Origin of the sequence: Paenibacillus sp. FSL H7-0350 (genome assembly GCF_038593195.1) — a bacterium.
Lineage (GTDB): Bacteria > Bacillota > Bacilli > Paenibacillales > Paenibacillaceae > Paenibacillus_AQ.
This window is the reverse complement of sequence record NZ_CP151972.1, coordinates 3,806,320-3,921,662: the sequence shown is the minus strand read 5'-3', so window position 1 is coordinate 3,921,662 and position 115,343 is coordinate 3,806,320. Positions and strand designations below refer to the sequence as shown.

General features: G+C 53.3%; 95 protein-coding genes and 2 pseudogenes (2 of these 97 only partly in view). 68 read left to right on the top strand and 29 right to left on the bottom strand.

Features of this window, described 5'->3' with window-relative positions; all coding sequences use genetic code 11:
• Positions 1 to 89, top strand: partial view of an aspartate aminotransferase family protein gene (locus tag NYE24_RS17885; protein WP_342476316.1) — the 3' portion only. 1,279 nt of this gene lie to the left of the window's left edge; only the last 89 of its 1,368 coding nucleotides appear in the window; its start codon lies beyond the left edge, outside the window; the stop codon is at positions 87 to 89.
• On the opposite strand, the gene NYE24_RS17880 is transcribed toward NYE24_RS17885, so the two are convergent.
• The gene (locus tag NYE24_RS17880; RefSeq protein WP_036692099.1) at positions 55 to 1,743 is read right to left on the bottom strand and encodes a PucR family transcriptional regulator ligand-binding domain-containing protein; all 1,689 of its coding nucleotides are present in this window, start codon (positions 1,741 to 1,743) and stop codon (positions 55 to 57) included. The two genes, NYE24_RS17885 and NYE24_RS17880, sit on opposite strands and share 35 nt — an antisense overlap.
• Positions 1,744 to 2,047: 304 nt before the next feature.
• Here NYE24_RS17880 and NYE24_RS17875 point away from each other — a divergent pair, with 304 nt between their 5' ends.
• Genes NYE24_RS17875 through NYE24_RS17860 form a run of 4 tightly spaced genes read left to right on the top strand, consistent with a single transcriptional unit; the run spans position 2,048 to position 6,428 of the window.
• Positions 2,048 to 3,439 carry an NAD(P)-dependent oxidoreductase gene (locus NYE24_RS17875; protein WP_342476315.1) on the top strand — a complete coding sequence of 464 codons (1,392 nt, stop codon included), beginning with the start codon at positions 2,048 to 2,050 and terminating at the stop codon, positions 3,437 to 3,439.
• A 32-nt stretch (positions 3,440 to 3,471) separates the two neighbouring features.
• Complete coding sequence (gene preA, locus NYE24_RS17870) at positions 3,472 to 4,761, top strand: NAD-dependent dihydropyrimidine dehydrogenase subunit PreA (RefSeq protein ID WP_036692104.1); 1,290 nt, start codon at positions 3,472 to 3,474, stop codon at positions 4,759 to 4,761.
• Position 4,762: 1 nt separating this feature from the next.
• Complete coding sequence (gene hydA / locus NYE24_RS17865) at positions 4,763 to 6,190, top strand: dihydropyrimidinase (RefSeq protein WP_342476314.1); 1,428 nt, start codon at positions 4,763 to 4,765, stop codon at positions 6,188 to 6,190.
• Between the two features lies 1 nt (position 6,191).
• Positions 6,192 to 6,428 (top strand): hypothetical protein, encoded by a 237-nt coding sequence (locus NYE24_RS17860; protein ID WP_036692109.1) that lies wholly within the window; start codon positions 6,192 to 6,194, stop codon positions 6,426 to 6,428.
• 7 nt (positions 6,429 to 6,435) lie between these two features.
• Here the strand turns inward: NYE24_RS17860 and NYE24_RS17855 are convergent, their stop codons facing one another.
• On the bottom strand, positions 6,436 to 6,942 hold the full coding sequence (locus NYE24_RS17855) for a GNAT family N-acetyltransferase (protein WP_076159298.1): 507 nt from the start codon (positions 6,940 to 6,942) through the stop codon (positions 6,436 to 6,438).
• A 118-nt stretch (positions 6,943 to 7,060) separates the two neighbouring features.
• Complete coding sequence (locus NYE24_RS17850) at positions 7,061 to 7,735, bottom strand: cohesin domain-containing protein (protein WP_036692114.1); 675 nt, start codon at positions 7,733 to 7,735, stop codon at positions 7,061 to 7,063.
• A 167-nt stretch (positions 7,736 to 7,902) separates the two neighbouring features.
• On the opposite strand from NYE24_RS17850, the pseudogene NYE24_RS17845 reads away from it, so the two are divergent.
• Together NYE24_RS17845 and NYE24_RS17840 are read left to right on the top strand one after the other, a co-directional pair.
• Positions 7,903 to 8,337: pseudogene (locus NYE24_RS17845) on the top strand (YrpD family protein); the annotation flags it as partial.
• Positions 8,338 to 8,433: 96 nt separating this feature from the next.
• Positions 8,434 to 9,807, top strand: coding sequence for a WG repeat-containing protein (locus NYE24_RS17840; protein WP_342476313.1), 1,374 nt, complete (start codon positions 8,434 to 8,436; stop codon positions 9,805 to 9,807).
• 377 nt (positions 9,808 to 10,184) lie between these two features.
• Here the strand turns inward: NYE24_RS17840 and NYE24_RS17835 are convergent, their stop codons facing one another.
• Positions 10,185 to 11,303, bottom strand: a complete 1,119-nt coding sequence (locus NYE24_RS17835) for a response regulator (RefSeq protein ID WP_342476312.1) — start codon at positions 11,301 to 11,303, stop codon at positions 10,185 to 10,187.
• Between the two features lie 2 nt (positions 11,304 to 11,305).
• The gene (locus NYE24_RS17830; protein WP_342476311.1) at positions 11,306 to 14,422 is read right to left on the bottom strand and encodes an ATP-binding protein; all 3,117 of its coding nucleotides are present in this window, start codon (positions 14,420 to 14,422) and stop codon (positions 11,306 to 11,308) included.
• A gap of 139 nt (positions 14,423 to 14,561) precedes the next feature.
• Between NYE24_RS17830 and NYE24_RS17825 the strand changes: the two genes are divergently transcribed.
• The gene (locus NYE24_RS17825) at positions 14,562 to 15,200 is read left to right on the top strand and encodes a TVP38/TMEM64 family protein (protein WP_036692124.1); all 639 of its coding nucleotides are present in this window, start codon (positions 14,562 to 14,564) and stop codon (positions 15,198 to 15,200) included.
• On the opposite strand, the gene NYE24_RS17820 is transcribed toward NYE24_RS17825, so the two are convergent.
• Together NYE24_RS17820 and NYE24_RS17815 are read right to left on the bottom strand one after the other, a co-directional pair.
• Complete coding sequence (locus NYE24_RS17820; protein ID WP_342476310.1) at positions 15,186 to 16,703, bottom strand: aminotransferase class V-fold PLP-dependent enzyme; 1,518 nt, start codon at positions 16,701 to 16,703, stop codon at positions 15,186 to 15,188. The two genes, NYE24_RS17825 and NYE24_RS17820, sit on opposite strands and share 15 nt — an antisense overlap.
• A 180-nt stretch (positions 16,704 to 16,883) precedes the next feature.
• Positions 16,884 to 17,360: a DsrE/DsrF/DrsH-like family protein gene (locus NYE24_RS17815; protein WP_076080972.1), complete on the bottom strand. Its 477-nt coding sequence runs from the start codon at positions 17,358 to 17,360 to the stop codon at positions 16,884 to 16,886.
• Between the two features lie 119 nt (positions 17,361 to 17,479).
• Between NYE24_RS17815 and NYE24_RS17810 the strand changes: the two genes are divergently transcribed.
• The 5 genes from NYE24_RS17810 (at position 17,480) to NYE24_RS17790 (ending at position 22,080) form a co-directional block, all read left to right on the top strand.
• Complete coding sequence (locus NYE24_RS17810) at positions 17,480 to 18,208, top strand: response regulator transcription factor (protein ID WP_036692270.1); 729 nt, start codon at positions 17,480 to 17,482, stop codon at positions 18,206 to 18,208.
• Positions 18,198 to 19,190, top strand: coding sequence for a HAMP domain-containing sensor histidine kinase (locus NYE24_RS17805; RefSeq protein WP_342476309.1), 993 nt, complete (start codon positions 18,198 to 18,200; stop codon positions 19,188 to 19,190). The genes NYE24_RS17810 and NYE24_RS17805 overlap by 11 nt, the downstream gene beginning before the upstream one ends.
• A gap of 171 nt (positions 19,191 to 19,361) precedes the next feature.
• Positions 19,362 to 20,240 (top strand): ABC transporter ATP-binding protein, encoded by an 879-nt coding sequence (locus NYE24_RS17800; RefSeq protein WP_036692131.1) that lies wholly within the window; start codon positions 19,362 to 19,364, stop codon positions 20,238 to 20,240.
• The gene (locus tag NYE24_RS17795) at positions 20,237 to 21,823 is read left to right on the top strand and encodes a Tat pathway signal protein (RefSeq protein ID WP_342476308.1); all 1,587 of its coding nucleotides are present in this window, start codon (positions 20,237 to 20,239) and stop codon (positions 21,821 to 21,823) included. Before NYE24_RS17800 ends, NYE24_RS17795 begins: the two co-directional genes overlap by 4 nt.
• A gap of 35 nt (positions 21,824 to 21,858) precedes the next feature.
• Entirely contained in the window at positions 21,859 to 22,080 is a 222-nt protein-coding gene (locus NYE24_RS17790; RefSeq protein WP_342476307.1) for a hypothetical protein, read from the top strand.
• Positions 22,081 to 22,162: 82 nt separating this feature from the next.
• Here NYE24_RS17790 and NYE24_RS17785 read toward each other — a convergent pair whose 3' ends face one another.
• The 4 genes from NYE24_RS17785 to NYE24_RS17770 form a co-directional block, all read right to left on the bottom strand.
• The gene (locus NYE24_RS17785) at positions 22,163 to 22,468 is read right to left on the bottom strand and encodes a hypothetical protein (RefSeq protein ID WP_036692136.1); all 306 of its coding nucleotides are present in this window, start codon (positions 22,466 to 22,468) and stop codon (positions 22,163 to 22,165) included.
• Between the two features lie 83 nt (positions 22,469 to 22,551).
• Complete coding sequence (locus NYE24_RS17780; RefSeq protein ID WP_051493257.1) at positions 22,552 to 24,696, bottom strand: EAL domain-containing protein; 2,145 nt, start codon at positions 24,694 to 24,696, stop codon at positions 22,552 to 22,554.
• A 261-nt stretch (positions 24,697 to 24,957) separates the two neighbouring features.
• Positions 24,958 to 25,581, bottom strand: a complete 624-nt coding sequence (locus NYE24_RS17775) for a GPR1/FUN34/YaaH family transporter (RefSeq protein WP_036692138.1) — start codon at positions 25,579 to 25,581, stop codon at positions 24,958 to 24,960.
• A gap of 121 nt (positions 25,582 to 25,702) precedes the next feature.
• Complete coding sequence (locus NYE24_RS17770; RefSeq protein ID WP_076159269.1) at positions 25,703 to 28,072, bottom strand: EAL domain-containing protein; 2,370 nt, start codon at positions 28,070 to 28,072, stop codon at positions 25,703 to 25,705.
• Positions 28,073 to 28,243: 171 nt separating this feature from the next.
• Between NYE24_RS17770 and NYE24_RS17765 the strand changes: the two genes are divergently transcribed.
• From NYE24_RS17765 to NYE24_RS17735, 7 genes are all read left to right on the top strand, one after another.
• Positions 28,244 to 29,164 carry a prenyltransferase gene (locus NYE24_RS17765; protein WP_235218357.1) on the top strand — a complete coding sequence of 307 codons (921 nt, stop codon included), beginning with the start codon at positions 28,244 to 28,246 and terminating at the stop codon, positions 29,162 to 29,164.
• 48 nt (positions 29,165 to 29,212) lie between these two features.
• Positions 29,213 to 29,986 carry a DUF6081 family protein gene (locus NYE24_RS17760; RefSeq protein WP_256707104.1) on the top strand — a complete coding sequence of 258 codons (774 nt, stop codon included), beginning with the start codon at positions 29,213 to 29,215 and terminating at the stop codon, positions 29,984 to 29,986.
• A 32-nt stretch (positions 29,987 to 30,018) separates the two neighbouring features.
• Complete coding sequence (locus NYE24_RS17755; RefSeq protein WP_340751150.1) at positions 30,019 to 30,972, top strand: 1,4-dihydroxy-2-naphthoate polyprenyltransferase; 954 nt, start codon at positions 30,019 to 30,021, stop codon at positions 30,970 to 30,972.
• 14 nt (positions 30,973 to 30,986) lie between these two features.
• Positions 30,987 to 31,982, top strand: a complete 996-nt coding sequence (locus NYE24_RS17750) for a Gfo/Idh/MocA family oxidoreductase (RefSeq protein ID WP_341027427.1) — start codon at positions 30,987 to 30,989, stop codon at positions 31,980 to 31,982.
• Positions 31,983 to 32,174: 192 nt separating this feature from the next.
• Complete coding sequence (locus NYE24_RS17745; protein ID WP_342476306.1) at positions 32,175 to 32,975, top strand: ABC transporter ATP-binding protein; 801 nt, start codon at positions 32,175 to 32,177, stop codon at positions 32,973 to 32,975.
• Positions 32,968 to 34,632, top strand: a complete 1,665-nt coding sequence (locus NYE24_RS17740; RefSeq protein ID WP_076159263.1) for a hypothetical protein — start codon at positions 32,968 to 32,970, stop codon at positions 34,630 to 34,632. The genes NYE24_RS17745 and NYE24_RS17740 overlap by 8 nt, the downstream gene beginning before the upstream one ends.
• A 225-nt stretch (positions 34,633 to 34,857) precedes the next feature.
• Positions 34,858 to 36,867, top strand: a complete 2,010-nt coding sequence (locus NYE24_RS17735) for an EAL domain-containing protein (RefSeq protein ID WP_076159260.1) — start codon at positions 34,858 to 34,860, stop codon at positions 36,865 to 36,867.
• Positions 36,868 to 36,967: 100 nt separating this feature from the next.
• Here the strand turns inward: NYE24_RS17735 and NYE24_RS17730 are convergent, their stop codons facing one another.
• A complete protein-coding gene (locus NYE24_RS17730) occupies positions 36,968 to 38,662 on the bottom strand; it encodes a methyl-accepting chemotaxis protein (protein ID WP_342476305.1) in 1,695 nt (564 codons plus the stop codon).
• Between the two features lie 252 nt (positions 38,663 to 38,914).
• Here NYE24_RS17730 and NYE24_RS17725 point away from each other — a divergent pair, with 252 nt between their 5' ends.
• Positions 38,915 to 39,346 (top strand): MarR family transcriptional regulator, encoded by a 432-nt coding sequence (locus NYE24_RS17725; protein WP_051493261.1) that lies wholly within the window; start codon positions 38,915 to 38,917, stop codon positions 39,344 to 39,346.
• 162 nt (positions 39,347 to 39,508) lie between these two features.
• Here NYE24_RS17725 and NYE24_RS17720 read toward each other — a convergent pair whose 3' ends face one another.
• Positions 39,509 to 41,356, bottom strand: a complete 1,848-nt coding sequence (locus NYE24_RS17720) for an LTA synthase family protein (protein WP_342476304.1) — start codon at positions 41,354 to 41,356, stop codon at positions 39,509 to 39,511.
• A 296-nt stretch (positions 41,357 to 41,652) separates the two neighbouring features.
• Here NYE24_RS17720 and NYE24_RS17715 point away from each other — a divergent pair, with 296 nt between their 5' ends.
• Together NYE24_RS17715 and NYE24_RS17710 are read left to right on the top strand one after the other, a co-directional pair.
• Positions 41,653 to 43,968 (top strand): ATP-dependent DNA helicase, encoded by a 2,316-nt coding sequence (locus NYE24_RS17715; RefSeq protein ID WP_342476303.1) that lies wholly within the window; start codon positions 41,653 to 41,655, stop codon positions 43,966 to 43,968.
• A 53-nt stretch (positions 43,969 to 44,021) separates the two neighbouring features.
• Positions 44,022 to 44,990 (top strand): Gfo/Idh/MocA family oxidoreductase, encoded by a 969-nt coding sequence (locus tag NYE24_RS17710; RefSeq protein ID WP_076159248.1) that lies wholly within the window; start codon positions 44,022 to 44,024, stop codon positions 44,988 to 44,990.
• Between the two features lie 27 nt (positions 44,991 to 45,017).
• On the opposite strand, the gene NYE24_RS17705 is transcribed toward NYE24_RS17710, so the two are convergent.
• Both NYE24_RS17705 and NYE24_RS17700 read right to left on the bottom strand, forming a co-directional pair.
• On the bottom strand, positions 45,018 to 45,698 hold the full coding sequence (locus tag NYE24_RS17705) for a CidB/LrgB family autolysis modulator (RefSeq protein ID WP_342479256.1): 681 nt from the start codon (positions 45,696 to 45,698) through the stop codon (positions 45,018 to 45,020).
• Entirely contained in the window at positions 45,698 to 46,069 is a 372-nt protein-coding gene (locus NYE24_RS17700) for a CidA/LrgA family holin-like protein (RefSeq protein WP_036692167.1), read from the bottom strand. Before NYE24_RS17700 ends, NYE24_RS17705 begins: the two co-directional genes overlap by 1 nt.
• Positions 46,070 to 46,182: 113 nt before the next feature.
• On the opposite strand from NYE24_RS17700, the gene NYE24_RS17695 reads away from it, so the two are divergent.
• The 7 genes from NYE24_RS17695 (at position 46,183) to NYE24_RS17665 (ending at position 56,333) form a co-directional block, all read left to right on the top strand.
• A complete protein-coding gene (locus tag NYE24_RS17695; RefSeq protein ID WP_036692168.1) occupies positions 46,183 to 47,100 on the top strand; it encodes a LysR family transcriptional regulator in 918 nt (305 codons plus the stop codon).
• A gap of 114 nt (positions 47,101 to 47,214) precedes the next feature.
• The gene (locus NYE24_RS17690; RefSeq protein ID WP_036692170.1) at positions 47,215 to 47,499 is read left to right on the top strand and encodes an aspartyl-phosphate phosphatase Spo0E family protein; all 285 of its coding nucleotides are present in this window, start codon (positions 47,215 to 47,217) and stop codon (positions 47,497 to 47,499) included.
• 143 nt (positions 47,500 to 47,642) lie between these two features.
• A complete protein-coding gene (locus NYE24_RS17685; RefSeq protein ID WP_036692172.1) occupies positions 47,643 to 49,049 on the top strand; it encodes a hypothetical protein in 1,407 nt (468 codons plus the stop codon).
• A 410-nt stretch (positions 49,050 to 49,459) separates the two neighbouring features.
• A complete protein-coding gene (locus tag NYE24_RS17680; protein ID WP_051493262.1) occupies positions 49,460 to 49,846 on the top strand; it encodes a MarR family transcriptional regulator in 387 nt (128 codons plus the stop codon).
• The gene (locus NYE24_RS17675; protein WP_342476302.1) at positions 49,839 to 51,599 is read left to right on the top strand and encodes an ABC transporter ATP-binding protein; all 1,761 of its coding nucleotides are present in this window, start codon (positions 49,839 to 49,841) and stop codon (positions 51,597 to 51,599) included. The genes NYE24_RS17680 and NYE24_RS17675 overlap by 8 nt, the downstream gene beginning before the upstream one ends.
• A complete protein-coding gene (locus NYE24_RS17670) occupies positions 51,596 to 53,500 on the top strand; it encodes an ABC transporter ATP-binding protein (RefSeq protein WP_342476301.1) in 1,905 nt (634 codons plus the stop codon). The genes NYE24_RS17675 and NYE24_RS17670 overlap by 4 nt, the downstream gene beginning before the upstream one ends.
• A 604-nt stretch (positions 53,501 to 54,104) precedes the next feature.
• Positions 54,105 to 56,333 (top strand): MMPL family transporter, encoded by a 2,229-nt coding sequence (locus NYE24_RS17665; protein WP_076159245.1) that lies wholly within the window; start codon positions 54,105 to 54,107, stop codon positions 56,331 to 56,333.
• A 250-nt stretch (positions 56,334 to 56,583) separates the two neighbouring features.
• On the opposite strand, the gene NYE24_RS17660 is transcribed toward NYE24_RS17665, so the two are convergent.
• The 3 genes from NYE24_RS17660 to NYE24_RS17650 all read right to left on the bottom strand — a co-directional run bounded on the left by NYE24_RS17660 (position 56,584) and on the right by NYE24_RS17650 (position 59,490).
• Entirely contained in the window at positions 56,584 to 56,904 is a 321-nt protein-coding gene (locus NYE24_RS17660) for an antibiotic biosynthesis monooxygenase (protein ID WP_036692183.1), read from the bottom strand.
• 138 nt (positions 56,905 to 57,042) lie between these two features.
• Positions 57,043 to 57,762 carry a 3-ketoacyl-ACP reductase gene (locus NYE24_RS17655; protein WP_036692186.1) on the bottom strand — a complete coding sequence of 240 codons (720 nt, stop codon included), beginning with the start codon at positions 57,760 to 57,762 and terminating at the stop codon, positions 57,043 to 57,045.
• A 174-nt stretch (positions 57,763 to 57,936) separates the two neighbouring features.
• Positions 57,937 to 59,490, bottom strand: a complete 1,554-nt coding sequence (locus NYE24_RS17650; RefSeq protein WP_076159242.1) for an FAD-dependent oxidoreductase — start codon at positions 59,488 to 59,490, stop codon at positions 57,937 to 57,939.
• Positions 59,491 to 59,644: 154 nt separating this feature from the next.
• Here NYE24_RS17650 and NYE24_RS17645 point away from each other — a divergent pair, with 154 nt between their 5' ends.
• The 20 genes and pseudogenes from NYE24_RS17645 (at position 59,645) to NYE24_RS17550 (ending at position 79,380) form a co-directional block, all read left to right on the top strand.
• Entirely contained in the window at positions 59,645 to 60,343 is a 699-nt protein-coding gene (locus NYE24_RS17645; protein WP_342476300.1) for a spore germination protein, read from the top strand.
• A pseudogene (locus tag NYE24_RS17640) lies at positions 60,340 to 60,659 on the top strand (spore germination protein). The gene NYE24_RS17645 and the pseudogene NYE24_RS17640 overlap by 4 nt, the downstream one beginning before the upstream one ends.
• Positions 60,647 to 60,892 carry a spore germination protein gene (locus tag NYE24_RS17635; protein WP_342479255.1) on the top strand — a complete coding sequence of 82 codons (246 nt, stop codon included), beginning with the start codon at positions 60,647 to 60,649 and terminating at the stop codon, positions 60,890 to 60,892. The pseudogene NYE24_RS17640 and the gene NYE24_RS17635 overlap by 13 nt, the downstream one beginning before the upstream one ends.
• Positions 60,867 to 61,598, top strand: coding sequence for a GerAB/ArcD/ProY family transporter (locus NYE24_RS17630; protein WP_342476299.1), 732 nt, complete (start codon positions 60,867 to 60,869; stop codon positions 61,596 to 61,598). The genes NYE24_RS17635 and NYE24_RS17630 overlap by 26 nt, the downstream gene beginning before the upstream one ends.
• The gene (locus NYE24_RS17625) at positions 61,504 to 61,920 is read left to right on the top strand and encodes a hypothetical protein (RefSeq protein WP_342476298.1); all 417 of its coding nucleotides are present in this window, start codon (positions 61,504 to 61,506) and stop codon (positions 61,918 to 61,920) included. Before NYE24_RS17630 ends, NYE24_RS17625 begins: the two co-directional genes overlap by 95 nt.
• Before the next feature lie 3 nt (positions 61,921 to 61,923).
• Positions 61,924 to 62,493, top strand: a complete 570-nt coding sequence (locus NYE24_RS17620; RefSeq protein ID WP_051493267.1) for a hypothetical protein — start codon at positions 61,924 to 61,926, stop codon at positions 62,491 to 62,493.
• Positions 62,494 to 62,500: 7 nt separating this feature from the next.
• Positions 62,501 to 62,935: a Ger(x)C family spore germination C-terminal domain-containing protein gene (locus NYE24_RS17615; protein WP_084648834.1), complete on the top strand. Its 435-nt coding sequence runs from the start codon at positions 62,501 to 62,503 to the stop codon at positions 62,933 to 62,935.
• A gap of 72 nt (positions 62,936 to 63,007) precedes the next feature.
• Positions 63,008 to 63,409, top strand: coding sequence for a transcriptional repressor (locus tag NYE24_RS17610; protein ID WP_342479254.1), 402 nt, complete (start codon positions 63,008 to 63,010; stop codon positions 63,407 to 63,409).
• Positions 63,410 to 63,657: 248 nt separating this feature from the next.
• Positions 63,658 to 65,712, top strand: coding sequence for a methyl-accepting chemotaxis protein (locus NYE24_RS17605; RefSeq protein ID WP_076159239.1), 2,055 nt, complete (start codon positions 63,658 to 63,660; stop codon positions 65,710 to 65,712).
• Positions 65,713 to 65,803: 91 nt separating this feature from the next.
• The gene (locus NYE24_RS17600; protein ID WP_342476297.1) at positions 65,804 to 66,616 is read left to right on the top strand and encodes a uroporphyrinogen-III synthase; all 813 of its coding nucleotides are present in this window, start codon (positions 65,804 to 65,806) and stop codon (positions 66,614 to 66,616) included.
• A 54-nt stretch (positions 66,617 to 66,670) separates the two neighbouring features.
• Positions 66,671 to 67,303 (top strand): ThuA domain-containing protein, encoded by a 633-nt coding sequence (locus tag NYE24_RS17595; protein ID WP_036692195.1) that lies wholly within the window; start codon positions 66,671 to 66,673, stop codon positions 67,301 to 67,303.
• Positions 67,304 to 67,418: 115 nt separating this feature from the next.
• Positions 67,419 to 67,766, top strand: coding sequence for an ATP synthase subunit B (locus NYE24_RS17590; protein WP_036692199.1), 348 nt, complete (start codon positions 67,419 to 67,421; stop codon positions 67,764 to 67,766).
• Entirely contained in the window at positions 67,767 to 69,437 is a 1,671-nt protein-coding gene (locus NYE24_RS17585; protein ID WP_036692201.1) for an AarF/UbiB family protein, read from the top strand. It begins immediately after the preceding gene.
• A 381-nt stretch (positions 69,438 to 69,818) separates the two neighbouring features.
• Positions 69,819 to 71,741, top strand: coding sequence for a DEAD/DEAH box helicase (locus NYE24_RS17580; RefSeq protein WP_342476296.1), 1,923 nt, complete (start codon positions 69,819 to 69,821; stop codon positions 71,739 to 71,741).
• 237 nt (positions 71,742 to 71,978) lie between these two features.
• Positions 71,979 to 72,812: a M15 family metallopeptidase gene (locus NYE24_RS17575; protein ID WP_036690412.1), complete on the top strand. Its 834-nt coding sequence runs from the start codon at positions 71,979 to 71,981 to the stop codon at positions 72,810 to 72,812.
• Between the two features lie 484 nt (positions 72,813 to 73,296).
• On the top strand, positions 73,297 to 73,635 hold the full coding sequence (locus NYE24_RS17570; RefSeq protein WP_036690410.1) for a DUF3243 domain-containing protein: 339 nt from the start codon (positions 73,297 to 73,299) through the stop codon (positions 73,633 to 73,635).
• Between the two features lie 325 nt (positions 73,636 to 73,960).
• Positions 73,961 to 74,983, top strand: coding sequence for an LLM class flavin-dependent oxidoreductase (locus tag NYE24_RS17565; RefSeq protein ID WP_342476295.1), 1,023 nt, complete (start codon positions 73,961 to 73,963; stop codon positions 74,981 to 74,983).
• A gap of 117 nt (positions 74,984 to 75,100) precedes the next feature.
• Positions 75,101 to 75,577, top strand: a complete 477-nt coding sequence (locus tag NYE24_RS17560; RefSeq protein WP_076159224.1) for a glutathione peroxidase — start codon at positions 75,101 to 75,103, stop codon at positions 75,575 to 75,577.
• A 242-nt stretch (positions 75,578 to 75,819) separates the two neighbouring features.
• On the top strand, positions 75,820 to 77,454 hold the full coding sequence (locus tag NYE24_RS17555) for a formate--tetrahydrofolate ligase (protein ID WP_076159221.1): 1,635 nt from the start codon (positions 75,820 to 75,822) through the stop codon (positions 77,452 to 77,454).
• A 561-nt stretch (positions 77,455 to 78,015) separates the two neighbouring features.
• Complete coding sequence (locus NYE24_RS17550; RefSeq protein ID WP_036690404.1) at positions 78,016 to 79,380, top strand: FAD-dependent oxidoreductase; 1,365 nt, start codon at positions 78,016 to 78,018, stop codon at positions 79,378 to 79,380.
• Between the two features lie 238 nt (positions 79,381 to 79,618).
• Here the strand turns inward: NYE24_RS17550 and NYE24_RS17545 are convergent, their stop codons facing one another.
• Positions 79,619 to 80,005: a nuclear transport factor 2 family protein gene (locus tag NYE24_RS17545; protein ID WP_036690402.1), complete on the bottom strand. Its 387-nt coding sequence runs from the start codon at positions 80,003 to 80,005 to the stop codon at positions 79,619 to 79,621.
• A 284-nt stretch (positions 80,006 to 80,289) separates the two neighbouring features.
• Here NYE24_RS17545 and NYE24_RS17540 point away from each other — a divergent pair, with 284 nt between their 5' ends.
• From NYE24_RS17540 to NYE24_RS17525, 4 genes are all read left to right on the top strand, one after another.
• Entirely contained in the window at positions 80,290 to 81,117 is an 828-nt protein-coding gene (locus NYE24_RS17540; protein WP_036690401.1) for a formate/nitrite transporter family protein, read from the top strand.
• Positions 81,118 to 81,685: 568 nt separating this feature from the next.
• Positions 81,686 to 82,897 (top strand): MFS transporter, encoded by a 1,212-nt coding sequence (locus NYE24_RS17535; protein ID WP_036690399.1) that lies wholly within the window; start codon positions 81,686 to 81,688, stop codon positions 82,895 to 82,897.
• Between the two features lie 67 nt (positions 82,898 to 82,964).
• Positions 82,965 to 83,489, top strand: a complete 525-nt coding sequence (locus NYE24_RS17530; RefSeq protein ID WP_076159378.1) for a GNAT family N-acetyltransferase — start codon at positions 82,965 to 82,967, stop codon at positions 83,487 to 83,489.
• Positions 83,479 to 84,141, top strand: a complete 663-nt coding sequence (locus NYE24_RS17525) for an MOSC domain-containing protein (protein ID WP_235218326.1) — start codon at positions 83,479 to 83,481, stop codon at positions 84,139 to 84,141. Before NYE24_RS17530 ends, NYE24_RS17525 begins: the two co-directional genes overlap by 11 nt.
• A 157-nt stretch (positions 84,142 to 84,298) precedes the next feature.
• Here the strand turns inward: NYE24_RS17525 and NYE24_RS17520 are convergent, their stop codons facing one another.
• Together NYE24_RS17520 and NYE24_RS17515 are read right to left on the bottom strand one after the other, a co-directional pair.
• Positions 84,299 to 84,847, bottom strand: a complete 549-nt coding sequence (locus NYE24_RS17520; protein WP_342476294.1) for a GNAT family protein — start codon at positions 84,845 to 84,847, stop codon at positions 84,299 to 84,301.
• Between the two features lie 42 nt (positions 84,848 to 84,889).
• The gene (locus NYE24_RS17515) at positions 84,890 to 85,135 is read right to left on the bottom strand and encodes a DUF2164 domain-containing protein (protein ID WP_036690395.1); all 246 of its coding nucleotides are present in this window, start codon (positions 85,133 to 85,135) and stop codon (positions 84,890 to 84,892) included.
• Positions 85,136 to 85,316: 181 nt separating this feature from the next.
• On the opposite strand from NYE24_RS17515, the gene NYE24_RS17510 reads away from it, so the two are divergent.
• Positions 85,317 to 87,020, top strand: coding sequence for a glutamine--tRNA ligase/YqeY domain fusion protein (locus NYE24_RS17510; RefSeq protein ID WP_342479253.1), 1,704 nt, complete (start codon positions 85,317 to 85,319; stop codon positions 87,018 to 87,020).
• Positions 87,021 to 87,094: 74 nt separating this feature from the next.
• Here the strand turns inward: NYE24_RS17510 and NYE24_RS17505 are convergent, their stop codons facing one another.
• The gene (locus NYE24_RS17505; protein ID WP_051493123.1) at positions 87,095 to 88,312 is read right to left on the bottom strand and encodes an MFS transporter; all 1,218 of its coding nucleotides are present in this window, start codon (positions 88,310 to 88,312) and stop codon (positions 87,095 to 87,097) included.
• Positions 88,313 to 88,551: 239 nt separating this feature from the next.
• Between NYE24_RS17505 and NYE24_RS17500 the strand changes: the two genes are divergently transcribed.
• Genes NYE24_RS17500 through NYE24_RS17490 form a run of 3 tightly spaced genes read left to right on the top strand, consistent with a single transcriptional unit; the run spans position 88,552 to position 92,088 of the window.
• On the top strand, positions 88,552 to 90,417 hold the full coding sequence (locus tag NYE24_RS17500) for an ABC transporter ATP-binding protein (protein WP_342476293.1): 1,866 nt from the start codon (positions 88,552 to 88,554) through the stop codon (positions 90,415 to 90,417).
• Entirely contained in the window at positions 90,347 to 91,018 is a 672-nt protein-coding gene (locus NYE24_RS17495) for a response regulator transcription factor (protein WP_036690391.1), read from the top strand. The genes NYE24_RS17500 and NYE24_RS17495 overlap by 71 nt, the downstream gene beginning before the upstream one ends.
• A 2-nt stretch (positions 91,019 to 91,020) precedes the next feature.
• Positions 91,021 to 92,088, top strand: coding sequence for a HAMP domain-containing sensor histidine kinase (locus NYE24_RS17490; protein WP_076159211.1), 1,068 nt, complete (start codon positions 91,021 to 91,023; stop codon positions 92,086 to 92,088).
• A 165-nt stretch (positions 92,089 to 92,253) separates the two neighbouring features.
• On the opposite strand, the gene NYE24_RS17485 is transcribed toward NYE24_RS17490, so the two are convergent.
• The gene (locus NYE24_RS17485) at positions 92,254 to 93,879 is read right to left on the bottom strand and encodes a PLP-dependent aminotransferase family protein (RefSeq protein WP_342476292.1); all 1,626 of its coding nucleotides are present in this window, start codon (positions 93,877 to 93,879) and stop codon (positions 92,254 to 92,256) included.
• Between the two features lie 359 nt (positions 93,880 to 94,238).
• Here NYE24_RS17485 and NYE24_RS17480 point away from each other — a divergent pair, with 359 nt between their 5' ends.
• Together NYE24_RS17480 and NYE24_RS17475 are read left to right on the top strand one after the other, a co-directional pair.
• Positions 94,239 to 95,471: an IS110 family transposase gene (locus NYE24_RS17480; protein WP_339807631.1), complete on the top strand. Its 1,233-nt coding sequence runs from the start codon at positions 94,239 to 94,241 to the stop codon at positions 95,469 to 95,471.
• A gap of 393 nt (positions 95,472 to 95,864) precedes the next feature.
• Entirely contained in the window at positions 95,865 to 96,482 is a 618-nt protein-coding gene (locus NYE24_RS17475; RefSeq protein WP_342476291.1) for a LysE/ArgO family amino acid transporter, read from the top strand.
• 15 nt (positions 96,483 to 96,497) lie between these two features.
• On the opposite strand, the gene NYE24_RS17470 is transcribed toward NYE24_RS17475, so the two are convergent.
• Positions 96,498 to 96,878 carry a hypothetical protein gene (locus tag NYE24_RS17470; RefSeq protein WP_342476290.1) on the bottom strand — a complete coding sequence of 127 codons (381 nt, stop codon included), beginning with the start codon at positions 96,876 to 96,878 and terminating at the stop codon, positions 96,498 to 96,500.
• A gap of 180 nt (positions 96,879 to 97,058) precedes the next feature.
• Between NYE24_RS17470 and NYE24_RS17465 the strand changes: the two genes are divergently transcribed.
• From NYE24_RS17465 to NYE24_RS17455, 3 genes are all read left to right on the top strand, one after another.
• Entirely contained in the window at positions 97,059 to 98,450 is a 1,392-nt protein-coding gene (locus tag NYE24_RS17465; RefSeq protein WP_342476289.1) for a helix-turn-helix transcriptional regulator, read from the top strand.
• A gap of 285 nt (positions 98,451 to 98,735) precedes the next feature.
• Positions 98,736 to 98,915: an aspartyl-phosphate phosphatase Spo0E family protein gene (locus tag NYE24_RS17460; RefSeq protein WP_036690386.1), complete on the top strand. Its 180-nt coding sequence runs from the start codon at positions 98,736 to 98,738 to the stop codon at positions 98,913 to 98,915.
• 75 nt (positions 98,916 to 98,990) lie between these two features.
• Complete coding sequence (locus tag NYE24_RS17455; protein WP_342476288.1) at positions 98,991 to 100,313, top strand: helix-turn-helix transcriptional regulator; 1,323 nt, start codon at positions 98,991 to 98,993, stop codon at positions 100,311 to 100,313.
• An 852-nt stretch (positions 100,314 to 101,165) separates the two neighbouring features.
• Here NYE24_RS17455 and NYE24_RS17450 read toward each other — a convergent pair.
• Complete coding sequence (locus tag NYE24_RS17450; protein WP_342476287.1) at positions 101,166 to 101,951, bottom strand: geobacillin-26 family protein; 786 nt, start codon at positions 101,949 to 101,951, stop codon at positions 101,166 to 101,168.
• Between the two features lie 388 nt (positions 101,952 to 102,339).
• Between NYE24_RS17450 and NYE24_RS17445 the strand changes: the two genes are divergently transcribed.
• Positions 102,340 to 102,618: a hypothetical protein gene (locus tag NYE24_RS17445; protein ID WP_342476286.1), complete on the top strand. Its 279-nt coding sequence runs from the start codon at positions 102,340 to 102,342 to the stop codon at positions 102,616 to 102,618.
• Between the two features lie 500 nt (positions 102,619 to 103,118).
• On the opposite strand, the gene moaA is transcribed toward NYE24_RS17445, so the two are convergent.
• The gene (gene moaA / locus NYE24_RS17440; RefSeq protein WP_342476285.1) at positions 103,119 to 104,120 is read right to left on the bottom strand and encodes a GTP 3',8-cyclase MoaA; all 1,002 of its coding nucleotides are present in this window, start codon (positions 104,118 to 104,120) and stop codon (positions 103,119 to 103,121) included.
• Positions 104,121 to 104,445: 325 nt separating this feature from the next.
• Here moaA and NYE24_RS17435 point away from each other — a divergent pair, with 325 nt between their 5' ends.
• Positions 104,446 to 105,141: a molecular chaperone TorD family protein gene (locus tag NYE24_RS17435; protein ID WP_036690381.1), complete on the top strand. Its 696-nt coding sequence runs from the start codon at positions 104,446 to 104,448 to the stop codon at positions 105,139 to 105,141.
• 333 nt (positions 105,142 to 105,474) lie between these two features.
• On the opposite strand, the gene NYE24_RS17430 is transcribed toward NYE24_RS17435, so the two are convergent.
• Complete coding sequence (locus tag NYE24_RS17430) at positions 105,475 to 108,639, bottom strand: efflux RND transporter permease subunit (RefSeq protein ID WP_342476284.1); 3,165 nt, start codon at positions 108,637 to 108,639, stop codon at positions 105,475 to 105,477.
• Between the two features lie 59 nt (positions 108,640 to 108,698).
• Positions 108,699 to 109,613, bottom strand: coding sequence for a TetR/AcrR family transcriptional regulator (locus NYE24_RS17425; RefSeq protein ID WP_051493121.1), 915 nt, complete (start codon positions 109,611 to 109,613; stop codon positions 108,699 to 108,701).
• A 183-nt stretch (positions 109,614 to 109,796) separates the two neighbouring features.
• Here NYE24_RS17425 and cls point away from each other — a divergent pair, with 183 nt between their 5' ends.
• On the top strand, positions 109,797 to 111,305 hold the full coding sequence (gene cls, locus NYE24_RS17420; RefSeq protein WP_036690378.1) for a cardiolipin synthase: 1,509 nt from the start codon (positions 109,797 to 109,799) through the stop codon (positions 111,303 to 111,305).
• A 260-nt stretch (positions 111,306 to 111,565) separates the two neighbouring features.
• On the opposite strand, the gene NYE24_RS17415 is transcribed toward cls, so the two are convergent.
• Positions 111,566 to 113,023: a phospholipase D family protein gene (locus NYE24_RS17415; protein ID WP_342479252.1), complete on the bottom strand. Its 1,458-nt coding sequence runs from the start codon at positions 113,021 to 113,023 to the stop codon at positions 111,566 to 111,568.
• A 365-nt stretch (positions 113,024 to 113,388) separates the two neighbouring features.
• Between NYE24_RS17415 and NYE24_RS17410 the strand changes: the two genes are divergently transcribed.
• Together NYE24_RS17410 and crtI are read left to right on the top strand one after the other, a co-directional pair.
• Entirely contained in the window at positions 113,389 to 114,318 is a 930-nt protein-coding gene (locus NYE24_RS17410; protein WP_342476283.1) for a MerR family transcriptional regulator, read from the top strand.
• Between the two features lie 223 nt (positions 114,319 to 114,541).
• Positions 114,542 to 115,343 carry the 5' portion of a phytoene desaturase family protein gene (gene crtI / locus NYE24_RS17405; protein ID WP_076159429.1) on the top strand. 755 nt of this gene lie beyond the right edge of the window, so only the first 802 of its 1,557 coding nucleotides appear in the window; it begins with the start codon at positions 114,542 to 114,544; its stop codon lies off the right edge, out of view.

Sequence of the window (115,343 nt, the reverse complement as noted above, 5' to 3'; positions counted from 1 at the left end):
TCGCTCCGCCGTTATCCTCGGCAGATGAGGATGTGCAGTTCATCATCGATACCTTCACAGCTGTGCTGAACGGGAGCTGGGCAGAGTGAATTTCTCCGGGTACAGGAACTGGTAGGCGCGCAGGGCGACCTGAATGGAGATCCGGTTCTCCGGGAGCATGAAGTCCTCGCCGAGCAGCTCGGTGATTTTGTCCAGCCGGTAGTAGAGGGATTGCCTGACGATGAAGAGGCTGCGGGCGGCGATCTGCTTCGACCCGTCATGATCGAGGTAGACGCGCAGCGTCAGCAGCAGCTCGCTGCCTTTTGCCTCATCATGGTCAATCAGAGGGCCGATATAGCTGCGGATGAAATTCTCCAGCGTCTTGCCGTCGTTCAGGCTCAGCAGCAGCTGGAAGACGCCTAACTCCTCATACATGAGGACCGGCTTCTGGTAACAGGAATAGAGGGACAGCGCTTGTACCGCTTCCTGGTAACCGGCATGAGCATGCTTCAGGCCCCGGTGGGACTTGCTGACTCCGATGACGAGCTGCAGGTCCTTCAGCTTCTCATCCGCACGGATATGCTGCAGGGAATCGAGTGCCTGCTGCAGGCGCAGCTTGCCGGGCAGCTTGGACTGGATATCCAGCGCAATGACGGTCAGCCGGTTGTTCTTCAGGGTGATCAGCGGCCGGAGCGAGTACTTCTCGAAGATGGAGCGCAGGATGAGCGAGAGATGGAAGGTGATGGATTCCCAGTCATTCTCCGAGCTGTTCCATTTGACATCCCGGGGATTCTCGATCTCGATCAGGCAGACCCGGTAGGGCAGTTCATTAACCAGGTTGAAGTCCGGGCCGACCAGTCCCTTAAGCCGGTTGTCGTCCTGAGTGCGTCCCCCGACCAGCTCATCCACCCACAGATTCTCCGAGAACAGCTTCCGTTCCTCCATGTACCGCGTGCGGAGCAGCTCCTGTGCGATGGATAAGGAGGCCGAATCGAGCAGCAGGCAGTCGAATTCCTGCGGCTTGTGATTACAGACCATCAGGATATAGGCCCAAGTCTGGTCCAAGGCTCCAACGGGCTTCACGGCGATGGTCTTATGGCCGTATTCGCGGATATAGGGGGCGGCCTCCGGCACTGCTCCCTCCATTTCTTCGCTGAAGGTCTCGAAGAAGCCAAGCAGCGGACGCTGCTCCTCTGGCGCAAGGGCCGGGAAGAAGAGAGGTTTGCCTTGCAACTGCATATAGAGAATCTGTGTGCGGGTGCTTTTACATAACAATTGCAGGACCTTAAGGGTTCCCTGGGAGGTTAGGGTCAGCCGGTGGAATTCGCGGGAGATACTCTCCAGCTCTTGCAGCATCCGGTGGTGGCGGTTGATGATGAGGGAATGCAGATCGAGTGTAATATCGACGAACCGTACAGTGCGGGTGAATTGGATCAGCGGAAAATCATGCAGGTTCGAAAGAGCGATCATCTCCTGCGGAATGGCACTGAAGTAAGCTCCCAGCTCAATGCACAGGCAGGCGGCGTTCTTATCAATCAGATTCTGCATGAAAGACAGGGCGGCATCCAGATCCGTGCTTGCGCTCATTCCGGTGGTCAGAATCATCTCTTCCCCGTGAATCAGACTCTCCAGGCTCGCGCTCTCCAGCACATGCACCCAGCGGATGGCCCGGTTCAGGCCGTTTCTTCCCCCGATCAGCTCAGCTTCAGCGAACAGCGGCCGCTTCAGCGCGTCGCGGATCGTAAATACAAGTTCCCAGTCCATAAGCTTCCCCCTCATTCCCTTCGTTCTCAGGCCATTCTCACAGGTAAAAAAGTGACTTTTGAAATTAGACAATCTGTCTAATGTAACGAAAAAGCGGATTGACTATAGTTTGAATATAATATGTCAGAAAACTTAACTTAAATTGGAGTGTGATTAGCGATTTTATTGGCTTGAAGTTTATTTTACTACAATAATTCTTACAAGTATGCAAAATATTAAGGCGATCATCGTAATAATGTTATATTATATAACATAAATTGGAGCCGAGAGTGGAAGCTACTTTGGCCAGAAGGAGGGGTACCCGATGGAGCAATCTTTACCGTTAACCACATTGACACCGGAGCTGTTCATGCGTAATTTTGCCGAGGCAGAGCCGGGGCTTACCCGCAAGGGGGCCATCGAGGAATCCAACCGCTGTCTGTACTGCTATGATGCGCCGTGCATCAAGGCCTGTCCGACCAGCATCAATATCCCTTCCTTTATCAAAAGAATCGCGACGGACAATCTCAAAGGATCGGCGCAAACCATCATGGACGCCAATCCGGTCGGCGCAAGCTGCGCAAGGGTATGTCCTACGGAGGAGCTGTGCGAGGGAGCCTGTGTGCTGAACGGCGCTTCCGCGCCGATTGAGATTGGCCTATTGCAGCGGTACGCTACGGATTGGGCGATCCGCAGCGGGCTCCAGCTTTTCCAGGCGGGTGAACCTAACGGCAAGAAAGTAGCGGTGATCGGCGGCGGACCGGCAGGTCTGTCAGCAGCCAGAGAGCTGGCACGCGAAGGCTTCCAGGTAGTGATCTATGAGGCAAAGCAGCTGGCCGGTGGCCTGGATACCCACGGGATTGTCTCCTTCCGGCTGCCGCAGGACATCTCGCTCTGGGAAGTGGAGCAGGTGGAGAGGCTGGGCGTAGAGGTCCGCACGGGAATGAAGGTGGGAGTGGATGTTTCCATAGAAGAGCTTAAGGCCGGATATGATGCGATTGTGCTGGCGGCCGGAATGGGTTACGTCCCCCCGCTGGGGATTGAAGGCGAGAAGCTGTCCGGTGTCTATGATGCGATCGAGCTGGTGGAGACCACCAAGACTGGGATTCCTGCCCTGGAGCTGATGGGACAGCGTGTCGCTGTTATTGGTGCAGGCAATACGGCCATTGATGCGGCCACCTGCTCGGTGCGGCTCGGCGCGGCGAACGTGAAGATGATCTACCGCCGGACGCGCGGGGAGATGACGGCTTATGATTTCGAATATGAATTCGCCAAGCAGGAGGGTGTGGAATTCAACTGGCTGACCCTGCCGAAGCGGATTGTCGGGGATGGAGAGGGGAATGTTGCGGCACTGGAATGTGTGCGGATGGAGCTGACCGGTGAGGCCGGGCCGGATGGACGCCCCACTCCCGTGCCGGTGGCAGGCTCGGAATTCCTGCTCCCGGTGGATGCTGTAGTGGTGGCTATCGGCCAGAAGCGGCGGATGGACCTCATTGAGGCGTTGGGGCTTAAGCATACGCGGGGTGTAGTGGAGATTGATCCCGCAACCGGCCGCACCTCTGATCCGCAGATTTATGCTGCCGGCGATATTGTTTTTGGCGCAGGGACGGGGGAGGCCATGGTGGTCTCTGCCGCACAGCAGGGCAAAGATGCTGCCTATGCGATTGTGAAGCAGTGGTCAGGCCGTCAGGATGGCGTAACCGGCTCTGCCGTATAAAGCGGATTTCATAGAAGAGGGAGGGAATGGCAATGGCAGATCTCAGTATTGATTTTGCAGGCATCAAGTCACCGAATCCATTCTGGCTGGCCTCTGCGCCACCTACCAATACAGGCTATCAGGTGCAGCGCGCGTTCGAGGCAGGCTGGGGCGGCGCGGTGTGGAAGACGCTTGGGGAGCCGGTCATCAACACCTCGGCCCGGTTCGCCGCCGTTCATTTTGGCGGACAGCGTGTGGCGGGCTTCAACAACATTGAGCTGATTACCGACCGTCCGCTGGAGGTCAACCTGAAGGAAATCTATGAGACGAAGCGGAGATTCCCGCACCATACGATTATTGCTTCCCTGATGGTGGAGCCGAAGCGGGAGAAGTGGCATGAGATTGTGAAGCGCGTGGAGGCTATCGGGGTAGACGGTCTGGAGCTGAACTTCGGATGTCCGCATGGCATGGCTGAACGCGGTATGGGCGCGGCTTCGGGCCAGCAGCCTGATCTGGTGCAGGCGCAGACCACCTGGGTCAAGGAGGTGGCGACTACACCGGTCATTGTGAAGCTGACGCCGAACATCACCGACATTACCGTGGTGGCCCGGCATGCCGTCAAGGGCGGAGCCGATGCAATCAGCCTGATCAATACGATCAACAGTCTGGCGGGTGTGGACATCCACAGCTGGAATACGATTCCGAATGTCGGCGGACAGGGAGCACACGGCGGTTATTGCGGACCGGCCGTCAAGCCGATTGCCCTTAGCATGGTGGCGGAATGTGCCCGGGACCGTGAAGTCGGCGTGCCGATCTCCGGCATCGGCGGCATCTCCACCTGGCAGGATGTCGTCGAATTCATGCTGATGGGCTCAACCGGGATTCAGGTCTGCACAGCGGTTATGCATCATGGCTTCAGGATTGTGGAGGAGATGATCGACGGTCTGAACCATTACCTGGACGAGAAGGGGCTGGCTTCGGTAACCGAGCTGATTGGCAAGTCGGTGCCCAAATATTCCAACTGGGGCGATCTTGATCTTAATTATCAAGTCGTTGCGCGGATCAACGAGGAGAACTGCATCAACTGCAATAAATGCCATATTGCCTGCGAAGACGCCTCTCATCAATGCATCGATATGCTGACGAATGCGGAGGGCAAGGCGATTCTGCAAGTGCGCGAGGAGGATTGTGTAGGCTGCAATCTGTGTTCGATTGTCTGCCCGGCAGACGGAGCCATTGATATGATTACCCTTGAGGGCGGAGCGGCCCCGATGAGCTGGAATCAGCGCAGCCGGATCATCAGCGGGGTTAACGGTGCTTATTCGGAAGCGGAGGTGGGTTAAGATGAAGAAGATCATCAAGCATGGAATTATCGTTACAGCGGCAGATACGTATAAGGGGGATGTGCTGATTGAAGACGGAATCATCAGCAGCATCGGCCTGAATCTGGAAGCGCCGGGAGCGGAGATCATTGATGCTTCCGGCTGTTATGTCTTTCCGGGAGGGATTGATCCCCATACCCATCTGGATATGCCCTTCGGCGGTACGGTTACCGCCGATGACTTCGAGACCGGCACAATTGCCGCTGCTTACGGCGGAACCACCACGGTGATTGATTTCTGCCTGACCACGAAGGGGCAGCCGCTCCAGCAGGCCGTAGATACCTGGCATCACAAATCGCAGGATAAAGCGGTCATCGACTACAGCTTCCACCTGATGGTGTCAGAGCTGAATGATAAGGTGCTCAGCGAGCTGCCGCAGATTATCGAGCAGGAGGGCATCACCTCGCTGAAGGTGTTCATGGCCTACAAGAATACGTTCCAGGCTGACGACGGAGTTCTGTATAAGACGCTTCAGGCGGCGAAGCGCGAAGGGGCGCTGGTCATGGTGCATGCCGAGAACGGTGATGTCATCGAATATCTGGTGGACCAGGCGCTGGCCGCAGGCAATACCGACCCGATCTATCATGCGCTGACCCGTCCCCCTGAGCTGGAGGGCGAGGCGACTGGCCGGGCGGCTTATTTGACCGGGCTGACGGATTCACAGCTCTATGTGGTGCATGTCACCTGCGCCGAGGCGGCCTGGAAGATTGCAGAGGCCCGCAAGAAAGGGCTGCGCGTCTACGGCGAGACCTGCCCGCAGTATCTGGTACTGGATCAGTCGGCGCTGGCGAAGCCGGACTTCGAAGGCGCCAAGTATGTCTGGTCTCCTCCGCTGCGCGAACAGTGGAACCAGGATGTACTCTGGGATGCCCTCTGGAGCGGGACGCTGCAGACCATCGGCTCTGACCAGTGCTCGTTCAACTTCAAGGGGCAGAAGGAGCTGGGATGGGGCGATTTCTCGAAGATCCCGAACGGTGGACCCACCATCGAAGACCGGTTCAGTATCCTCTACTCCGAAGGGGTGCAGAAGGGCCGCATCACGCTGAACAAATTCGTGGATATCATCGCCACCTCAAGCGCCAAGCTGTTCGGCCTCTTCCCGCAGAAGGGCACGATTGCTGTGGGCAGCGATGCCGATATTGTGATCTTCGACCCGGCAGTGGAACGGATACTATCGGCAGAGACCCATCATATGAATGTGGACTACAATGCGTTCGAGGGGCTTACGGTCAAGGGAGAGCCGGTCTCTGTGCTGAGCAGGGGCGAGTTTGTCATCAAGAACAAGGTATTCGTCGGTGCCGCAGGACAGGGGGAATACCTGCACCGCAAGCGCTTCGAGGCTGAAGCATCCCATCCGGCCCAGGCAGAAATCAGCGGAGGAGTGGTCTGAGATGTCAGCATTTGCAGAGTTCGACCGGGAACGGCAGGAAATCGACAATCTTATCGGGCTGGGCTACACCGTTGCCGGAATCTATGAGGATCTGGATGGTGCCAGGGTTACGTTCATCCGCAGTGAGCCGGCCGGCGGGCCGGTGGAGCTGCTGCTGCTCACAGCGGACGCGCGCAAGCATGTGACGACGCTGCTTGTTGGCCGAACCAGGCAGGCTGCTGCTGAGATTCATCGGTGAACCCGCATTACAGTGAATCATTCCCCGTATATTCCTGACGAAGGATCGACATGATTGTCAGCGATTCAAATCCACCCTCCGTCTGTATACAATCGCGGAGGGTGCCTTCCTTTTTGAAGCCGGCCGCTTCATAGATATGCTGCGCTCTGACATTGTAATCCTTGACGTCGAGCCACAGCCGGTGTGTATCCGTATGATTGAATGTCCAGTGGATCAGCAGCTTCAGCGTCATTGTTCCGTAGCCGCGGCCCTTGGCCTGAATGACAATCCGTTTGATGCAGAGTGTGCGATTAGAGTCCTGAAGCCCTGCGAGAATCACATACCCCACCCGTTCCCCCGTTGTATCTTGAACAATCAGATGCCTAAGATCTCCATCATCCAGAGCGGCTGCGTGCTGTTCCCTGTTCCACTGGCCGACGAACCGGCGGTTAGCCTCGGCCCCTTCGGCAGCCAGGACGAAGTCGAGATCATCCGGGGCCGTTGCCCGTATCTCTATAATTTCTGAGTGCAGCATTGCAAGACACCTGCTTCCCAAGTATGTATATACACCATAGTACAAGAATTATAGACGGCAGCCAATTATGTAAGGGATATGTATGTGGATGGAGCTGCCGCAACTGTAGGATACGCTGCTACGTCAGACGGTTAACGGACTCTTGCGGAGAGAAGACGGACACGGACGGGGATTGGGTAATTTCGATCCTTGCCGGAGAGTTCGCTGTGACATCGGGCGAGTAGAGATAGAAGCTGTTCGCGGCTTCAGAGGTGCGGATTCTGGTGAATTCATTGGCCAGACTGATCGTTGAGGAGGAGGCAAGCGTAAGTTCCTTGACCCGCAGCTTGAAGGTGACCAGAGTTTGCTCTACCGCCGGGATCGTCTGCTGTCCGCTGCTTGCTTCAACCTGAATATCGATGCCGCGCATACTTGTGTTTTTTCCGAGGTAGATACTGCCATCGACAGGACTCTGAAAGTTGAACTGGAACAGGTTATCAACCTCGCTTCCAGCCGTATAATTCCCTTCCGCATAGACTGAGTGCTGCGTATATTCAAGGTTGTCGAATACCTGGCTGTCATATTGGATAATGAAGTTAAGAGAGCTGTAGCCGGGGTCATTTGGTGCGAAGTCTTTTAAATGCACCAGCACAGTCACCTCTTCCCCTGGAATATAGGTCTCTTTGTCAGTGGTGACCACAACAGACATCGCAGGTGCGGTGTTATCCACTGCAGCCTCACGGATCATGGACATCATAAGCGGCAGTACCTTCATTCCTCTGACTGCCTGCTTGAATCTATTCCTCTTATTCATGTTTCATCCCCCATTGCCATCATAATGATGCATCCCTATGCACGAATGATCTTGTATATGAACAATGGTAACAATTGTCACTGATAAAACACTGATAAACGTCGAACCATGGCGTAAAATATCGATTATTTTTGTATCATCTGTAGGAGCAAGGGTGGAAGCCTGCATATCAAATTAATGGTAGTACCACTAATGCTTCATTTGAAGCGCCATATAATCAAGTTCAGAGTGCTAACGCCTACATGGCAGGTTCTCAAGTTACTTTTTATGCAGGGTACAATAATAATAAGAAAATCCGTTTGAAAATTGATGGTACTGCTATTTGTGGTGATATTGGATGTAGTAGTTCAGCTGATAAACCGTTGACAACAATAATAGTATCCAATACCGATTATAATATTCAATCATCAAGTTTTCAGAAGTGGAAGCTCTTATCAGTTGTGACTGGAGATGATTACGGAAAAAATAAGTCGGAATTTACTAATATCAAAGTTGACGGAGTACCTGTGCTTAGTAATGTTTTTCCTGCTCCAGACCAGGATTATGCTACCGTAACACGTGATGCTAGTAATAATGTTATAATTGCCGTAACTGGTAAGTAACTAATAATATAGCCAATTCCTTGGAATATTAGGGAGTTGGCTATATCATTTAGGTTTTTCAATGAATTAAAAATAAAAGGAGTTGAACTATAAGATATGGGCAAATCAATAAAAGTAGCGTTCTCATTTTTCCTTGTTATATTCTTTATTGTAATGGTCAGTAAAGAGTCTGCTTTTGCGAAAAGTGGAATTAGAGTGATTTTGTATGGAAATCCCATTCAAGAAAAGCACTCACCGATTATGAAGAACAACACGGTATTGGTTCCATTCAAAGGGATATTTGAAAAATTAGGATTTAATGTAAGTTACGATTCGGCAAGCAAAACAATTTCTGGTCAGAAAACAGGCACTACTATTAAATTAGTAATTAATCAAAATACGGCTTGGATAAATGATACTCCAACTATACTTCAAGTAGCTCCACAGATAATTGACGGGGCAACGTTTGTACCACTTCGTTTTATTGGGGAAGCCAGCGGACTCGACGTGAAGTGGTACGGGGACTCTCAGATTGTTTCATTATACTCTAAGCAAAATCTTTTTCCGGTATCACGCGGAGGGAAATTCGGCTATATTGATGCAGAAGGCAAAATTGTTATTGATTATCAAACAAGATTTACAGATGCCTATGCTTTTAATGAAGGACTAGCCATTGTTTATTCAAATGCTAAATTTGACGGATTCATCAATCAACAAGGGAATAAAGTAATACCTAAGGGAAATTATTATGATGCCAAGGAATTTTCAGAAGGACTTGCAGCGTATAGAACGCTTAAAACTGCAACTGATTTTGCTGTATCTAACTATGGTTATATGGATCTTACAGGAACTAGTGTTATAAAACCGCAATTCAAAAAAGCTAATAATTTCTCCGAAGGATTGGCTGCTGTCCAAGTGGGGAGTGGATATGGATACATTAATTCTTCCGGGAAAATAGTAATTAAAGCCCAATATAACAGCGCTGAGGATTTCTCTGAAGGTGCTGCTCTGGTTACAACAAATGGAACTTCTCATTATATTGATAAGAAAGGGAAGTTTTTGTTCAATTCAAGTTATAAAAATGGGGAGTCTTTTTCAGAGGGATTGGCAGTTGTTAAATCAGGAGCTAACTATGGCTTTATTAATAAGAAAGGAAAATTAGAGATTCCTGCTAAGTATGAGGAGGTTCACTCTTTTTCGGAAGGATTGGCGGCTGTTAAAATAAATGGAAAGTCAGGTTATATAGATAACAAAGGAAAACTACTTATTCCTAACCAATTTGATGCAGCGAGTGACTTTCATGAAGGACTTGCAGTTGCCGAATCGGGAGGGAAGACCGGATTCATTAATAAAACAGGGGCTTGGGTTATTCAATCAACGCTTGACTGGGCTGCACGCTTTTCTAAGGGGCTTTCTTACGCATATAGTGTTGATGGAGAAGTATACATTAATAAAAACGGTCAGATTGTGTGGAGAAGAAGCCAACCTTAACAGAGGAATGAGAAATGAGGAAAAAGCCATAATATGAACAAAATTAGAAGATGCCGAACTATACAGAAATTAAAGGGAAGTACAATGCTGAAGGATCGAAATACGAAAAACAACCGTGAATTTTGGGAATACTAAGAAAAGCTATACGACCATCAAGGGGATGAAACTGAAATTTGGGCGACTCAAGGATTCCTTTTAGATGAATACCAATTATCATTTTAAATAATACAAGTGTATAAAAGTATTCTAAAAGGACGACAATCATTCGCTAAGTTCGAATGATTGTCGTCCTTTTACTGTTAGTTTCTAAAGCATACGATAAAAAATATTTTTCAGTCTCTCAAAGGATATTATGGAGTAACGATAGAATTTCTACGCTATCTACCCAGCCGCCGGTATTCTTCGACGAACCAATCCGGCAACGCATCGCCGGTCTCTGCGATGTAGGATTCACTGAACTGGGTGAATTTGCGCTGGGCACGCAGGGGCTTGGCGGTTTCGTAATAGATGGCGATCAGCCGCAGGGCGTAGCTCTCCTCCAGCGGCTCCAGCTCCGTCAGGCGCACGGCATAATCTTCGGCCTCGTTAGGCCGTGCAGCCTCCACCAATCCCAGAGTAAGCTGCTCCAGCAGCTTGAGGTACAGCCGGCGGTATTTGTCACGGGCGGAATACACCCACAGGCTGTCCAGCGTCTGCAGCAGGTCACCGGTGTACAGGGCGGCGGCCTGCTGCATATCCTCAAGGCTGCTGTTTTGCATCGCAAGGGCGGCAGCGTCCTGGAATTTCTCAATGTCGCCCTCAATCCCCCCCGATTCCAGCCTGTAATTCTCCCTGCCGAAGGTCAGCTCAATCTTGTCCTCCAGCGCGGCTTTCTTCAAGGTGGTGCGGATCTGGTAGACCGTAGTGTGCAGGTATTGCTTGCCCTTCTCGTAGTTCCACTGCGGAAACACATCATTCAGAATCAAGCTGACGCTGCCCTGCCTGTGAATCCACAGGTAAGCAAATAATTCCTGTGCCTTATGTGTCCTCCACTTCACCAGGCCCTGAGGGCTGGTCAGCTCATAATCCCCCAACAGCCGGAACGAGGTTGTCTTCCCGGGTGTTCCTGTTGCCCCGGCAGCCGCCGGCGATAGACGTTTACTGAGCAGCTTGTTCCAGGTCTTCAGCAGGCGCGAGGGATCAACCGGCTTCAGCAGATAATCCATTGCAGACAGGTCGAAGGCTTCGACAGCATAATTGCGGTAGGCGGTTACGAATACGATGTCTGTGTCCGGAGAGTAGGGCAACAGCTTCTCAGCAAAAGTGAGGCCGGACAGCTCAGGCATCTGGATGTCCAGGAATAGAACATCCGGCTTCAGTTCGGAAGCAGCAGCGAGGGCTTCACGCGGGTTATCGTACGTCTGGACAGAGGATATTCCTTCACACTGGAGCAGCAGCTCCTTCATGTGATCCAGTGCCGGCCATTCGTCATCAATTACCATTACAGAGATGCTCATACTCAGAAGACCTCTTCCTTCCATGGGATTGTTATCAGTACATCTATACCTCCACTGGCTCCCCGTGTGAGAATCAGCGGACGCCCGAACTGTGTGAGCAACCGGCGGTTAATGTTCCGCAGGCCGATTCCGGTGCCTTCACCATGCGGAGAACGGTAGTCATCCTTCATCCATGAGGATAGCTGTTCATCGCTCATTCCCTTCCCGTTGTCCGAGATGGTGATCAGGATATCACCGCCTTCCTGCCGGGTGGAGATGACAACCGTTCCTCCGTCCATCTTCTCCATCAGTCCGTGACGGACGGCGTTCTCCACGATGGGCTGTACAATCAGCGGCGGCAGGGGGAATTCACTAACCTCAATATGATACTCGGCATTCAGCCGCTTCCCGAACCGGGCCTGCTCCAGCGACAGATAGGCTTCAATCAGCTCCAGCTCCTTTTCGAACGGAATGGCGGTCTCCTGGTTGCTGAAATCGAAGCTGCCGCGCAGGAAATGGCTCAGATCGTATAGCAGCTGCTGCGTTTTCTTGGTGTCACGCGTACTCATCCAGATAATTGTATTAATGGCGTTGTATAGAAAATGTGGCTTGATCTGCGCACGCAGCATGGCGATCTCCGAGCTTAGCCGCTCTGAGACGGACCGCCGTAGTTGAACCAGCGTATTGACCCGTCCCTTCAGATCGCTCCAGATATAAGGCTTATGGATAAAATCATTGGCTCCGGCGCGGAACGCTGCCTCGTTGAAGTGAAGCTGCTGCCCGGCCGTAGCCATCAGGATCGGCAGGTCCAGAGGGCTGTAGGTCTGGCGGATGATCCTGCATAGCTCCAAGCCGGACATCTCGGGCATCATGACATCTATAATGCAGAGATCGAAATTACGGTCCACAGCCAGCAGCGCCAGCGCTTCCTTGCCGCTGCTGCGGCTTGCGATATTGTAATTCTCCAGCGATAACAGGTTGGTCAGTGCCTTGAGGTTGGCATAATCGTCATCCACGATCAGGATACGTGGCGCATAGGGAGCAGCTTGTCCGCTGGACTGCGGCGGATCAGCCGACCGGTATTTCCAGAGGTCATCCAGCATTTCCGGCTGGGTATACTCTGGCCGCGGGAGTGTCCGTTCCGCTTGGACAGCGGCGGCGGCTTCCGCCTCGTTGCCCGGAAGCGTGAAGGTGAATGTACTGCCCCGTCCAACCTGGGAAGAGACGGAGATGCTCCCGCCATGCAGCTCTACCAGCTTACGGCTGATCGCAAGGCTCAGCCCGAGGCCCCCGGTCTCAAGGGAATCGGCCTCGCTGATCTGCTCATAGTCATGGAAGATAGACTCCAGCTGATCCTCGGGAATGCCCTTTCCGGTATCGGTGACGGCAATGGAGATGAACTCCTCCTGCCAGTCGGCTTCGATGACCACGCTGCCGCGGTCCGTGAATTTCAGTGCATTATCCAGCAGGCTATAGAGGATCTGCATCAGCCGCTGTTCATCGGCCTGGACCAGGAAACGGCTCGGCGGGATGTGGTTTTTGATGCGGATGCTGCCCTTTTTGTTCAGGAACTGGAAGACCTCAATGACAATGGCCGCCACCCCCTGGACATCGACGGTCCCCCATTGCAGGCTGATGCGCTGGCGCTTGATCTGTTCGTAATCAAGAATATCCCTGACCAGGAAGGCCAGCCTTCTGCCAGTACCGAGTATCAGCCGTATATCCTCCCGTTGGGACGGGCTTAGCGGTCCTCCGGCCCCTTCATGCATGGATAACGCCACGTTAATAATGGCATTCAGCGGCGTGCGCAGCTCGGCGGAGGTCTTCAGCAGGAACACGTCTTTATCTCTGTCCTTGCGCTCCAGCTGCTGGGACAGCTGCTTAATGGTCTCATAAGCATGGGCATGGCGCGCAGACAGGAACAGGCCCTCGGCAAGAATGAAGATCGGGCCGGCCACTGGCGCGGCAGCATAGAGTTCAGTGCCGAAGAACAGATTACTGGCTAAGGATAAGGTGAAAATCACTACAGCAATGACACCGATCAGCAGATAGTAGGAACCGGTCTCCCTACGCAAAATGGCCTTGACCATAATATAGAATGTATAGCAGACAGAGATGAAGCTGAAGGCCAGCAGCAGCCCTGTAATCCGCGAATATACAGTCAATGAGCTTAGCAGTACAACGATACAGAAACTTAAGGCATACACAGAGCAGATCCGCTTAAAGAGCCGGGAATAGAGTGCGGGAAACAAAGAATAGGTATAGCTGGATACACAATAGAACCCGACTACACCGGATACTGCCTGCAGCTTGTTGAATCCTTCATAAGAGAGGGAAGGAAGGTACTCGAGCAGCAGCTTCTCACTGTGCGTCAGCATATATAAGGCGATCATGAAGCAGAAGATAGCCAGCTGAAGCGAGGATTTGTCCTCTTTGCGCTGAAAGCCCTGGCCGATGAAATAGCAGCCGATAAAAGCAAAGCCTGCCACCAGCAAAGTGTCGTAGGTCCGGTTCCGCTGGTCGATGGCAGTTATAGCAGCAGGGGTGCCGATCCGGATAGGCTCCGCAATGCCTCCGCTTGAATAGGTGAAGTTGGACGTATGTATCAGAATCTCCGCCAGGTTATCCCTGCTGTGAAAAGTCAGGGAATACGGATGGTTGCGCGGCTTGGTGGTCTCCCGGGAGTCACCCGGCGTTCCGCTTCCCCCCAGCCGCTCACCATTTACATATACCTCGCTGGCATTGCGGATATTGCTCACCTTGAGGGCGAAGGCGGGAACTCCCGGCGGCAGCTGAACCAGCAGACGGTAGGTCGCATATCCGTAGCGGGAGAAGCCGGTAGCCTCTGACCCCCGGCCCCAAGCGCCGGGCACGGGCATATAGGCCGGCGCCTCTGCGGTTCGGGATAGGGTAACCTGTGGTTCCAGCCGCTCCTGCCAATAGAATTCCCATTCTCCTCTCAGCGGGTAGACGGCAGTATTATTGAAGGTGCAGGTGGACAAATCGGCCCATCCTGACCGTGGGCTGTTGCAGTTAGATGAGGAGCCGAGCAGGGGAATCAGCACCACTGCGGTGAGCAGGAGGGTGCATAGCAGGGCGAGTACTCTTTTAGCCAGCAGACTATAATCAAATGTTCTCATAATTTCATCATATCTCCGGCAGCTTGTGCTTGTCCAGCTTCCTTCTACTTCCCGGCGGAAGTGTTGTATAATTGAAGCTCATTGCAATGTATACTGTAACGTTAACTATTCCAGATCGTACTTGAGGAGCGCTGAAGAAATGTTCTTTTTAAATATTATGTCATGGCTGACCGAGGAGCGCCTGCTGCTGCTGCTGGAGCAATACCGCTCGTTCGGGCCGCTGCCGGGTGTGGGGCTTACCTTCATGAAATCGTTCGTGCCCCCGTTGCCTACAATAGCGATTGTGGGGCTTAACGGGGCGGTGTACGGGTTATGGCTGGGGTTCCTGTATTCCTGGATCGGTCTGGTCGCAGGCTGTACGGTCACCTTCCTGATTATCCGCAAAATTGCCGGACATCCCTACCTCACCAAATGGGCCAAGCGGCCCAAGGTAGCCAAAGCGATGACCTGGGTCCGCCAGAGCGGGTTCAGCTATGTGTTCCTGCTTAGTCTGTTTCCGGTGGGTCCGTTCGTGGTGATTAATATGGCGGCGGGGCTCGCGGGAATGCGGCTGCGTTCCTACCTGATTGCGCTGTGTGCCGGCAAAGCCATTATGGTATTTGCGGTATCCTACATCGGCAATGATGTGCAGCGGTTCATCCGTCATCCGGCGGAGATCGTCTATGTGCTGCTGTTTATCGGAGCTTCTCTGTGGGGGGTTAAAGCGATTGAAGCCAGGTTCGCCCGGCTGGCGCGGGAGCGGGAGCTGCGCGGCCAGGCGCCGCTACAGCACAAATAATTCACGAATCTCCTCCGTATCCTCTGTAACGCCTCTCTCCCCGGTATGAATCCAGCTGTTGGTGACCGCATTGTAGCGGTAATCCTGGCTCCATTCAGCAATATTGCTGACGATAGACTGTACGGCGAAGATCATATGCTCCACCTCGCGCCCGGTCATAATCGGGTGCAGGGACAGGCGGACCCAGCCCGGCTTCAGCGACTGGTCCCCGGCGTGGATCGCCTGGATAAATGCCTGGGACTTCGCAGGGTTCAGCCCGAGCAGCTGATGGCCGTACGGACCGGCACAGGAGCAGCCGCCGCGTGCCTGAATGCCGAAGCGGTCATTCAGCAGCCTTACCGCGAGATTGTAATGAATCTTCTTCAGCGTGAAGGAGATAATTCCATGGCGCTTACGGTGCGTGCCCTCCAGCACGGAGCAGCCGGGAACCTGTGCCAGCCCCAAGAGCAGCTTCCGGCATAGCTCTTGTTCGCGGACGATCATATATTGTCCGGTTCCGTTCATCTGTTCCTTCAGCTTCACGCAGAGGGCGGTGCGGATCGCCTGCAGGAAGCCAGGGGTGCCCCCGTCCTCGCGCACCTCAACATCATCGATGTAGCGGCGTCCGCCCCAGCGGTTCACCCATACCACGGTGCCGCCGCCGGGCTCATCCGGCAGCCGGCCGGTGCTGAGCGCGGTGTCGAACAGCAGCACGCCGCCGGTTCCCGGGCCGCCGAGGAATTTATGCGGCGAGAAGAAGATGGCATCCAGCTTCTCCTGCGGGGCTGCCGGATGCATATTGATCTCCTGATAAGGGGCGCTGGCTGCGAAATCCACGAAGCATACCCCGCCATGCCGGTGCATGAGCGAAGCAAGCTGATGATACGGGGTCTCTATGCCGGTGACATTGGAGCAGGCAGTGAAGGAGCCGATCTTGAAGCGGCGGTTCTGGTAGATCGTCAGCAGCTCCCCGAGCCGCTGCAGATCTACCTCTCCGCCCGGCCCGGAGGGGACAGTAACCACATCACCGAAGCTCTCCTGCCAGGGAAGCAGATTGGAATGATGCTCCATATGGCTGACGAAGATAACCGGGCGCTCCTCCGGTGCGCAGAGGTATTCCTGGTTCAGCCATTCCGGCAGCTTCAGACCCATGATCCGCAGCAGCTTGTTCACCGCGCCGGTGGTGCCGTTGCCGCAGAAGAGCAGGGCATCTGCGGGTGCGGCATTCACATGCTGCCGGATGATGCTCCGTGCTTCCTGGTAAGCGAGGGTTATGGTCAGGCCCGTGGTGTTGGAGTCGGTATGCGGATTGCTGACATAGGGGCCGAAGCTCTCCTGTATTTTGCGCTCAATCGGCTCATACAGTCGGCCGCTGGCTGTCCAGTCGGCATACAGAAGCGGCTTCCGTCCGTAGGGGGTGGAGATCAGATGACGGCAGCCGACAGTGTGCTCACGGAATGCCGCGAAATGCTCTTGTAGTGAAGACGGCGCGTCTGCCGCAGCGGTGCGGTGGATACTCAGCACGGACAATCCCTCCAGGCAATGAATGCTCTATCAATGAGACGGATTCCGGCAGGCGCTGGTGCTGCGCAAGGCAAGTAACGTGTGAGTCGCAGCCTCTGCGTGCCCGCCGTGCGTAACCAATCCGTCTTCGTCTGCCTCAGTATATGCCCGGTGGCGTAATTAGGTTAAAGCCCATAGCCATCAGATAAAGAGCTGGATATCACTCTCCAGCGCATCCTTCAGATACGCGGCGGCATCGATAATCTCCACCTCGGGCAGCAGCTCCTCCGGCTTGAAGCCCATGATCTCCACCGAGAGCTTGCAGGCGTAGAACTTGATGTTCTTTTTGCGCGCCCCCTTCAGGAAATGGATCAGCTTCGGTGCCCCCTGATCCTCCATCATCTCCTCCAGCATCAGCTTGCCAAGCCCGCTGAAGTTCATCCGCGAGAGTGGCAGCTGCTCCGGTCCCTTAGGTGTAATGACATCCATCAGCTTCTCGTAAATACTTTTATCCTCTAGCGTCATAGTCTCCGGGTCCCGGACGAGAAACAGCCCCCAGAACGAGAAGAACATCGTAACCTCCACCTCAATATCCCTGGCTGCATTCGCCAGAATCAGCCCGGCCATTGCCTTGTCATACTCTCCGCTGAACATTAGCAGATTCAGTTTTTTGCCCATTCATCAGCCCTCCATCAGTATCCATAGAATGTCATTAGTATGGTTATGGAGAGGGAAAGTATGCCTGACCGGCGAATACAGCATAAGAGGTTATTTCGAAAAATTTAGTGAAGGCAGGGATGAGGTTGGATGAGCGGATTTTGCTTGTGGACGATGAAAAAGGTATTTTAACCATGTTAGAACTGCTGCTATACAAGGAGGGATTTGAGGATATTTCAACAGCAACTACAGGACAAGAAGCTATGAAATGGGTGGAATCTGTACCCTTTGATCTAATTGTGCTGGATGTAATGCTTCCGGATACTGACGGATTTCAATTGTGCCAACAGATACGCATGCACACAGTGGCACCTATCCTATTTCTGACTGCGCGTTCAGGTGATTATGATAAATTAATGGGGCTTGGAGTCGGAGGAGATGACTACATTACGAAGCCATTCAACCCCATGGAGATTGTGGCGAGAATTCGAGCACAATTGCGCCGGAAGAATCTCTATAGTACAACAGCAGTGCCAAAATCACAGTATTTAGATTTCGGCGTTTTTGCTGTAGATAAAAGAGCTGCCCAATTGACTGTTCGTGGAGTGAACACTCCTTGTCCTGCGAAAGAGTATGAACTGCTGGTTTTTCTCTGCGAGCATCCGAACCAGGTGTTCACCGCTTTGCAACTGTACGAACAGATTTGGGGAAAATCTATGACAGGAGATGAGAAGACCGTAGTCATTCATATTTCCAGACTTAGAAAGAGACTTGAATCTGACCCCTCTGATCCAAAACATATAGTTAATTTGCGTGGAATTGGCTATAAATTTGTTCCGATCCGGAGGATAGAAGTCCATGAAAGCTAATTTGCATCTGATCTTTCGTCTGATCGCATATCTCATGATCAGTCTTCTTTTGCTTGCTCTGATTACAAGCGCTGTTCTGGCGATTGTAACAGAGTTGGTGATACCACAGGAGGGGAGTGGGCAAGATCTTATAGTGCTGCTCAGTGTGCCTTGCATCGTCTTCTGCTTCATGGTCATTGTCGGCTGGAGATTGGGGAAGCCACTATACTACATGATCCGCAGAATTGATCTTCTTGCAGGTGGAATATATGTTGATCCTGAGGGAGACAAGAAAATACACTCAGGTGCCATGGGGAAGTTGAAACGGCCATATCGTTTGTTCAAAGAGCTTATTCTCCAATTGAATACCTTATCATGTGTGTTAGAGAACAGCAAGCAAGAGAGAACCCGCCTTGAAGAGTTGCGCAAAGAATGGGTCGCCGGAATCTCTCATGATCTAAAAACGCCGCTTACATACATAAAAGGTTATTCTTCTATGATGCTGTCTCCTGAGTACGAATGGACGAAGGAAGAGGAGATGAAGTTCCTTATGGAAATTGAACAAAAGGCGAATCACATGCAGGAGTTAATTAGCGATTTGAATCTATCCTTCCGACTTGATGATCAGCAGACTCCATTACAGCAAGAAGTTACAGATCTTGTCGAATACGTTCGGCGGATTGTATCAGATATAACTAATGACCCTCGCGCTGAACGTTATAATCTTACTCTTGAAACCGTGGAAGGTTATATTGAATTAAAGTTGGACCAGAGGCTATTAGGGCGGGCATTACGTAACTTAATCCTCAACGCCATTCTTCATAATCCTCAAGGTACCAATATTACGGTTTATATTATGCAGCAAGATCAGCAACTTAGCGTCGTTATAGCTGATGACGGTGTAGGAATGACCGGGGAGAGCATACAACGATTATTCGATAAATACTATCGAGGTACCTCCACAGATGTGTTGTCCGAAGGTACGGCTTGGGTATGGCGATAGCCAGACAGTTAGTGCGGGCTCATGGAGGGGATATTAGCGTGAATAGCCGTCTTAATGAAGGGACTTCGATCTGTGTAACGCTGCCATTACTTAATTAGGATGCTGTTTGCCTGCTGTTTACTCCGATTTAACTTTGGCCCCCTATAATAAATAGCAATAGGGGGAGTAAGCATGCTGGAGATAAATCAGGTTAATAAGCAATACAATAAAGGGCGATTTGCCCTGATGGATATCAACTTGCAACTTAGACCAGGTATTATAGGTTTACTAGGTCCGAATGGGGCAGGGAAATCGACACTTATGAAGATTATGGCGACAATTTCACAACCGACATCCGGCAAGGTCATTTGGAACGGAATGAGTATGCAAAAGAAGCCAGATCAACTCCGAAAAATGCTAGGGTATTTACCTCAGGATTTTGGTGTGTACTCCCATTTAAATTCACTGGAGTTCCTTGAATATGTAGCTGTATTAAAAGGTATGGGAGGCCGTCAGATGAGGTCCCGGGTCCTGGAGATTCTTCAACTGCTGAATCTGCAGCATGACTTAAAGCGTCCACTCAGAAGTTTTTCCGGTGGGATGCGCCAGCGGATAGGTATTGCACAGGCCTTGTTGAATGATCCGCAATTACTAATATTAGACGAGCCGACTGTTGGTCTAGACCCGGAAGAGAGGATGCACTTTCGTAGCTTAATTAATGGCTTGTCCGAAGGACGGATTATCGTTCTTTCGACACATGTAATTTCTGATGTTGAGGCTGTCGCGGATCAAATTGCGATTTTAACCGGGGGTAAGCTCGCGGTGTACTCTGACCCGGCTGCACTCTTAGTTAAGGTACAGGGGAAAGTATGGTCCGTCCTAGTCTCGAATGAGAACTACCAGAAAGAACATGCTGGATGGCTGATTAGTGCTGCGATCCGTCAGGAGGAGGGGATCCTAGTCCGTATGATCTCGGAGTCACGGCCTTTTGTGCATGCGGTGGATGTGCCTCCAAGCCTTGAAGAAGCCTATCTGTATGTCAGGGCCATGCAGGAGGAAAGTATTACATGAGCAGTATCCGATCTATTTACTACATCGCAAGGGCAGACTTCCTCGAGAGAATCAGACAAAACTCACTTCTTGTCATCCTCTTTGTAACATTATTGGCAGCATATATATTTGTTCCTCCAGTAGATGCTGGATATGTCACCCTGAATCTTGATGGATATCGGGGGATTTATAATTCGGCCTGGATCGGCAGTTCCGTTGCAATCTCGACTACGTTGCTACTCTCCTTATTAGGTTTTTATCTTGTTAAGAATTGTATACAGCGGGATGAATCAACTGGAGTGGGGCAGATCATCGCATCTTCTTCTATGAAAAAAATGTATTATTTAATGGGGAAGCTACTAAGTAACATTTTTGTTCTATCTGTTATCACCGGAGTCGTGGTTGTCGTTTCGCCAATTATGCAATGGGTACGGGGAGAGGACAGGACTTTTGAACTTTGGCCGCTTATATCCCCTTTTTTATTCTTGACGCTGCCCTTTATGGCTGTTGTGGCTGCCTTAGCTGTAGTATTTGAGACATTTCATTTTTTAAAAGGAACCTTGGGAAATGTCATCTACTTCTTTTTGTATCTTTTATTTACTGCGGGATCAGGCGCTTTAGCATTTGGACCACAGATTATTATTTCGGCTATGCAGAAGGATCTGCTTCTAATCCATCCGGAATTACCAGGTTCTTATGGGATGGGAATTCTCTTTCAAAGAGAGCCATTGCATTGGTTTGAATGGCAAGGAGTAATATGGACTTTTGAGTTGCTGATACAGCAATTGGAAATAGTTATGGTTTCCTTTGTGCTGATTGCTGGAGCATCAGTCATCTTTCATGGATTCAGAGAAAAGGGTTATGCCAAAAGAAAACATGAGCTAGCTATGGTGGAGATAACTCCAGCATATAACAAGGAGTTAGATTCACAAATAAAATATGAAAGTCTTAATTCTAGATGTCAAGCAGCAACATTATCGCCGGTAGTCTTTAAGGATTCCTTTTGGGCCTTAGCTATTGCCGAATGGAAATTAATATTAAAGAGTGCTTCCCTGAGATGGCTTATTGTGGCCGCCATATTGTTTATACTACCGCTAGCGGTTTCTGTTTCTGAATCATCCGAATGGTTAGTTTGGCCCGTCATCTGGATCTGGCCGATAAAGCTCTGGTCTGGGATGGGGAATCAAGATGTACGCTATGGAACTCAATTCCTCGTAGTTTCAAGTCGGCGCTATGTAATCCTTCAACTAATGGCATCATGGATTTCTGGCATTATACTTACCTGCATGGTAACAGGAGGTATGATCATAAGGATGGTCTTTGAAGGAGATTTGGAACATCTGTTGTATAACGTTGCGGCTGTGTTTCTGATTCCCAGTCTTGCCCTGGCTTGCGGAGTGCTGACCAAGGGATGGCGAACTTTTGAACTGTTATATCTGATTATCTGGTATCTGGGTCCACTCAGCAAGTTGCCTTATTTGGATTTTCTGGGTACACATAATTCAAATGGGGATCTGTTAATGATGAATTCGGTCTATCTACTGATTAGTTTGGGTTTGTTATTGGTTGCTTATCAATCAAGAAAACGACTAGGACAAGATTAGTTGCCCTGGGAGTCAAAATAACGGAGGGGTAAATCATGAAATCTAAATCATTCTCAAAATACATAAATAAAATAGCCACAATTGGAATAGGTATGGGTCTGATAATGTTCATACTTACCCGATCTGGAGTGTTTGAGCTTCCTATCGTGATTGGCACAACCTCATATGAGGGAATGGCCTCCTCCCTTATGCTGCTTACGGGTTTTCCAATCCTGTTAATTTTGATCTGCAGTATCCTATACTGGATGAGAAAATAATAGATTTATAGCATAACCATAAATTCCTCAAAAAAAGCCCCCGTAAGGGAGCCTCAATTTTAATACTATTGTGTGCTGTCCTTCAATGCTCATCCGGCTGCTCAGCCTGGCGGGCGTTGTCATAGCGGCGGGCGGACAGCCAGATGCTGCCAGTGAACAGGACGATCAGGCCGAGGATAATGCCGAAGCGCCAGTCTCCGGCTTTGAAGTTGAGCTGAAGGACGGTAAGCACCAGGGCGACCTGGGTCCAGACGAGGGTCCGCTTGCGGAACGCGGTAATGTCTCCGGCCATCTTCGGCATGCCGCGGATAATCCGGTACGCCAGGAGGGCGAGGATCAGCGCAAACAGGGCGGTGCCGGCCATTTCGCCGGTAGTTAATCTATTCATGGTCTCAGAATCCTTTCGGGTTAACATCGGATTAAGCTAATTATAACGATCGCCATACCCGCGTGCAAAGCATCCTGCCAGGATCAGGAGACCAGCTTGCGGATCTCATCGGCAGGCAGCGGAGGGAAGAACAGGAATCCCTGAATATGCGGGCAATTATGCTGCACCAGGAAGGCCAGCTGTTCTTGCGTCTCGACCCCTTCGGCAATTAGGTCATAGCCAAGCTGGGAGGCGACGAAGACGATGGATTTGATGATAGTCTCATCAATGGAGCTGACGCCGATGCCGGTGATGAAGGTGCGGTCAATCTTGATTTTGTTCACGGGAAAATGCTTCAGGTAATTGAGCGAAGAATATTTCGTGCCGAAATCATCGATGGAGACGATGATCCCGTGATCGCGCATCTGCTGCAGCAACGGATAATGCTCCTCCAGCAGCGCGGTGCTCTCGGTAATTTCAAATTCCAGCACACCGGTATCCAGTCCGTACTCGTCAAGCACGGCGAACAGATTCTCAATCAGGTTACGGTTGTAGAACCAGCTGTTGGAGATATTAATTGAAGTCCGCAGCAGCGGCATCCCCAGGCTGCGCCACTCGCACAGCTGGCGGCATACCTCACGAAGCACCCAGTCGGTCAGCTGGATCATCAGCCCGGCTTCTTCGACTGCGGTGATGAACGTCCCTGGTCCAATCAGCCCCTTCTCGGGGTGATTCCAGCGGATCAGCGCCTCTATCCCGATCATTTCTCCTGTGATGGCGTTGATCTGGGGCTGATAGTAGAGCACGAATTCTTCCCGCTCCAGGGCGGAGTGCAGGTATTTGGCGATCATCGTCTTCTGCTCCAGCTTCTCGCGCAGCCCCCAGTCGAAGATGAAGTAATTGACGTCCTCTTGCGACTTAGCCTGGTACATAGACATGTCAGCGAATTTCAGCAGATCGTCTGTATTCTGCGAGTGTTCGGGGTACAGGGAGATGCCGATACTGGTCGACAGGCTCAGATGTGCTCCCGAGATCAGGAGGGTCTGTGAGATCAGCATGCTGATCTGACCGGCGATCACAGGAATATCCGTGTGCGGCAGCCCAGCGAAGATCATCACGAATTCATCTCCGCCGGTACGGGCGAACAGCTTGAAGGGCAGGCTCCCGGATTTGAGCCGTCCGGCCAGGGTCTTGATCACCTGGTCCCCTGTAGAATGTCCGAGAGTATCATTAATCTCCTTGAACCGGTTCAGGTCGAAAAAGAATAAGGTATAGGTTTGCGTCGGCTCCGAGCTCTGCAGCAGACGCTCGAATTCATCCATGAAGAAGCGCCGGTTGGGGATCTCTGTCAGGCTGTCGTAATGGGCAAGCTTCTCATAGAGGCGCTTGGAAATACGCAGGTCCCTGGTCCGGATGCTGACCACCCTCTCCAGTTCACGGTTGAAGCGGCTCTGATACCAGAAGATATATAGAATGAAGGCAATCACCAGCAGAAAAGCAATATCAATCCACAGCACGCTGAGCAGCACCTGCCATTTCTTGTGGGAGGGCAGGGAGATCCCCATCAGCCAGTGCTGATTGTAGGTGTTGACGGGAACGGTGAGCTGCCGGTCCAACGCACTGGATTCATTGCCGAACAGGAAGGTATGATCCTTGGTAGTGACGTAGATATTACTATCCTTATACACAAGCTGGTTAATGATATTATCAATCTTTACGGTGACGGAGACGATGCCCTCCAGAGAGTTATCCTTATAGATAGCCTGCCGGATCACCATGCCATAGCCGCCCTGGGCAAGTGTGCGCGGACCGTCTACTGTAATGCTGCGGGAACGGAGCGTTTCTTGGATCATGCCGGGAGAGGCCAGGGAGGAATCCAGCAGCAGGCTTCTGCCTAGCAGTGACGAATTGCCTTCAAGCGGGTAGAGGTAGCGGATCAGACCATCCGGAGCGATCATGATATTCGTGACGTTGCTGGTGTTCTTGGCGTGTGCGGTGACCAGGTAGCTCTGGATGAGTGCAGGATCGGCATCGAAGCCGACAGTTTGGATAAAGGAGCTGACCCCTTTCACAATGGCCACCCGTTCTTCGATGTTCGAGGCCAGCGTGACCGCCTGTGAGGCCAGATCCGCTTTCTCGGCTCTATATTCCCGGGACAGGGAAACGGAATAGTAATAGAACAGGCAGAGCTGCAGGACGATGATGAAGCCGATGATGATGCTTAAAGGCTTTTTACTAAGGAAAGCCATGGATTGCCCCCGATACCGGAAAAATAAAAGCCGCAGATGTCAAAGCGTATAATAAGCGGTTCCTAGACCGCAGGGAAATGTCGATAAATGTCGCTTGGGTATCTATAGCATGTCATTATTATCATGTTTGCGCAAGGGGATTCCTAACAAAACCCGGCTGAATCCAAAAACGGATAAACACCGTCTGCATAAAAGGGCAGTAAGCATTTATCCGAGTTTTTTGACAGAAGGGCATGGCCCTGCCCGGCTGGAAGACCGGAGCTATTTTTTGAAGATGCCCAGCGGGGCACCAATCGGCAGGAAGGTACGTCCGAAATGGGCGTTGAGCACAGATGCGCCGCAGCCGTAGAGCGAAACAATACCGATAGCCATTTCCGATACGGCAGCCAGCTTGTGGAAGAATTCCGCAGCAACGCCGAAGGCATCCATCGAGAGTCCGAGGAACAGGAAATCGATCAGGATGAAGATAATCAGCAGTACGCGGTTCGCCTCAACGGCGCCGAGCGTCATGAAGAGTGTGAACACAAGATATCCTGCAAAAACAAATCCCAGCTGCTTGGGATCAACGCCCTCTGCCAGCACTGCACCGAATACACCGAGCTTGATCAGCCAGCTTGCTCCCATGCCGAACCAGAAGAACGCATAGGCGCCAAAGGCAGTCATGCCGAAGGTGTTGTTGTGCTTGGCATCTTGGATGGATGCGAATAGCTGGGCGAAGGCTCCAAGGAAGATGGCCCATGGAATACAGTAGCTGAGACCTGTTGTAATTTCGAGCTTTTGTGAAGAAGCGACCAGGGTAACGATGGCTAGTCCGAATAAGCCGATGGCGCTAGGGTCGGCGGTAACGATTTTGACGGACTGTGCGGTGTGCGGTTGCGCTGACATAACAATGAAAGCCTCCAATTTTCATAAGTGTTCGCATAGGATAACAGCACCCTGGGTCGGGTGCTGTTATCAGCTTGCCTATCATATCATATCGCCAGTAGCTTGCCTATAAAGAAGTCTCTTATCGTCTGGTGTAATAATTACCTCGCTCCAGAAAAGAATATAGCGCCTGGGCCTGAAGCGGCCGGCTGATATAGTAACCCTGAAGCTCGTCGCTGCCCAGCTCCCGCAGCATATCGAATTGCTCTCTATGCTCAATGCCTTCAGAGACTACGCGCAGCCCCAGATTATGGCTCAGCTCGATAATCGCCTTGACGAGCACATCCCCTTGGGCCTCCCGCGACATCTCGGAGATGAAGGAACGGTCAATCTTGATCACATCCACCGGGAAGCGCCGCAGATAGCTGAGGGAGGAGAAGCCGGTACCGAAATCATCCAGCGAGATCCGGAAGCCATGGGCCCGAAGCTGCTGCAGCGACAGGAAGATGCCGTCCCCGGAGACGAGCACGCTCTCCGTGATTTCCAGCTCCAGGCTGGAGGCCGGCAGCTCATATTCATCCAGCAGCTCTAGGAGCAGCTCCAGCAGGCCCGGCTGCATGAGCTGCAGCGCGGAGATGTTCACTGCGGCTGTAAGCTCAAGCCCCCGGCTGCGGAAATCGCGCATATCAGAGCAGACCTGGCGCAGCACCCAGCTGCCGATGCCGACAATGGAGCCGCTGCTCTCCGCCAGCGGAATGAATTCGGCCGGTGAGATATTGCCATAGCCCGGATTGTTCCAGCGCAGCAGGGCCTCCACCTTGGACACCTGTCCATGCCCCGTGCTGAGAATCGGCTGGTAGTGCAGCTCGAACTCGTTCCCGGCGGCAGCGGAGAGGAGCTGCTGGGCCAGTACTTTTTTGCGCCGGATGCCTGCTTCCAGATCCTCTGAATATTGAAAAATATTATTGCGGCCGGTCTCCTTGACGTGGAACATAGCCAGGTCCGCCTGCTTGACCAGATAATCGGCGTCTTCCCCGTTCTGCGGATAAATACTGATGCCGATGCTGGCGGTATTATATAGAAGATGTCCTTTGATCCGGTGCGGCATGGACAGGGCTTCCTGAATCCGGGAGAGCTGCCGGGCAATGCTGCCTTCATCAGGCACATCGTAGAGCAGAATGGTGAATTCATCCCCGCCGAGCCGGGAGACCACATCATGCTTGCCGACAACCTGTGTGATGCGGAAGGCAGTCTCCTTGAGGATAGCATCGCCGAAATCATGGCCGAGGGTATCGTTCACCGTCTTGAAATGATCCAGATCAATGAAGACCAGCACGATCTGGCGGTCACTTCCCTTAACGGCGGCAATCGCTTCATTTAATTTGTCGAAAAACAGGGAGCGGTTGGGCAGCCGGGTCAGCGGGTCCAGCATCGATTGCTGCCGCAGCTCGTCCTGGGTCTGCTCCAGCGAATCAATCATCCGGTTGAATTCGACCTCAACCTCGCTGAATTCATCCTGCCCGGAGCTGGGAATCCGGATCGACAGATCCTTGCTGCTGCCGATTCTACGGATGTTGCGGACCAGAGAAGACATTCTTCTCAGAATGAACCGGTTCACGAAGAGGAGGCTTGCGCCCAGCATTAACATAATGGAGATGAAATAGAATATACGGAAGGTGGAGAGCGACTTGAGCCCGCTGTTGTAGAACTGGCGGGGTTCCTTCAGGGTGAGGACCATTCCGGGATCGCCGAACAGATCGTCTAGTACTGTATGAATGCACATCTGCCCGCCTCGGGCAGGGCTAGTCCAGACGCGTTCGCCTCCGCTATCCGCAAGCAGGGGGGTGGTGAGGCGCGACATCTCCACCTTTGACAGGGTATCCTCCCAGATCTGAGCGATCCGGTCCTGGTGCAGCATCTGTCCGGCAATGGCCGTTCCGATGACCGGCTTGTCCTTGCTGCTGTTAAGAATAGGTGTAAGGGTAATTAGCATAGTCCCCTTGTCCAGATTAACGAAGCCGCTCCGGCTCTCGCCGGGAGCTTGCGGCACAGGCAGACGGCTTCGGATCAGCTTCATTAGCGTTAGCTGCTCCTGGGTTAACGGGGTGACCATTCCTGCCGGCAGATCATAAGAGCCGCCATACAGCGGTTGTCCGTCTAGATCAAGCAGGGCAATCATATCGAAATGATTCATTGGATAAGCAGCCGGTTCAAGGCTGTTGCGGATGAAGGCGGCAACCGTACTACCGGAGTCAGCAGAGCCGGTAGCTGCTGAATTCTCCATGAACCTGTAGGTTTCATCACGGACAGCAACATCAAGGAGTCCCGTTCTCAGGTTCTCCAGCTCTTGATGATAAGCAGCGGTAGCCTTGCTCAGGTTGCGCTCCAGCTCTGCCTCATCCAGCTTCTCGAAGCGGTTCAGCAGAATCAGGTGAAGCATCAGATAGGTGGCGCCAATGCCGAGGATAGCGACAAAACTAATGAAGATGATTATTTTTTGGCGGAGTTTCATCTGATCCCCTTCATTATTTAAGATTTAATAGGAAATAAGTACCATCGATTATAGTGTACCACGATTAGGGAATATTTTGCAGCGTAAATCTGTCCAAAGTGTCGAATTTTGATGTATAATAATTTAATGATAATCATTATCAAATAATAATAAAAGGAGATATTTCTTGGCATGATGGAGAAGTGGAACATATTTAAGAAAGCCTCACGGTTTGGAGTGATCCCTGTTATGCTCATACCGGTTGTCCTGGGAACGGCCGGGGCCTATGTATGGCAGGGAGTATTCCATCCGTTTTTATTTGTAATAACGTTCATTGGAGCGGCTGCAGCCCATTTATTCTCCAATATGGTAAATGACTTGTGGGATTTCCGCAACGGAACCGATACAGAGGCCCAGCATACTCCTGGAGCCATCTCCACGAACTCCGGGTTCCTGTCGGGGGGCGTTATGCGTGAGTCGCTGTTTGCCCTGCTGACCTGGGGTCTGCTGGCCGTTGCGGCTGGCTGCGGTCTGCTGCTCAGTCTCTACAGCGGCTGGGAGATTCTGTGGTTCGTGGCCGGAGGGGCGCTGATCGCTTATTTCTATGTGGCGCCGCCGCTGCGGTTCGGATACCGGGGCAAGGGCTACAGCGAGCTTGCCATCTTTCTTGCCTTTGGATTAATGCCGGTGCTTGGCGCTTATTTTGTTCAGACGGGAGCGTTCAGCCTGAAGCCGGTGCTGCTCTCGCTGCCAAGCGGGCTGCTCACTACCCTGCTGCTGTTCAATCATCACTTTCTGCACTGGAGAGCTGACAAGCAGGCCGGCAAGCTTACACTGGTCGTGGTATGGGGGGAACGCAGAGCGCTGATTTTCTCCCAGGTGCTGCTCTATATCTCTTATGCTTCACTGATTGCATGTGTGCTGCTTCATATCTTACCGGTATATGCGCTGCTCGCTCTGCTGACAGCCATTGCCCCGATACGGATCTACCGCAGCCTCCAGCCGGAGAATCCTTCTGAAGCTTATCTGCCGCTTATGGGTGCTTCACAGCGCGCATCGGTACGCTGCGGGGCGGTCATGACGGTGGCGCTGCTGATTCAGGGTCTATTTTAGAATATAAGAAATGGATAGGCTACTACACCAAAGAAAGCGGGAGAGTTCATGGACAAGCATCTGCCAACGAACGAAGATATGCCTGCAACACAGGGCAAGCAAATGGTGATCGGGGATTTCCATACGATTCTGGAAGAAGGAAAGGTCTGGCAAACGGGCGGCTTCAAGCTGCCGGATGGCTCGTTCTGGGCGTATCGTGAGCCGGAAGCGGTGGTGATCGTGCGTAATGATCATCTGTACGTACGGGCTCAGCTGAGCCGCCGTCATGATCAGGTGCAGATTCTGGATAATGCCAAGCATATGTATTATTCGGCCCGGCCGGTAGACATCCCGGAGGCAGGCGAAATCCGCTTCGAGCTCCAGATCCGCGCCCGCACACAGGGCACTGCCCCGGGGGATCTGTATGACGGCTATGTGTCACTGAATCTGCTGGACTTCACCACAGGCGCGGCGCTTGATTTCTTCGCGGGCAACGATAAATATGCGAGTGTGTACGGCATCCTTCCGTTCCCCGGGGTAACCGTACCCGAGACGGGAGGAACCAAATACTTCTGTATTTTCAAGGAGGATACGGACTTCAAGCCGCGTGAATTCAACACGTACGCCATCACCTACCACCGGGGTAACAATGAGGCTGTCTTCTATGTAAATGGCAATGAGGTGCGGCGCGAGCGGAATGTGCCCGTGAAATTCAACAGCTTCACCATTGCTCTGGGCATCATGACGGAGAAGGACCTGACCCCGGAAGGCAGCGTGTCGGCGCACGGACAGACGGTTATCGCTGAATGGTCGCCGATTACTATTACAACCACTGCACAGTAACGTGCTCATATGACTGATAAGGATGAATGGCCGTGAATATAAGAACTTTCTTCAAGTTTGTCGAGCTGCCGACGAAGGTGGCCAGTATGCTCCCGCTGCTGCTGGGGACGCTGTATGCCCTGTACCGGTTCGAGGACTTCTATATCCTGCGCTTCGTGCTGATGCTGGTGTCCCTCTTAAGCTTTGATATGGCAACAACAGCAATCAACAACTATTATGATTTCAAAAAGGCCGCCAAAACCCATGGCTACGGGTATGAGACCCATAATCCGATTGTCCGCTTCAAGCTGAAGGAGTCTACGGTGGTGGCGCTGATCGTCATTCTCCTTGTGCTGGCGGCAGGCGGGGGCATTGCCCTGGTATTCCAGACCGGACTGCTGGTATTCCTGCTCGGGGGACTCTCGTTCCTGATCGGCATCCTGTACTCCTTCGGACCGATCCCCATCTCGCGGATGCCGCTCGGAGAACTGTTCTCCGGGCTGTTCATGGGGTTCGTCATTATTTTCATCTCGGCCTATATTCATTCGGATCAGGCGGTGGTCACGCTGCTGCTGAAGGGCGAATGGATCAGCCTGCATATCAATTTCCTTGAGGTGCTGTATCTGTTCTGGTTCTCCGTCCCGGCCATTCTGGGTATTGCCGGAATTATGCTGGCGAACAATATTTGCGATATTGAAGATGATATCGAGAACCGCAGATACACGCTGCCGGTCTACATCGGACGGGAGAATGCGCTGCTGCTGTGGAGGCTGCTCTATTATGTGTCTTTTGCCGATCTGATTGTGCTGGTGCTGCTGGGGGTCCATCCGGTCCTGGTCCTGCTGCTCCTGCTGACCCTGATTCCGCTGCGCCGTAATATTGCACGCTTCTATCAGGAGCAGCATAAAGGCACGACCTTCATTCTGGCGGTGAAGAATTTCGTGCTGATGAGTGCGGCAAGAATCCTTGTGCTGGGTATAGCTGTTATATGGGTTACACTAAGATAAGGAAGGTGATAACTTTGGCAGAGAAGCTTCGCTGGGGAATAATGGGCTGCGCGCAGATCGCTACTGGTTCGGTAATGCCGGCTATCCAGGAGTCGGAGACCGGAGTGATCCGGGCGGTTGCCAGCCGCGGACTCACGAAGAGCAGCAGCGTAGCCGCTGAATTCGGCATTGAGCAGGCATATGGCAGCTATGAAGAGCTGCTTGCGGACCCGGAGGTGGATGCCGTCTACATTCCGCTTCCCAATCATCTCCACTGTGAATGGGTGATCCGCGCGGCTGAAGCCGGTAAGCATATCCTATGCGAGAAGCCGATTGCGCTGAACAGCCGTGAGGCGGCCGAGATGGTAGAGGCCTGCCGGAAGGCGGGCGTTCACTTGGCGGAGGCTTATATGTACCGCCATCATCCGCGCATCAATGAGCTGCAGGTGATTATCGCCAGCGGCGAGATTGGTGCGGTGCGTTCCATCCGCGGCACATTCACCTATAACGATGCTACGGATACCTCCAACATCCGCTTCAACGCTGCCTGGGGAGGCGGATCACTCTATGATGTCGGCTGCTACCCGCTCACAGCCGCGCGGCTGCTGTTCGGTACAGAGCCTGAAGCCGTAACCGTGCACGCGCTGTTCTCGCCGGAGCATGACAATGTTGATATGGTGGCCTCCGGGCTAGTGGAGTTCCCCGGCGGGAAGAGCCTGATCTTCGACTGCGGGATGTGGGCGTACAACCGCCAGCTGCTGGAGGTCCTCGGTACGCAGGGGCGGATCGAAATTCCGATGCCGTTCAACGCCAGATTCGATGATGCGGAGTTCTTCGTGTACGGGGGCGGTGAGCCCCGGCGTGTCGAGGCCGTTGGTGCTAACCCTTACGTCCAGCAGGCCGACCATTTCGCCAGGGCAGTCTTCAGCGGCAAGCCCTGGATTGCGGAAGAGGACCCGCTGCTGAATATGAGGCTGATCGAGAGCTGTCTGGAATCTGCCCGGAGGCGTGAGCGAATCCGCTTAAGGTAATCATTCCTTGTCCGCATAGCAAATTCATCAAGAGTAGCCTAGGGGCTGCTCTTTTTGCTGTTTTCGGGTCTATGCAGAATTCCCGCTGCGATTAATCACAGGAATCAAGTGCTAAAATTTGCTAGAATAGGGTTAATGGTACTTTCTGTTGCTGGAAGGAAGAGTACGCTTACCGAAGGGAGAGAGACGTCAATGGTCTTAACGGAAGAGCCGGTTATCTCAATTGAGGACTTGTGGATGAATTATAGTGACCGGATGGTGCTGCGGGGAATTGATCTGAAGGTATACCGTGGGCAGATTATCGGATATATCGGACCCAATGGGGCCGGCAAAAGCACGACAGTCAAGATTATGCTCGGGCTGGTGGAGGGATATAACGGAACGATACGGATTTTTGGCAGGGATATCTCAGACGGGGATACAGCGTACAAAAGAAGGATCGGATACGTGCCCGAGGTGGCAGAGCTATATGACAGCCTGACGGCGCGGGAGTATCTGACCTTCACCGGTGAGCTGTATGGACTGAAGCAGGCGGATGCCGATGACAAGGCGCGGAAGCTGATGGGGCTGCTGGGTATGGAGAAGGCCTATGATATGCGGATTGCCTCTTACTCCAAGGGAATGAAGCAGAAGGTGCTGCTGATTGCCAGCATGCTGCATGACCCGGATATTCTGTTCCTGGATGAGCCGCTCAGCGGACTGGATGCTAACAGTGTAATGGTGGTCAAGGAAATCTTCGCCACGCTTGCCGCCAGGGGCAAGACGATCTTTTATTCTTCGCATATTATGGATGTGGTCGAGAGAATCAGCAGCCGGATCATCCTGCTGGATGGAGGCGATATTGTCGCGGACGGTACCTTCACGCAGCTGCGGGAGCAGAGCCGGGAGGGGTCGCTGGAGGAGATTTTCAATCAGCTGACCGGGTTCGATCAATACAGGGATATTGCAAGTGAGTTCGTGGCTGTGATTGGCGCGGGTGCGGCGTATGACTGAATTCCGGATTCTGAAGCTGCTTGACCGGGTACAGTGGATCTTTAAGGGGCTGGGAGCCGATTATGCGCTCATGCGCCGCATTCTTCAGGTCAAGCTGACGATGGATGGCAGACGGACACCTACCCTGTTCTCCGGGTCGCAGAATTCCAAGCTGGAGATGGAGGGCTCGCCCTTCAGAGTCCAGTGGATCTATCTGCTGCTGGGGCTGATGCTGATCGCCATGGTTGCGCCCAGAGACCATCATATCCTGATGATGAGTCTGCTGTTCAGTATAGTGATGTTCCTGATCACCACAACGCTGATCTCCGATTTCTCGACGGTAATGCTGGATTTGCGGGATAAGAATATCCTCTTCTCCAAGCCGGTGGACCGCCGCACACTGAACATGGCCAAGAGCTTACATATTCTGATCTATCTGCTGACCTTAACGCTGACCTTCACCGGACCCTCGCTGCTCTTCTCTTTATTCCGGCACGGGCCGGGCTTCTTCTTCCTGTACGCGGCTGAGATTCTGCTGATGGACGGCTTCATTCTGGTGTTCACTGCGTTAATCTATCTGCTGATCCTGAGGTTCTTTGACGGGGAAAAGCTCAAGGACATCATCAACTACGTACAGATTATCCTGTCTGTGGCGGTAACTGTCGGTGCACAACTGGTTAGCCGGATATTCAATCTATCAACGCTGGGCCTGGAATTCGCTACAGCCTGGTGGCATTTCCTGCTGGCTCCGGTCTGGTTCGGGGCACCGTTCGAGCTGCTGGGAGGCGGAACAGGAAGCCGGTCCGTGATTATTCTGACAGCGCTCTCTGTGGTGGTGCCTGCCGTGATGTTCGCCGCCTACATCCGGCTGATGCCGGTATTTGAACGCAGCCTCCAGAAACTGGCTGAGCATGGCGCAGAGGGCCGGGATAACGGGCGGTTTGCCCGGATGCTGTCGGAGACCGTGTGCCGGAACAAAGCGGAGGCCATGTTCTTCCGCTTCACCTGGTCGATGATGAAGAATGAACGCGAGTTCAAGCTCCGGGTCTATCCGACCATCGGCTTCTCGCTGATCTTTCCCTTTATCTTCATCTTCAATCAGGTATGGAGCGGCGATCTGGCCGGGATCAGAAGCTCCAAGTCCTTTTTGTTTATCTATTACAGCGCGCTGCTGCTGATGACAGTCGTGCAGATGGTCCGTTACTCGGCCAGCTATAAGGGTGCGTGGATCTATCAGGTGATTCCTTTGCCGGGCAAGGGGCTGGTCTACCGGGGAATGCTGAAGGCAGCGGTCGTGAAGCTGCTGGTTCCGCTCTTTCTGCTGGAGGCGGCGGTGTTCATCGCTCTCTTAGGCTCCTGGATTATAGCAGACATGGTAGTAGTCCTGCTGGCTCTGTTGCTGTATGCCGTTATTTGCTTCCTTACGTTCCCGAAGGCGCTCCCGTTCTCGGAGAAGTATGAGGCGGCGCAGCGGAAGGAATTCACCGGCAGCGCCTTTGTCCAGTTGTTCATTCTGGGGGGGCTTGCCGGATTACACTATGTCTTCACCCTGATTCCTGCAGGAATATACATCTACATGGTAATTCTGGTAGCTGCGAATGCCTGGATCTGGCGCAGGGCCTTCCTGCCGGACGCCTCCCGGGACAACGGATTTCCAACCCTCCGCGCAGGCGGCTGAGGACAAATATGGACAATTTTTGCCGGCGTTCAAAAAAGGGTCCAAGTTCCATTATTTACTTAGACAGCCCGGTGAATACAGGGTAAAATACAGCTAATGTTAGTTTTCAGAGAATACCTGTAATCATTATATACTCTTCCATTTATCCGCTATTCGTATATTGATTTATAACTTAAGATAGACCCTGAAACGACGCTGATACTATAACCAGTGAAGAGGTCAACTATGGATCAAATGGGAATCCACTATAATATCTGGATTGTTTTACTATCCTATGGGCTAGCTGCCGCAGCAGCATACTCCGCGCTTAATCTGATTTCGCAGGTTTCCCATTCCGCGGGCCGGGTCAGACGTCTCTGGCTGCTCTCGGGTGCCTGTGTGCTTGGCGGCGGAATCTGGGCTATGCATTTTGTCGGCATTATGGCCAGCCGGCTGCCGTTCAAGGTCAGCTACCATCCGGTGATGGCTGCCGTGTCCCTGCTAATTATTATGTCCTCCTGCTATGCAACCCTTCAGATGGTTACGGCTGCCCGCCAGAGAAGCTGGCGGCTTCTTGCGGGCGGCTGCATACTCGGCAGCGGCATATCGTTCATGCATTATGCTGGAATGGCCTCCATGGAGATGGAGGCCAAGATTCATTACAGGGCAATGGATCAGGCTGTATCGGTACTGATTGCTCTTGCTGCTTCCTACATCGGAATTCTAATGTTCCACAGATTCAAGGATCATACGGTCTTCAGCCCCTGGAAGCTGTATTCGGCACTATTCATCGCCCTGGCGGTTACCGGTATGCATTATACGAGTCTGAGAGCAAGCGATCTGCATAATTACAGCTGGCAGGCGCCTGCCCCCATGCTGATGGAGACTGATGTGGTTCTGCTGACAGGGATTTCACTGGTTACCCTGTTCGTGCTGGCAATCTCCGGCGGCAATGTTTTTCTGGACAGGGATGTACTGGAGCGAATGGCCTATCATGACCCGCTCACCGAGCTGCCGAACCGGCACGGTCTGGAGCGCTACTTCAAGGATGATTTCTTCGGCGGGGTCTCCGGCGCCGTGTTTTTTGTTGACCTGGACCGCTTCAAATCGATTAATGATACGCTGGGGCACGATATTGGAGACTTGCTGCTGCGGGACGTATCTGCCAGGCTGACCTGCTGCGTGGGCGGGAAGGGGAAAGTGTTCCGGCTTGGCGGGGATGAATTCCTGATTGCACTGCCGGATTGCACCGCCGTGGCGGCGGAGGAAGTGGCACAGCATATCCTCCAGGAGCTCAAGAAGTCTTACAGCATTGAAGGTAACGAATTGTACGTAACTGCGAGTGTGGGAATCAGTATGACTCCGGCGCACGGCACCGATCGTTCAGCGCTAATGAAAGCGGCCGATACGGCGCTCTATACTTCCAAGGATTCGGGCAAGAATAAATTCAGTGTGTTCGATCTGGAGATGAACCGTCATCAGGTCCGGCGGATGTCACTTGAGAAGGATCTGCGCAAGGCGCTGGCCCGTTCGGAATTCATGGTGGTCTACCAGCCCAAATGGGATTCGCTGCTGAATGTCACCGTGGGGCTTGAGGCGCTGCTGCGCTGGAGACACCCGGAGCATGGCGTCATCTCTCCGGGGGAGTTCATTCCGATCGCCGAGGAGACCGGCCTGATTGTCCCTATTACATACTGGATGCTGCATGAGGTGTGCGGACAGAATATGCTCTGGCATCAGGCAAAGGTTGCCAGTGTAGCGGTCTCGATTAATATGTCGGCGCGGATGTTTGAAAGCGGTAGCCTGTATGAGGTAGTGGAAGAGGCACTGTCGCGTTCGGGCCTTGCGCCGCATTTCCTTGAACTGGAGATTACCGAATCGATTGCCATGAACAATATGGAAGAGACGGTTGCCCAGCTCTCCAAGCTGCGGGATCTAGGTGTGCGGGTATCCCTGGATGATTTCGGAACCGGTTTCTCCTCGCTTGGCAATCTGGATGAGATTCCGGTGAACACCCTGAAGATTGATCAGGTCTTCATCCGCAAGAGCAAGATGCATTCCAAGAAAGCGATCATCAGCAACATCATTGCCATTGCCAGCAATCTGAACATGGAGGTTGTGGCCGAGGGCGTGGAGACTACAGAGCAGATTGAGCTGCTGCAATCGCTGGGCTGCCGGGTGATGCAGGGCTTCTACTATGGGCGTCCGATGCCGGTTAACGAATTGGGTCAATGGTTCATTGAGAATACAGCATAATGTATCTGATTGCTGTTGCACAAAAAAGGCTGTCCTGGATGTGGAGGGTTATTCCACATCAGGGCAGCCTTTTTCGTAGATAAATATATGAGACTCCAGCCTAAATTTTGAAATTCTCGACTAATACCTGCAGCTTCTCTGCCAGAGAGGAGAGGAATGCGGCGGAGGATTCGACCTCCTGCATGGCCGCAAGCTGCTCCTGGGATGAAGCGGACAAGGTCTCCGCGCCTTCTGCTGTCTGATTGGAGACCGCTACGATCTTCTGGATCGAAGCGACAAGCCCTTCAGAGAGCAGGGCCAGCTCACGCACGGTGGCCGAAATCTGCTGGCTGTGTGCAGACATATCGGAGACGGAAGACTCAATCTCGGAGAAAGAATGTCCGGCGGCTATAATCATCTCTTTGCCGTGATGCATCTCTTCCGTGGAGTGCTTCATGGTCTCTCCGGCCTTGTCCATCTGCTGGACAATCAGACTGACCAGCTCACCGATCTGGCGGGCAGATCCGGCCGAACGTTCAGCCAGCTTGCGTACAGAGCCTGCCACAACGGCGAAGCCGCGGCCCTCTTCTCCGGCCCGTGCAGCTTCAATAGCCGCATTAAGGGATAACAGGTTCGTCTCCTCGGCAATACTGGCTATGGTGCCGACAATATTCTCAATCTCTTTGGAATGGCTGCCCAGCGTCTCGATAATGCCGGAAAGATCCGAGATGCTCGCGCCAACAACGGCCATCTGGGAGGTGGTCGAGTCCATAGATTCCCGGCCTGTCCGGGCTTTCTGGGAGTTGATGGCTGCCTGATTCATCGCGCTGTCCGCATTGCCTGCAATTTCAGTAATGAAATGCGACATATCCTGTACGGCCTTGAAGCTGCCCTCCAGATTCTGCAGCTGGGTATGTGCCCCGTCGGCCAGATCCAGGGTGACATTAACGCTGTGCTCTCCGGCCCGGTTGGTCTCCTGGGCGCTGGCGGACAGCTCCTGGGAAGAGGAGGCAACCAGCATGGATGTATCATTGACCTGTGTGATCAGGTCACGCAGACTCAGGGTCATGGCATTGAAGTCACGGGCAAGCTTGCCGACCTCGTCCTTGGCCGTGAAGAGCAGCGGTTCCCGGGTCAGATCGCCTTTGGCTACCGTGTTGACTGATGCAGACAACTTGGTGAGCGGGCTGACCATCCGGCGGATGAGCAGATAGGCGGCGAGAATTGCAATAATCAGAATCGAGCTGCCGATCAGGAAGGGCTGGGTGATGATATCCATGGTCCGGGATTGAATTAACGGGCCGTCGAAGTTAATCGCCATTAATGCAATGATGGGTTTGGTAGGGTCATGGTCCTGATAGATGGGGCCGTAGCCGGTTTTGAGGGAGGTACCCTGATATGTATACACTTTTGAGTAGGCGGAATGCTTCATGGTGGTAATCATTTCTTTATCTTCATCTGAGAAGTAGAAGGGGTCTCCGGCTTTGTAGCCTCGTTTCTTGAAGTTCTTGTCAGCGGCCAGCACCTTGCCGTCCAGTGAAAGAATGAAGGCTTCTTTGAAAATAGGCTTGTGATCACTGATCCATCCGATGCGGTCTTCGATTGCAGCCAGCTTGCTGGTATCCCCGGCAGCCAGAGCGGTTATGTCGGCAGGATCGATAAGGCCGGTGGTTATATTGGCGCAGCCTACCAATTCAATACCTGCAGCTTCATCGATCTGCTTGTAAGCCGCATGATAACCGAAGAAGCCTATGGATGAACCAACCAGTAGCAATACAATCAGCATCATCCATGTTAATTTTGTTGCCAATTTCATAACAAATATCACCAGCCCTGACTCTAAAAGATTAAGTGAATTTTGCGGTTCACTGCTACGATTATAGCGCATACGCTGCGGTTTGAGCGTATGTCGGAAAAAAAGAGTTTTTGTGTCGGAAAATGATGGATTATGTATAAAAAATCATTGAAAAACAGGCCCCTAATCCTATTTTATATTCAAAAAATATTGTATGTCGGACCGGTATAATGGTACGCTTGAGGCAGAATAAACGGATTGGGAGCTGAAGGGATGTCACAAGAAGTCAATCCTTTGATCGAACGTGTGGGATTATCCATGTGGAAGGTTCAGCGCAGAATCATGTCACAGATGTCAATGCATAAGGAATTGGGGTTGACTGTGCCGCAATTCGGGCTGTTACATATGATCTTTCAGGAGCAGAAGGCACGGGTGATTCAGCTGGCGGACAAGATGGAAGTGAAGTCCAGTGCAGTCACCGTCATGCTCGACCGCCTGGAGCTGCTGGAGCTGATCGCCCGCGTGCCTGACGAGAATGACCGCAGAGCGGTGATCGTCACGATTACCGGCAAGGGGCAAGAGGTGCTGGAAGAAGCACAGCGCCGGTCACTGCTGCTGCTGGGAGAGCATCTGGCCATTCTGGAGCCGGCAGAGCTGGAGAACTTCGCGGATTATTATCTCATGCTGGAGAATCAGGAGCGTTAACATAAGCATCACAAAGAGGCAGCGCTTCTCCTGTTACGGAGAGGCGCTGCCTCTTGTCTAAATATGAGAAGCTATATGTTTTACGCTATACATTATCCTTCTATTTCTCGCTGTAACGGTACCGTCCTTTAAAAGGACGATACCGTTACCACTTGTGTCTGGCTATTCTACGGCAGGTTCTTTATCCGGCAATTGTGTAACGTAGCTGTCAGACAGCTGGCGCAGCCGCAGAGCACGGTTGTATTCATCCTCGTTGCCGGCCGGAGCAGTACCTCCGGTAGCCAACGGGTATTGGGTATTATCCTCGAAGCTGTTGCCCGGAATCAGCAGGGCAGAGCTGGAAATGAAGGATCCGGTAGGCAGGTAATACCGCTGCGGCAGCAGATTGTAGGACTGGCTGAGCAGATCCTGGCCGAAATGAATGTTGTTATCCATCGATACCCCCAGCAGGCTGGCGGCCGTAGGCATAATATCGACTTCTCCGCCTACCTGCGCAAGCTTCTGCGGAGCAATTCCCTCACCATGGATGAGCAGCGGAATGTTGAGCATATTGGCGTAGCTGTAATCATATCCGTAGATTTCCTTCATTAGCTGCTTGTCATCATGATCCAGCGAATAAATTGGCAGTCCCATATGGTCGCCGTAGACCATAACCAGACTGTTCTCCCATAATCCGCTCGCCTTCAGTTCATCTACAAACTGTCCGAAGGCATAGTCCGCATAGTTCTGCGACCGGACATAATCGCCGACAAAGGTTCCTTCATACCGCTCAGGAAGCTTCATCTTGTGCTTCTCTTCAGGAATAGTGAACGGGTGATGCGCCGACATGGAGATGACCTGAGCATAGAATGGCTGGCCCGCATCGCTCATTTCCTTCAGCTTCTCCGAGGATTTGCGGTAGAGCACTTCATCGGAAGCGCCGAAGAAGAAGGCGTCCTCGTCACCGAAGAACTGGTGATCGTAATACTTCTGCCAGCCGAGGGCCTTGTACAGCTCGCCCCGGTTCCAGAATTCCACTACGTTGGTGTGGAACGTGGCCGTCTGATAGCCGTTATCTCCCAGCAGACGGGGCAGACTCGGCAGCTGCTTGTCGATATAAGACATGGTAGCTGCACCCTGCGGAGGAATATAGAAGGACGAATTGACCACGAATTCCGCATCGGAGGTGTTGCCCTGGCCGACCATCTGATAGAAGTTCGTGAAGTACAGGCTCTGCTCCATCAGACGGTTCAGGTTAGGAGTGATCTCCTGGCCGTCTACCTTAAGACCCATCAGGAAGTTCTGGAAGGACTCCAATTGGATCACAATCAGATTCTTGCCCTTGGCGGCACCGGCATAAGCGGAGATTGCTGAAGCGTCGGTGCCCTTGAGCTGGTTAATCGTGCTCTGTGTGATTTCACTAGCCTCTACCAGCTCGGTTTTATCTTTGGCAAAGATCGTGTATGCTTCATAATTAAGGATGCCCATCTCCTGGGCCTTCTTGATCTCATTCATGCTCGCCTTATTCGGAAGAATATTGAACAGGCAGAGTCCGAGCGAGACAGCGAACAGTACGACATGCAGCGTCCGGCCACTGCGCCGGTTGATCTGGTCTTTTTTATAAGTGCGGCCGTTCTTGTTAATGAAGAAGTAGAAGCCCAGCACAATGATGTCGGTGAAGATCAGCAGATAATAAGGGTCCATCAATGAGAACACACTGTTCTTGACGGCAGTGACCTGGTTCACCTGCTCGGCGGCATGGTAAGTGACAATGACCCCGTAATATTTGAAATACATAATGGCGGCAAAAAAGATCGCGGTAACCAGCAGATTGACCGTCATGTAATAGCCGAGCTTCCGTCTGGAAGCAAAGCGCTCAATCAGGAAAAACAGGGCCCAGACAAAGGGCAGCTCCGTCAATACGGATTGCCAGAACTTTAAATCATCAAAGATTACACCCCAGGCCAGCAGGCTTTTGAGCAGAAAAAGAATGGAAAAGAACACAAATGGCTTAAGGAGCCATCGTTTCACAGTTTGGGATGACACAGCTTCGCCTTCTTTCTATAAAATGAACATGTTTCCCGGCTGAAAAGGAAACAGCAGCATGAGGACAGAAGAATACCATTATCAATAAAACTTATTATGAAGTGCCAGGGAAGGAATGTCAAAAATCAGAAGCGGCCGTATACTCCCTGAAGCGCGCGTAAACTACGGCTAGAACGAACCCGGCGCAGACCATTCCCTCAGGCGGGTTAATATCGGCGTTAAACGAAGAATATGAGCCATACGCAGCGGAAGCTGGCGGAAATTATTGGAGGTGGGGACGGATGGAGCATACAGAAATCACGCTGTCCGTGAGGGCGCTTGTGGAATTTGCCTACAGCAGCGGCAGTCTGGAGCCGGGCTTCCGCAGCGGGGCCGCCATGGCGGAGGGGACGCGCAGCCATCAGCTGATCCAGAAGCAATACAAGGAAGGGGACCGCAAGGAGGTCTATTTGAAGACCGGAATTCCTTACGGGGATCTGCTGTTCCAGATTGACGGACGCTGCGACGGCCTGCTTACGGCAGAGGATGGGAGTCTGACGGTGGAGGAGATCAAGTCCATGGCCGGGATCCCGGACCCTGCGCTAGAAGGGAAGGAGGTACATTGGGCCCAGGCATACATGTACGCTTACATGCTGGCAACGGAGCTGGAGCTTCCTTATATCCAAGTGAAGCTCACCTATGTGCAGCGGGGAAGCGAGGCACAGTACAGTCTCTACCGGGAGATGTCCCGCGAAGCGCTGATGGCCTTCGCGCTAGAGACTGTAAGCAGGTACGCACCGTATGCCGAGATGATGGTCCGTTACAAGGCGAAGAGAGGGGAGAGCATCACTGCCCTGTCCTTTCCGTTCTCGGCCTACCGGCCCGGCCAGCGCCATTTCGCTGCCGCAGTCTATACCTCCATTGCTGAGGGGGCGAACCTCTTCGCCCAGGCACCGACAGGCATCGGCAAAACCATGTCCACTCTATTCCCGGCGGTCAAAGCGCTGGGCGAAGGCAAGGCAGCCGGTATCTTCTATCTGACTGCCAAGACAGTTACACGGATCGCGGCGCAGGAGGCTGCCTCGATGCTGAACCGCCGCGGGCTGCATCTGCATGTCATTGCGCTGACGGCGAAGGAGAAGGCCTGTTTCCGGGAGGAGGGCATCTGCGGCAATGATTCCTGCGCTTATGCGGAGGGATATTATGACCGGATCAATGGCGCACTGATCGATATGCTGGAGCAGGAGACGCTGATGACCCGGGAGACGATCGCCAGCTATGCCCATAAGCATCAGGTCTGCCCGTTTGAATTCTCGCTGGATGCCGCCTATGTCTGCGATGTTGTGATCTGCGATTACAATTATATCTACGATCCGCGCATCAGTCTGAAGCGCATGTCGGAGGAGCGTAAGAAGAACACTGTGCTGCTGGTGGATGAAGCGCATAATCTGGTGGACCGGGGCCGGGAGATGTATTCTGCTTCGCTCACCAAGGCGCCCTTCTTGGCACTCAGCCGGACCTATAAGACGGCGAATCCAAGGCTCGGCACTGCTGCCAAAGCGGTGAACACCTTCTTCATTGCGCTGCGTAAGATTTGCGGTGACAAGGGTGCGGGAGAGTGGGCGGCCTATCCCGAGGAGCTGCCGGAGCTGCTGGAGAACTTCGCGGCCGAAGCCGAGCTGGAGCTGCTGAATCCCTCTTCTCTTATAGGCTCCGCGCAGGCAGAGGAGGAGGGGGAGAACAGCCTGCTGGATACCTTTTACGCGGTACAGGCGATGCTCCGCACCTTCAAAACCTACGATGAACGCTACATCACCTATGCCGAGGTGCGCAGCGGAGATGTGTATCTGAAGCTGTTCAATCTCGATCCGTCGCATCTGCTGCAGCAAATGGGCAAGAGCTTCCGCAGCCAGATTCTGTTCTCTGCGACCCTATCGCCGCTCTCGTATTACAGAGATATGATCGGTGCAGGCGAGGAGGATTACAGTCTGAGCTTGGCTACGCCTTTTCACAAAGAGCAGTGGCAGGTATCTGTGCTGCCGGTATCCACCCGGTTTCATGACCGTGAGGCTTCAATACAGCCGCTTAGTGATGCGCTCAAAGGCCTGGTCTCGAAGAAGGGCAACTACCTGGTCTTCTTCCCCTCCTGTCTCTACTTGAAGCATGTCTATGAGGTGTTCACTGAGAAGTACCCTGAAGTCCCCACGCTGCTGCAGGGCAGCGGAATGAGCGAGCCGGAGCGGGAGAGTTTCCTGGCGGCCTTCCGCCCGGATAACCCGGAGCCGCTGCTTGGCTTTGCCGTGCTGGGAGGTATTTTCTCGGAAGGGGTGGATCTGCCCGGTGACCGGTTGAACGGGGTGATGGTCGTAGGTGTTGGACTCCCGCAGGTGGGACTGGAGCGCAATCTGCTGCGGAGCTATTTCCAGTCACAGGGTAAGAACGGCTTCGATTATGCTTATATCTACCCGGGTATGTGCAAGGTGCAACAGGCCGGAGGACGGCTGATCCGCAGTGAGAGCGACAGCGGGGTCATTGTGCTCGCTGACGACCGCTTCATGCAGCAATCCTACAGGCAACTGCTTCCAGAGGAGTGGCGGGACTACTCTGTGATGACCTAAGCGGGTATAATCTACTGAAAAGGCATTCACCAGACAACTCAGGAGGTAATGACATGACGCTTAATATCGGACTTGTTGGAACAGGCTGGTTCTCCAAGGTACATGCGGATTTGCTGGCGGGCATGGAGGATGTGTCACTGAAGGCCGTCTGCGGCAGCAGCAAGCTTAAGGGAGAAGAGATGGCCCGCCCTTACGGGGCCGAAGGCTACGGGGAGATTACCGAGATGCTGGACAGCCACAAGCTGGATGCTGTCTACATCTGTGTGCCGCCACAGTCGCACGGGGCGATTGAGCGGGCGCTGATCCGTAGAGATATCCCCTTTTTCATCGAGAAGCCGCTAGGCTCAAGTACGGCCATTCCGGCCAGTCTGCTGGAGGATATTAAGCAGCATCAGCTGCTGACCTCGGTAGGCTATCATTTCCGCTACCAGGAGAATATTCAGCGGCTGAAGCAGACGCTTGCCGGAGACAAGGTAGGGATGATTACCGGAGAATGGATGGGCGGAATGCCCGGCGTGGCGTGGTGGCGCAATCAGGAGCAGTCCGGCGGGCAATTCACGGAGCAGACGACGCATATCGTTGACCTGCTGCGTTATCTGGCCGGTGAGGTGACAGAGGTCTACGGCATGTTCGGCAACCGGATTATGCATGAGAAGCATGAAGGGGTGACTGTAGCCGATGTGGGCACCGTGTCACTGAAGCTTGCAAGCGGCATTATCGCCAGCATCTCCAATACCTGTGTGCTGCCCGGTGAGGTGAACAAGGCCGGAATCAGCTTCTATAATGACAACGGCATGCTTGACTGGAACCCGGAGCGTCTGCTCGAAGTCCGCAGCGGGGACAGCAAGGAATACAAGAATACGGGCAACCCTTATGCGGTAGAGAGCGAAGCCTTCCTGTACGCAGTCCGCACCGGAGACCGCTCCCGTATTCTCAGCGATTATGAGGACGGGTACAAGACGCTGAAGGTAACCTGCGCTGCGTATGAATCTGCCCAGAGCGGATTGCCTGTGAAGCTATAGGCCTCCGTCTTAAGAAGAGGGAACAGCTTAATGAATGAACACTGCAAGCATTGCGGGTGCCAGCCCGATGGAGAGCAGCGCCGCCAGAATCATTGAGATACTGGAGATGGTGCCGGTCAGCGAGCTAAGCTCGAAGGCCTTGGAGGTGCCGGTGCCATGCGCTGCGGTGCCAAGCGACACTCCGCGCGCCACTTCATTCTCAATGTGGAAGAGGCGCAGTACCGAAGGCCCCATCATCGTTCCAAGCACACCTGTGAGAATGACGAAGACTGCGGTGATGCTGGGAACTCCGCCTATGCTCTGAGAGATGCTCATGGCAATCGGCGTAGTTACCGAACGCGGGACCAGGCTGGTGGCGAGATCTCCGCTCAGGTGCATTAATTTGGCCAGCAGCATGGAAGATAGTACAGCCATTACCGTTCCTGACAGCACGCCTGCCGCAATTTCGGCGGCGTGCTTTTTGAGCAGCTTGAAGTTCTTGTGCAGCGGAATCGCGAAGGCGATTGTCGCCGGCTGAAGCAGGTCTGACAGCCATTTGCCGCCTGCATTGTAGGATTCATAAGAGCTGCCTGTGATCAGCAGGAAGCCGATGATGACCAGCGGGGTGATGATCAGCGGAGAGGTGTACATTTTACCGCTGGCCGCATAGATCCGTTTGGTTATAAGATATACGTTGATGGTAAGTCCAAGGAATAATAGTCCAGTCATCATGAGCTTCTACGCTCCTTTACTTTATAGATAACACCTGTCAGCAGACCTGAGCTGGCCATGACAGCAAAGGTGCCCACGAGCACAACAGCCAGTACCTGCAGGCCGAAGGATTCCAGCAGCTTCGAGTAGTTCATCACCCCTATAGCCGATGGAATGAAGAACAGCAGCAGTTCAGCCAGCAGCCACGAAGCACCTGCCTCCACCCAGTTCAGACGGATCACGCCGGATTCGAGCAGCAGGAATAATAGAATCATCCCGATAATGCTTCCGGGAAGCGGAATATGCAGCAGTGAGGTTAATCCGTTAACCAGCAGGGAGAACACGGTTAGGCCGGCCACCTGCAGTAAGCCTAAGGCAATCTTTTTCATCATGATTACCTCCTTTCATCTCTTACTGAAAGTTTACATCTGATTCTTTCATAGGTAAAATGAATGGATTGAATAGATCGCATTCTAATTGTCTATACATGGAGGGTTGTCTAATGGATATCAGACAGCTGGAGTATTTCGTGCAGGCCGCCAGGCTGAACAGCTTCTCCAGAGCCGCAGAATCGCTGTATATCACCCAGCCGACCATCAGCAAGATGATCCGCAATCTGGAGACGGAGCTGGGGGCTGATCTCTTCTACCGCGAGGGCCGGAGCATCCGCCTGACGGATGCCGGAGAGCTGCTGCTCGTCAAGGCGCAGAACATTGTAGAGTCCTTCGCCAGCCTCTCCTCCGAGCTGGACAGCCTGCGCAATCTGAAGCAGGGGCATATCCGTATCGGACTGCCGCCCATGGTGGGGGCGAGCTTCTTCCCGGCGGTCATCGGGGAATTCCACCGGAAGTATCCCGAGGTGACGATCCGGCTGCATGAGGACGGAGCAAAGAAAGTGGAAGATGACGTTGAGTCCGGCCTGCTCGACATCGGGGCGATTGTGCTGCCGGTGGATGAGGCCAGGTTCCACAGCTTCACCTTTGTGGAAGAGCGGCTGGAACTGCTGGTCCCCGCCGGGCACCGTCTGGACGGAGCGCAGCAGGTACCGCTGAAAGAGCTGGCCGGGGAGGAGTTCGTCCTGTTCCGGGAGGACTTCGCCCTGCATGACCGGATAATTTCGGAATGCGTGAGAGCGGGCTTCCAGCCCAAGGTGGTCTATGAAAGCTCCCAGTGGGATCTGATCAGCCGGATGGTCGCCGCCGGGATGGGCATTGCGCTGCTGCCGGAGACGATCTGCCGGGATATCGACCGTTCGCGGATTACCGTCATTCCCCTGACAGAGCCGGTAATTCCCTGGCAGCTGGGCATGATCTGGCGCAAGGACCGCTATCTGTCCTTTGCCGCAAGAGAGTGGATTGCTTTTGCGATGAATGTACTCGGGGAGCGGTATCACCCGCCGGAGCCTCCGGAGGATATATAAATAACAGAGCTTATTTATACTTCCGCCGACATTTTTTTCTTTTTTTGCAAATTTTGTTTTTTGGCATCATGATTTATGATAGGGGAGAAGTTGATAGAGAGAAGGTGAGTAACTGTGAACCTTTACCAGAATTCTCCTGATGCCAATGGCCGGGATTACAGAGAAAATGAGCTGTTCCTTACTATAGAGAATTTAAGAAGCGAGCTGCTGGAGGTAGCCCAGGAGCGGAGTCTGAGCGATCATGCGGTGCTGGAGCTAAGCCAGCGGCTGGATGGATATATTGTGATGGCCCAGAACCTGATGATGGAGAGCCTGCGCAGCCGCAAGAATGGAGCCGCGCCCTACGGCAAGAATAAGAAGAGCCAGCGGATCCGGAATCAGGCGGCTTTGCAGCAATAATCAATAATACACCCGGGCATCTGACGGTGTTTGTTAATCATGGTCCTACTAATGTGGGGCCATTTTGTTGTGCTTTTCATAGTGTTGTCCTATAATGGCAATTAATAGAAGGATAACCTGAATGATGGATAGGGAGGTGCCGGGTGGAGGCGAAGCTGACTACATTACGTACGGAAATCGAGAAGAGTCTGTCCCGCTCGGGTCATAATCTTGCCTCATTTGCCAAAGTCTCCGGCCTGAACCGCGGCAGTCTCAGCGCCATTCTTCACGGCAATCCGTCGAAGCCCATCTCGCTGGGACAGCTGGATGCCATGATCCGGGCCTTCGGCTTCCCGGAAGGCTGGCTGTACCCGCTGTATGTGGATGAGTGCTTCAGTGAAGAACGCATCTCCCGCCGCCGGATCGAGCCCTTCCTGGTCAAATGTGCCGAGATGGGCAAGCAGCAATGCATTGAAGAGGTCTTAAGGCGGATTATGGAATATCAGCGGCCGCTGGATATCATCTACAGGGTGGCAGAGAGGCTATTCTGCAGCGGCAAAGTACAGGAGTCTATCGTATTCTACAAGCTGATTGTAGACCATGAACAAGACAGCTATTCCGAGCGTATGGCGATTAGCCAGTACCGTATCTTCATGTCTTTGCAGTCTACTCCCGATGTGGATATGGAGCAGAAGCTTCGAGCTGTAATCAGCTTCGAGCCGTACCGCGGGCTGCTTCCCGAGGAGATGCAGCTGGACGGGCTGCTGAAGCTGGCGAAGGTGTGCTTCGCACTGCACCGCTGGAAGGATGTTGAGAAATTCTCCGATGAGCTGAGGGCGTTAGCAAGCGGGATCTACCGCGAGGAGCTGCGCCGCAGTAAGGGGAAGAGGGCGGAGGCTTTTCAGGCGGAACGTCCGCTGGTGGTCTATTACGGGCACGGCTACCTGCTGAAGGCATCGGCGCTTACCAAGCAAGGGGAGTATGAGCAAGCCAAGAAATATACCGCTGGGTATGCAGACCTGAGCTGGTTCGAGATGCTGGATGACGAAGGGCGCAGCAGTGTAGACAGCTTCAAGCTGTTTGCCACCGCCAACGGGTTCACGCTGGAGATTCTGATGGGTAATATCTCTGTATTGCCTTCCTATATCGCGTTCTTGTCCGAGCACCCTGGGGAGATTCTGTCCGGCATGGTGATCATTATGGAGTCGGCCAACCGCTTCGGGTTCTCCGCTGATGCGGTGATGTCGCGCTTTTCCCGGGAGATGCTGCGGTTTGAACAATTCCAGGATACGATTAATGTAGACCGGGTGTACCGTCTCTATTATCAGATTGCGATCTACCATATCTCCCGCAAGCAGTATGCCAAGGGAATAGACTATATCATTCATTGCCTGCGTCTGACCATTAGGCTCAACAGCGGCAAGGACTTCATTAATTGTGTAACCTTATTTGAAGTGAACAGAGACTACGCTTCGGATACCCAGCAGAATGCGTACCGGGAGCTGATCAGGGAGGTGAGAACGCATGAAGAGATCACTGTTGATGACGGCCAGCGTTTTGGTATTGTTTAGCTTCATTCTTGCGGGTACAGGAACAGATCAGAAGTCCAAGGTAAGAGGCTTTACCACTGTTGAACACGGAGTGGAATTTTAGAGCAGATTAGAGCAGTTAGCAGTTAATTGTATAGCTAAGAGAGACTCCCCGGCCCTCTGTGTCGCGGGAGCGTTTGTGCGCAGTAATGTGAAATAAATTACATAGTAACGGCGTAATCAGGAATTGACAAATTGCAGGCACGAAAATATAATTAGGTAACCTAATTAATACATGCTTTAATTATTTGCATACCTAACTAAAATGAGGTGGAAGCATTGGGATAAATCGCGAAGGTGAAAACTCAGTCGGACACAAGCTTTTCTCTGCACTTCGGAAGCTGCGCAAAGGGCATTGGCATCACTCGGTGGAGGGGCATAAGCCAAGTGAGATGACTTTACTGATATGTATTGCACGGGCGTCGCATACTTCAGATCTGGGACTTAAGGTGTCGGAGATCAGCCGTTTCTTAGGACTGACTCCGCCAACGGTAACTCAGCTGATTAACAGTCTTGAAGCCAAGCAGATGGTAGAACGGCAGGCTGATCCGTCTGACCGGAGGGTAGTGCGCATCAAGTTGACCGAACAGGGGAAAATTATTACCCGCAGAGCCAGGGACCATATGGACGCCACACTTCACAGGATGGTGGAGTATTTAGGTGAGGAAGAATCTGATCAACTGGCGGAACTGCTGCTGAAAGTCTATGCCTTTATGGAGGATAATCCTCCGCCTAATCTAGACCGGTTACAAATGAACGGAGATGAGAAGCATGATTAAATTAATGAAACAACTGAAGCCCTTCCGCTTGGCCATCGCAGGGGTATTGATTCTGGTATTCCTGCAGTCTATGGGTGATCTGTATCTTCCCACCTTGATGAGTAACATTATCGACAAAGGGATTGTGGACGGAGACCAGCCTTATATCTGGAGAATCGGCGGCTTCATGCTGCTGGTGGCGGCAGGAGGTGTGCTATGCTCTATTATTGCCAGTTATCTGTCAGCCAGGGTGGCGGCAGGCTTCGGGAAGAATACCCGTTCCCGGGTGTTCAATCATGTAGAGAACTTTACGCTCCATGAATTCGATAAGCTGGGCACGGCCTCATTGATTACACGTACCACTAATGATATTACACAGGTTCAGACCGTCCTGACTATGATGCTCCGCATGATGGTCGGTGCCCCGATGATGATGATCGGCGGGATTATTATGGCGGTGTCTGAGGACGCCAAGCTCTCGCTGATTTTTGTAGTGGTGATTCCGCTGCTGGTCGGAGCGATATTTTTCATCGGAATGAAGGGCCTTCCGCTGTTCAAGGCGATCCAGATCAAGCTGGACAAATTAAATCTGGTGCTGCGCGAGCATCTGACCGGTATCCGCGTCATCCGCTCCTTCAACCGGATTGAGCATGAGAACAGACGGTTCAGTGAGGCGAACCGCGACCTTACCGACACGGCGATTAAAGTTAACAAGGTAATGGCGGGGCTGATGCCGTTGATGATGATCGTCATGAACTTCTCGATGATTGCCATTCTGTACTTCGGCGGAATCCGTATCGGAGACGGGGATCTGAAGGTTGGCTCTCTGATGGCATTCATTCAGTATGCAATGCAAATTATGTTCTCGCTGATCATGGTATCGATGATGTTCGTGCTGATTCCAAGAGCTTCTGCCTCAGCACTGCGCATTAATGAAGTGCTGGATATGCAGCCTGAGATTAAGGACCCTACCTCTGCAGAACTGAAGACTACGGCTACAGCTACACATGAGGACGGCCGTGACGGATTGCGCGGGTATGTGGAGTTCGACAATGTATCCTTCGCTTATCCGGGTGCGGAGCAGGCGGCCTTGTCGGGAATTACCTTCAGTGCGCGCCCCGGTGAGATTACCGCCATCATCGGCGGAACCGGGTCAGGCAAGTCCACGCTGCTGAATATGATTCCGAGATTCTATGATGCTATTGAGGGTACGATAAGTGTAGATGGTGTGGATGTGCGCCAGATGACGCAGGAGGATCTGCGGAGCAAGATTGGTTATATTCCGCAAAAAGCCGTGCTGTTCACCGGTACCATTAACGAGAATATCCGTTACGGTAAAGAGGATGCTACCGAGGAAGAGATTCTTCATGCCGCCAAGGTGGCGCAGGCCTATGACTTCGTCTCCGCGATGAAGGAAGGCTTCGATTCAAGCATCTCCCAAGGGGGCGGTAACGTCTCCGGCGGACAGAAGCAGCGCCTGTCGATTGCCCGTGCTCTCGTCCGCAAGCCGGAGGTATACCTGTTCGATGACAGCTTCTCCGCGCTGGACTTCAAGACCGATGCCAAGCTGCGTGCCGCTCTTAAGGAGGAGACCACAGAATCTACCGTCCTTATTGTCGCACAGCGGGTAAGCACGGTAATGGATGCAGACCGGATTATCGTACTGGATGAAGGTCAAATTGTCGGAATGGGTACGCACCGCGAGCTGCTGGATAACAATGAGGTGTACCGCGAGATTGTATCCTCGCAGCTGTCAGAGGAGGAAATAGCATGAGTGAGCAGAACAAAGCAGTGAAGCCGCCGCAGGGCGGAAGACACGGCGGCTTCGGCGGTGGACCGGGCGGCGGTCCCGGCATGAGAATGCCCGCCGAGAAGGCAAAGGATTTCAAGGGCACCCTGCGCCGCCTGGTCCGGTATTTGCGTCCGCGCCAGGTCCAGCTAATTATTGTATTCGTGATGGCGATTGCCAGTACCGTATTCAGTATTTTCAGCCCTAAGGTTATGGGGAAGGCAACGACCAAGCTCTTCGAGGGCGCTTATGGCAAGATGATGGGCGTGGCTGGGGCCGAGATTGATTTTGGCTATGTGAATAATATTCTGATTATTCTGGCCGCGCTGTATCTCTTCAGTGCACTGTTCAGTTACATTCAGCAGTATGTAATGGCCGGTGTGGCCCAGAAGGTTGTATACGATATGCGCGAGCAGATCAACAGCAAGCTGGAGCGGCTGCCGCTGAAATATTTCGATTCCCGGACCCACGGGGAGATTCTCAGCCGGGCGACCAATGATGTGGACAACATCAGTACCACCCTGCAGCAGAGCTTGACCCAGCTTATCACCGCCATTGTGACGATTGTCGGGGTTATTGTGATGATGCTGACGATCAGCCCGTGGCTGACCCTGATTACGATCGTTACGCTGCCGCTGAGCTTCGTAGTGATTATGCTGATCACCAAGCGCTCACAGACCTATTTCGTCGGACAGCAGAAATCGCTGGGCCAGCTGAATGGTCATGTGGAGGAGATGTATACCGGGCACCGGATTATCAAGGCTTTTGGACGGGAAAAGAACTCCCTGAAGGACTTCAATGCCATCAATGAGGACCTGTATAACTCCGGCTGGCGCTCCCAGTTCATCTCCGGGATTATTATGCCGCTGATGATGTTCATCGGGAACCTGGGGTATGTGCTGGTGTGTGTGGTCGGCGGGATCTTCGTGACCAAAAAAGCGATTGATGTCGGCGACATCCAGGCGTTCATCCAGTATTCGCGCCAGTTCACCATGCCGATTACGCAGACCGCAAATATTGCCAACATCATTCAGTCCACTATCGCTTCGGCAGAACGTGTATTTGAACTGCTGGATGAGGAAGAGGAAGTCCCTGAAGTGGCTGCTACACTGGCGAAACGTTCTGCAGATGCAGAAGAGGGCTCTGTGGAATTCCGTCACGTGCAGTTCGGCTACAAGCCGGGTGAACTCCTGATTGAAGACATGAACATCGAGGTCACTCCGGGACAGACCATTGCGATTGTAGGACCAACGGGAGCCGGCAAAACCACGCTGATCAACCTGCTCATGCGCTTCTATGAGATCAGCGGCGGGCAGATTGTGATCGACGGTGTGAACATCACCGATATGAAGCGCAGCGAGCTGCGCAGCAAATTCGGTATGGTGCTCCAGGATACCTGGTTGTTCAACGGGACCATCCGCGATAATATCGCTTACGGCCGGGAAGGGGCTACGGAGGCAGATGTGGTGCGTGCAGCCAAGGCTGCACATGCCGATCACTTCATCCGTACGCTGCCGCTCGGGTATGACACGATTCTGAATGAAGAGGCCTCCAACATCTCCCAGGGTCAAAAGCAGCTGCTTACCATCGCCCGGGCGATTCTGGCCGATCCGTCCATCCTTATTCTGGATGAAGCAACCAGCAGCGTAGATACACGCACAGAGGTGCAGATTCAGAAGGCGATGAACACGCTGATGCACGGCAGAACCAGCTTCGTGATCGCTCACCGCCTGTCCACCATCAAGGACGCCGATCTGATCCTGGTGATGAACCAGGGCAGCGTGATTGAGAAGGGTACCCATGTGGAACTGCTGGAAGCCGGCGGCTTCTATGCCGATCTCTATAACAGCCAGTTCTCCGGGGATGACCTGCCGGACGCAGGCTGATCCGAATAGAACAGTTACCTGAATATAGCCGGCTGTAGACCACAGCCAAGCATAACCCAGCGTTCATGCAGAGCGTCTTCGGACATTCTCTGTAGGAACGCTTTTTTATACCCATCCACGCACCCACCACTTTCCTATGCCACCACTCAACTCCACCAACTGAATCTTTCCTGCACAAAATACAACTTTCCCCGCGTCCAATTGGCCTAAATCTCAAATTGTTGCACAGAAGGCAGCATTCCTCCTCCATCCATAGGCTACAAATAAAAATTCCTGCATTTTGTGCAGCAATCCTCTAAATATCAGCTTATCTGTGAGCGGAAGGTGCAATATCTGCAAGATTTCCGTGTATAGGGTTCAAGTCATAGTCTCTAGCCGCCCGTGTATTATATAGTATATTCCAGATTATACTAGAAAAAGAGAGCGGAATCCCCCTGCGTCCATGGCACAGGTTCAGGCATTCCAGGGGGCAGCAGCGGCAATGGTCACACTAGTTTTTCAAAAATTCAGAAAAAAGATTTGCTTAAAATTTTCGGGGTATATATGATAAGGATATCAAAATGACCCGCGGCTCATTTTTTTGGGCGAACGGATAGGAGAGAGGATGAAAGGTATGTCGGGCTACGGAAAATGGGTAGCAGGGAGCAAGACCAAATGGATCACTCTGCTGGTGTGGATTGTACTGGTTGGGGTCCTTACAATGCTCTGGCCTTCGGTGAATTCACAGGTTGCCAATAATGCCTCCAATCTGCCGGAGGATTCACAATCGGTGCGGGCATCGGTCGTTGCCGAGAGAGAATTTCCGGCCGGAAGCGGAGTGCCGGCACTGCTCGTATGGCATCGTGACGGTGGAATCTCGGAGGAGGATCTCGTACATATAACCACAGTATACGGCAAGCTTGAGCAGCAGCCTCTGGAGCATCAGAACTTCGTTCCGCCGCTGGGCAAGCTGCCGCCGCAGGCGCTGCAGGCGTCCTTGTCGGAGGACCGGAGCACGCTCGTCACCCCGGTGCTGTTCGACAAGACGGCGGACAGCGACCAGCTCGGAGAGTCGCTGAAGAGCCTGAAGGAGCTGATCCGGACGGAGACGGGGAGTGACCCGTCTGCCGCCAAGCCGGACAGCGGAGACTTAAGCCTGCGCGTATCCGGCCCGGTCGGAATCTCGGTAGATGCTACAGGGCTATTCAAGAATGCCGATGTATCGCTGCTGATTGCCACCGTCATTCTGGTGCTGGTCTTCCTGCTGCTGATCTACCGTTCACCCATTCTGGCGTTGATTCCTCTGATAGCTGTAGGCTTTGCTTATGGCGTAACCAGCCCGGTGCTTGGTCTGATGGCCAGAGAAGGCTGGATTACGGTGGATTCGCAGGCGGTCTCAATTATGACAGTGCTGCTCTTCGGGGCAGGGACAGACTATTGCCTGTTCCTGATCTCGCGCTTCCGCCAGATGCTGAAGGTGGAGGAGAATAAGGGGCGTGCACTACTGAGCGCCATTTCCCATTCCTCGGGGGCGATTGCGATGAGCGGCTTCACCGTGGTGATGGCCCTCTTCGCTCTGCTGCTGGCCAAATACGGCGCGTACCACCGGTTTGCAGTGCCGTTCAGCGTCTCCATTCTGATTATGGGAATAGCCAGTCTGACCCTGGTTCCGGCCTTGCTGGCCATCTTCGGACGGACCTCCTTCTTCCCGTTCGTGCCGCGCACGCCGCAGATGGAAGCAGAGCGGGCCAAGGCCAAAGGCAGACCGGTGCCGCAGCCGCAGCCTGCCCGCCGCAAAGGAATCGGGTACCTGGTGGTATCCCGCCCGTGGGCCATTGTCGGAATTACGGTGGTGCTTCTGGGAGTGCTGGCCTCCTTCTCCAGCGGAATTAAGTTCACCTATGATATTCTGTCGTCGTTCCCGAAGACTATGGAGTCGCGGGAAGGCTTCGACCTGATTGGCAAGCAATTCTCCCCCGGTGAGCTGGCACCCGCCAAGCTGATGGTGGATACGGAAGGGTTATCCGGTGGAGAAGACCTGAAATCCGTGCTGAGCAGCCTATCCTACGTGGATGTGGTCTCAGACCCGCAGCAGGGATCCGTCAACCCGAAGATTACCGCCTATGACATTGAGTTCAAGGACAATCCGTATTCGATTGAGGCGATGAACCATATCCCGGCACTTCAGGCTACGGTTGAGTCTGCCCTGACGGAATCCGGGATTGAGAACGCGCAGGATAAGGTATGGATCAGCGGCCAGACTGCTACCCAGCACGATACCAAGGAGCTTGGAGAACGGGATACTGATCTAATCATACCGGTCGTTATCGGCCTGATTACGGTGCTGCTGCTGGTCTATCTCAGATCTGTGGTAGCCACAGTGTATCTGGTCGGGACGGTAATCCTGTCGTTCTTCTCGGCACTGGGCCTGGGATGGATCATCATTCATTATGTGCTTGGAGCAGATGCGATCCAAGGCTCCATTCCGCTATATTCCTTTGTTTTCCTGGTGGCGCTCGGGGAGGATTACAACATCTTCATGATCTCGAATATCTGGAAAAAGCGTAAGCATATGCCGCTGAAGCAGGCGATTGCAGAAGGTGTGAATGAGACCGGCTCAGTCATTACCTCCGCCGGACTTATCCTGGCCGGTACGTTCGCTGTATTGGCAAGTCTTCCGATTCAGGTTCTGGTTCAGTTCGGGATTATCACTGCGATCGGTGTCCTGCTGGATACCTTCGTTGTCCGTCCGTTCCTGGTCCCGGCCATCACCGTCCTCTTTGGCCGCGTGGCCTTCTGGCCGGGCAAGCATCAGGAGATCAGCGAAGCCTCTGCTTCGGATACACAGCGGTAAGAAGTAGTTAGTTCAGCAATTTTCTGAAAAAACAACAAAGAAATCGCCCTTTCGGGAAAATGGAAGATCCATCAACCATCCCGAAAGAAGCGATTTTTTTGCTTTTATAAAATATAAGAATCTATATGTTGCACACGATTAATTATCCTTCTATTTCTCGCTGAAACGGTACCGTCCTGTAAAAGGACGGTACCGTTTCCACTTGCCAGCGAATCTCTATTAAAGGGAGGAGCCCTTCTTTTGAGCGGAGCTAGTCAGCCTGAACGTCCGGAGTACGGCTGTGCACCAGCTCGTACTTGTCGAGCGAGGAACTGACAATGGCTTCATTCCGGCCGGCACCGCGGTGCGAGTCCCGGAAGGCGGGACTAGAGGTCCAGCCGTTCAGTGCCTCCTCATTCTCCCATACGGTGCAGATCTTCAGCTCCTCCACGCCTTCCTTAGGGGCGGCGTGCCACACCTCCATGCGAATGAAGCCGGGGATGCTCTGCACCCCGTTATCTGCGCTGAACCGTGAGGCCAGCGCTTGACCATGCCCTTCTTTGATCTTAATCGTATTGGTAACTACCAGCATGCCAAGTCCTCCTTGAAATATAAGAATTTATTTGTTGCACATGATAAATTATCCTTCTATTTCTCGCTGAAACGGTACCATCCTTTGAAAGGACGGCAAAGCCGTTTCCACTTGTTGGGCTGTAAGTAATGTCTGTCGTTATTGCGGATTCGTGGTCCAGATGCCTGCCGTCTTCAGGAAGACGCGATCAGGCAGCTTAAGGGCAGCCAGCGTCAGCTCGGCCACATCCTCCGGCTGCATCATCCGGTCCTCATCCCCGATCTTAAGACCCGCATCGGAAGCAAGGCCTGTATTCACTGTGCTTGGGGTCAGCGCAACGACACGGATATTATGCTTGCGTACCTCCATCGCCAGTGACTCCGTCATGCCCATTAGAGCAAACTTAGAGGCACAGTAGGCGGAGCCTGTGGCGAAGCCGCGTTCTCCTGCGGTGGAGGAGATATTGATGATATTGCCGCTCGAACGCTCAATCATCGCAGGCAGTGCCGCACGGGTCACATAATAGGCCCCGAACAGGTTGATCTGCATATGCCGTTCCCAGTCTGCCGGGTCCATCTCCAGGAACGTGCCGAACTGGGCGATCCCGGCGTTGTTAATAAGCGCGTCGAAGGGCCCAAGGTCCTTCTGCAGGGCTACTACCGCCCGCTCCGCTTCTTCACGTACTGCAATATCGGCCACGGCGATACTGACCTTGATGTCGTACACCTCGGTCAGCGCCGCCTTCAGCGCCTCAAGATCCGCTGAGGTTCTGGAGATTAGCCCCAGGTTGGCACCTTCCTTAGCCAGCGCCATAGCGAGCGCCTTGCCGATTCCCTTGCCTGCACCTGTAATGACAATACTGGTTCCTCTCAAATCCATAACCTGTCGTCACGCTCCTTATATATAGAATGATGGGTAATTCTAGAAGATACTGTCTATTATACCTGAGCAGCCGGGCACAATCACGCCAGAGCCGCAGCTCCGGCAGTGCAGGCTGCTGGCCCCCGGGACCACTTGTGCCGCTAATGCCCCGCAGCGCCCGGTCATCCCACTTTACTCTTCCGGCGTAATTGTCTTAAGCGGCAAGGTCGCCGGACCTTCGATTACATCGCCTTCATAGGAGAAGCGGGAGCCGTGACACGGGCAATCCCAGGAACGCTCGGCGTTATTCCATTCGCATTCACAGCCCATGTGGGTACAGGTTCTGTCGACAAGATGCAATTGGCCTTCGGGATCGCGGTAGGCACCCGCGCGTTTGCCGTCATGGAAGACAACAGCACCCTGATCCGGCTCCAGATCCTTTGTTTTGGTGTGTACAATCTCCACTTTTCCGGCGACCAGCTCTTTAGCGACAGAGAGGTTCTGCACGATGAAGTTCTTAATGGCAGGGACTGCCTTGAAGCGTGAGGGATCATATAACCTGGTGTAGGGGTTGCTGCTCCCCAGAATGCCGTCTGCGATCAGGCGGGCAGCCGCGGTTCCGTTCGTCATGCCCCACTTCCCGAAGCCGGTGGCGATATAGATTTCCTCGTCCTCGGCGCGCTTGCCGATATAGGGAACCCGGTCCAGCGTGATCAGATCCTGGGTGGACCAGCGGAACGGAATACTACGGATGCCCAGCAGCTCCCCGGCGAACCGCTCCAGATTCTCATAATGGCCGAATGTACAGATGCCTTGACCGGTCTTGTGGTTCTCCCCGCCGGCAATGACCAGCTTCTTGTCTCCCCATTCCACGGCCCGCAGCGAGCGGGTCGGTTCACCGGCACTCAGATACATGCCGCCCTCATAATCCGTCTCCGGCTCGAACGCCAGACAGTAGGAGCGTTCGGCATGCAGCCGCGAGAAGTAGAGGGACCCGCCGTCATAGAAGGGGAAGTGGGAAGCAGACACGGCATGGCGGCAACGGATCTGGAACTTCTCTCCCTCGGTATGCAGGATTATCTGTCCGTCCGTATCGGCCTTCTCCCCGATCATCGTATGCTCAAATACGGTGCCGCCCCTGTCCAGAACAGCCTGCAGCAGCCCCTTCAGATACTCCAGCGGATGAAAACGTGCCTGATCCGGCATCCGGATGGCTCCGCCCGCGCCCAGCGGCAGGGGTACCTGATCCAGCCACTCTCCGGGTAGTCCCAGCTTGCCATAAGCCTCGAATTCCTTATTCAGCGCCTTGAGTGTCTTCTCGTCGCCTTGATCCGCATACAGATAGGCCGCCTCCCGCTTCATCCCGCAGGACAGGTCCAGCTCCTCTGCTGTGGCAATCATCCACTCCATGGCCTCGCTGTTCGACTGATAATACATCCGGGCCTGCTCCTCGCCGAAATGCTTCACCAGATCATGATAGATCATGCCGTGCTGGGCGGAGATTTTGGCGCTGGTATAGCCGGTAGCCCCGCCGAGTATTTGTCCGGCTTCAAGCAGTGTGACCTTATATCCGGCCTTGGACAGCAGATAAGCGGTAGTAATCCCGGTAATTCCTGTTCCTACAATAGCTACATCTGTGACATGATCTTCAGCAAGTCTCGGAAAAGACGGCAGCCCGGTGCTGCCTACCCATAACGATTCCGGAAATTGCGGAAGACCTTGCGAATGGGGTTCCTGTGCATTCATAGTATATTCCCTCCTAAGTGATGATCCATTTCATTTATTACCACTCTTCCGTGAAAAGAAACGCTCCTCCTTCCCCAGCAGGTGCATGAAAACCGCCAGAAAGTGCCAACATAAGGAGAAGTTCGCAGAGAGACACGCTCAGGAAGGATGATCTATGCCCGGACAACAGCATAAGCAGAAGGCTTCTCTGGAATGGATCAGGAATGAGCTAAGCGGATTCGGCGACCTGGAGGACAAGCACATGGCTGTTCCGGCGGGAGGGGTCAGTCTGCTGTATATCAAAAGTGTCACAGACGCACAGGCGGTCAGCCGGAATATCATAGCCGCTTTTTACGAAATGAATCATCCGGCCACCTACTACAGCTACATTGCCAATTATCCGGGAAGTGAGGAGACAACAGACGGGCAGCGTGCCCTTGAGCTTCTGCTCAGCGGATATGCCTGCATCGGGAGGGAGGATAAGCTCTGCTTCTTCGATGTCCTGAAAGCCGAGACCGGCAGTATTAAGGAGACGATCACAGAGAGCATCAGCCAGGGACCTTCCGATGCGCTGGGAGAGAACCTGGCGGTGAATCTGAATATGGTCCGGCGGCGCTACCAATCCTCGGCACTGAAGACGGAATTCACCGTCATTGGCAGTGTCTCCAGGACCAAGGTGGCTATCCTCTACGATGAGGACCGGGTGGTATTCAATCTGGCGGAAGGAAAAGTGGCACTGCTGCTCGACACCACCGGCTATGCCATTGTGCTGCCATCTATCTTCAATGATTTCTTCACCGCGATGGATGACAAAATCCACCTCCCTTTTGTAGGGCGCTTCCTGAAGCTCCTGCGGATTATGGGTGGGCCATGACGCTGTGGCTGCCGGCCCTGTATATCGCCTTTACCTCTTATAATCCGGAGATAGTGCGTGTGCAGATTGCACTGCTGATCGGGGGAAGCCGGGCGACTGTGCCGTATCCTTCATTTGTTGAGGTGATGCTGATGCTGCTGATGATGGAGTTTCTGACCGAGGCCCGACAGCCACGACGGTTGGCGGCCTGATTCTGGGACGGGCGGCGACGGCGGCGGGGCTGATTGGTAACATTATGATTATTCTGGTCTCGGTTGTGGCAATCTCCAATTTCCTGATTCCGCTGAACCTGATAGCTTCTCCATCCGTGTGCTGAAGTATTTCTTCGTGATTGCAGCGGCCATGCTGGGGCTTGTCGGGGTGGTCGTCTGCCTGGTCGGCTTCACGATGTATTTGTGCAGTCAGCGCAGCTTCGGCCAGCCGTATTTCAAGATGTTCTTCCTGGACACCCTGGGGACTACCCTAAGGAAGAAAAGCGTGGGCGATGATGGCAAAAAGCCGTTATTTCTATTGTCTGTTTCTCATGAATTCTCTGATCAATATCATTAACTTCACCCCGCGGGAGCTGATCGATGCCCGGTTTGAGGGTGCGCAGTCCTCCATTGTGATTGCGGTGGTAACAGGTACTCTGTTCATCTACTTGTTCACCAAAGTCATCAATAAATTTCCCGGGCAGGGATTGCCGGAAATCTTCGGAGCGGCCTTGCCCAAGCTGCTGGCCTCCCCGCTGATCTTCATCTATGCTCTTCTCTGGTATACGGCCGGGGCACTGATTATGCTGTCCTTTGTGGATATTACCCTGCGGTTCATCAGCCCGGATACCTGGCCTTACGCGGTGTTGCTCGGCTTCCTGGCAGTTGTCTGCCTCTGTTCGAGGATGGATTCACTGTCGCTGCTCTACGGGCTGGAGGTGACACTCGGGATTACCCTGCCTTTGATCCTGTATGCGACAGTCAAGGCGGTGGTTAACCCGGACTTCAGCTGGGATGCCGTACTGCAGATTATGACATTCCCTGCATGCGCCGGATATGAACAGCCTCGCAGCGGCAACCTTTACATTCAGCGGGTACATCAATTTAGCGATTTTCAACCGGGTGTTTCATGGCTTGAAGCTGAAGCATCTTTGGAGCTTGAGTCTGGAGGGGCTGCTGGTGCTGGCCTTGACTTTTTATGTACCTATCGGGTATCACGGAACGGTCGGGATCGAGCGGCATGTCTATACCTGGTTCACAACGGCGGACAGCATCCGCATTGAGGCATTTCTGATTGAACGCATGCTGTACATCTTCTATTTCGCCTATATCACCCTATCGCTGGTCAGCGCCATTATCCAGTGGCATGTCGGCAAGGAGCTGTTGCTTAGTCTGCTTCCGTCCACGGCCAGAGCGCCGAAGAAAAAGCTGTGGCAGGAGATCATAATCCTTGCCCTTTTTGCAGCCGGCACAATTCTTCTTATGCGACTGGATCAATATAACCTTAACATTGCTGGAGGTGTTCCTCCTGCATCTACGCTGGTATGGGGAGCTGCTGCTGATTCTGCTGTTATTCTGGTGCTACTGGATGATAAGGAGGCGTAGAGCATGAGGGGGCGATGGGGCGGTATTATTATGCTGCTGCTGTGTGTGACGATTACAGGCTGTAACTTCAAAGATATCGACCGGCGAATCTTCGTGGTCGCCATCGGGATCGATCCCGGCCAGCAAGAAGGGACATTCAAGGTAAGCCTCAAGCTGGCCATTCCCCAGGGCGATGTTACGAAGATTGACGAGAAGATGCAGATTCTCACGGAGGAATCAGAGTGCATCTCCGAGGCGCTACGGAGAATGAAGTCCAAGGTGGAGAAGGAGCTGGATTATGTCCACTGCAAATCTGTCATTCTAGGCGAGGGGATTGCGGCCGATGATATCCGGCATGTCACAGACTGGGCGGTGCGGCGCAGAGATATCCAGCTTATTCTTAACTTCGCTATAGGAAGGCCGGGGGCACTGGAGGTGCTGAGGGTGAAGCCGCCCTCTGAGCGCATTCCATCGAATTCGCTGATCCTGGCGATGAGCGGGCAAGGAACAGAGTCACCTTTTATCTCAAGCGTGTACTCCTATCAGCTTATGAGAAGTATATATGAGAATGGCATAGGTCCTCTCACCCGATGAAACCCGCCTGTTCAATCTGCTGTCCCGTTCCAATCTGCGGACGAACTTCCCCGCCCATATAGGCAGCGGAATGTACCAGTACTATACCGAGAGCTCCTCCTCCGGCTACAAGATTGTTGTTCCCCGGGAAGGTGATCCTTACATCCGCTATACCATTAGAATCCGTGCGATCCTGGAGGAGAACAGTACGGAGGAGATGATTACCCACCAGATGCTGAAAAAGATTGGAGTGGCCGGTGCAGCGGAATTAAGCGGTGCCGTCAAGGCACTGCTGGTCAAAATCCGGGAGAGCGGCATGGACCCGATGGGCTGGGGACTGCATTACGGGGCGAGGCACTGGAATAACGGGACGGAAATGACGGTATGGAAGAGTCTGTACCCACGGCTTGATTTTCAGGTGAATGCCAAAGTGGACGTTAAATACTCGGGAATGATCAAATAGGGCTGTGCTGCATTGACGCTTTCAGCATCAGGACTTATACTTGATCTAAAAACAAATTAGAGGATGATGAAGATGAGAACCCTGAACCTTACCTCTCAGCGTCAAGCCGTATACGATATCGTCCGCAATTCCCATGATCACCCTACCGCTGCCGAAGTCATGAACCGGCTGGTCGAGCAGGGGCATAACCTGGCCTATGGAACGGTCTACAATTCCCTGCGCTATCTTACAGATAAGCAGATGATCCGCGAACTGAAGCTGGGCGAGGCGGCCAGCCGGTATGATGCGCGTCTGGACGACCACCAGCATATTGTCTGTGAAATCTGCGGTGCGGTGGATGAAGTAATGAGCCAGGTCCCGCAGGAGTGGAGCGATTCGGTAGCGGCGGATACGGGCTATTCGATCACTCATGCGCATGTGGTATTCGGGGGGATCTGCCCGGCCTGCCAGAGCAGGAATTCACGCCAGAACTAGGACGTTTGTATGAGCTGCGACAGTCGGCATTGTAACAGAATATAACAAAAGACCGTTTTCATTGGAACGGTCTTTTTGCTGTACTCCTATAAAAATTATCAATAAATATAGGGAAATTATCATTAATTACCGGAAAAAAGAGGGTTTTGGGGGCTGATATTTAATTATATATAAAGTCTGCTGCCATGATCCACCTTAAGACCCATGAAGAAAGAGAGAAAGCGAGAAAGAGAGAGTGAGTCCATCATATGAATAAAAAGGTGCGTCTGAACATCCGTACGAAGCTGATTACTACCTATCTGCTTGTCTTGCTGGTACCGAGCATCATTATAGGCTGGCTAACCTATCAATCTGCCAGCAGCACCATGGAGGAGCAGCTTACTAATAATGCCCAGGAAAGTGTAATTGCAGTGAACCAGATCATAAGTTCCAATATACAGTCGAAAATAGATGATATCCTCTATTTTGCCGGACAGCTTCCGGCAGATTCCATTAATAACGAGGCGGCTGGTCTGACGGCCCCTGAGCTGGGGAGCAGATTGAGGGAGTATGCGGCGCTTCATCCCGATGTGCTTGATATTTATGCCGGAACCAGCAAGGGAAAGAGCATCCGTGCGGCTGAGCTGGAGTTGCCGGAGGGCTATGATCCCCGCAAGGAAAATACATATATCAATGCGCTTAAGCAGGGCAGCGGCACAGTGATCTCCCCGGTATTTCAGACGGTGAAGGGGGAGAGCGCCATTGCGGTATCGGCGGTGCTCGCGGGCGGAGACGGCGTAGTCAGCCTTGATCTGAATCTGTCCTCCCTTGCCGATATGACGAAAATCAAGGTCGGCCAGGAGGGCTACATTCTGATTGTAGACAACAGCAAGAAATTCCTGGTTCATCCCACAGAAGCGATTGGCGCGGAATCTTCGCTTGAGTTCGTGAAGCAGATGTTCGGGAGCGAGAGCGGAAGCTTCGATTATGTATATAAGGATGCACCTAAGAAGATGACCTTCATGGTGAATGAGCTGACGGGCTGGAGAATCGGGGGCACCATCAGCCTGAATGAGATTACACAGGCAACCAGCGACATCCGTGAGACGGTCTGGCTGGTCCTCTCTATATCCGTGCTGCTGGCGCTGGTGCTGATCTATTTCAACATCGCGTCGATTTTGAAGCCGCTGATCCGCCTGCGCAAGGCAACTGAGCGGATTGCCGGCGGCGACCTGTCGCAGGATATCGGGGACTTCCGGGGGGATGAGATCGGTCTGCTGGCGGTGAATTTCCGCCAGATGGTGGATAATCTGCGGCAGATGATTATCGGGGTACAGACCATGACGGATAATGTCTCTTTCTCCGCTGAGCAGCTGAGCGCCGGGGCAGAGCAGACGACCAAAGCTATAGAGCATGTTACAGTGGCTATCCAGGAGGTGGCGGCCGGCACGCAGCAGCAGGTCAATAGTGTACATAAAGGGATGGCAAGCACAGCTGCCACCACAACCGAGGTAGCCCATATCTCGGAGTTCATGAAGCAGGTGTCGGTAATGATGGACAAGACCTCGCTGTCGGCTTCGGAGGGCAATGATTCGGTCATCAGCGTAGTCGACAAAATCAACGGGATTCATGAAACCGTGGAGGAAATGGGTACCGTCATTGATCAACTGAGCGAGCGGGTGGGGCAGATCCAGGGGATTACCGGTGTGATCTCGGGAATCTCGCGGCAGACGAACCTGCTGGCGCTGAATGCATCCATAGAAGCGGCCAGAGCCGGTGAACAGGGGCGCGGATTCGCTGTGGTAGCCTCGGAGGTCCGCAAGCTGGCAGAAGAATCCGGGAAGTCGGCAAGCCTGATCTCCGAACAGGTAGCCTCTATCCATTCAGAGATGCTCCGGGCTACGTCAACCATGGAGGATGCGAAGAGCAAGGTAATGGACGGCATTATGGCTGTGGATACAACGGGACGTTCGTTCTCTCGCATCCGCAGGGCAATTAAGGGGGCCGCAGAGACCATAGGCGGGATGAACGAAGGTGTTCAGACCCTGACTGCAGAAGCAGACAGTCTGGACCAGGCCATTAGCGAGATCCGCGGCATTACCGAGGCTGCGGCAGGCAGTACCGAGACGATCTCGGCAGCAGCCCAGCAGCAGCTTGCCTCGGTGGAAGAGATCGCCTCTTCCTCAGCCGACCTTAGCCGCCAAGCCGATGAATTGCAGCAGCTGGTCGGACGCTTCAAGCTGTACCCGGGAAACGAGGCTCCTGCCGTACCGGAAGCGGTCAAGCCTGGGGAGATCCGCCCTGAGGGCCAGCAGAATTCCTGAGGCCGAATATGCGGTCTGGTCTTTTCTTTTACCTCACTTTGCAAGTATACTGATAAGCAACAATACGGGGTGATGAAGGGGAGAATCGTTCATGGCAGAGCAATTAAAGGGCATTACCGTAGCCCTGGCCGGTCCGCGTAAAGCGGAAGACATGGCCAAGCTGGTAGAGAATATGGGAGGAATCGCGCTGCACCGTCCCGCTCAAGGGACAACCTTTCTGGATGATGCCGCCCTGCGTGAGGGGCTGATTGCCTGGACGGAGCAGCCGCCGGATCTGGCTATTCTGACTACCGGTATGGGGCTGGATGCATTGTTCGAGACGGCTGAGAAGCTTGCGCTTGCAGACCGCTTCCTGGAGGTTCTCTCTGCCTCACCTGTTGCTGCCCGTGGCTATAAGACAGTGAATGCCCTGAAGAAACGGGGAATTGAGCCGGTCGTGCGTGACGATGACGGCAGCTCTGCCGGACTGATCCGCGGCCTGCAGGACTATGATCTGCAGGGTAAGCGCATCATGCTTCAACTGCACGGGGAGACTGCCCCGCAACTGGTCGGATGGCTGGAGCAGGCAGGCGCAGCGGTAAGCTGTGTGCAGCCTTACCGGTATACTCAGCCGGAGCCTGGAGCGCTGGATCTGCTGCTTGCAGAGATTACGGAAGGGCAAGTGGATGCGGTGGCGTTCACAAGTGCCCCGCAGTTCCGCTTCCTGGCACAGCATGCGCGGGAGCAGGGGCGGCTTGCCGCGCTGGTGCAGGCTTTTGAAGACAGGGTGCTGGCGGTATCTGTCGGCCGTCTGACCTCGGAGGCTCTAAAGGAAGAAGGCGTGAAGCGGATCGTCATGCCGGAGCACGAGCGGATGGGCAGCATGTTCGTTACCCTGGGCCGCTATATTGCGGCTAACCGTTAGCAGCGGACATTCAATTACAACTACAAATACAGAGAGATATGGAGGAGGAGACCTATGGATAAGAGAAAATGCCTGTTGTTAGGCGATTACACACACCCCCGGTTTCACCCGTTGCAAGGTGTGGACAAACAGGTCAGTGAAATTCTGAATGAGCTTCTGACCGTGCAATGCTCGGAGAACAAGAAGCTGATGCTGAGCGAGCATCTCTCCGGATATGATCTGTGTATCGCATACAATGAATTGTGGAATGAAACCGTATCTCCACAGCAGACGGCAGGTCTGCTGAGCTATGTCAGCGGAGGCGGCGGTCTGATTGTCCTTCACACCGGAATATCCCTGGCGAAGCGTTATGAACTGGCCCAGCTGATTGGCGGCAGATTCACCGGCCATCCGGCTTATACTCCGCTTCAGTTCAAGGTGCAGGAGCATGATATTACCGAAGGCATTGAAGACTTCCAGCTCGATGAAGAGCCGTACCGGTTCGAGTTCGATCCGTTCACCGAGAAGCAGATTCTGCTCGAATATGAAGCGGACGGGGAGATGCTGCCTGCAGCCTGGTGCCACAGCTATGGCCTGGGACGGGTGGTCTATCTGATGCCCGGCCATCATGAGCCGTCGTTCCGGCATCCGGCGATCCGCCAGCTGATTCTGCGGGCAGCCACCTGGGCGGCGCGTATCCCCAGATAATTAGCAAATAATCAGTAATATCGAAGCTAAGCCCCACTTTGCGGGGTTATTTTGTGAAATGGCGGGCGAAGGGGTATACTTTATCCATAACTGCAATCTTTGGGAGGGAAGTACCATGAGTGATCTGTTGAAGAAAGCTATCTCATTAGGCGTAGGCCTCACCATTGTCAGCAAGGAAAAGGTTGAAAAGGTCGTAGACGAGCTGGTGAAGCGGGGTGAGTTGGCCCCGTCGGAATCCAAGGCTCTGGTGGATCGGCTGGTAGAGCGCGGAGATGAAGAACGGGGTGTGTTCAAGTCTGCCGTGCAGGAGCAGGTTCAGCGGGTGCTGAAGGAGCTTAAGGTACCTGTGCAGGAGGATATCACCAGGCTGGAGTCGCGTATTGCCCAGCTTGAGGGCCGTGTTGCCGAGCTGGAAGGCAAGTCACCCCAGGAGACCACCGTGCCGGAACAGCGTACGGAATAAATGGCTGTCCGCATAAGGCACGCCGGACGTTACCGGGCAATCGCCATGGCGCTTATGCGTCATGGCTTCGGCTATATGGTGGAGGAACTGGGCCTCTACCATCTTCTGTCGCTTCCCCGCCGGATCATCACACAGGAGGTTCATGAAAGTGTGACCCTCGCTGAACGGGTCCGCAGGGTGCTGGAGGAGCTGGGGCCGACCTTCGTCAAATTGGGCCAGCTTGCCAGTACGCGCTCCGATCTGCTGCCTGATGCGATTATTCAGGAGCTGGTCAAGCTGCAGGACAATGTGCCGCCATTCTCAGCCGAGACGGCCCGCAATATTCTGGAGCAGGAGCTGGACCAGCCTATTGATGCGGTCTTCGAATACTTCGAGAACAATCCGCTCGCTGCCGCCTCCATCGGCCAGGTGCACCGCGCTGTGCTGCATGGCGGGCAGAGTGTAGCGGTCAAAATACAACGCCCAGGCGTCATGCGGACGATGGGCAGGGATCTTGAGATTCTATCGGATCTAAGCCTGCTCGCCGAGCGCAAGATGGACTGGGCCAGGCAATACGGATTAGCCCGGATGGTCGAGGAATTCTCCCGTGCTCTGCTGGCGGAGCTGGATTATGCCCAGGAAGGGCGCAATGCCGAGCGTATAGCCGGGCAGCTGTCTGCCCAAGATAACGTATATATACCGGCCATCTATTGGGATTTCAGCTCCACCAGGATTCTGACCATGGAGTACATGGAAGGAATTACCCTGAACCGCAAGGACGAGCTGCTGGGCTCGGGTGTGAAGCTTAAGACGATCGCCCAGCAGTTTGTGGAGATGATGTTGAATCAGATTTTCATTCATGGCTTCTTTCACGCGGATCCGCATCCCGGCAATGTCATGGTGCTGAAGGACGGGAAGCTGGCTCTAATTGACTTCGGAATGGTCGGGCGGCTTAGCGAGGATATGAAGGATGGCCTGTCCGCGTTGGTGATTGCACTCATGCGCAAGAATACGGACTCGATGGTACGGGCCATTCTGCGCCTGGGAGTGATCCCGGAGGAGGCCGACCGGATGGCGCTGCACGAGGATATGGACCGGCTGCGCGAGCAGTATTATGATATCCCGTTCAAGCAGGTCAGCATCGGCAAGGCGCTGAATGATCTGTTCAGTATTGCCCGCAAGCACCGGCTGGTCATTCCGCCGGATCTGGCGCTGCTGGGCAAGACGATGCTGACCCTGGAGGGCATGGTCGCCAGCCTGGACCCGGCCTTCAGCATTATGCAGATGGCCGAGCCGTTCGGCAGACGTCTGGTCAAGCAGCGCTTCAGCGGAAGCCGCCTGCAGCGCAAGCTGCTGGGTGGGGTCGCTGATCTTGCCGAGAGTCTGGTCGAGCTGCCCGCCCAGGCCCGGCAGCTCTCCTCGCTGATCAGCAAGGGGAAGCTGAAGGTAGAGATCGGAGTACCCGAGCTGCAGGACCTGGAGCATAAGTTCAGCCGGATCGGTAACCGCCTCTCCTTCAGCATCGTGCTGCTGGCCTTCAGCATCATCATGGCTGGACTGATCGTTGCCTCCTCCCTGCGCGGGGAGCCGTCGCTGCTCTGGGACTTCCCGATTGTGGAGATCGGTTCAGTCATTGCACTGCTTATGATTCTGTGGCTGCTGTTCTCCATCTTCAAATCGGGCAGATTCTAGCCGGAAGAGCCGGATAAATAATTATTCTTCACCGGATGCACACAAAGGCTGCACAATCAAGTACAATATTAAGATAACTTGCCACAATTAAAGTGTAATGGAACGCAAATGGAGTGCCGTCTGAACGTCCGGTGGATCGCTGCTGCGCCGTATAACCGAACGTTTGACCGCTGCCTTGCGGGCCCATGGGACGGAAGGGCTCCGGTGACGGGGTGCTTCCGCTTTTATTTGAAACGATAAGAATGTGAACGGTACCGTCCTTGTAAAAGGGCCTGAGGGTGACATCCCCCTCTGCTAACGCTTGCGTACATTACTCCGTTACATGGATAAATATAAGTTATGGACTGACATGCTGAACTTAAATTTAGGGAAATTAGTGAGGTGGAGCAATTGCCGGGTTTTAAAGATTTAGGAGTATCAGAAGTGTTGATCGATCTGCTCAAGGGGCAGGGCATCGTGAAGCCGACGCCGGTGCAGGAAGAGGCGATTCCGCCACTGGTGCAGGGGCTGGATGTAATTGCGCGGGCGAAGACGGGAACGGGGAAGACGCTGGCTTTTCTGCTGCCGATTATGGACAAGATCCGGGTTGAGGCCGCGTATCCGCAGGCGCTGATTCTTGCGCCGACGCGTGAGCTGGCGCTGCAGATTACCGAAGAGGCGCGCAAGCTGGCCCGTCATACGGGTGTGAAGATTCTGGCGGTCTATGGCGGCCAGGATGTGGAGAAGCAGCTGCGTAAGCTGGAAGGCGGCAGACATCTGATCATCGGTACGCCGGGACGGCTGCTGGATCACCTGCGCCGGGAGACTCTGGACCTCAGCGGTGTGAAGATGCTGGTGCTGGATGAAGCGGACCAGATGCTGCATATGGGCTTCCTGGAGGATGTGGAGACGATCATCACGGCTGTGCCTTACCGCCGCCAGACGATGCTGTTCTCCGCGACAATGCCGGACCCGATCAAGCGGCTGGCAGCGAACTATATGAAGGAGCCGCTGGATGTCATTATCAAGAGCGGCTCGCCGATCCCTCTAGACAATATCCGCCAGCAGGTGGTGGAATGCTCGGACCGCAATAAGGAAGAGGCGCTGATCTCCCTGATCGAGCGCGACCGTCCTTACCTGGCGATCATCTTCTGCCGGACGAAGCGCCGGGCCATCAAGCTGAACGAGGCGCTGCAGGCGGCCGGTTATGAATGCGACGAGTTGCATGGCGATCTGTCGCAGGGCAAGCGCGAAGCCGTCATGAAGCGGTTCCGTGACGCCAAGCTCCAATTGCTGGTGGCTACGGATGTGGCGGCACGCGGCCTGGACGTTGAAGGGATCACCCATATCTTCAACTATGATCTTCCGCTGGATGCGGACAGCTATATTCACCGGATTGGCCGCACCGGCCGCGCCGGAGGCAAGGGCCTCGCGATCACGTTCGCTTCGCCGCGCGAGCGCGACGGGCTCGAGCTGATCGAGCACGGCATCTCCCAGCGGCTGGACCGCCGCCGGTACGAGAAGGATGAATTCGGCGTAGGCGAATTCACCTCCGTCCAAGGCGGCGGCTCGCCGCGCGGGCGGCAGAGCGCGGCGCCTGAAGCGGCGCGCGCCGGCCGTGGCGGCCGCGGGCAGGGCCGCAGCGGCGGTGCGCCGCGCGGCGAAGCCGCAGGGCGTCCGGGCGGGCGCGGACGCGGCGGCAAGGACGCAGGCGGCTGGGGCGCGCCTGCGGAAGGCGGCGGCCGCAGCCGGAAGGACGCGGCCGGAGGCGGCAAGCGCAGCGCGTACAGCGCAGCTGCGGCGCCGAAGGGCGACTCCGCCGGGCAAGGCGTGGCGAAGAAGCCGAGACCTGGCGGCGGCTACGGCGCCTTCGCCAGCGGCGGCGATAACGCACCAGCCAGCGGCTATGCTGCGGGTGCTGGTGCCGCGGGCGGGCGCGGCGGCAAGGGCGGCGCTGCGCGGGGCGGGGCCTCTAGAGGCAACGCCTCCCAGGGCGGGCCGAGCAGCGGCTACAGCACCAACGTATCCCGGGGCGCAGATGCCGGCGGCTTCAGCTACGGCGCTTCGAAGGGTGCCGGCTCGGGTGCCGGGTATAATCCCGGCGGCGCGAAGTCGAGCCCGAAATTCCGGGCGCATGTAGCGCGCAGCAACGATGCCGGGGGCGAAGGCGCCTCCGCTCCCAAAGGCGGCTCACGCGGCGGCTCCAAGGGCGGAAAAGGCGGCTTCAGCTCGGGCGGACGCAGCGGCGGCGGGAATTCATCGCGCGGCGGGCGCAGTGGAGGCTCCGGCGGCGGTTCACGCGGCGGACGCGGCTCCTCCAGATAAAGGCGCTTTACATGCATAGCTAATCCTTGTTACCATAGGGCCGTTGGCGTAACAGCCAATGACTCTATGGTAATATTTATTTACTGAAACCTTTTGGCTATTAGGCCTGTCTATTAGATACCGGAACAACCGGGTACAAGTATAGAGAGATACAGAATGTAACCTGCACTTTTGATACAACGGGTTCTGCCGAATTCAGAGTGCGAGGGTACACAACGTTTAGGAGGATTACACAGCATGTCCAAAACCGCCAAAATTGTCATTCTACTCATCGTCGTCATTGCGGTCGGCTGGGGAATCGGGAAGTATACGACACCGTCCGCTTCCCCGGAGAACGGAACCAATATTAACACAGGCACAGATCTGGGAGCCGAGGGGCCGGAGGCAGCGCCAGAAGCTTCGGCAGTGCCGGAGCCTACGGACCAGCCAGTTCCTGGCGGTTCAGGCAATGGTACTTCGGGGAATAATGATGCGGAGATGGTGGTAGCCGAGCCGGAGAGCATCGCGGTCATGGTCAATAAGCAGTACAGCCTGCCGGAGCAGTATAAGCCTTCCGATCTGGTTTACCCGGATGTTCCTTTTATTTTCTCGGAAAAAATTGAGAAGCGCATGCTGCGCCGTGAAGCGGCTGCGGCGCTGGAGGAGATGTTCGCGGGAGCGAAGGCGGACGGGGTCTATCTGGCCGGTGTATCCGGCTACCGTTCGGAATCGACCCAGAAAAGGCTGTTCAATAACTATGTCGCCAGAGACGGTGAAGAGAAGGCCCGTACTTACAGCGCCATGCCGGGACACAGCGAGCATCAGACCGGACTGGCCATTGACCTGTCCGGCAGAGACGGCAAATGTGCAGCCGAGAGCTGCTTTGCAGGGACGAAGGAAGCGGAGTGGCTTGCCGCCCATGCGGCTGAATACGGCTATATTATCCGGTTCCTTGAGGGCAAGGAGGCCATTACCGGGTACAAGTACGAGCCTTGGCATGTCCGTTATGTAGGCAAGGAGATAGCCGCTTCCATCGCCGAAAGAGGGATTACACTGGAAGAATATTATGACGCCGTCCCGGTGTCGAATTAGGTTCATACTATAATCAGGCGGTCCCGCAATTTGCGGGGCCGTTTGTGTGTCTGGGCGGGCGGTCAGGGGCTTGTTACCAGTATCTGTATTTCCACAAGTTCACAAAATCCACAATATCTCCACAAGGTGTGCCCGGACGCTAGCGGGGTGCTATAGTTGAGTAATATATACTCTGGTCATACACGTCACAGGAAATAAGTGGATTTCATCCACCTGCTGCGGCGCGATTGAGCCATCCTCCGGCAGCAGTTGGATAATGAGCACTTAATTAATCAATATTCAGCAAAAGTAGTCAAACGCCACCAATTAGATGCTGTTTTTCCACTTGCTTGCGGTCGATCGCCTGAAACCGAGGAAATAAGATACGTTTATCCACTTGCTTGCTTATGAGGCGGGGAGCGGCTCGTTCAGCAGCATGGTTCACCCCCGGGAACGCTGGTTAAGTAGTGGGAAACCGCACACTATGAAATGGGAGGCGTTCTGGATGTCTGAACATAATCATGTGGTGAGTAAGGACGGCAGTGTGACCATGAACCGGGTAACGGAGGCGCTGGACCGGATCGATCCGGCACAGAAGGAGATGATTCTGGACAACTTCGGGCACTTCAAGGCTTATTTAGGAAAGCGCATTCAACTAGCGCAAAAAATCGGTCTCAGCGACGAACAGCTGGCACTGGCCGCCGAGAAAATCGCCGGTTACCTGGCAGCGTATGAGGAGCCCCGCAATAGTGAAGAGAAGCTGCTGCTGGAATTGTGGAAGGCCGGCAACAAGGAGGAGCGCCACCGGCTGGCGCATATGCTGGTGAAGATGGTGCAACAGTAGCAGATGCAGCGCCGGTAAGCAACAGGAGCACTACCAGTATCACCATCAGCATCGAGCAACATGGCTCCCTGAAAAAGTAACATGAATGCGTTGTTACATTCATTCCAAATTAAAATTAAATCAGGCGGTTCCGCGATCCATGTGGAGCCGCCTGGTTACTGTGCCAGTAACCTTTGACACCTCTGTCTCTGGCTGAACCGTTGTGCGTAGGTTTGGGCGGCTTTACAATCTTCCGGTTGTGAATTACATTGGTGCGGGTATATTTAGTATAGGATGTACGGTACTCTGAAGCCTCGAAAATCCAACCCATTGGAGCTGCTCTCACATGAAATTAAGCATTCTCGATCAATCCCCGGTGCCGGAGGGAAGCACTCCGTCCGAGGCGCTCCGGCAGACGGCGCTGCTGGCCCGCGAAGCGGAACGGCTTGGTTATCACCGCTTCTGGGTCGCGGAGCATCATGCTGCGCCGGGCCTCGCCAGCTCCAGCCCGGAAGTGCTGATGGCGCATCTCGCTGCGGTGACCTCAGCGATCCGCATCGGCGCGGGAGCGGTGCTGCTCCCGCATTACAGTGCGTTCAAGGTCGCTGAGAATTTCCGTGTCCTGGAGGCGCTCTATCCCGGGCGGATCGACCTCGGGATAGGGAGGGCGGCAGGCGGCGGTGCTCTGGCCGCCAATGCCCTTCAGGATACCCGTGTCACTATTGACGACGTTGACCGGTACGAGCAGCAGATTCAGGAGCTGATGGCCTATCTCTATGAATCTGAGGGCGGAGCATCCCCGCAGCGTTATGCCGGATTACGGGCAACGCCTGCGGTGGACTCAGCGCCGGAGGTCTGGTTGCTGGGCTCAAGCGGAGAGAGTGCGGCGCTCTCAGCCCGGCTGGGAACCGGATATGCCTTCGCCCGGTTCATTGCCCGGAATGGAGGAGCAGGCGCGGTGCATGCGTACCAGGACAGCTTCGCGCCGTCCGTGGCTGCTGCATCGCCGAAGTCGCTGCTTGCTGTGTTCGTAGTCTGTGCGGAGACATCGGCCGGGGCAGACCGGCTGGCTGCCAGTATGGATCTCTCACTGGTCAGCCTGGAGAGGGAACACCTCTCTGCCCCAACCCCGTCCGTAGAGACTGCGCTGAACTATACATATACCCCGTACGACCGCTTCACCATTACAGATAACCGGAAGCGGATGGTCATAGGCTCGCCTGCTGAAGTCAGGGAGCAGCTTCAGCTGCTGGCAGAAGAATACCGCTGCGGGGAGCTGATGATTTCTTCGCATATCCATGACTTCGGGGACAAGCTGCAATCCATCCGGCTCATCGCCGAAGCCTGCGGGCTGGAGCGCAGGGCGTAGCCATCTCCGCCGGAATTTGGTTTTGGCTGCGAATAGGGTAGAATGAAGAGGTTACTTATTGAAGCTTAAAGCGCACTTCAGAACTGGGCCATACAGCCGAAAGGAAGCGAAGCAGAGATGTCGATTTATAGTTTTGCCGGAGTGAAGCCTTCGGGTACAGAAGTGCCGTTTAAGGACTATGAGGGCAAGGTGCTGCTGATCGCCAATACGGCCAGCAAGTGCGGACTGACCCCGCAGTACGGAGATTTGCAGAAGCTGCACGAGCAGTACGGGGACCAGGGGCTGGTGGTGCTGGGCTTTCCGTGCAACCAGTTCGGGGGCCAGGAGCCGGGCACAAGCGAGGAAGCGGAGTCCTTTTGCCAGATTAACTATGGAGTCACGTTCCCGGTGTTCGCCAAGGTCGATGTGAATGGTCCGGAGGCGAGCCTGCTGTTTCAATATTTGAAGGGCCAGCAGCCGGGTGACGGCGAGAGCAGTGATATCCAGTGGAACTTCACGAAGTTCCTGGTAGACCGCAGCGGCAATGTAACGGCCCGTATCGAGCCGAAGGAATCACCGGAGAGCATGAAGGGGCTTATCGAATCCCTGCTGTAATGAGTCTGAAATTATCCGCTCTGAAGGCCGGAGCAAGGCTATACCTGTTCTCCCGGATAGTGGTGCAGATGCGCCCGGTCCGGGAGTTTTCTATAATATAAGTTTCACTCTTTATGAAAATTATCCTTGAATCTTTTCAGAGACCCTGTATCCTTTGAAGAGACATGTTTCGCGTGACACCATGAATGGCATACAGGAAGCAAGGATGCAGGATAATAACGGCAGGAGGGTTACATACAGGCATGAGGTTAATTACAGAGGTAGCATCGTCAGCGGGGATCAAGGAAGAGCATCTGGAACTGTACGGCAAATATAAAAGCAAGCTGGCGCCCTCGCTCTGGGCAGAGCTGGAGAACAAACCGGACGGCAAACTGGTTCTGGTTACCGCAATGAATCCTACACCGGCAGGTGAAGGCAAGACGTTGACGACGATCGGGCTTGCCCAGGCGATGAATGCAGCGGGTGTACGCACGGTAGCAGCGCTGCGTGAACCCTCACTTGGTCCCTGCCTGGGGATGAAGGGCGGAGCGACCGGGGGCGGCAAAGCGCAGATCGTTCCGGCAGATGAGATTAACCTGCATTTCACAGGGGATATCCATGCGGTGACGTCAGCGCATAACCTGCTCTCGGCGATGATCGACAATCATATGTTCCAGGGCAACAGCCTGGGGCTTGATCCGCAGCGTATCGTCTGGAAAAGAGTTATGGATATGAATGACCGCAGCCTGCGGAATATCGTGACCGGCATTGGCGACGGCAACGGAACTGTGCGGGAGAGCGGTTTTCAGATTACAACAGCCTCCGAGATTATGGCCGTGCTGTGCCTGTGCAGCGACCTTGCGGATCTGAAGCAGCGGCTCAGCCGTATTCTGGTCGGGTATGACCATGCGGGTCAGCCGGTAACGGCACAGGCGATTGGAGCCGTGGAGGCGATGACTGCGCTGTTGAAGGAGGCGGTGAAGCCGAATCTGGTGCAGACGCTGGAGGGAACCCCGGTTATTGTGCATGGCGGCCCGTTCGCCAATATTGCCCACGGCTGCAGCAGTGTGATCGGAACCCGCTACGCGCTGAAGCTGGGTGATGTGGTGGTGACCGAGGCTGGCTTCGGCGCGGACTTGGGCGCGGAGAAATTCATGGACATCAAATGCCGCCAGGCCGGGCTTGCTCCTGCGGCTGCTGTCCTGGTGGTTACGGTGAAGTCGCTGAAATACAACGGCGGTGTCCGCAAGGAAGAACTGTATGAGGGCAATCTGCCGGCACTGCTCTCCGGATTGTCCAATATGGAGCGTCATATTGAGAATCTGCGCAAGTTCGGCGTACCTGTGCTGGTGGCGCTGAATCATTTTGAAGGGGATGCCCCTGCTGAAGTGAATGAGGTGCTGGAGGCCTGCGGGCGGCTGGGTGCACCTGCTGCGGTATCCAAGGTATGGGCGGAGGGAAGCGCAGGCGGACAGGAGCTGGCGAAGGAGCTGATGAAGCTGCTGGACCGGGAGGAGCCTGTGCAGTACGCACCGCTGTATGAAGACCATCTGGATATTCCGTCCAAAATCAACCGCATTGTCACGGAGATCTACCGTGGAGCGGGAGTAGCCTTTTCTCCAGCTGCCAAGCGCAGTCTGGCGGTTATTGACCGGCTGGGCCTGCACCATCTTCAGGTCTGCATGGCCAAAACCCCGTATTCCTTCTCGGATCAGCCCCGCCTGCTCGGAGCCCCGGAAGGCTTCACCATGGGCATCCGGGACATCACCCTGTCCCTCGGGGCGGGATTCGCTGTTGTGATCACCGGCAACATGGTCACGATGCCGGGCCTCCCCGCCAAGCCGGCGGCAGAAAGCATACTGGTCGATGAGGATGGCGTAATTTCGGGTCTGGAATAAGACACTTCCGATCGTGACTACCAGCAGCATAAGACCATAGGGCTGTATAGCGAGTAGCGATTAGCAAATAACAATGAGTATAGCTTGGCCTTACTTTATCGCAGGTATGCTGCGGGAGTGAGGCTTTTTTGTATGCGAAAAAGCGAATACATTTTGCAGCCGCGAGGGTAAGTGACCGCAATGTAATCGAAAAACCGATTACAATGGGCTGGCGCGAGGTGCTCAAGCTCGATGGAAGTGATTTAGTCCGATTACAGGGCTGCGGTTCTGCCTAACTCTTTATCCTCCTGCTGTTTCCTGCTCCTGGCAGACATAATGCCCCTCCTCCGGGGGAAACTAAACCAAGGTTGAAGAGCGCATCGGCGGCACTAGTGGAGTGGATGATGCGGTGAAACTCCAAAGTTATTAAAATTTGAAATTGTGAACATTGTGAGAAAAATCACAAAACTACTTGCAATGTGATAAATATCACAATATAATCAGTGTATAAAGTGAAAACAATCACAAACGTAAACACAAGCCCTACTAAATAAGCTTTTCAACTTGGAGGAGGAAGAAATCATGAAAGTAGCAGTCATTGGATGTACCCACGCCGGAACGGCCGCCATTGTAAATACCGCACAGTTATACCCGGATGCACAGATCACGGTGTACGAGCGCAACGATAATATCTCATTCCTGTCTTGCGGCATTGCCTTATACGTTGGCGGTGTGGTCAAGGACCCGCAGGGACTATTCTATTCCTCCCCGGAACAGCTGGCTGCGCTGGGTGTGCAGACGAAGATGCGCCATGAGGTGATTAACGTGGATACCGCCCGCAAAACCCTGAAAGCCCGCAACCTTGTGACCGGCGAGGAAATGGAAGATACTTATGACAAATTAATTATGACAACCGGCTCATGGCCAATTGTGCCTAAGCTCGAAGGAATAGAGATGGAGGGTATCCTGCTCTCGAAGAACTACAATCATTCCAACACCATTATCGAAGAAGCGCAGAAGGTGAACAGAATTACTGTGGTCGGTGCCGGATATATCGGGGTCGAGCTGGTGGAGGCTTTTCAGATGAACGGCAAGGAAGTTACGCTGATTGACGGGGAAGACCGCATCCTGAGCAAATATCTCGATAAAGAGTTCACCGCACCGATCCAGCAGTCGCTTGAGGATCACGGCATTAAGTTGGCGCTGGGCGAGAAGGTCGCCTCCTTCGCAGGGGAGAACGGCAGAGTGACCAAGGTGATTACGAGCAAGGGTGAACATGAGACGGATCTGGTGATTCTCTGTATCGGCTTCCGTCCGAATACCGAGCTGCTGAAGGGTCAAGTGGATATGCTGCCGAACGGCGCGATTATGGTTAACGATTATATGCAGACCAGCCTGCCGGATGTCTATGCTGCCGGTGACAGCTGCGCGATTCATTACAATCCGACCGGGAAGCACGCGTACATTCCGCTGGCCACCAATGCAGTGCGTATGGGAACGCTGGTCGCCCGCAATCTGGTCTCGAACACGATCCCCTACATGGGTACGCAAGGAACATCGGGCATCAAGATCTATGAGGACAATATTGCCGGAACCGGACTAACGGAAGAGGCTGCCGCAGCCGAGGGAATGGATACGGAGAGTGTAATGCTGATCGACAACTACCGTCCGGAGTTCATGCCGACCTTCGAGCAGGTTCAGGTAAAAGTGGTCTTTGACCGTGCCACCCGCCGCATTCTGGGCGCGCAGATTATGTCCAAGATGGATCTGACGCAGTCGATCAATACCGTATCGGTCTGCATCCAGAACAAGATGACCGTTGACCAGCTGGCCTTCATCGACTTCTTCTTCCAGCCGCATTACAACAAACCTTGGAACTTCCTGAACACTGCAGGCCTTCAGGCTCTGCCTAAGCCTGCTCCCGTCAAGGAGCCTGTCCACGCTTAATTTATTGATACCTTTGTATTAGAGCCCATTCCGGGCTCTTTTTTTTGAAAAGGGAATTATGATTTTCTTCCGATGTGGATAAGTGGTGCATAAAGCCGGGGATACGCGAGTGGTCATCCGGGCTGAATGTGGTCGAAAAACCGACTACATCTTATCCGTCTATTTCTCGCCGAAACGGTACCGTCCTTGTAAAGGACGGCAAAGCCGTTTCCACTTGTGTTTCTTAAATGTTATGTGCTCAGCTGCGGTCCTCAATCAACACAATTTCTCCATCCTTAATGCCGAATATAGACGTTCCCTTTAGCCGCAGCATATCACCGGCCGATAATCCGCCAGGCATATCCACGGCAAGGATGCCTTCATAATCAATGGCCACCTCAACATTATTGTCAGGTCCTGCGCTGTACCCGGTAATGATCTGGCGGCGGCTGGAGAACATCGTTGATGATTGCTCAGCCAATGCCCGGAATGCCGGGATGCCGCTGGTTTCCGTGGTGGTTACCCCATTTGAAATATTCCGGAAGATGATATCCTGGTGCATCAGGTCAACCATGCCTTGAATGTCAAAAGAATTATATGCCCTGATATACGTTTCAATGATGTCCTGTACTTCTTGGCTAACCATACAAAGACTCCTCTCTCCGGCCTGTTTAACAAGCAGCCGGTATAACTTTTATCTTTTTTATTCGCTGCTGGATGCTCCGGTTCCTTCCGGTGAGATTAATCTGTGAATTCCTTGAGCTGTATTAAATCAGTGCATGAATCCAGCTTTTATGGTAAATTTGACATGTCAGTGAAAACTTTCACTTGGTTTTTCGGATAGTGACTTTTATCACGTAAATGTGATTAGGATCACGTTACAATGGCATAAAGGAACAAATTTTAAGTAATTAGAAGGGGATAGGAATCATGGCTTATAACAAACCGCAGGGAATCGCTGAAGTTACGGTAGAGAACGGAGTCAAGAAGGCACATAATCCGCTTAGCACTGTACTCATTCTCGGTTTTCTGGGAGGGGCGTTTATCGCGCTCGGATTTTTGCTGGATATTCGTGTCATTGCCGGTGCGCCTGCCGAGTGGGGGTCCATTGCTAACTTCATCGGGGCTGCGGTGTTCCCGGTTGGACTCATTCTGGTGCTGCTTGCCGGAGGGGAACTGCTGACGGGAAATATGATGGCGGTGCCGCTGGCGTTCATTGCGAAGAAGATCTCGTTCTGGGAAGTGATGAAGAACCTCGTGCTGATCACGCTCAGCAACCTGGCAGGCGCCTTGTTCGTTGCTTATTTCTTCGGTCACATCGTTGGCCTTACATCAGATGGTGTGTATCTGGAGAAGCTGGTAAGTATGGCGGAGCATAAGATCGATGCTACGTTCCTGCAGGCTTTTATCTCCGGGATCGGCTGTAACTGGCTCGTAGCGCTGGCGGTATGGCTGTCGTACGGGGCAGACAATTTCAGCGGCAAAATCCTCGGTATCTGGTTCCCGACCATGGCGTTTGTGGCCATCGGCTTCCAGCACGTTGTAGCTAACATGTTCCTTATCCCTGCTGCGATCTTCGAAGGACATTTCACCTGGGGCCAGTATGTGGCCAACTTCGTTCCGGTCTGGCTGGGCAATCTGACGGGCGGCGCGATCTTCGTGGCTGCTGCGTACTGGATGGCCTATCTGCGCAAGGAGCCGGGAGCAGTGAACTCGGCTGCAGGCGTCCCTGCTGCGGGTTTGAAGAAACACGCTTAATCAATATCGGACCTGACCCGGTGAATCGCCTGACTGTACCATAGCTTGGCCTAAGCACTTCCTGCTTCTCGGCATCCTGCTTCAAGGGATTCGTAGAGACAGGGAGTGTTTTTATGTCGGGTACAGCAGGATCTTTCTCCGGACACAAGTGGAAACGGCTTTGCCGTCCTTTATAAGGACGGTAACGTTTCAGCGAGAAATAGAAGGATAATTTATAGAGTAAAACTTATAAATACTTATATTTAAACAAAATTCACCGTGCAATCCGATTCGGGGGAACGAAATCGGATCTCACGGTGAATAAAATAGGGAGTGTTTCATATGGATCATTACCCCGGGTTCCGGGGAACGAATCAGTGCCGGCAAGGTATTTTTGTTTACGTGTGAAAGAGCGGGTTATAGAATATTAATATCGCTGGCGGCGGTGAAGAAGGGATTGATTTTCAATAGGATAATTCTCTGGTTTCCCGCGATACAGCATTAACGCGCATGCTTGCCCTGCCCCCTGTGTTGGGATGATACTGGATGGATTAATGACAGCTATGTTACAGGGGATGACAGACAAGATATGAGATTCATGCAGGCCTATCCGAAGGAAATAAAAGTATTCTTGATTGCCAGTCTTATTAATGCTACCGGCAGTGCGCTGATGTGGCCGCTGGTTACCATGTATGTATTCGATGAACTGGGACGTAGTATGAAGGACGCGGGAATTGTTCTGCTGGTGCAGTCCCTTGGGGGGATTGCCGGTCAGCTGCTGGGCGGCTCGTTGTACCATAAGGTAGGGGTCAACCGCCTGATTGTCGGCGCTCTGGCCATGAATGCCCTGACGCTGTTTGCCCTCCCGTGGGCGAGCGGAAGCTGGAGCGTATTCATTATCGTGATGGGGCTGATGGGATTGTTCAACTCCCTCTCCCTCCCGGCGATTCAGGCGTTTATCGGCTTCCGGTTCGCGGAGCAGCGCGCCGAGCTGTTCAATATCATCTATGTTGCTAATAATATAGGGGTAGCTCTGGGAACCGCGCTGAGTGGCTTCCTGGGCAATTATATGCTGAGCTTTGTGCTCAACGGAGTCACCTCGGCTGTATTTGCCGGATTCTTCTTCATCTATCTGCGCAGGGTAGGGGCGGCACCGGCTCAGGGCCAAGCCGCTAAGAAGCATCCGCAGAATGAAGTATCGGGCTGGAGACTTCTCGGCCATATACGGATCTATCTGTTCATGGCGCTGGGTTCGATGTTCCTGCTGATCGGCAATTCGATCTGGAACAGCGGAGTCTCGCCGTTCATTATCTCGGAGGGCTGGTCGAAGCAGCTATACGGCTTCCTCTGGACGCTGAACGGTGTGCTGATCTTCGCGGCGCAGCCGCTGGTCAGCCTGATCAAGCGCGGATTCGCGCAGACGTCAACCGCGCAGATGACGGCAAGCGCCGTCTTTTACCTGGCCGGGTATGCTGTAATTCTGATGGTGCCAAGCTATCCGGGGATGCTGCTGGGCATGGTGCTGGCTACCCTTGGGGAGATGCTGATCTCTCCGGCGATGCCTTCCTTCATCTCGGAGCATGCCCAGCGCAGCGCGCCGTTCTATCTCGGGCTCAGCGGCGGGATCGGCGCAATCGGACGTGTCATCGGGCCATATCTGATGGGCGTTCAGTTCGACAGGGGCGGTCTTGCGCCTACCGGCTGGCTCGCTTGCGGCATGGCTGTGCTGTCTGTAGGATTCTTCGCGGTCCACGCCTACGTGAATCGTTCGGCCGTACAGCCTGAGCGCAGGACAGCATAATCGTTCAGGCTGTAACTAAACCTTTTACGATCTGCTTAGTAATTAGTAAGGCAAGGGGTGTATAATGATGCAACCAATCAACAGAGATGCTGCGCTGCTTATCCGGCCCTCCGAAATCAGGGATGCCCGTGAGCTGATCGTGCTGGATAATATGATCTGGACGGAGAATACAACCCCGGGTCCGCTGATGTGGCGCTCGCGGGAGGACTATTTGCTGCATGCGCCGCCCGGCTCCCAGCTCGTGGCCTTGCAGGAAGGGGAGTTATGCGGTTATGTCGGCTTCGGCTGTCCCAGCGGGATGGAGAGCAACCGCCATGTATGCGAGGTGAATATCGCTGTGCATCCGCGCTTTCAGCGGCTGGGTGTAGGCAGCCGGTTGATCGCGGAGATCAAGCGCCATGCCGTGAGGCATGGCATCCGCAAGCTGCGGCTGCGCGTGCTCTCCTGCAATACACCGGCGCTTCAGTTCTACCGCAAATGCGGGTTCGAGGAAGAGGGACGCCTGCGGGAGGAGTTCTACTTAAGCGGACGTTATGTGGATGAAGTATTCATGAGCTGCTGGCTGACGGGAGGAGAAGGGGATGGAGACTGAAGTGAAGATGCAAGTCGTCTCGCTGAATGTAGGCAAGCCGAAGACGGTGGAATACCGCGGCAAGCCGCTGGACACCGGAATTTACAAGCTGCCGGTTGCCGGTTCGCTTGCACTTCGAGCCGGAGGGTTCACCGGGGACGGACAAGCGGATCTGGTCAACCACGGAGGCCCTGACAAGGCAGTCTGCGTCTATCCGGTGGAGCATTATGCCTATTGGGAGGAGCGGCTTGGCCGGAAGCTGGAGTCTTCCGCCTTTGGGGAGAATATTACGGCGTGCGGATTGCTGGAGACCGAGGTGTGTATCGGGGATATCTTCGAGATCGGTACAGCACTACTGGAGGTGAGCCAGCCGCGCTTCCCGTGCTTCAAGCTTACGCAAAAGCATGGACCGGCAGATATGCCGGCCCAGGTGTTGTCCACCGGCTACAGCGGCTTCTACCTCCGCGTGCTGCGTGAAGGCCGCCTTGCAGCCGGTGACCGGATCGTGAAGCTTGCGAGCGGAGCAGGCAATATCCCGGTGAGACAGGTCCTGTACTCGATGGAGCACGGGCGCAAGGATCACACCGGACTCGCCGAGCTGGCCGGACTGGAGAGCCTTGCGGCTGGCCTCCGGGAGCGGTTCCGGGGCTGGCTGGATGCGGCGGAGAGTTAAGATACTCGTCTCTCTCCACACCTGCACATGCCACTCTGTCGCTCGGCCACTTTCAACCCGCCCTTCAAGTAAACATGTGGAAAAACGTATCTTATCTCGCCTACATCTGGAAAATAACCGAAAACAAGTGGAAAAAGAGCAATTGAAATAGTTAGTTTCAGCCCAGTAGCTTCCATTCGCTGCGCAGCAGGCCGTACACTGCGTGGTTCACATAACCGGCAGGCAGCTTCTCGGCCTGGCGGATGACCCCTTCGAAGATGAATCCCAGCCGTTCGGGGATCGCTCTGCTGGCCAGGTTGCCTGTAGCGCAGCGGATCTCGATGCGGTTCAGGTCCAGCTCCAGCAGGGCGTAATCGACAAAGACCCGGCAGGCACTGGTCATATAGCCTTGTCCCTCATAACCCTCGCCCAGCCAGTAGCCGATGCCGACTGAGCGGTTATGCCAGTCAATCTCGTGATAGCCGATAATTCCGGCCAATTCCTCCCGGACCCACAGTCCGGCAGTGAAGCCCCCGTTATCAATGCCTTGCTTCACGGAGTTCTTGATGAACGTGGTAAGATGAGCCTGCTCGGTTACGCCATCCACCCAAGGCAGCCATTGCCTGAGCCGGTGGCGGGAGCGTTCCACCAGAGCGAACATCTGACGGGCATGCTCCGGCATGAGCAGCTTCAGCTTCAGCTCTTCATCTATGACATAATTAAACATGCGGCTGCCCCCTATGCGTTGTGAGATATAAGCCTCGCTGAACTAACGCTTCTGCCACTCCAAGGCGTAGATGTCTTCCTCCAGGGCCTGCATGCGCTGGAGGGCAAGCGTGCGGCAGTCGCTGAGCGCTCCGTTATAGATTGCCGGTCCCAGCTCCTTCAGGAAGAACTCCAACAGATTGTCTGCGGCCAGGTGGCCTATCGTTTCCCCGCGCTCAGCTTCGAAGTAGGCACGGATATTCTCCGTAATCATCTCCCGCTGCTCTTTAGGCAGTTTTACCGGTTGCATAAGCATCCCCCTTTAGCGTAATATTCCTATATTTATCATGCTACTCCATCGCCGGGAGAGAAGTCAAAGGATGCGGGCGCTGCTTAACTTTTATTGAACATTCCCTGCTTAACGGGTATATTAGTAGGAAACATGTTCATACAAGGAAGTAGTTATATTACAGAATGAAAGGTTGATCAATGTGGAGAACCAGGGTACACCCTCCAATTTCATTAAGAACGTCATTACCGAAGATCTCCGCTCGGGTAAGGTTAAGGAAGTCGTCACCCGCTTTCCGCCGGAGCCGAACGGTTATTTACATATCGGACATGCCAAGGCGATCTGGATTAACTTCACGCTGGCGGATGAGTTCGGCGGCAAGACCCATCTGAGATTCGATGACACGAATCCGCTCAAGGAAGATACCGAATATGTCAACTCCATCCAGGAGGATGTGAAATGGCTCGGGTATGGATGGGAGGAGCTGCGGTTCGCCTCCGATTATTTCGGGGAGATGTATGCGCGTGCCGAGCTGCTGATCAAGAAGGGCAAGGCCTATGTTGATGATCTCAGCGCCGAGCAGATCCGTGAATTCCGGGGAACCCTAACGGAGCCGGGGAAGAACAGCCCTTACCGCGAACGCGGAGCAGAAGAGAACCTTGATCTGTTCCACCGCATGAAGGCGGGAGAATTCAAGGACGGCGAGAAGGTACTGCGCGCCAAAATTGATATGTCCTCTCCTAACATCAATCTGCGTGACCCGGTCATCTACCGGATCTCCCACTCCCATCACCACAATACGGGCGACGCATGGTGCATTTATCCGATGTATACCTTCGCACATCCGCTGGAGGATGCCATTGAGCATGTCACCCATTCTCTCTGCTCCCTGGAGTTTGAGGATCAGCGCCCGTTCTATGACTGGGTTGTAGCGGAATGTGAGATGGAGGCTGCGCCACATCAGTATGAGTTCGGACGCCTTAATCTGGCCCAGACGGTTACGAGCAAGCGCAAGCTGAAGCTGCTGGTGGATGAAGGCCATGTGGACGGCTGGGATGATCCCCGCATGCCTACGATCTCCGGGCTGCGCCGCCGCGGCTATACGCCGGAGGCCATCCGCAGCTTCGTGCATGAGACCGGTATCTCGAAGAGCCAGGGACTGGTGGACCTGCAGATGCTAGAGCACTTCATCCGTGAAGATCTCAAGCTGACGGTTCCCCGGACGATGTCTGTGCTGCGGCCGCTGAAGGTGGTTATTACGAATTACCCCGAAGGCGAGACCGAATACTTCGAAATTGAGAACAATGTGGAGAACCCGGAGATGGGCAACCGTCAGATTCCATTCTCCCGTGAGATCTATATTGAACGCGATGACTTCATGGAGATTCCGCCGAATAAGTATTTCCGCTTGTTCCCCGGCAATGAAGTGCGCCTTAAGAATGCTTATTTCATCAAGTGCAACGACTTCATCAAGGATGAGAACGGCGAAGTGGTGGAGCTGCATTGTACCTATGATCCTGAGACGAAGAGCGGCAGCGGGTTCACCGGCCGCAAGGTTAAGGGAACGCTGCACTGGGTAGATGCCGGACAGGCTGTACCGGCGGAATTCCGCCTCTATGAGCCGCTGATCTCTGCTGAAGAGGCAGAGACGGATGCCGAAGTAGAAGGTCTGGAAGCTTCCGCTGATAAGCCGGAGCCAACCTTCCTGGATCAGCTGAATCCGAAGTCCATCGAGATCCTGCAGGGCTTCGTGGAGCCAGGGCTGAAGGACAGCGTGGCACAGGACAAGTTCCAGTTCTTCCGTCACGGGTACTTCAACGTAGACAGCAAGTATTCGTCGCCGGAGCATCTGGTGTTCAATCTGATTGTATCCCTCAAAAGCTCCTTCCAGCCCAAAAAAGGCTAGATGAGCTGCATATAAGCAAACAGGCTTGGTCTCCCGCCGGGAGGCCAAGCCTGTTTGCTATATCCTGCGCACTGCTAGTCCTCCGCCAGCTCATCCTCGGGATCAGCGGGAGGGCGGTAGCTGCCGCGAATGACAGTGAGCCACATCATTCCGAAGCCGATTGCCCCGAACAGGGCAAGAAGCGCACCGGATTGATACATCGTCTGCGCGCCAAGGGTCTGATACATCCAGCCGCCGAGGACGCCGCCGAGAATACCGGACATTCCGCTCCAGGTGAGCGTGTAGAGCGCTTGTCCCGAGGAACGGTAAGGCCTCGGCACCAGCAGCATGGTCAACTGGGTTCCGACATAGAAGAACCCGCCGAAGGTAATGGAGTGCAGCACCTGAATCAGCGCGACCTGCAGCGGTGTCGTTGCATCGGCCATCAGCCACCAGCGGAGGAAGAACAGCGCACTGACCAGAGTGAGCGAGGCCAGCAGGACCGGGATTCTGCGCCGGAGAAAGTAATTGCAGAGGAGCAGCACGCCCATCTCCAGGATGGAGGACAGGAACACAGCGAGACCGATCATCGTCTTGCTTCCGCCCAGCTCCGTGATGTACAGTGACACAAAGGTGTTATTCATCGTATTCGGAATCGAGACCAGGATGCCGAAGAGGATGAAGCACAGGAAGAACGGGTTATGGAAGATCTGGCTCATGCCTTTGAAGGGCAAGGGGGCGATTCCGATCGAATGGTCCAGCTTCGGCAGCGTGATCAGTGCAATCATCGCTGCACAGAGCAGTGACGCAAACAGATAGGACAGCACAGAGATGCCGGCCCATTCAATCACGGGACCGGCAAGGATGGCGGTGAAAGCCCAGCCTAGCGATCCCCATAACCGGAATGAGCCAAAGCTGCGGCTGGTTCCGTCAATATAGCTGAGAATCATCGTGTTGCTCTGGGCGAACAGCGGCCCCTGGAAGAAATAGAAGAACAGAATGGATATGTAGATCATTTCATATGTATTGGCCTGAAAGACAAGTTGGGTCAAGACCAGCGTTCCCGTCAGCATGACGAGGACAATCCGCCGGATATTCTGATACCGGTCACTCCAGATGCCCCAGAAGGGGTTGGCAATAATGGAGACCAGTGCGCCTACAGACATTAGGCTCCCAATCTCCAGCTTATTCATCCCTACATCCTGTAGATATAAGGGAAAGAAGCTGGTGAAGAGGACAACCGTTCCATACACGAAGAAGTTGAACCATTTCAGAGAGGTGAAAGACAGCTGCTTATCGAGATGATCCCGCAAACTTTGCACTCCTTTCCCGCTAGGATGCCTGCATTCTTACTGTGGCCGTCTTATGATGCCGCTGATATCACTGTAACATTTGTTGAAAAGGGATACAAACCAACTTTTATGGGGAATTACAAATCAATGGCAAAATATCTGTTTAACTTCAGTTTACATCGGCCAGTTATTCTGGGTTATATGGCGGAAGCGGGGCCCCACTGCTCCATACATCTATCTGCCGGAAAAGGGGAGTTCTTATGAAAAACAAGCAAGCACCGCAGAAGCAGGGCGCGGCCATGAAGCCCTTCCTGAAGCTGCTGCACGAAACCAAGCCATCTTATCTGCTGCTGGCGCTGGCCCTTGGCCTCAGTATCATTTCGACCCTTGTCGGTCTGGTGATTCCCATGTTCACGAAGAATCTGGTGGACGGCTTCTCGCTGGCTTCGGTCAGCAAGCTGCAGATTGCAGCCATCGCCGGAGCGTTCATTGCGCAGACCGTGGCCGGCGGAGTCTCGATTTACCTCTTGAATGCCGTCGGGCAAAAAGTCGTGGCCGGGCTGCGTGACAGGCTGTGGCGCAAATTTCTGGTGCTGCCCGTATCCTACTATAATGAGAACCGGACAGGCGAGAGCGTCAGCCGGATGACTAATGATACAGGAATTCTCAAGACACTGATCTCGGAGCATCTGGCCAGTCTGTTCACCGGCCTCATCTCTATTGTCGGCTCTGTCCTGGTGCTGTTCTATCTGAACTGGAAAATGACGCTGGTGCTGTTCACGGTGCTTCCGCTGTCGGCGCTGATTCTGGTGCCTCTGGGACGGCAGATGTACAAGATCTCCAAGGGAACGCAGGACGAGACGGCCTCCTTCACCGCTGTGCTCAGCGGCGTATTGTCCGAGATCCGGCTGGTGAAATCCTCGGGAGCGGAGCAGAAGGAGTATGAAGCCGGACGGCAAGGGATTATGAACCTGCTGGGCTTCGGGATTCGTGAAGGCAAGATCAGCGCCCTGATCAGCCCGCTCATCTCTTTCGTTTTCATGATGCTGCTGGTGGTTATTATCGGCTATGGCGGGATGCTGGTATCCTCAGGGGCGCTCACGGCCGGTGAATTGGTCGCCTTTATTCTGTATCTGATTCAGATTATTATGCCACTGACGCAGTTGACGCAATTCTTCACCCAGCTCCAGAAGGCCAAAGGGGCCTCCGAGCGGATCATTGAGACCCTTGAAGCAGAGGAAGAGGTGTATGAAGGCGAGGAAGAGGCTGAGGGCACAGAGGGGCCAATTGCTGTGGAAGACCTCAGCTTCGGATACAAGGCGGGAGAGAAGGTACTGAACAAGGTAAGCTTCACTATGCTGCCAGGGCAGGTGACCGCCATTGTCGGCCCAAGCGGCGGCGGTAAAACAACCCTGTTCTCGCTGCTGGAACGCTTCTATGAACCGCAGAGCGGAGTTATCCGGCTGGACGGCAAGCCGGTATCGATGTTCTCCCTGAAATCCTGGCGGAAGCGAATCGGTTATGTCTCACAGGAAAGTCCGCTGCTGGCCGGTACCATTGCCGAGAATCTCGGATACGGGCTGGACCGCGAGATCAGCAAGGAGGAGCTGAAGCGGGCTGCGGCCATGGCCTACGCTGACGGCTTCATTGAAGAGCTGCCGGACGGGTACAACACGGATGTCGGTGAGCGTGGGGTGAAGCTGTCCGGCGGACAGCGGCAGCGGATTGCCATCGCCAGAGCGCTGCTGCGCGATCCGAAGATACTCATGCTGGATGAGGCAACCTCAAGCCTCGACAGTCAGTCGGAGGCCGTAGTGCAGAAGGCGCTGGGCAATCTGATGCAGGGCCGGACCACGATTGTAATCGCCCACAGATTAGCTACGGTGGTGAACGCGGATCAGATTATTTTCATGGAAAAGGGCCGGATTACCGGCAAAGGTACGCATGAGGAGCTGCTGAGGGACCATGAGCTGTACCGTGAATTCGCCGAGCAGCAGCTACAGCTGAACACACCCGAGCTTCTGAGCCAAGAGATAGAGGAGGGTTCTACAGACTATGGTCAAAATACTGGTAGTGGACGACGATCCGCATATCCGCGAATTGGTGGGAGTGTTCCTGAGAGCTGAAGGGATGGCCGAGGTGCTGAGCGCTTCTGACGGACTGGAGGCGCTGCGGCTGCTCGAAGAGAGCACGGCGGATATGGCCATCATTGATATCATGATGCCGAATATGGACGGCTGGGAGCTGTGCCGGGAGCTGCGTAAGCAGTATGATTTTCCGATACTAATGCTGACGGCCAAAGGGGAGACCTCGCAGATTGTCAAAGGCTTCGAGCTGGGCACAGACGACTATCTGGTCAAGCCGTTCGAGCCGCCGGTGCTGATCGCCAGGGTCAAGGCACTGCTGAAGCGTTACCAGATTTCCGCCGCCCAGAGTGTTACCGTAGGCAGTCTGCGGATGAACCGCACAACCTACGAAGTGCTGTCCGAGCATGGCGAGTTCACGCTGCCGCTGAAGGAATTCGAGCTGCTCTTCAAGCTGGCCAGTTACCGGGGGCAGACGCTGACCCGCGACCGGCTCATTGAAGAGATTTGGGGCTATGATTATGAAGGCAATGAGCGGACGCTGGATGTACATGTGGGCCGTCTGCGCGAGCGGTTCCCGCAGGAGCGATTCGGATTCTCCATTCGTACGATCCGGGGGCTTGGCTACCGGCTGGAGGGATAGGCATGAAGCGTAGAATCATGAAGATATGGGAGAAAATCGGTATAGTTGGACCTATAGCCGGAATGTTGATTATGCTCTATATCTCCTGGAACGGGAGCTATTTCGGATCAAGACTGCTGGTCCGTCATTTCGGCTGGTCCTTCTCTGAATACGGGTATCACCTGTTTGTTATGGCTATGCAGATTATCATCTTTTTCGTCAGCGGGGCGATTATTGCCTTCGCTACACGCGGCAAGGATCAGAATTTCTATAGGCCGATCCTTACGGCCATGCGGCAGATCTCGCAGGGCGATTTCAAGATTGAACTGGAGAACAGCGGCCAGTACCGGCAGTTCGGAGGGATTGTGGAAGGAATTAATGAAATGGCGAGCGAGCTGAGCCGGATGGAGCTGATGCGGCAGGACTTCATCGCAAGCGTCTCCCATGAGATCCAGTCGCCACTGACCTCGATCCGCGGGTTCGCTGCCGCGCTGCAAGAGGAGAACCTCAGTCCGGACATCCGCAAGCATTACCTGGATATTATTGAAGCGGAGAGCCGCCGTCTGTCCGGCCTGAGCGACAATCTGCTGAAGCTGTCCGTGCTGGAGGCGGAGAGCTTCCCGTTCGAGCGCAAGCCTTATAGGCTGGATAAGCAAGTGCAGGCGATGATCCTGGCCGCAGAGCCGCAGTGGCTGGGCAAGGAGATTGAAGTGGAGGCCGAGCTTCAGGAGACCACCGTGAGCGCGGTACAGGATCTGCTGAGCCAGGTATGGACCAACCTGCTGCATAACAGTATCAAGTTCACTCCGCAGGGCGGACGCATCACCGTCATCGTGCGCAGCATGGGGGAGTGGGTGGAGGTGGAGGTTAGGGACAGCGGGATCGGTATGACCGAAGAGGAGGTGGAGCGGATCTTCGAACGCTTCTATAAGGCGGATAAGTCCAGAAGCGTCAGCAGCGGAAGCGGAAGCGGGCTGGGCCTCCCGCTCGTGAAGAAGATCGTAGAGCTCCACGAAGGCAGCGTACACGTAACGAGCCGTCCCGGAGAGGGGACGGCCTTCATCGTGCGTCTGCCGCAGCAGAGCAGATGAACCTGCCGTTGATGCGGAGGGTCCGCCCCGGCAACCCAGTTCGGGCTTTCAACGGCTAGGAGTACAAACAGTGTAGCCCCTAACCATGACACACAAATGATGTTGTCAGGGTTAGGGGCTATTTGCGCACCGTATCGTTAGAATCCGTGTGTGTGCTGTCTGCAATCAAAGTCCCTGCCGGATTAACTCAGCCAGCAGGGGGATGCCCTGCTCTAGTTCAGCCGCCGAGGCATAAGCATAGGACAGTCTGAGATGCCGGACGTCGCTGCGGTCATACAGATCGCCTGTATTCAGCAGCAGTCCGGCGCGCAGCGCTGCGGTGAACAGCTTGCGCGGAGGGACCGCCTGGTGGAGAGACAGCCAGATATAGAAGCCTCCTGACGGAACATTCCAGGTTGCCAGTCCGGTGCAATGGAGCTGCAGCAGCTCAAGCATATGGCTGCGGCGCGCGCGGAGTCTGCTGCGCAGTACCTGCAGGTGCTCTTCATGATAGCCGCCCGTAAGCCAGCTTGCGGCCGCCAGCTGAGACAGGGAGCTTGCGCCGTAATCGCTCTGCATCTTGATGTCGGCCAGCCGCCGGACGACCGGCTCCGGTCCGGCAATCCAGCCAATGCGCAGCCCGGGGCTGACAGCCTTGGACAGGGTGCCCAGATGCAGGACCCGCCCCTCATAATCCAGTGCCTTCAGCGGCGGCGGAGGGGGGACGTCCAGCCATAATTCCTGGTAGGCCCCATCCTCCAGGATGGGCAGCCCGAGTCTGCCTGTGACCTCCATCAGCTCCCGGCGGCGTCCGGCATCCATCAGGATTCCGGTTGGATTGTGAAAAGAAGGGATACTGTAGAGCATCGCGGCCTTACTGCGGACCGCCTCGGCTGCAAGCTGGTCCGGGATCAGACCACGCTCATCCATAGGCAGGCCGCTGAATTTCACACCCGCAGACTGAAAGGCATGAATCGAATACAGATAAGACGGCTTCTCCAGCAGAATAGACGTACCGCGCGGCAGCAGCCCCAGGGCAATGAGCTGAAGCCCCTGGAGTGCGCCGGAGGTAATCAGAATGGAGTCCGGTCCAGCGGTAATGCCGCTCCGGGCCAGTAACCGGCTGACCGCTGTCCGCAGCGCCGGATTACCGAGCGGCTCTTCATAGGAGAGCGGAGGAAGAATCCGCTGCGCCAGTCCGGCCAGCACCTCATTCATCGCTGCTCCAGGCAGCAGCTCGGGCGCTGGCTCACCCGTGCCAAGGCGGATCAGGCCCGGCTTATATTCGAGCCGGTTAATGTCCTGAATGGTGGGCAGGTTGGGGTAATGAATTCCCTCCTCCACATAATCGTTCCAGTTGCCTGAGCGTTGCCGCTCAGAGGGCTCCGCTTCCCCGGCTTCTCCGGACTGTCCGGCGGAACCGCCGGAAGCCGTGAGCGTTGAACGCACGCCTGTAACTATCGTTCCGCCGCCACGCCTGCCTTCGATCAGGCCCAGCGCGGTCAGCTGGCCCAGTGCGGTGATCACCGTACTGCGGTTCACTCCGAGCTGGCGGCTGAGCTCCCGCTGCGGGGCCAGACGCATCCCGGGAGGCCAGGCCCCGGTGCTAATCTTGGCCAGGAAGTGAGCTGAGATCTGGCCGTGAAGCGGCAGCGGAGAAGCCGGGTCCGGCTTCCAGGTGTCCGGCAGGCCGGAGCGGGCACCAGCTTGCTGTGATCCAGTAGCTGCGGGCCGAGAATCCTCCGTATGTACGGATGGGCCGGGCGTGCTTATGTCTATCGTTGTATGGTTGGGCCTTTGTGCATGTGTCAAGAGCAGGCTCCTTCCGGACGAATTATTGTGCAAAAGGGAAAAACCGAACATACTGCTCTCTGCGCAAGTAATCGGTTCTAATGTATGCGAAAAACAGGCATGACAAGACAGAGGCCTTGTCACCCCCAGGAATGAAAATAAGCGGGTGGCATCCGTCGCATCCATTCTAAATGAGGCTGTAGTCGTCAACACTACATATACAAATCAAAGGGCGGAAACGGTTACTGGGATACACCCCGTGCGAAAAACCGTTCTATTGCGCTTTTCGAGCATCGCCTATTGTAGCCCCAAAAGTACGTGTATTAAATTACACTCACTCGAGCGCATGATTTGTAAACTGACGATGGAGGATGGTTGGAATGGATGCTGTACGTATGTGTTGCGCCGGTCTGGACGTGCACCAGGAAACCGTTGTGGCCTGCGTGTTGAAAGGACCGATCGAACAGAAACCACAATGTCACCTGAAAACCTTTGGGACGACAACCAAAGAATTGCTAGGCCTGCAAGATTGGCTGAGTGAACACGGCTGCCGGGAGGTGGTGATGGAGAGCACGGGCGTGTTATGGAAACCGGTATGGAACATCTTAGAGGGCAGTTGTGATCTGGTCTTGGCCAACGCCCAGCGGGTAAAGAATACGCCGGGTCGAAAAAGTGACATGCAAGATGCGCGCTGGTTAGCGCAATTGCACCGTTGCGGGCTCATTGAAGGCAGTATGGTGCCCGAACAGGACATCCGGGATTTGCGAGACTTGACCCGTTACCGGAGTAAGATGGTGCAGGCGGTGACGGCGGAGAAAAACCGCATCCACAAAATCCTGCAGGATGCTAACATCAAGCTAACCACCTTTATGTCCGATTTATATGGGGTTTCGGGACGGGGCCTGCTCCAGAAGATCATGGACGGCGAGGTCATCGACGAAATGACAGTTAAAAGCCTGGTCAAAACCCGTTTAAAAAAGAAAGTCCCGCAGTTGCTAGACGCGCTTAATGGCAAGTTGCGCCGTCATCACCGCGAGATGATTCGAGACCACTGGGACCACTTGGTCTATTTGGAGAAAAGGATCACGGAACTGGAAGCTCGAATCGAGGCGAAGGCAGAACCGTACCTGGAGAAGATTGAACAAATTGACTCCATTCCAGGAATTGAGCGGACGTCTGCCGTGACCATCTTTGCCGAAGTGGGGCCGCATGTCGCGGAAATGTTCCCGAGTGATGCGCAGTTTGCTTCATGGGCGGGGGTGTGTCCAGGGAACAACGAAAGCGCTGGAAAGCGAAGAAAGTCAAAAACGATGCAAGGGAACAAGCATCTGAAAGGGGCCTTGTGTCAGGCGGCTTGGGCAAACTCTCGCTCCTCGAACCGGATCGGACAATTCTTTCGACGAATTCGAAAGAGACGAGGCGATAAAAAAGCAAACGTCGCCACCGCGCATTTGCTGATTCGAATCCTCCATGCCCTGATGCGGGAGAAGAGGTCATACCAAGAAATAGACGTCTCACTAGGCGATGAGACGTCCAAGAAAAACACGTTAGATAGGTACGTGAAATATATCCAGCAGTTAGGATATAGTGTTCAATTGAATCCTATCCCATAGTCTTCCCTTTTTCAAAAAAACGAAACGTTTTTTGGGGCGGTGGGTCTTTTTTTGTCAAAAACCCAGTCTGCGGCGCATTTTCCGATATTTTTATTTTCGTATTAAACCGAACACATTATCCACTGCGAGGGCAGGCTACCGAACGGTTGTCCCCCCTCACAGCCGCTACTGACTAACATTATCCCTCATTTCGTTCTCTCGTTCTCGTTCCTTCTTTCTTCCAGTCTACCATGATTCCTCCCCTTTCATTCATCTTGGTTGGTATATGTCGAAGAACTTGGATGGTTACGACAGCTGTTATAGCAGAGTACGATCAGTAGGCTTAGCTGGAGGAAGCCTGTGAAGCTGGTTTACCCTGGAAGCACTAGAAGGAAGATAAGAGGGGGAAAAGAAATGGTACAGGCCATTCTACATGGAATGATCCTGGCCTTCGGGCTGATTCTGCCGCTGGGCGTGCAGAATATATTCGTCTTCAATCAAGGGGCGCAGCATGCCAGATTCCGCAGTGTGCTGCCTGTTGTACTGACGGCAGCGGTATGCGACACACTGCTTATCGCTGCCGCAGTCGGCGGAGTCTCCTTGGTCATTTTATCGCTGCGCTGGGTCACACCTGTTATACATGGCGCGGGCATTCTGTTTCTCGCCTTCATGGGCTGGAGAATCTGGCGCTCCGCTCCGGCGAAGGATGAGTCGGGCCGACTCTCACCGAAGGGGCAGATCCTCTATGCACTGTCAGTATCCCTATTGAACCCACATGCCCTTCTGGATACGGTGGGCGTGATCGGGACCAGCTCGCTGCAATACGAAGGGGCGGTGCGCTGGACCTTCGCGGCGGCGACAGTGGCCGTCTCCTGGCTCTGGTTCCTCGGTCTTGCTGCAGCGGGCCGCCAGCTCGGCAGGCTGGATGCTTCTGGCAAGGTCATGAAGGGGCTGAATACCGTTTCCGCCCTGCTGATCTGGGCGATCGCCGTCTACATGGGAGTCCAGTTGTGGGGCCTGTTGCATGGCTAAGTGATTTCTCTTAAATTAGTCTTTACTCAATAGATCTGTTAATTCTTTAGAACTGCGATCTTTTAATTTCAACATTTTTTCGCTATTACTATCTTTAATCAAGAATCCACTTTTGGATTTAAAATTTAAATAAAGGCTGAATTTCACAACTTCGCTATCCGCGTAAGTAACATTCATTCGATATGTGGGGGGACCCACATCAACAGCCCCGCGTACTTTTTTCACAGTTCTTATAGCATCGCTGAATATTCGAATACTATCGTTATCAGTGTAAGTAATTTCCGCTGTTTCGGAAATAAGACTGACGCTAACAATCTCAGGATTTGGTCTGACTAAGACATATATGAAAACAAGTAATATTATCATTGAAATTGAAATGATGCTTATTTTTCTCATAAACTCTCCCCTTATCGTAAGGTTCGGCCAGCCCGTTGCCAAACTGTTTCGAATTCTTCACACTTTCGCGATATAGTTGTTTTATTTGACTCTATTCTATTGACGGTTGAAATCCCATCCTCTAACATACAGATATAAACATAAAGTTCTAAATTATGGAATGTGGGGGGGGGTGTTGCTTTGAAGCCTGCAGTCATGATTCGAGACCAGCTTGCAGATTATCTAACCCAGCATGGGCTGTCCATTAATCAGTTCGCCATAAGCTCCGGTATTAATTCCGGGACACTGAGCCGGATTATTAATGGCCATCAGCCCATTGCCATGAGCCATCTGGAGTTAATCACTGCAGGAATGGGGCGTGGCGAGGATTTTTTTTACAGCTTGTACGTGGAAGAATGCTTCTATTATTCGGCACCGACCTGGCGGCGGCTTCGCCCGTTCATTGTGAAATGTGCGGAACTGGGGCGAACGGATTGTATCGGGCTTCTGGTGGAGAACCTGCTGGATAATCTGACCTATGTTCCCATGCTGTATGAAGTAGCGGAAGGCTTGTTCCAACAGGGCCACTGGCCGGCGGCGGCACTGCTCTATGAGAATGTAAGCGCCAGCGAGAAATACCAGTATTCCGAACGCCTGGCCACTTGCCAATACCGCCTGTTCCTGATTGCCCTGGGTGATGACCAGAGCACGAACCTGCGCGCAGCTACCCTGTTCGAGAGCTACATCCCGCGCTTGGATGAGGCGGATCAGTTGGATGCGTTGAGGAATTTAATGGATGTCTACTTCTCATTGCAATTATGGAGTAAAGTAAATGAGCTTGCTCTTGAGCTACTACGGATTGCTACAATCCGGTATGATCTTTATTGTCATTCGAGAAATAAAGACGCAGTGAAAAGCGGAGAAAGACCTCTTTGCTTCTATATATTGTATGCCCATCTAATGCGTTCAAATGCATACGGAGAATGTGGGGATTACAAAGCGGCTCTTGACCTTGTGCCTCTATATTTGGACGTGAATTGGATACATGAAGTAAGTGAGGAAGCGAAGAGGACTGTAGCGCAGTTTCAGGAATGGGGCAAGGCTAATACTTATCTGTATCGCTTACTCGATGGACAAATAGAGGTGTTAGCTGATTATGTTAACTATATTTCCACTCAACAAGGGGAGATTTTCGTAGCCTTATTCTATATCGTCAAATCTGCAAACCTGTACAATTGGAATGTGGATTCTATTTTAGAACGTTTCTCTAGTTACATGCCCTATAGGATACATCTCACTGAGTTCGGAGTGTACAATCAGCAGATTAAAGCGGATCAGCATACCAGATTTCTTGTAGAATTGGGAGTCTATTGTTTGCGGAATAAGCGCAGTGAAGGAATAAGATATATCCTAGAAGCTTTGGAATCATCTGCTAAGCTTAACAATGAGAGCTTCATCTTCAAATGTGTTGACTTATTCGAGCAGAATAGGCATATTGCTGGAGAAGATGAGCAGATGCAATACAAAATCTTAATAAGAGAGGTGCGGGATGCAAGTGAAAAGAAAACTCCTATTATTGCTAGCCTCGTGTAGCATTGCTCTACTAATTACTGTGCCTGTAGCACAGATAGTGGGCAAACCTGTACAACAACAAATGATTCAAGTAATGGGACATGGTTCAGGCGGCTGAATAAGCAGCTGCAATTATACAGTATCACCTTAGGCGTCTTCCGCTAATGCGGGGGCGTCTTTTTTATGGACAACTCTTATCACGCCGAACTTTGTCAATATATTCACTTTAACAGATAATGCAATCAGTCCAATATTTTGTAGTTTTACATAAAAATCTATAATGTTGCATAAGGAGGCGGGATTCCCATGCATAGTCCAGCAATCGTTAGAATTCGTATAGAGCAAGCTAGAAGTAAGCTTCATAAATTACATATTCAATATGGCGGTTTGAATCATCCGGAGGTTTTGCGGCAATCTGTAGTGCTGGATGAGCTACTCAATACATACGATAATGCCTACCGGACGAATAAACGGCCGCCCGCTTAAGCATTGATCTAGAAAATACTGTTAATTCAAATATAAAATCCAACGGATACGTGTATAAAAAAGGTGGTAAATGCAGTGGAGCATACAGTCAAAATCCGGGACGAGATAGCGGCGTATCTCACAAAACATAAATTGTCTATTAATCAGTTTGCGATTGCCAGCGGAATTCATTCCGGCACACTCAGCCGGGTGATGAAAGGCCAACAGGCCTTGGCGATGAACCACCTAACCCGCGTAACCAGCGGGATGGGGCTGCCGGAGGATTACTTTTACAGTCAGTATGTGGATGAATGTTTATATGATTCGACACCGACTTGGCGGCGTTTACGGCCGTTCCTGCTGCAATGTGCGGCGTTATCGCGTCTGGATTGTATTGAGCGGGTGGCGCAGAATTTACTGGATAATCTGCTGTATGCACCGCTGCTGTTCGAGGTTGCCGAGGAGTTGTTTGAGCAGAAGAACTGGCAGGCCGCTGCATTAATCTATGACAATGTGGGAGCCAGCGAGAAATATCAGCATTCCGAACGATTGGCGCTCTGCCAGTATCGACTCTTCCTGATTAATCTTGGCGATGATCCGCAGCAAAATCTAATCGCTGCTACTTTATTAGAGAATTATGTCGATAAGCTGGACGAAGTCCATCAGTTGGATGCGCTGAAGCAGTTAGCTAATTTATACAGCGGGCTTCAGGCGTGGGACAAAGTATCTCAGTCTGTAGAAGAACTGCTAAGAGTAGCCACTGTTCAGTATGAACTCCACGGACAAGTGCATCGTAAGCATAGCAGTAATCAATTTAATAAAAAGCCACTCTATACATATATTTTATATGCTCAGCTTATGAGATCCTGTGTTTATGAAGAGCTGGGCGACTATAAAACCGCACTGGATATGGTACCTCAGTACTTGGATCATAGCTGGATACGGGAAGATGACGAAGAAGCAAGACGTATTAAGGCTCAATATATAGAATGGGGAACGGCTAATACGTACCTTTACCGCTTAATGGATGGGCAGATTGAGGTGCTGGAAGAATATATAGAGTATATCTCCACCAGTGAGAACGAGATTTTTATGGCGCTGTTCAAGATCGTTCAATTGGCTAATCAGTATAAGTGGGACGTGGATCATGTGATACAGAGATTTGCGGACTACATTCCTTACCGGAAGGTTTACAGTATCTTTGGTGAGCACAACAAGTTCATTCATGAAAAAAACTACACCCAATTCTGCAGCGAGCTGGCGACCTACTATCTATCCCGCAAGCGGTACAAAGGCGACGATGTAATCATGCAAAGCGTAGACTTATCTGCCAAATTAGACAGTGAGCAACAAGTGATCCGGGGGACGATATCCGTCGATTTCGAAATTGCGATTTCGGATATTCCGAAGTCGTGCTGAAGTATACACATAGGCAATCCTTGTACAACGGCTGAGAATGCTTCTGGAATCTCGGCCGTTTTCCAAAAATGAAATATTATTGAGACCTTTATGAGAACTTTCTGCAATTGGTCTAGCCTATGATGGATAAATAGGACCGAATACGCTCCTCATCCATACCATACATTCAGCCAAAGGTTGGCGCCCATATCAGCATGACTCACTGAGAGAGCTTCTTTTCGCATCTCAATGTGGAAGGACTCTGCCTTTGTGATATCTAAAATATAGATGAAATACAAAGAAGAATTGAAGAATATATCCACTTTGACAATAAGCATCGAACGCAACAAAAGTTAAATAAGCTACCTCCGGTTGGGTACCGGGAGCAGCTTATAGCCTAGAGACTTTTTTTCACACATCCAAAATTGGTTATGGTAAAGCGCAAATCTACAATTACAATCTTGTGTAGTAATACCAACGTCCACACTTCCGTTTCGTCTTGCTTTGTGCCACTGTTTGCGTCACGAAAAAGCCAAACTTATTTCTTCTTGATTTCTGCTTTTGATAAAATCCTTTTGTCGCCAACGAAAGCAACAATAACGTTTAAGATTATGAGCACACACAACATGATTCCGATATTAATTCCTACGAGATAGAGCACTCCGGAGGCAACCATGCACAGTAAATAACATACCGTTGGAACGAGCTTTTGCTTAAGAAGTAAGATGCGTTCCATACTTTCATCTGTGGAGTCCTTATGGGCTTTTTTTAATATAGCCCTTGCTTGTGCCAGTAGATATGCGTAGTATACAACAACTAAAGATATTAATGTAACTAAAACTATTCTAACGTAAGTTTCTACCATGATATTGTTTAATAGTGAGTATTGTTGGTTGAGTTTAGTGCGTTCCAATAAGCAAGTTCACAAACATTGCATTGAGTGCCAATTGCCGTCATCGCAATAGCTGTTGCGCCAGTAGCTCCCGTTGCGGCAACAACAGCAGCAATAGCAGCTGGTGTAAGTGTACCTCCTGATGCAAGGGCTAAAGCTGATGCAAAACCTGCTCCAACAGCAGAGATCAATGAAACCCCATAAAGCGAGACTGCCGTCCATTCTTTATCATTGAGGATATTTACTTTATCGAAAAAACTGTTCAACTGGGTGGTGTTGGAGCTATTTTCATATGTCATAAAATAACCTTGCCCACTACCCTTTGGTCTTTCTAATCTCCACTCATTTGGACTGCCGGTGTAGACATCATATTCATAATTCGAAAATGTGTCCTGATGGATAGTTGATCTAGCACTTTGTGATGACTGAAGTGCTTTGGCTTCTATAGTTTCGCCTTCAACAATCGAACCTGTTTCCAAGTCTTTGATTGATACCTGCATTGTATTCTGAATAGAATCGTAAACGACGATATATTGTGACGTTTCGTCGCTCGTCACAGAAGTGCGGATTCCTGCTACTTCGGACACGGATAAATTAAAGTCAACATTTGGAACATCTGATGCGAAAGCCGTTGTACCTATACCCAAAACCATAATTGCCGATAGTGCTAATGCTAATAATTTTTTAAACATAAAATTGTCCGCACCTTCATTTTTTGATTTTTTAAAACAAACCTGACGATTTTTTTCGCAGTTGCTGGTATACAAACATCATACAAGTTTCATTTTAGTTCTATGTTGTAACCATCAGTACCCAATTTGCCCTCCTTTCTGCTTTAGTACAGCATTTTCAAAATATTAATTGAGGTGTCGGAACTAGGCACCCATTAATAGTTTCTTAGTAAGCTTAATGGTACTTCACTTATTATCATTCCATTCCACCATTTAAATTTCCTTATTATTCTATTATTTTTCTTTATTTTCCTATAGTAGTCTTAAATGTATATTTCGTCAATGCAAATTACTTTCTCTGTGAAAACAAGACTAATTTTATTGGTGACTGTTTAAAATTCATGGTAGTAGGAGGGTGTAGCAACAAGTCTAAAGATTCAATTTCGGTTTCTCAACTTCTTTCACTGCTCCAGCCATTACCGAAATGGAAAAAGAACTCGTTGGTGTTGTAAATAAGGACATACTCACCAAATTGACGTATACCTATCACCAGAAGAAAGATATTATGGCAGCAGCTGAAAAGGTTGGACTAAAAAAAACTCCATCGATTGGCGCTGGACCAGATGACTACTTGGATAAGTTTGAAGTGGAGGAGAATAAGAATGAGCTTCATAATAAAGCGGAAGGTAAAAAAACAGTTAGACTTAACGATGAGAATACGGGTAAATGGATTCTAGAGGCCTTTCTTCGAAGAACGATTTGAAGCTTCAGCACGATCAATGAGACCTATAGAATAGGACTCTAAGCTACTGTATTGACGAAAGTTTTGATTCAGTACGATGGAACAAGCACATACAGATGGAGCGACTGCTGTAAACCAAGCTGTAGCAGCTGGACAACCAACGAGAACGGCTATCTATTTTCAGTTGACTATGATGCTACTGCTAGTGACTTGTACAACATCCTTATTCCTTATTATGGTTATCAGTTAATCAAGGATAAAGTAAAATGCATGGGTCCTTCGGAGGCTGGAAACTTTAATTGTTAGCATAATAATATTTGGGCTACTGATTGAAGGTAGGATAAAACCTTCAATTCGGTAGCCCATCTTTTTGTTTAAGTTTGTGCCAAGTCTAGCATAAACGTATCCTCTTTCTAAAAGATTGGTACGTTCAGCAGGCTATTTCCAATCGTCTACTTCGTGAGGATTAAAGCCTAATGCTCACATTATTCTAGCAAGCTCCCATCTTAACTACCGGCGTCCTACCCCCCAATCTGCGACATGCGGCGGGCGGTTGGCGTGTGACTCTGGGTTTTGTGCTCTAGGGCCAGCGCCATTTCGTGGTTATGAGGCTTGTTGCCGAGCGCCTGGCGGAACAGGGCCTGCACGGCAGCGGGGTCGCTGATCAGTGGGCGCACATTATATTCGTCTTGCCAGTACAGGCAGGCTTTGATGTTGCCGTCGGCGGTCAGGCGCAGCCGGTTGCAATTGTCGCAGAAATGCTCGCTGACCGGGTGGATCAGCCCGAAGGTCCCTTTTGCACCGGTGACACGCCTATTCTGCGAAGGTCCGTTCCCGGAAGGCATGTCAGCTTCCTCGGTGGTCCAGCCCGCTTCCTTGCAGGCCTCCACTACAGTCTCCAGCGGCAGATAGGTCTGCCGCCAGGCATCGCTGGCGCTGCCGATCGGCATATATTCAATGAAGCGCACATTCAGCGGACTGTTCAGAGTCAAGGCAATGAAGTCCTTGATCTCATCATCGTTGATCCCCTTCATCAGCACGACATTCAGCTTAATCGGGGACAAGCCCGCAGCTTCTGCGGCTTCAATTCCCTTCAACACCTTGGCGACATCGCCGCCCCGGGTAATCATCGAGAAGCGCTCCGGCCGCAGCGAATCCAGGCTGATGTTCACACGTGACAGTCCGGCCTGCTTCAGGACAGACGCTTTGGCTGGAAGCATCAGTCCATTCGTAGTCAATGATATATCTTCGATGCCGGGTATGGCGGCGATCATGGAGACCAGCTTCTCCAGATCCTTGCGGACCAGCGGTTCGCCCCCAGTCAGCCGGACCTTCCGTAAGCCCAGTGGCGCAAGCGCCTCCACCACAGCGGCAATCTCCTCGTAGCTCATAATCTCGTCCTGCGGCTGGAATTGCATTCCTTCGGCGGGCATACAATAGATACAGCGCAGGTTGCAGCGGTCTGTAACCGAGATACGGAGGTAATCATGTATGCGTCCAAAAGGATCAGTTAGCGGCTCCATAACGTTGCTCCTTCACCTGTTGATTTTAGTTTAAATTTTAAAGAAAGCATCCCGCCGCGTCAATGCACAAGCAGACAACCTAAAGCATAGGGGGACAGAAGGCCAAAGCAGCATCCTAATTATGACAAAAGTGCGACAATTACCGGGAATGGTCATAGAATGCTCACCGAAAGCGTTTAACATATTCGATATAATTTAGGTGCGGAAGATTCAAACTTTAGATTCTTTTACTTTTGCGAAGCACAGCTATGATAACCGGAAGATTCAGGAGGCAACCCCAGGTTCCCCCGGGCATCCGGCAAACTAAGTAGGGAGGATTTGCAAAATGACTATACCAACTGTTCCATCGCTTGTTGTGCCGGAGGCTTGCAGCCGCTGGCTGGAGAGCCGGGGATTAATATATCAGCTTCTGGTGGACTTCTATGGAAGAAAACCGTCTCTCTCCCTGGTTGCCCAGTGGAGCCGTAACCGTGAGATGAGTGTTGCTGCGGAGATGACCGAAGGCGGCCGTGAGTTGAAGCGTTACCTGTGCAGCCAGGAGCCATCCATGCTCCCGGCCATCTGTGAGAAAGAGAAGCTTGAATACAAACGTCTGATGAACGAACGCGCCGTAAGCTCCTTCGTAGCCCGTGAAGCGGCTCAGCTGGGGCGTGAGGAAGAATTCTGCAACGTGCTGTCGGATGTGTACGCATCGGCGGGCATTGTCTTCAAGAAGTGCAGCGGCGAAGCTGACGACCATATTGCCATTGAACTGGAATTCATGGCGGTGATGCATGAGCGGATGCTGTACAACAGCTTCTCAATCCGCAGTGCGATGGAGCTTCTGGAGATTCAGGAGAAGTTCCTCGAAGAGCATCTGCTGAAGTGGACTCCACAATTCTGTGAAAGAATGAACGCTGCAACCGACAGCCCGCTCTATCTGGGGCTCAGCCATATGCTGGAGGAATTCCTGCCGCAGGATCTGCACATGCTGCGTGCCTGGAAGGCTTCGCTGGAGAGCAGCGCAGCAGCCATGGCTTAATAAGCAACCATACTCAATCAATAAGGCGCCCTTCCATCAATCGGAAGGGCGCCTTATTCTGCTCGTGGGGGTCTTGAACTTAAGCTTTCACTTTATTAGGTTGTGACCTGGAGAAAATGCAAAAAGCGTGTAGGATCAGAGGGGGATTTTGGAACTGTAGGAGCGGTAGCGTCCGCCTTTGTCTCCGGATTTCTCCCGCAAACAGCGGTCTAAATCAGTAAATCTGGAGACAACAGCGGCCGGAAGTCCAAGTATCTACCGTAGTGACGTCTGAGCTTTACGCTATGTTCTTACGTTCACTCCCTATAACTGAAACTGAAGTTCATCCCCTATTTATTCGTAAGTTTTCTTACTCCGAAACTTCATCAGGAACTCATACACCACCGGTACAACGACCAGGGTCAGCAGCGTGGAACTGACCAGACCGCCGATGACGGTTACGCCAAGTCCCTTGGAGATGATTCCGGCGCTGTTCTCAAGGCCGGTAACCAGTGGCAGCAGAGCCCCAATGGTCGCGAGCGCAGTCATGAGAATCGGGCGAAGACGCGTAGCGCCAGCTTCAAGCAGCGCCTTGCGGGTAGACATCCCCTCTTGCTCCTTATGGATGACGCGGTCAATTAAGACAATCGCATTGGTGACCACGATTCCGATCAGCATCAGTGCGCCCATTAGTGCCGAGACGTTCAAGGTCTCGCCAGCCAGGAGCAGGGCGACAAGAGCGCCGATGACTGTGAACGGCAGGGAGAACAGGATGGCGAACGGTGCCAGACCGCCGCCGAAGGTGACTACGAGCACGAAGTATACAATCGCAATAGCCGCCAGCATGGCGATGCCAAGCTGCCCAAAGGTCTCATTAATCTGCTCGGTGACTCCGCCGAAGGTAATGGTCACGCCGTCCGGGAGATCAAGAGCGTCTATTTTGTCCTGCACAGCACTTGCCGCACTATTAATGTCACTGGAGATAATGTCGGCGGTAACCTCGACTTTCATTTTGCCGTCTTCACGGGTAATGGAATCCGGGGACTGGCCCTGTTCAATGCTTGCTACCTCGCCAATCGGGACAGTAATGCCCAGCGGCGAAGTGAGCGTGGCGGCCTTCATTTCTTCAATACTGCTGTAGGAATCCTTGTCCGTCTCAATGTAGACCTTGTAATTCTTGCCGTCCAGCTCTACCTCAGTCAGTACAGGCCGGGTTCCGGCAGGGCTCAGCTTCATCGCAAGCTGTCCGGCTGTAAGACCCAGAGAGCTAAGCTTGGCCTGATCCGCCACGATGGTATATTGATCATAGGCTTCAGAGAGACTGGTCTTCCCGTCTTTGAAGTTCTTGGTGTCGGCCTTAACGATCCCGGCAATTTCATCGGCTACCGGTTTGAGCTGCTCCAGCGTATCGCCGTAGATATTGACAGTGAGAGTGCTGCCTCCGAGCCCGCCTCCGGCCATGCCGGACAGATCGCCCCACACGCCATCCGGCACCTCTTGGCTTAAGCCTTCAATTAACTTCTCCTTCACGGTATCAAAATCAGGTGTATTGCTGTCATATGTGACATAGAACAAGCCTGAATTGCCTGAGCCCATTCCGAACGGGCCGCTGCCGCCGATGGAATATTGCATTTTGTCCAGATGCTTCTGGGCCAGAATGAACTTCTCCGCCTTCAGGCCCTGCGCCTTCACATCCTCCAGCGTCTGACCGGCCTTCGGGGAGAAGGTTAACGTAACATTCTTCTCTTCCTGGGAAGGCAGGAAGCTGACGCCGATTGGCTTAATCAGGAACAGACTGCCTGCCAGCAGCAGGACAGCAACACCCAAGGTAATCAGCTTATGGGAGAGACACCAGTCCAGAATCCGGACATACCCGCCCGCCAATGCGCCGGGCTTGTCTTCGTGGCTCTTTGTCCCCTTCTTCAGCCCGTTACGGAACAGGGTGTGGGCCAGCGCAGGCACCAGGGTAATGGCGACCACCAGTGAAGCCAGCAGCGCGAATACCATAGTGAGGGCAAACGGCAGGAATAGCTCACCGACCATCCCGCTGACAAAAGCGAGCGGCAGGAAGACGGCAATCGTCACAATGGTTGAGGACATAATCGGTACAAACATCTCACGGGTAGCCGCGCTGATCAGCTCTCTGCCGCGCAGCTTCTCGCCGGACAGCGTAAGCCGCCGGAAGATGTTCTCAATGACGACGATGGAGTCATCGACTACCCGCCCGATGGCCACGGTCATGGCGCCGAGCGTCATCATATTCAGTGTAATATCCATTTGCCGCAGGCATAATATCGCAATCAGCAGTGATAACGGAATCGAGATAATGGAAATAATGGTAGAACGGATATTGCGCAGGAACAGCAGGATGATGAGCACGGCGAACAGGGCGCCGAAGGCGGCCTTGGACAGCATCGTGTTCACGGAATCCTCAATCGGCTTGCCTTGATCCAGCAGCACGGTGAGATCCATCGACTTGTATTGTTTCTTCAGTTCTTCGGTCTTGTCCTTGACCCCGTTCACGACATCAACGGTGTTGGCATCATTGGCCTTCACAATCTGAATCCCGATGGATTCTTTACCGTTGGTACGGGAGATCGATTCTGATTTGCCGACTACTTCAATAGCGGCAAGCTCGCTCAGCTTCACGGTCGGCAGACCGGTCATGGCCCCCGCGCCCGCGCCGTTATTGCCAGCCGCAGCACCGCCTGAAGCTGCGCCGCCAGCGGCCCCGGCCCCCGCAGCTCCTGCTCCGGCAGCGCCTGCGGCAGAGGGAACCAGCGGAATGCTGACATTCTGCAAGTCCTCCACCGTAGTGATGTTGCCGTCCACGACAACAGCCTTCTGTGCTTTGTCCATCTCGAACAATCCGAGCGGCACCCGCAGGGAGGAGGCCTGGATGATGCCTTTGATCGTATCCTCGGTCAGTCCGTATTGCTTCAGCTTCTCCTGATTGAACTTCAGGGAGACTTCTTTGACATATTGTCCGGCAATCTGCACAGAGGCGACGCCTTCAATATCCTCCAGCGCCGGGCGGATATCATTCTCGGCAACCCGGGTCAGCTCCTCCAGATCACCGGAGCTCTCATCAGAGATACTGAGAGAGATGACTGGCAGCGAGCTGAGGCTGAAGCGCGAGATTTGCGGCTTTTGCACCTCATCCGGCAGCTTCACCTCGTTCAGCGCTTCGCGAACTGCTGCTGTCGCATTGTCCAGGTTGGTGCCATAGTTGAATTCAATGGTGACACTGGAGGCATTCTCAAGAGAGGTGGAGGTCAGCATCTTGACCCCGTCCACATTGCGGAGCTTCTGCTCCAGCGGCTTACTGACGTCGTTCACGACACCTTCGGGTGCGGCTCCGGGATAAATAGTAGTAATGCTGAGATAAGGGATACTAATGTTAGGCAGGGTCTCCTGCTTCATGGTCATTCCGCTGTACAGACCGGCGAAGACAATAATGATCGTCAGCAGCCAGACGGCAAATTTGTTGCGGAGCGAGAAATTAATTAAGCTTTTCATCAGTAAAGGGAACCTCCAGTACAATTATTCTTGATTTTACAGGCGTGCCGCTTCTGTCCTTAATGAAGTCCGCAGGAAGTGTGCATATAGGGTGTGAATTCTTTCTTCAATTGACTTAGCTCACCGGATAGCCCGGCGTACCCCTCAAGATTGGCAATCATCCCTTGGATGATCGCTTTCCGGGGCCGGGTGGTGAGGACTTCGCTCTCCAGAATGCCTAGGGACTCCAGGCCGTCTTCGGCATGCTCAGGGCTGATTCCGTCCGCTTCACTGAGCAGGAGCTTCATTGCCTTGATCAGCTGAAGCGGGCTCTGGCGCGGTCCTTCTCCTTGCCCCTCGGCCCATCCGGCCAGGACTGCGGAAGAGATCAGAGGGGCGGGCTGCCCTGCAAGCAGGCCGGCGGCCATAATGTCCAGCCAGTCCACCAGCCGGTCAGCCAGCTCAGGGATGGAGACAACAGTCTCGCGCCCGAACAGCAGCTTGATGCTGGAGCTGATCATACCGTGGCTGAGTACGCACAGCTCGCCTGCATAGGGCAGAATCTCTGGCCCGTACATGAGCTCCAGCTTCTGCTGGAACCAGCGCAGCAGGGCGGCGTTGTTCTGCTTCACCCAATCGGGAATCTCGGCCATACCTCTGCCGGCTACCTCCTGGAATTGGCGCTGCAGGAATTCACGCAGCTCGTACACATGACTGAGCAGTATTTCGAGCTGGTTGCGCAGCTTCTCCCGGGGCTCTCTGCCTGCTGCCTGCTCCTCCTGCTGCAACGGATCATGAATCATCCGGAAGCAGTAGATGTATAAACTGCGCTCCAGCTCCTCTTTGGATTTGAAGATCAGATATAGACTTCCTTTGGAGATCCCGCATAATTCGGCAATCTCCTGCATGGAGGTGGAGGAGGAGCCTTTTACAGCGAACAACTGTATGGCGGTCTTGATGATTTGTTCTTTTTTGGTGATACTTTTAGCGGTCAAGGCGATATAAGCCCCCGTTCTGACTAGACAGTTCTGTATTTGACTGATTGGTCAGGGAGATTATATTATATATCCTGCAGCAATACAAATTTGCAGGTTTCAGTAGGAAGAAATGGATTCTTCATGTAAGATATAAATGTGTCATTTTGGTGATAATCGGCGGAATGAGAAGGTAGGGTACATATGAGAAGAGGACTGCAGGCTATGGTCATCATAGCGGCTATGCTGGCGTTCTATTATTTTGGATTTGGGATTTTCGGCAGCACAGCCGGAACCATTATCAGTATTTTTTCTACATTGACGGTCATCTCTATCGGACTCGGTATATTCATGGAGAACCGTAATCCTTCTACCACCGTATCCTGGATTCTGCTGCTGGCGCTGATTCCGGGGTTGGGACTGGTGTTCTACTTCCTGTTCGGACAGAATGTGTTCAAACGGCGCAAGTATGACAAAAAAGCTCAGCGCGATCTCATGGCCTATGAACGGATTGAGAATGACGCACTGCGGATGCACCAGGACTGGTCAGTGTTCAGCCCTGCACGGCAGAAGCTGCTGGGTCTGTCCCAGAGACTGGGCCGGACGCCGATTTCGTTCAGCTCGGAGACGCGCATCTTAACGAACGGTGAAGAGACCTTCGGGACGCTGCTGCTGGAGCTGCGGCAGGCGCAGCATCATATCCATATGGAATACTATATTTTTCGGGCAGATCATATCGGCACGCGCATTCAGCAGATTCTGATTGAGAAAGCCCGAGCGGGCGTGGCGGTCCGGTTCATGTATGACGCGGTCGGGAGCATTCAGCTCTCCAGAGCCTTTCTTAAGGAGCTCAGTGATGCGGGGGTGCAGGTGGCTGCTTACGGCAACTCCACATCCTTTTTCTCCAGCAGGGTGAATTACCGCAATCACCGCAAGATCGTAGTCATCGACGGCGATGTCGGCTTCATGGGCGGGCTGAATGTCGGGGACGAGTACTTGAGCCGCAGCAAGACCTACGGGTTCTGGCGGGACACGCATATGCTGCTGAGAGGCGAAGCGGTGCGGACGATGCAGATAATCTTTCTGCAGGACTGGATGCACACCACCGGTGAGAAAATCCTGGAACAGGATTACCTCTCCCCCCAGCTTCGCTTCACTACCGGAGACGGGGCGGTGCAGATTATTGCCAGCGGCCCGGATAATGAGCGGCGTGCGCTCAAGAATATTTTTTTCTCCATGATAACTACCGCGGAAAAATCCGTCTGGATCGCCAGTCCCTACTTCATTCCCGATGAGGATATACTGACTGCGCTGCGTGTAGCGGCGATGTCGGGGCTGGATGTCCGCCTGCTGTTCCCGGCCAAGCCGGATAAATGGATTCCGTTCCTGGCCTCCCATTCCTACTTCCCGGCGCTGCTGGAGTCCGGTGTGAAGATCTACGAATATGAGAAGGGCTTCATCCACTCCAAGCTGCTGATTGCCGACGGGGAGATTGCTACGATCGGAACGGCCAATATGGATATGCGCAGCTTCCATCTTAATTTCGAGGTGAACGCGCTGCTGCTGCAGACCGAGAGTGTCTCGCGCATTGTCGCAGACTTCGAGCGTGACCTGCAGTCCACGCGGCAGATTGTCCATGAGACCTTCATGGAGAAAAGACTGCTGGAGCGGCTGCTGGAATCCGCAGCCCGGCTGATGTCTCCGCTTCTGTAAGCGGACAAGCAGAATGAAAAACGGTACCGTCCTTTTGGGACACGGTACCGTTTTTTTTGTTTTTAGGAAATTATGATTTTCTTCTGAGGAAGTTCAACTATGGGTTGCTGAATGTGACTGAAGCCTGAAGGTATGCCTACAACCGATTACAATCGGCTGGTACAGCGGCATATGGCCTGAATGTATGCGAAAAACAGCATACATTGTGTTTGCGCACAGGTATCTTATCCACCCGTCTAGGGTGAATTTGTTCTTTTGCATTAGAAGGTAGTGAATCCAAGCCGGGTCTGTATCCGGTAGAGAATGTACTTCAACCAGGTGGCGTCACTCTGATATTCCTTCAGCGGCAGGCTGTATTCAGCCCCCTCGTTGTTCCATAGCCGCTTAAAGTAACCCTCCACCTCCGGATACAAGGGCTGCTCTCGAGGAACAGACACCCAGAGGTCATTCTCCAGGTTATAGTCGTCCAGGTTCCGGGCTGTGAAGTTCGTCGATCCGCCGAGCAGGATGGAGTCGCCTGATGCCTTGGCGATGAACAGCAGCTTGCTGTGATACTGCTCTTCACCTGTGTTGTACCAGCGGATCAGGATATTTCCTTCCGAGCGGCGGTCCAGATCCATGGCAACGGGTCGGTTCGGGATGCCGATTTTGTCCCGTCCGAAGGCATTCTGGTTAGGATCAAGCAGCAGTCTGACCTGGGCACCGCGGGCATCTGCGGCAAGCAGGGCATCAATAATTCTGTCGTCCGCCAGATAGAACATACCCATCCAGACGACATCCCCGGGTCCTGCCGCAGCGATTCCTTCCAGAGCATATTTGTACACCTTGCCTTCGGTCAGATAGCGGACTCCAAGCGGGGCATCACCGGATCCGGCGGCAGGCTGCTTGAACTCAGGAGGCTTGCTTAACAAGGGGCCGGCTCCCGAGAGATTAGCCGCCGCCTGCTCGCTCCGCAGAATATCCTCCTGAATAGGACCTTGCACTTCCAGGGCGATGTTGGAATGATAAGCGCTGGCGTCATGCACATTGCCGGAGGAGATCAGAGCGGTGTTCTCACTCAGCACGACCTTGCGGTGATTGGCTTTGACATTCAGCAGCTTCAGATAGGAACGGGCGGTAATGTCCGGTCCTCCGCTGGCCATCAGATTCGGAATCCAGCCGGTGCCGGATTGCCCGAACCACTGGATGAAGGTGCGCCAGACCGCCGAATAAGCAGGTGTCGAATCACGCAGATCGTCCACATCCGTCAGGATAACCTTAATTCCGGCTGCGCTCAGCTCCTCCAGAAGGGCATTGGGCGCAGAGCCGTAATTCGTATTCACCTCATCGGTGATGAAGACGATCTCCATGGCGGGATGGGCGGCTTTCTGGGCAAGCAGCTTATCGGTAAGCTGTCTGCTGACAGCGGGGAACTGCTGGTCTGTATGGGTATAGTTATTGAACAGGAACAGATCGATCACGAGGAACTGCCGGGACTCTTCAATAATCTGCAGAATTCTGGGCAGAATCTGTTCTTCCCTCGCCTGCTTGCCGCTGTTGTCCTGGTAGGTCAGATCATGCCAGAAGGCGACCGTATTCACCTTATAAGCAGGGCTCTCCGCAGAAAGTCCGGGCGGCATCGGCTTATGGGTCTGATAGAGCATCACCCCGGCCAGCCAGAGGAGAAGAAGGATTAGAGCAATCAGGAGCTTGGAACGACGGCTCAGGAAGAGCTGCATCTGACGCTTGTGCCTGGATGCCGTAATGGCACCTGAAGCCAGCGTAATTTGTAACTGTTCGGGTGTGACGGGATGGCGGCCTCGATTCATATTCATCCTCCTGGGTCTGCTGCCGGGCCAGAGCGGCTATAGGGTAGCCCGGCATTGTAAGTACCTATAACGCCCGCTAAGGAGAAGTGAAGCAGCTGAGTGCAAAATCCCTGAAAATTCTAGTGTTACAAGAAGCCCTCCATTTCATCCGTACTGTACCGGCAAGCTGCATAATACAAGTTCTGGTGACATAACACAGAAGCGATTGTATAATGAGTGTAAATAATTTGTATAAGGTTTGAATCTTCAAAGTATTCAGTGTAAACAGGAAGCGAGTGAGATCCATCGTGTATTCCATCAAACAGGTCGTCGAAATGCTCGATATTCCCTCTGTCACTCTGCGGGCTTGGGAGAACCGGTATCAGGCTGTCGTCCCGGAACGTACCGAGTCCGGCTATAGACTGTACAACCAACAGAATATTGAGGACCTTCGCTGGTTGAAGGAACAGACCGATAAACCGGGCATCAGTATCTCACATGCTGTGCGGATGCTGAAGCAGCATAAGCAGAGGGACCTGGATGAACGGCTGTCCGTTGCGGGCGGTGACCCCAAGGATGCCTTGGACAAAATGAGGCAGCAGATCTATGCAGCGCTGCTCGATATCCAGGGTGAGCGGGCGGAAGCTCTGATCGATTTCGGGTTCTCCCTGTACGGCTATGAGGCGATGGTCCATCAGGTACTGGTGCCGGTGCTGGTGAAGGTTGGTGATGCCTGGGAGCAGGGGACGGCAACCGTGGCGCAGGAGCATTATATGACACATATGATCTCGAACAGGCTATCCCAGTTCTTTCACGTGTTCCCGGTGTATGCCCATCTGCACAAGGTGCTTGCCTTCTGCCCGGCGGGAGAGCATCACCAGGTCGGCCTGCTGCTGTTCTCGCTGTTCCTGCGCCGGAACGGGGTTGAAGTCATCTATTTGGGGTCCAATACCCCCGAGGACGGTGTGATGGAGCTGCTGGCGAAGCAAGAGCGGATCGGAGCTGTCTGCCTATCCGTTACGAATAGCACTCTGGTTCCTTATACGGAGAAGCTGCTTGAACGGCTGGGCAGCCAGTACCCGGAGCTGCAGCGTATTGCGGGCGGCAAAGCTTATGAGGGAATCAGCCTTCAGGATACCAACGCCACCTATGTGATGGCGGAGCCGCCGGAGCAGTGGCAAGCCTGGTTCGATCAGGAATTTGCCGGAAGCCGGCATAGGGCGTAGTTTTTGTGGCAGATATAGTTAATTTTAATAGAGCATGAGATTCCATAGGAACCGGTCAGAACCCTTGTACAGGGCTGGCCGGTTCTTTTGCTATGGACAAGTCTAGCAACCAAATTGCTGGAAGTGCGGCGGATGATATTTACATGACCCGGCAAAGTATGTATGATATTTGTATCACTATTGTATAGTTTTTGTATAATGTTTGAACGGAGGAGGATGTCGCTTGATCCGAACCACAGATACCACAAAAGTCGCAGTAATCGGCGCAGGGCCGGGCGGGTTAGCCGCCGCCATGCTGCTTGCCGCCGAAGGATATGAAGTAGATCTCTATGAACAGCAAGCGGCGGTTGGCGGAAGATCTGGAGAATTGAAGCTGGGAGACTATCGTTTCGACCGGGGAGCTACCTTCTTGATGATGCCTCATTTGCTGGAGGAACTGTTCACTCTGGCAGGACGTTCTGTGCATGATTATGTTTCGCTTACGCCGCTTGATCCGTTATACTCCCTGCATTTTGGAGATACCGTATTTACGCCTTCTACGAACCAGGATCAGACGGCTGAGGAGATTGAGCGGCTGTTCCCCGGCAACGGCAGCGGCTACCGCCGGTTCATGGCAGAAGAAGCCGATAAGCTGGAGCGGGTGATTCCGTTGCTGCAGCGTCCGTTCCAATCGTTAGGAGATTATGTCAAAAGAGATGTGTTCCACGCGCTGCCCAAGCTGAACGCTACAGACACTGTGTACAACCGGCTGTCCCGTTATTTCGATGACGAGCGGCTGCGGTTCTCGTTCACGTTTCAGGCCAAGTATCTGGGGATGTCGCCTTGGGAATGTCCGGGCACCTTCACGATTCTGTCGTACATGGAGCACCGTTACGGCCTGTACCATCCGACCGGCGGAATTAACCGTGTGCTCCAGGCTATGGCTGAGGTCATCCAGGAGCATGGCGGGCGGGTCCATACCGCAAGCGGAGTGAAACGCATTATCGTCAAGGACGGGCAGGCCGCAGGCTTGCTGCTGGAGAACG

Bases quoted from the DNA above. Each gene is read 5' to 3' on its own strand.
- NYE24_RS17880 (WP_036692099.1), bottom strand. From the start codon at position 1,743: ATGGACTGGGAACTTGTATTTACGATCCGCGACGCGCTGAAGCGGCCG.
- NYE24_RS17875 (WP_342476315.1), top strand. From the start codon at position 2,048: ATGGAGCAATCTTTACCGTTAACCACATTGACACCGGAGCTGTTCATG.
- preA (WP_036692104.1), top strand. From the start codon at position 3,472: ATGGCAGATCTCAGTATTGATTTTGCAGGCATCAAGTCACCGAATCCA.
- hydA (WP_342476314.1), top strand. From the start codon at position 4,763: ATGAAGAAGATCATCAAGCATGGAATTATCGTTACAGCGGCAGATACG.
- NYE24_RS17860 (WP_036692109.1), top strand. From the start codon at position 6,192: ATGTCAGCATTTGCAGAGTTCGACCGGGAACGGCAGGAAATCGACAAT.
- NYE24_RS17855 (WP_076159298.1), bottom strand. From the start codon at position 6,942: ATGCTGCACTCAGAAATTATAGAGATACGGGCAACGGCCCCGGATGAT.
- NYE24_RS17850 (WP_036692114.1), bottom strand. From the start codon at position 7,735: ATGAATAAGAGGAATAGATTCAAGCAGGCAGTCAGAGGAATGAAGGTA.
- NYE24_RS17840 (WP_342476313.1), top strand. From the start codon at position 8,434: ATGGGCAAATCAATAAAAGTAGCGTTCTCATTTTTCCTTGTTATATTC.
- NYE24_RS17835 (WP_342476312.1), bottom strand. From the start codon at position 11,303: ATGAGCATCTCTGTAATGGTAATTGATGACGAATGGCCGGCACTGGAT.
- NYE24_RS17830 (WP_342476311.1), bottom strand. From the start codon at position 14,422: ATGAGAACATTTGATTATAGTCTGCTGGCTAAAAGAGTACTCGCCCTG.
- NYE24_RS17825 (WP_036692124.1), top strand. From the start codon at position 14,562: ATGTTCTTTTTAAATATTATGTCATGGCTGACCGAGGAGCGCCTGCTG.
- NYE24_RS17815 (WP_076080972.1), bottom strand. From the start codon at position 17,360: ATGGGCAAAAAACTGAATCTGCTAATGTTCAGCGGAGAGTATGACAAG.
- NYE24_RS17810 (WP_036692270.1), top strand. From the start codon at position 17,480: ATGAGGTTGGATGAGCGGATTTTGCTTGTGGACGATGAAAAAGGTATT.
- NYE24_RS17805 (WP_342476309.1), top strand. From the start codon at position 18,198: ATGAAAGCTAATTTGCATCTGATCTTTCGTCTGATCGCATATCTCATG.
- NYE24_RS17800 (WP_036692131.1), top strand. From the start codon at position 19,362: ATGCTGGAGATAAATCAGGTTAATAAGCAATACAATAAAGGGCGATTT.
- NYE24_RS17795 (WP_342476308.1), top strand. From the start codon at position 20,237: ATGAGCAGTATCCGATCTATTTACTACATCGCAAGGGCAGACTTCCTC.
- NYE24_RS17790 (WP_342476307.1), top strand. From the start codon at position 21,859: ATGAAATCTAAATCATTCTCAAAATACATAAATAAAATAGCCACAATT.
- NYE24_RS17785 (WP_036692136.1), bottom strand. From the start codon at position 22,468: ATGAATAGATTAACTACCGGCGAAATGGCCGGCACCGCCCTGTTTGCG.
- NYE24_RS17780 (WP_051493257.1), bottom strand. From the start codon at position 24,696: ATGGCTTTCCTTAGTAAAAAGCCTTTAAGCATCATCATCGGCTTCATC.
- NYE24_RS17775 (WP_036692138.1), bottom strand. From the start codon at position 25,581: ATGTCAGCGCAACCGCACACCGCACAGTCCGTCAAAATCGTTACCGCC.
- NYE24_RS17770 (WP_076159269.1), bottom strand. From the start codon at position 28,072: ATGAAACTCCGCCAAAAAATAATCATCTTCATTAGTTTTGTCGCTATC.
- NYE24_RS17765 (WP_235218357.1), top strand. From the start codon at position 28,244: ATGATGGAGAAGTGGAACATATTTAAGAAAGCCTCACGGTTTGGAGTG.
- NYE24_RS17760 (WP_256707104.1), top strand. From the start codon at position 29,213: ATGGACAAGCATCTGCCAACGAACGAAGATATGCCTGCAACACAGGGC.
- NYE24_RS17745 (WP_342476306.1), top strand. From the start codon at position 32,175: ATGGTCTTAACGGAAGAGCCGGTTATCTCAATTGAGGACTTGTGGATG.
- NYE24_RS17740 (WP_076159263.1), top strand. From the start codon at position 32,968: ATGACTGAATTCCGGATTCTGAAGCTGCTTGACCGGGTACAGTGGATC.
- NYE24_RS17735 (WP_076159260.1), top strand. From the start codon at position 34,858: ATGGATCAAATGGGAATCCACTATAATATCTGGATTGTTTTACTATCC.
- NYE24_RS17730 (WP_342476305.1), bottom strand. From the start codon at position 38,662: ATGAAATTGGCAACAAAATTAACATGGATGATGCTGATTGTATTGCTA.
- NYE24_RS17725 (WP_051493261.1), top strand. From the start codon at position 38,915: ATGTCACAAGAAGTCAATCCTTTGATCGAACGTGTGGGATTATCCATG.
- NYE24_RS17715 (WP_342476303.1), top strand. From the start codon at position 41,653: ATGGAGCATACAGAAATCACGCTGTCCGTGAGGGCGCTTGTGGAATTT.
- NYE24_RS17710 (WP_076159248.1), top strand. From the start codon at position 44,022: ATGACGCTTAATATCGGACTTGTTGGAACAGGCTGGTTCTCCAAGGTA.
- NYE24_RS17705 (WP_342479256.1), bottom strand. From the start codon at position 45,698: ATGACTGGACTATTATTCCTTGGACTTACCATCAACGTATATCTTATA.
- NYE24_RS17700 (WP_036692167.1), bottom strand. From the start codon at position 46,069: ATGAAAAAGATTGCCTTAGGCTTACTGCAGGTGGCCGGCCTAACCGTG.
- NYE24_RS17695 (WP_036692168.1), top strand. From the start codon at position 46,183: ATGGATATCAGACAGCTGGAGTATTTCGTGCAGGCCGCCAGGCTGAAC.
- NYE24_RS17680 (WP_051493262.1), top strand. From the start codon at position 49,460: ATGACTTTACTGATATGTATTGCACGGGCGTCGCATACTTCAGATCTG.
- NYE24_RS17675 (WP_342476302.1), top strand. From the start codon at position 49,839: ATGATTAAATTAATGAAACAACTGAAGCCCTTCCGCTTGGCCATCGCA.
- NYE24_RS17670 (WP_342476301.1), top strand. From the start codon at position 51,596: ATGAGTGAGCAGAACAAAGCAGTGAAGCCGCCGCAGGGCGGAAGACAC.
- NYE24_RS17665 (WP_076159245.1), top strand. From the start codon at position 54,105: ATGAAAGGTATGTCGGGCTACGGAAAATGGGTAGCAGGGAGCAAGACC.
- NYE24_RS17660 (WP_036692183.1), bottom strand. From the start codon at position 56,904: ATGCTGGTAGTTACCAATACGATTAAGATCAAAGAAGGGCATGGTCAA.
- NYE24_RS17655 (WP_036692186.1), bottom strand. From the start codon at position 57,762: ATGGATTTGAGAGGAACCAGTATTGTCATTACAGGTGCAGGCAAGGGA.
- NYE24_RS17650 (WP_076159242.1), bottom strand. From the start codon at position 59,490: ATGAATGCACAGGAACCCCATTCGCAAGGTCTTCCGCAATTTCCGGAA.
- NYE24_RS17645 (WP_342476300.1), top strand. From the start codon at position 59,645: ATGCCCGGACAACAGCATAAGCAGAAGGCTTCTCTGGAATGGATCAGG.
- NYE24_RS17630 (WP_342476299.1), top strand. From the start codon at position 60,867: ATGAATTCTCTGATCAATATCATTAACTTCACCCCGCGGGAGCTGATC.
- NYE24_RS17620 (WP_051493267.1), top strand. From the start codon at position 61,924: ATGAGGGGGCGATGGGGCGGTATTATTATGCTGCTGCTGTGTGTGACG.
- NYE24_RS17610 (WP_342479254.1), top strand. From the start codon at position 63,008: ATGAGAACCCTGAACCTTACCTCTCAGCGTCAAGCCGTATACGATATC.
- NYE24_RS17605 (WP_076159239.1), top strand. From the start codon at position 63,658: ATGAATAAAAAGGTGCGTCTGAACATCCGTACGAAGCTGATTACTACC.
- NYE24_RS17600 (WP_342476297.1), top strand. From the start codon at position 65,804: ATGGCAGAGCAATTAAAGGGCATTACCGTAGCCCTGGCCGGTCCGCGT.
- NYE24_RS17595 (WP_036692195.1), top strand. From the start codon at position 66,671: ATGGATAAGAGAAAATGCCTGTTGTTAGGCGATTACACACACCCCCGG.
- NYE24_RS17590 (WP_036692199.1), top strand. From the start codon at position 67,419: ATGAGTGATCTGTTGAAGAAAGCTATCTCATTAGGCGTAGGCCTCACC.
- NYE24_RS17585 (WP_036692201.1), top strand. From the start codon at position 67,767: ATGGCTGTCCGCATAAGGCACGCCGGACGTTACCGGGCAATCGCCATG.
- NYE24_RS17575 (WP_036690412.1), top strand. From the start codon at position 71,979: ATGTCCAAAACCGCCAAAATTGTCATTCTACTCATCGTCGTCATTGCG.
- NYE24_RS17570 (WP_036690410.1), top strand. From the start codon at position 73,297: ATGTCTGAACATAATCATGTGGTGAGTAAGGACGGCAGTGTGACCATG.
- NYE24_RS17565 (WP_342476295.1), top strand. From the start codon at position 73,961: ATGAAATTAAGCATTCTCGATCAATCCCCGGTGCCGGAGGGAAGCACT.
- NYE24_RS17560 (WP_076159224.1), top strand. From the start codon at position 75,101: ATGTCGATTTATAGTTTTGCCGGAGTGAAGCCTTCGGGTACAGAAGTG.
- NYE24_RS17555 (WP_076159221.1), top strand. From the start codon at position 75,820: ATGAGGTTAATTACAGAGGTAGCATCGTCAGCGGGGATCAAGGAAGAG.
- NYE24_RS17550 (WP_036690404.1), top strand. From the start codon at position 78,016: ATGAAAGTAGCAGTCATTGGATGTACCCACGCCGGAACGGCCGCCATT.
- NYE24_RS17545 (WP_036690402.1), bottom strand. From the start codon at position 80,005: ATGGTTAGCCAAGAAGTACAGGACATCATTGAAACGTATATCAGGGCA.
- NYE24_RS17540 (WP_036690401.1), top strand. From the start codon at position 80,290: ATGGCTTATAACAAACCGCAGGGAATCGCTGAAGTTACGGTAGAGAAC.
- NYE24_RS17535 (WP_036690399.1), top strand. From the start codon at position 81,686: ATGAGATTCATGCAGGCCTATCCGAAGGAAATAAAAGTATTCTTGATT.
- NYE24_RS17530 (WP_076159378.1), top strand. From the start codon at position 82,965: ATGCAACCAATCAACAGAGATGCTGCGCTGCTTATCCGGCCCTCCGAA.
- NYE24_RS17525 (WP_235218326.1), top strand. From the start codon at position 83,479: ATGGAGACTGAAGTGAAGATGCAAGTCGTCTCGCTGAATGTAGGCAAG.
- NYE24_RS17520 (WP_342476294.1), bottom strand. From the start codon at position 84,847: ATGTTTAATTATGTCATAGATGAAGAGCTGAAGCTGAAGCTGCTCATG.
- NYE24_RS17515 (WP_036690395.1), bottom strand. From the start codon at position 85,135: ATGCAACCGGTAAAACTGCCTAAAGAGCAGCGGGAGATGATTACGGAG.
- NYE24_RS17500 (WP_342476293.1), top strand. From the start codon at position 88,552: ATGAAAAACAAGCAAGCACCGCAGAAGCAGGGCGCGGCCATGAAGCCC.
- NYE24_RS17495 (WP_036690391.1), top strand. From the start codon at position 90,347: ATGGTCAAAATACTGGTAGTGGACGACGATCCGCATATCCGCGAATTG.
- NYE24_RS17490 (WP_076159211.1), top strand. From the start codon at position 91,021: ATGAAGCGTAGAATCATGAAGATATGGGAGAAAATCGGTATAGTTGGA.
- NYE24_RS17480 (WP_339807631.1), top strand. From the start codon at position 94,239: ATGGATGCTGTACGTATGTGTTGCGCCGGTCTGGACGTGCACCAGGAA.
- NYE24_RS17475 (WP_342476291.1), top strand. From the start codon at position 95,865: ATGGTACAGGCCATTCTACATGGAATGATCCTGGCCTTCGGGCTGATT.
- NYE24_RS17470 (WP_342476290.1), bottom strand. From the start codon at position 96,878: ATGAGAAAAATAAGCATCATTTCAATTTCAATGATAATATTACTTGTT.
- NYE24_RS17460 (WP_036690386.1), top strand. From the start codon at position 98,736: ATGCATAGTCCAGCAATCGTTAGAATTCGTATAGAGCAAGCTAGAAGT.
- NYE24_RS17445 (WP_342476286.1), top strand. From the start codon at position 102,340: ATGGAAAAAGAACTCGTTGGTGTTGTAAATAAGGACATACTCACCAAA.
- moaA (WP_342476285.1), bottom strand. From the start codon at position 104,120: ATGGAGCCGCTAACTGATCCTTTTGGACGCATACATGATTACCTCCGT.
- NYE24_RS17435 (WP_036690381.1), top strand. From the start codon at position 104,446: ATGACTATACCAACTGTTCCATCGCTTGTTGTGCCGGAGGCTTGCAGC.
- NYE24_RS17430 (WP_342476284.1), bottom strand. From the start codon at position 108,639: ATGAAAAGCTTAATTAATTTCTCGCTCCGCAACAAATTTGCCGTCTGG.
- cls (WP_036690378.1), top strand. From the start codon at position 109,797: ATGAGAAGAGGACTGCAGGCTATGGTCATCATAGCGGCTATGCTGGCG.
- NYE24_RS17415 (WP_342479252.1), bottom strand. From the start codon at position 113,023: ATGCAGCTCTTCCTGAGCCGTCGTTCCAAGCTCCTGATTGCTCTAATC.